Genomic DNA, 115,343 nt, shown 5'->3' on the forward strand with positions numbered 1-115,343 from the left:
TCATTTTGCGAAGCACGAGCCGGTTGAACTCCGGCAGTGAAAGCCGCTCGTCCACGCCATTCAGCACGACGGAGCAATGGAACGCTTCTCTGAACATAAGGCCGCAAATGTCGCCGAGAAAAATGCATCCTCCCGGCTTCAATTTGCCGGCAACATGCTGCAGAACCTCATTCAGATACGAGACATCCGGGAAATACTGCACCACCGAGTTCAATATGACCATGTCGACCTGCTCCACGTCGGGAAGCTCGTGGGCATTGCATTTGAACAGCGAAACCTTATGGCGATTATCTCCCAGCAGGTGCAGATGCGAACTGACATATTCGATCGCGTTCTCGGATAAATCGGTTCCGATATAGGACTGGCACGACGGGGCGATCCGGAATAGCAGCAAGCCGGTACCGCATCCGATTTCCAGCACCCGTTTTGGCCTGTACTTCAGAATCCGTTCGACCGTTTCGCTGGTCCATTCCTCCATCTCGACCGCCGGTATGGGCAGCCCCGTATAGGTATCATTCCATCCGACGATATGGAACGTCTTGTCGTCATGTTCATTGCCTTTGGCATAATAGCTGTCGAATACCGTTTCCCATCGATCGACCAGTTCGCCTTTGAACTGCCGAAGCGTGCCGTGCGCATGCAGTTCATTTTTGTGCGGGATCAAATAACAAGTTAATTTGGCATCTCCGTGCTCATTCCGTTCGGCAACGACCACGCTTTGGGACACCAGCTCGTGATCGCTCACTGCGCTCTCGATCTCGCCAAGCTCAATGCGATAGCCGCGAACCTTCACCTGCTCGTCACGGCGGCCCAAATATTCGATCTCTCCCGCCGCCGTCCATCTGGCCAAGTCCCCAGATCGGTACAGGCGAGCCCTGGGTCCATTCGCCGATACGGAAGCGAACGGATTCGCGATGAACCGCTCCCTGGTCAGCTCTTCGCGCTTCCAGTATCCGCGGGCTACGCCTCTCCCGCCAATATACAGCTCCCCCGGAACCCCCAAGGGAACCGGCTGGCCATGCTCGTCGAGTATGTACGCTTCCAGATCCGGCAGCGGCACGCCGATGACACTGCCCGCCCCGGCATCCAGATCCTTCAGCGTAATCGGGCGGAACGTCGCGTGCACCGTAATTTCGGTAATGCCGTACATATTGATTAATTGAGGCCGACGATCGCCATGCAGCCTGAACCAAGGTCGCAGCGACTGCAGCTCCAGCGCTTCCCCGCCGAAAATAATGTAGCGCAGCGACAGTTCCCCAGCCTCCTCGAATCCGGCATGCTGCTCGACATGGATCAATTGCTTGAAGGCAGACGGCGTCTGATTCAGTACCGTTACCCGCTCGCGCACGAGAAGCCGATAGAAGTCCTCGAAGGAACGCGTCACGCCGGCAGGCACAATCACGAGGCTTCCTCCATGCAGCAGTGCCCCCCATATTTCCCAGACAGAAAAATCGAAGGCGCATGAGTGATACAGCGTCCATACATCTTGCGCATGGAAGCCGAACAATCGCCGCGTCGCTGCGAACAACCGGTTCACGCTGCCATGCTCGATAAGCACTCCCTTAGGCTTCCCTGTGGATCCTGACGTGTAGATCATGTAGGCCAAATCGGATTCATTGACGAATACAGACAGATCGCTCGCAGAATCGCTTGCCGGATCCTCCGGCAGCGCCGCTGCATTAATACGCGTGCAAGAACTGACTGCCATCAAGTCCCGGGTCTCTTCATCCACCAGCAGCAGCGCGCATCCCGAGTCGCTCAGCATCCAGCGGATGCGTTCTTCGGGATACGCCGGATCGAGAGGTACATATGCACAGCCGGCTTTTAAGATGGCCAAGATTCCGGCAATCAGATAAGGGGAGCGGTTCATGCACAAGCCGATGAATTGCCCGGGCTCAGCCCCCGACTGCAGCAGATGGCGGGCAAGTCGGTTCGCATAAGCGTTGAGCTCCCGATAGGTCCAATCCGCTTCATTCCACTTCAACGCGACATTGTTCGGATATAGGGCCGCATTACGCTCGAATTGCCGATGAATGCCTTCCGATGCCGCCGCAGTTGCCTCTATTGCGGCGGAGCGCTGCAGCATGCTCTCCCGCTCGCCCTCCTCCATCAAGTCTAGCCGGTCAATAGGCCGATCAGGCGCAGACAGCGCCGATCGAATGAACTGAATAAAGTGATTGACGAAGTTCTGCATCGACTGCGGAACGAACAGATTGGCGTTATATTCAAGCCGCCCGGTGATTTTTCCTTGCAATTCCGCCATCGACAGCAGCACATCCGACTTCGACGTGCCGTTAAACAGTCTGATGCTCTCCGCTCGCGCTTTCGGAAGCTGGATATCGACGGCTGGCGTATTTTGATAGACGAACAGATTTCGAACTAGCGGGATGGCCCATCCTTGGCGATCCGGCTGCAGTTCCTCAACGATGCGGTCGAAAGGGAAATCCTGATGATCGTATGCTTCGGCCGCCGTTGCTGCCACTTGTCGCAGCAGTTCGCGGAATGTCACGTCCGCGCTTATGTCCACGCGAAGCGGCAATAAATTGACGAAGTAACCGATGAGACCTTCGATTTCTGTATAGTTGCGATTGGCAACAGGCGTCCCAACCACGAGCGTGCGCTCATGAGTATAGCGGTAGAGCAAGCCCCCGAACAGGGCGAGCAGCGTCATGAACATTGTCGCGTCTGCTTCGGCGCAGAATGATTTGAGTGCGTGAGCCAGATCGTCCGGGAGTTCGAAGGGCACCTCTCCGCCCCGGTTTCCGGCCCAATCCGTCACTTTTTTGTCCGGTGCGAGCGCAATGCTCGGGCAATGCTCCAATCTGTCCTTCCAATAACGCAAATGCTTCTCCCATGCCCCCGAATTTAGCTGCTCCGTCTGCCAATGCGCGAAATCGCGATACTGAATCGGCAAGGGAGCAAGGGCGGGCGTCTTGCCTTCTGAATAAGATCGGTAACACGCCACCCATTCCTTTGCCAGCACGCCCATGGACCAGCCGTCGGAAATAATATGGTGCAGGCATATCGCGAGCATATGCTCCCGCTCCTTCAACCGGATGACCTGCGCACGCATCAGAAGCCCTCTCTCCAGATCGAAAGGCGAAGAAATGACGCGCTGGATCACCGCGTTCGCTTCAGCTTCAGCTTCTGTCTCATGCAGTCCGCTAACATCTTCGATGGGCAATTCCAGCGTGAAATGCTCCATCTGCTGCAGTTGCGGCCGACCGCCGGAATTGATGAAATTGATGCGCAGCGACTCATGGCGGCCGATAATATGCTGCAGCGCCCGGCGGGCTGCCTCTATGTCCAGCTCTCCGCTTAACCTCACGGCAAAATACATGTTGTAAGCAGACTTATCCACCAGCATTTGATCCATGAACCATAGCCTTTTCTGAGCCGGAGACAGCACCAGGCCATCTTCTTCCGGTCTGGGAACAATCCGCGGTTGCTTCCTGCCTCGTCCCAGCTTCCACTGCTCAAGCAGCTCGCGCTGCTTGTCCGACAAAAGTGAACGTCGCGTTTCCAATTCATTTTTGTTCGTCATAAGCACCCACCGTTCCACCGGAATTTTTATCGCTGATCATTGCCTACCAAATGCTCAATCATCTGCAGTTCCAATTGCTCGGCAATCTCCTCAATCGTCGGATACTTGAAAATGCGCTCCAACTTGATGTCTATGTCCGGCAGCAGATTCCGCACGCGCGATATGAGCTGGGTCGCCATCAAGGAATGGCCTCCCAGTTCAAAGAAATTATCCTTGATGCCGATCGGGCGTACGCCAAGCACCTGCTCCCATATCTCCACCAGATTTTCCTGCAACCCGTCCGCAGGAGGGACGTACATCGTTGACAGGTGCGCCCTTTCGTCCTCCAATCGCTCATGGCCCGCGCCTACTGGCGCAGCGGATTCTGCATGGCCCGCGCTTGCTTGGCCTTCCTGCCTGTCGCCGAACCAGCATTTCGTCCCCTCGAACGGATACGCAGGCAGCGGCACGCGTCCGGGCTGTCCATCATGAGTATGCTTCCAATGGATATCTGCTCCGGACAGCCAGCATTGCGCCAAGCCTTTCCATAACGCGGCAACGTCGGATTCCTCCTCCTTGCTATGCCGCATCAAGTTGATCGCATGAACCTTGCGCGATTCATCGTCACGCTGCCGCACCAATTGGGCCAAGCCTCTCCCTGGTCCCACCTCCAGCCAGATGGCATCATCTCCGAAGCTCCGCATAAGTGTGGACACCCCTCCTCCGAAGTTGACAGGCTCCCTCATATGGGCGCTCCAGTACGCGGTACTCCTGGCCTGGGCCTCCGTTATGTAATCACCGCTTACATTGGAGATGAAAGGGATGGAAGGGGCTAACAGCTCGTACTGGCGAAGCAAGCGTTCGAATTGCTCCGCGGCCGGCTCCATGAACGGGCTGTGGAACGCATGCGATACGGGCAGAAGCTTGTGGCCGATACCGTCGGACTCCAATCGCGCCGCCAAGCCAGCGATGGCTTCGCTCTCGCCCGCAACCGTGCATGAATCGGGGCCGTTGACGGCCGACAAGTACACGGCTTCGTCCGCTAAGCACCGGATCTGCTCATAGGATGAAGATACGGCCATCATGGCGCCGGCTGGGCTCTGCTGCATGACCGCCCCCCTTAGAACGATGATCGCAAGCGCCTCTTCAAGCCGGATGACGCCCGCGAGGCAGGCGGCGACATATTCGCCGAGGCTGTGTCCGATCATGGCACTGGGCCTCAGTCCCCAATCCATCAAGCAGCGGGCAAGCGCATATTCGACAATGAACAGCAGCGGCTGCGCTATAGCGGTCTGCTCCAACGTTTGCGGTTCTCCGGCTCCGTTCGTACGGAACATCGCCTGCGATATCTCGGTGCGCATGCTCCCGTTCAGGACGGCAATGCACTTGTCCGCCCAACTGCGGAACAAAGGGATCTGTTCATACAATCCGGCCGCCATGTTCAAGTACTGGCTTCCTTGTCCGGGAAACATAAAAATGATGCTGGCCTTGTCCTTGCTCGCAATGCCCCTGCCAATGACTTGCAGACTGCCGTCCCTGCCGGATATTGCCGCATAACGATAAGGGAATGCTTTCCTGCCGACTTGAAGCGTATATGCGACCTTGTCCATGGAAGCGTCCGGGTGATGCTGGAAATACCTATGCAGAGCATCCTCCATCGAACCGAGAGCGCTGGCCGTTCGCGCAGACAGAAGCAGCGCCTGCTCTCTCTCCTCCTTCCGGCATCCCGCGGCGCATTCCGCAGGTATTGGAGCCTCCTGCAAGATGAGATGCGCGTTCGTTCCGCCAATCCCGAACGAGCTTACCCCTGCGCGACGGGGATGATCCGAGGCCGGCCAATCCCGCAAGGCCGTATTGACATAGAAATGACTGGCCGTGAAGTCAATGGCCGGGTTGGAATCCTCATAATGCAGGCTCGGCGGAATTTGCCGGTGATGCAGCATCAATGTCGTCTTGATCAACCCCGCAATGCCCGCGGCAGCGTTCAAGTGGCCGATATTCGTCTTCACGGAGCCGATCGCGCAGCGCTGCCTGGCGCTGACTTCGCCAGTCTCGCCGAATGCCTCTTGAAGCGCGGCTATCTCGATCGGATCGCCCAGCGCCGTGCCTGTCCCATGTGCTTCGATATAGTCGATCGTCTGCGGTTCTGCCCCCGCCATCATGAGCGCCTCCGCCACGACGCGGCGCTGGCCTTCGATGCTTGGCGCCGTGTACCCCACCTTGGCGGCACCGTCATTATTCACGGCGCTGCCAAGAATAAGGGCATAGATATGATCGCGATCGGCCAGAGCGTCCTCCAGGCGCTTAAGCGCCACGATCCCCGCTCCGCTGCCGAAGAGCGTCCCCTGTGCCTTAGCGTCAAACGCCCGGCAATGCCCGTCCGGGGAGAAAATCCCCCCTTCCTGGTACATATATCCTTCCTGCTGCGGAACCCGGATGGAGGCGCCGCCTGCAAGAGCCAGATCCGACTGATACATGAGAAGGCTCTGGCAGGCATAATGGACGGCAACGAGCGATGTAGAGCACGCCGTCTGAATCGTGACGCTCGTTCCGCGCAAATTCATCTTGTAGGAGATTCTGGTGCTTACATAATCGTTGCTGTTCGCCTGCATCACCATTTGCAGCTCTTCCTCCGAAAGTTCATCGCGACGCGGCAATATTTCGTTCACCAAGTAACTGTTGAATCCGCATCCGGCAAACAGACTGACCAAGCCCTGGTACGACTCCGCGACATAGCCCGCATCCTCAAGCGCTTCCCATGCGCACATCAGCAGCAGGCGGTGCTGCGGATCGAGCAGGTCAGCCTCGCGCTTGCTCATGCCGAAAAATTGATAATCGAACTTGTCGATGCCATCCAGGAGCGGGGACGCCTTCACATAGTTCGGGCTGCGCAACTTCTCCTCTGCAATGCCGGATTCTCGCAGCATGTCATCGGTGAAAAAGGTGATGGTTTCCCTACCGTGCTTCAAGTTATCCCAATACTGCCCCATATGGCTGGCTCCCGGGAATCTCCCGCTCATCCCGATAATGGCTATCGTGTTCTCTGCCTCGCTCGCCGTCATTGACGCTCCCCCTTTCGCCGTAATTTTTGCGCTTGTTGCGCGGCTCGCTGCTTGCTTTTGCGCTGTTCGTCAACAACAACGCCGAGTTGCGCCTCCGTTCCGTTTCCGTTTCCTTCGAGATAGTGCGCCAACAAGGAAATGGTCGGATATTTGAACAGATCGACAACATGGATCGGCCTTGCCAGTTCCGCTTCGAGTCCTTGCTGGACGCGAAGCAGGAGCAGAGAGTGGCCGCCCGCATCGAAAAAGTTATCGTGAATGCCCACTTCCTCTACCTTCAAATGGCGCTTCCATACCTCCGCAATTTGCCGCTGCAGCATCGTCTCCGGCAGTACCGTGCCCTGTCGGCTCTCCCTGAAGTTGAATGCCCCAGGCTCGGGCAGTCTGGCCGCGTCTGCCTTCCCGTTGCGGGTCAACGGAATCTGATCCAGCTCCACATACGCCGCAGGCAGCATATATTCCGGCAGGCGGTCTCTCAGATGAAGCTGCATGCCGGTCGGGTCGAACGGCTTCTCGGCCGGAACCACATAAGCAATGATCCGGTCGTCCCTGTCCGCTTGGCATACCGTTAAGCAATCGGCGATCGCAGAATGCCGCAGAATCGCCTCTTGAATTTCGCGCAGCTCCACCCGATAGCCGCGAATTTTGACAAAGTCCCCCTGCCTGCCGATGAATTCAACGTTGCCGTCCGGCAAGTACCTCCCTAAGTCGCCCGTCCTGTATATTCGATCATGCTCCACTGCTGTATAAGGATTGGGGACAAACGCGGGGCGGCCTTGTTCCGCTTCCGCGTTCCCGATATAACCGGAAGCCAGATAAGGCGAGCGAATGCAGATTTCGCCCGTTTCTCCAATCCCCTTCATGCCCAGATCCGAATCCATCACGAGCAATTGCACGCCTTCTCTCCCTTTGCCGATCGGGATCGACGGCCCTGGATCCGCGGGAACGGAATAGATCCCCATAATTTGCGGCGTCTCTGTCGCCCCATACCCGTTCAGACAGCGGACCTGCGGAGCGATCGCCCGGATATTCTCAATGTGGGACGGCATCAGCACATCACCGCCAAAAAAGGCATACCGCCATGCCCCGAGGTCGCACCTCTTATGCCCAGAGCTGCCTCCGCCCGCGATCACCATGCCCATCGCAGGGGTTACATGGGTAATCGTTATCCGGCGGCGTTCCATCCATTCCGTCACATATTCGGGAATAATCATCCGGCTTCCGTCCGGAATGCAGATCGCGGCCCCGATGGACAGCGGCACGAATATGTCCCGCAGCAATGGATCGTGTCCCAAGCCGGAGAACATGCTGAACCGATCCCGCCAATCAAGCCGGAATTCATTCACTTGCCAGCGAATGAAGTTGGCAAGCGGCTCGTGCGTGCATTGAATTCCCTTCGGCGCTCCCGTCGTGCCCGAGGTAAAGAGCATATAGGCCGGATCGTCCAAGGAGCATCCCTTCTCGAGCTGCGCCAGCATCGCTCGGATGGAGTCTTCTTCATCAGCTGCATAATCGCCGTTGATGCCGTAAATGCAGAACGACACATGCCTTGCCCATTCATCGAGCAACCCGCCCGGTCTCTCCCGCTCCGCGCCGAGAAAGACGATGCCGTCCGCCTTGGACGCCTTGAGCAACTCTGTCGCGCGGATCGCCGGCTGCGCCGGATCAATCACCGCAAATGCCGAGCCGCTCTTGAGCACGGCGAGCATGGCGACGATAAGAGACGCGCTTCGCTCACCGTATATGGCTATCACTCCTCGCCGCTGGCGGGCGAAGCGAATCAACTTCGCGGCCAGTCTGTCGCTGCGTTCATCCAGATCGCGATACGTGTATTCGGCATCATCGCTATCGATGACCGCAATAGCCTCTGGACATTGCGCCGCCTTGTGCCTGAACATCAGATGAACCGGCTGCAGAAGCGGATCGCGAGCCTGCCTTAGCGGCATGCTCGGATCGGGCAGAACCGCGGCCGAGCGTTCGGTGAGGAGTGAATACCGCTCAATCGGCCAATCGGGATCATTCACGATCTGGCGGCACAGACATTCGAATTGAGCCAGCATTTCGGTTGCCCTTTCCTCCCGGAACAGGTTGGAGGCATACGTCATCGTTAGTTGAATCCCTTCGGCTTGCTCCAGTGCGTACAGCGTCAGCTCGCATTTGGAATCGGGCTCGTCCAACTCGATGATCTGCGTAGTCAGTCCGCTCAACTGAGCCGTAACCGGCGGAATGTTAAGCATATTGAACATGACCTGGAACATGGAGGAGCGGCTGAGATCCCGATCCGGTCTTGCCATCTCCACCAGCTTCTCGAAAGGCATGTCCTGATGCGCATAAGCATTGATGGCTGCGTCCCTCGCTAACAACAGCAGCTGGTTAAAATCAGGATTGCCGGATAAATCAAGCCGGAGGAGCAGCGTGTTCACGAATAACCCGACGACTTGATCCAAATGACGGTGATGGCGGTTCGCAACCGGAACGCCGACGGCGATGTCGGAGGTTCCGCTCAATCGGTACAGCAGCGCATTGAAAACAGTGACGAGCGTCATGAACAGCGTGCAATTGTGCCGTTGCCCCAGCTCTTTCAACTCCTCGCTGAGCGCTTGCGGAAGCTTCAAGCTGACCTGCTTGCCCCGATAGCTCGACGCAAGCGTCCGAGGGCTGTCGGTCGGCAGCAGCAGGGGCGGAATCGGCTGCTCCAGCACGCCTGCCCAATATTGAAGCTGCTTGCAATAGGAGCCGCTTCCTATCCATTCTTGCTCCCAGCGGGCATAATCGGAATACGTCAGCGGCGGATTCGGCAAAGTCTCTCGGGATTGCCCGACCCGGATCGCATAGAGCTGCCGAAGCTCGTTCAGGAGTATGCCTGTCGACCAGCCGTCCGTGATAATATGGTGCAGCACTAGCACCAAGTAGTGGCGGCATTCTCCCGTGCGGAGCAGCGTCATCCGGTACAGCTCGCTATCCGACACCCGAATCGGACGACGGCACTCCTCTCTTATCCATTGCTGTGCCTCTTCCTCCGTGCATGTCTTGATTGCCAGCCGGAACGCCTTTTCCTCCCTGACTAAGGAGAAGGGGATACCTCCCTCTTGATGAATGGTCGTCCGGAGAGAATCATGCCTGCGAATCAGCTCTTGCAGAGCTTGCTCAAGAGACTCCACGTCCAGCGGCCCGTCAAGAGACAACGTGCCGGGCAGCAAATAAGCCGTCTGATCCTCATCCAGCTTCTGGAGGAACCACATTCTCTGCTGGGCGCTCGTTAGCGGAGCCCGGTAATCCCCGGCCAGCTTCAGCGGAACGATGTCCGCCTTGTCCGTTCCGCCCTCCGCCTTCTGCAGCATTCGGCGGATTTCGTATGCCATATCGCGCAGGGCGGGCTTGGCGAAGACCGTGCCGATCGGCAATTCGATGCCGAACACGTCATGAATGGCCGTGATGAGCCGGGTTGCCAGCAAGGAGTGGCCGCCAGCCTCGAAGAATTGCTCTTCTGGACGCACCTGATTTTTCCCAAGCAATTGTTTCCATATTTGTATCATCACTTCTTCGACCATATCACTGCCGAAGCTGTTATCTTCCGGCGCGTCATGCATCCCGTAAGCCTCTTCGGCCTCCTCTGCAAGCAAGGAGCACAATGCTTTGCGATCCACCTTGCCATTGGGCGTCAAAGGCATGTCGCCTAGTACCACAAAGCGGGACGGAATGTAATGGCCCGGCATACGTTCTTGCAGAAATTTCCTTACAGCCGTCTCCTCCCACGCTGATTGCGGCTTCATGACGACAAAAGCGACGAGCGAAGCCTGATCGGGAGCCTCTCCGGCGACAATGACGGCACAGTTGGCAATGTCAGCACGCTCTGACAAGTGGGATTCGATTTCGCCGAGATGAAGTCTTACCCCCCTGACCTTGACTTGATCGTCCCGTCTGCCAACGAACTGGAGCCTTCCGTCGGGCAGGCATCTTACCACATCGCCTGTTCGATATAAGCGCCCCGGCTCGTGTCCATCGCCGGCCGAAGGCGCAATGAATTTGGCCTGCGTCAATTCGGCATCGTTACAATACCCGCGGGCAAGCCCGATTCCGCCGACGTACAATTCGCCAATGCCCCCAGGCAATGGAGGCTGCATGTAGTCATTGAACACGTGCACCTCCACATTCGGGATCGCTTCTCCGAGATCGATGATCGATTCATCTGAACCGCATTCCTTGACCGTTACCCAGACGGTTGCTTCCGAAGGACCGTATGCGTTGTAAAAACGCCTCCCCGGAGCCCAGCGTGCCACGATATCGCGGGTGCACGCTTCGCCCGCCGATATGACGACCTCCAATTCCGGCAAGTCCGCATCCGGAATCAAGGTTAGAACAGATGGAGGAAGCACCGCATGAGAAATCCGCTTTTCCCTCATCCACCGTGCCATTGCCGCGCCGGGCATCAGCGTATCCCTGTCGGCCATGCACAGCGTTCCCCCGCTGCGAAATGCCATCACGACCTCAAACACCCAGGCATCGAAGCTGAAGGATGCGAACTGGAGCACCTTGCTTCTATCGCTAAGATTGAAATATTGACGCTGCGCCTCTGCCATGTTCCATATGCCGCGGTGCTCGATCATGACAGCCTTCGGCTTGCCTGTGGATCCGGACGTGAAGATGACATATGCCAGGTCGCGGATTCCGACGTCCAGCCCGGTCGGCCTCGCGCTCTGGCCAGCAATGTCCGCCTCGTCCCGATCGAGCAGCGCCAGTTCGATGCCTTCTCCGAACGAACCCAGGCCGATCGGGGAAGTGCTGATGATGACCCTCATCTCGACCTTGTTCGCCATATAGGCGATGCGCTGCGGCGGATATGAGGGATCGATCGGCACAAAGACCGCGCCGAGCTTCAAGACGGCAAATACCGCTGCGACCATGTCCGGCGAACGACGCAAGCACACTCCTACAAATTGGCCCTTCCGTACGCCTTTGCCGGACAGCCACCAAGCGATGCGATTCGCCCTATGCTCCAGCTCCAGGTAGGTCAACGTATCGTCCATGAACGTAACGGCCGCCGAGTCCGGCCGCTGCGACGCTTGATATTCGAGCAAATGATGCAAGCAGATGTGAGGCAGCGGCTCGGACGGGAGCTGCAACCGCCGGCCATGGCCAGATCGCGCATTCAGCCTCAGCGTGCCGATCCGCTCCTCCGGATTCCGCACGACCCCCTCGACCAGCTCCGTATACAAGCGCGCCATTGTCTTCATGAAGGCAGCACTGAACAAATTCGAGCGATAGATGAAAGAACCATGGATGAACGCGTCCGTCTCCTCCACCATCAAGACGAGCTCGAACGGCGTATCCTTGGTTCCCAGCGGCACCGGCCGCCAAATCATCCCCCCGAGCTCTGTCAGCTCCTGATCATCGCTTATGAATAGCGGAGAGCGAGTTCCATCCCCGCTTTGGGCCCGTTCCATGACAAACGCAACCTGAAACACGGGTGAAATCTTGGCATCGCGCTCCGGCTGCAGCCGTTCCGCCACCAAAGGGAACGGATAATCCTGGTGCTCCATTGCCCCCAGCATTGATCGCTTGACCGAATCCGCGAGCTTCCCAAATGGCAATTCGCCCGAGCACTCGAGGCGCAGGGCAACCGTGTTGACCAAATAGCCGAAAACCTCCTCGAAGCCGGCTTCGTTCCTTCCGGAGACGAACGTGCCGATGACGACTTCCTCTTGCTCCGTATAGCGATACAGCAGCGCAGCAAAGGAAGATAGCAGCAGCGTATTCACGGTAACACCGAGCTTCCTGCTTAATCGGATCACTTCTTGGGACAAGGATTCACTGAACCTGAAGATACAGTTTTCCCCTCTATGATCGTACGCGGAGGCTCCGCCCCCGACTTTGTCCGCGACCAGCGCGCAGATGGGCAGCGGCTCCGCAAGCGTACGCTCCCAGTAGTTCCGGTCTTGTTCTGCACGCTCACTCTGCAAAAAACGCTGCTGCCAATCCACGAATGCGCCGTAGCTGCGGCTCTCCCGCAATCGATCCCGAACCGGAACGCCATGCTGGTACCGATTTGCGAAATCGCGCAGCAGCATGACGATCGACCATGCGTCCGCAATTATGTGATGCATTGATATCAATAGTCGTGGCGGACGATCGGGAGCATAGAACAGGAAAATGCGGAACAGCGGGCCATCATGCAATGAGAACGGCTCCCGCATGCAGCGCTGGAACAATTCTTCCGCTTCGGATCCCCAAGACGCGAGCCGATGCACCCGAAAATCAACTTCTCCGTCCGGCCTTACATGACGTTTGATCTCTCCGTCTTCTATAGAAAACACAGTGCGCAAAGAACTGTACGTATCATATACACTTTGAAAGGATAAGCGCAGCTTATGTTCATCCACAGGCGTTAACAGATCCCATGCCGCTTGCATATGGTAGGCGCAATTGTCCGGATGGGCCTGCTGCAGCAGCCAGAGCGCCTTCTGCCCGTAAGATGCCATCGTATCCCGCTTCTCCTGACGCTGCTGCAGGAGCTGGCGGATCAGCCTTTCTTTGTCCTGGCGGGATAAGCCTGCAGTGACAATCGAATCGTTCATCTTGTTCATCTCCTGTCATTGATGTGAAGCACGATCATGACCCCTTCTCTTGCGTTAACAGCAGAAGCAGCCGATCCATGTCTTCGTCGGACAACTCGCCCAGATCTCGCTCCATGTCGCCGGAAGTCAGCAAATCGTCGATTTGCGATCGTTCTTCGTTGCTCTGCCTCTCCCGGGCATCCAGCAGGATGCCATGCAATTTCGATGCGGCCTGGCGGGTAGTCATCCCTTCCAAAAACTGAACAATCGGCAAAGATACTTGGAATTGCTGTTCGATCGCATGCTTCAGCTGCAGCGCCATTATGGAATCCATCCCGAGCATGACCAGCGGTCGATCCAGGGACAAGTCGGACGCGGGAATTATCTTCAGCATGCTGGCGAACATGCCCTGCAAGTGCTCCTCGAGCAGTGGCAGCGTTTCCATTCTATCGCGTACGGCTTGAAGGATATGCTGAACTGAGGAAGCGTGTCTAGAGCTTTCACTCGCCCGGTCCGTTTGCGAATCGGGCACCGCTCCAATCGTTCCTCTCTCCAACGCCTCCGGATCGTCGATCCACAGCCTTCTCTTCTCCCAAGGATAGGTCGGTATGGCAATGCATTGTCCCCGGCTGCCGATGGCATTCCAGTCCAGATCCGCCCCATACCGGTATAACCTAGCCGCAGCCTCCGGCATGCATGCTCCGTCATCGCCCCTGCGCATCGAGAATGCCGCCAGCTTGACTTCTCCATCCTGACCGCATTCTTCTACATGCTGTGTGAGGACCGGATGAGGGCCGAGCTCTACAAAGGCATCGTATCCGTCCAGCATGGCCGCATGCAGCGCGTCCGCAAATCGAACAGGCTTGCGCATATTGTCAGACCAATGCTCCGCCCCCAGCCTCAGCCCATTCTCCATCCGCCCCGTCACCGTCGAATAGATGCGCAAGCGGGCCAGTCGGTGGCGAACCTGGCCAAGCTCGGTTTGAAGACGATCGCATAACGGCTCCATGAAGTGGCTGTGAAAGGCAAACGAGCTTGAAAGGAGATGGGTTTTAACCGTATCGGGCAGGTTCCTCAGCAAGCGCTCCACTTCATGTGCTTCTCCGGCCAGGACAACGGATGAGGGCCCGTTCACCGCCGCTATCCCTACGCCCGGATATTCGCCGAGGCGCTGCTCGATATCGGCAAGCGGCATGCGTATGGAGACCATGGCACCTTGTCCCTTGGTCGATTGCATGAGCGTGCCGCGCCAATATACGATACGCATCGCATCTTCCAAGGTGAGCACGCCCGCCGCGTAGTGCGCGGAAATTTCTCCAAGACTGTGCCCGATGACCGCCTTCGGTTCAATTCCCCAGCTTCTCCATAGAGCGAGAAGGGACGCTTGAACGGCAAAGACGAGCGGCTGAGCCGCATCGGTGCGATCCGCCCAAGCATCGTCAGCTCCGCGGTGAAGTTCGTCCCACAACGACCATCCGGCATACTTGCTCCATATCGCATCGCATTCCAGGAATGTTCGTGTAAATGCGTTATCCCCGGATAAGTATTGCAGTCCCATTCCGTTCCATTGATTGCCTTGGCCGGAGAAGACGAACACAAGATTGGACGGATCGGCGCTCGCGCAAGTCGAAGTAAGTCTCTCCAACCCAAGAGCGAGCTCCTCGCGATTGCTCCCGAGAACGGCTGCGCGCCAGGCACGGTGCGTACGTCTCTGCTGCGCCGTGTAGCAAATATCGTCCAACGAAGCATCAGCGCGCTCCTGCAGGTATCGTTGCATGTCGGCAGCAAGACGCGTCAGGGAGCCGTGGCTATTGGCGGACAAAGGAAGAATATGTAATGAAGGAGGTGCCTGCTGCGATGTCTGCGCCGGCGGCATCAACGAAGTTGCATACTGCTGCAGCACCACGTGAGCATTCGTTCCGCCGAAGCCGAATGAGCTCACCCCGGCCACCGAACGTCTGCTTCCTGACGACCAGCTTACCGGATCCCGCACGATCTGGAGCGGAAGATCGCGAAGCGGGATGTATGGATTGATCTCTTCCAGGTTCAAGTTCGGAACCCATTCCCGGTAGTGCAGGCAAAGCACGGTCTTGATGAAGCCGGCAATGCCGGCAGCCGCCTCCAGATGACCGATGTTGGTCTTGACCGAACCGATGTAGCACTTGCTCGCAGCGGAGCGATTCCTAGACAGCACCCGCCCGATCGCCTGAACTTCGATCGGATCTCCCAAAGCGGTTCCCGTCCCGTGCGCTTCGATATAGTCGATCTCCTCTCCGGATAAGCCCGCGATGCGGTACGCGTCCTGCAGCACCTCTTCCTGGGCCTGACCATTGGGTGCAGTTAAGCCGTTGCTTAAGCCGTCCTGATTGACGGCACTCCCCCTGATCACGGCGTATATGCGATCACGGTCGCGAAGGGCAGCAGCCAGCGGCTTCAAGATGACCGCGCCGGCTCCTTCTCCCCGTACGTAACCGTCAGCGCGCGAATCGAACGTTTTGCACCTGCCGTCTGCCGAGAGCATTCCCGCTTCGCGGAAAGCTTTGCTGATGGCCGGATTCAATATCACGTTCACCCCGCCCGCGATCGCCATATTCGTCTCGCCCGTTTTCAAACTTTGGCAAGCCAGATGAACCGCGACGAGAGAGGAGGAGCAGGCTGTATCCACGGCCATGCTTGGGCCCCGCAAGTTCCATATATACGAAATTCGATTGGCGGCAATGCAATTGGAATTTCCCGTCACCGTATAAATGCCGCTTCGCTCGTAATCGGACAGCTTGCCGCAGCCGTAATCGTTGCTGGAAATGCCGACGAACACGCCCGTCCTCGAGCCGTTCATCGCTTCGTTCGTCAATCCCGCATCCTCGAGCGCCTCCCATACCACTTCCAACAGCATACGCTGCTGCGGATCCATCTGCTCCGCCTCGCGGGGAGATAAGTGGAAGGCTTCATTATCGAACAGGTCGATTTCTTCAACGATACCGGCACGGTGCATACCGTCCTGCGCGAACCGTGACGAGCGCAGCTCGGGCATCTCCGTTATGCAATTTTCTCCGCTGCGGAGATGATGCCAATATTCGTCGATGCTGCTCGATTTGGGAAATCGGCAGCCCATACCGATGACAGCAATCGCGTCCTCTTGCTCGGCTCCGCAGTCATCTCGTGCTGCATGCCCATCCTCCCCTCCGAACGCAAAATGCCGAGCCACGGCTTGGATGGAAGGATAGTCCCAGAACAGGGTTGGATCAACGGAACGCTTAACGAACGATTCCAATTCACCGGATAAAGACACCAATTCCTTCGAGTCAAGGCCATATCGGGAAAATGGAAATTCGGCCTTGATTTCATGTTGCGATATTTGCTTCAGCGCGCTGATTTGCTGCACGAACCAATTACATATGTCCTTGTAACGCTTGTCCTGTCCCTTGTCCATTTAATCCACCCCACACGAATAAACTTCCGTTCAGATACATCTCTTTGCACTTGCGGCGCTGAATCTTGTTACTGGTCGTTTTCGGGAGATTCAAAGGCTTGACGAGCTTGACATCATAGGCATATAGCTGGAGCTGTTCGGCAATGGCTTCGCGAATTCGATGAGCAATCCCGCTGCAGCAAGCTTCCCAATCGAGTTGCTGGCGCTGCACGGCATGCTTGAATTCCCGGTTCATTTCGCATACTACGACAAGTTCCTCTCCGCCCTGCACCTCTATCGAAAATGCGGCCAGACTCGCCCCGTTAATATCCGGATGGCAGCTGGCGGCAATCTCCTCGATATCCTGAGGATAATAGTTCTGTCCCCGAATGATGATCAAGTCTTTCAGCCGTCCGGCTATGTATAATTCGCCACCGTGAACAAAGCCGAGATCACCGGTACGCAAGAACGGACCTTCCTCCGAATCCAACAAATAAGCCGCAAATGTCGCTTTGCTCTCGACCGGGGCATCCCAATAGCCTTGGGCGACGCTTTCTCCCTTAATCCATATTTCGCCGATTTCGCCCGCCTCACATTCGAGCTGGGTGGACGGGTCTACGATTTTAATCTGATGATCCGAAAAAATCGAACCGCAGCCGACCTGGGCACGCGCCGCATCCCCGTGGGCTTTGACTGGGGCGACATTGTTCTGCTGGAGCGCCTTATCGTCCAGATAGAGCAGCTTCTTTTGCGCCTCTTTGGCCGCAACGGTCACGCACAGCGTCGCCTCGGCCAGGCCGTAGCTAGGCAGCAGCGATTCATCGCGGAAGCCGCATACGCGGAAGCTATCGCAAAACTCGCGGATCGTTTCTGCCCGAACCGGTTCGGAGCCGTTGAAGGCGATCGCCCAAGGACTCAGATTCAGTTCTTGTTTATCTTCATCCGCTATTTTTTGGACGCATAGTCGGTAGGCAAAGTCGGGGGCTCCACTGAAGGTAGCTCGATATTTCGTGATCGTCCGCAGCCATCGAATCGGTTTCTGGATGAAATCCATAGGCGACATCAGATAACAGCTTCCGCCATTGTATACGTTTTGCAGCACCTTCCCGATGAGCCCCATATCATGGTACATCGGCAGCCAAGACACCATAATCGTGTCATTTGAATGATAGAATCGTTTCTTCATGATTTCTAAATTGTGGAGTAAATTGCGATGGCTTACCATTACGCCCTTCGGAGTGTTGGTAGATCCGGACGTATATTGAAGGAAAGCGATATGGTCGATCGGGATCGTTTGTGCCCGATAGGTAAATTCATCGTCACGCTGCAGAATATCGTCAAGCTGAATGGAGTAGGCACTTCTCATCTTCTCTGGAAGCTTCATGGAATCAAGGGGAGATTGCGTAATAAGCAGGGCAGGCTTGGCGTTCTCATAGATCGCTGTGACTCGTTGCCCATTGCGCGACTTGCTGGGAGGAAAGGCTGGCACCGGCAAAGCGCCTGCCTGCAAGCATCCGAAAAAAGCAATGATATAGTCGATCCCGCTCGGCAGCAGGATCATGATTCTCTCGCCGGACAAGTTCAGAAATTGAAAATACGCGGCAAGCTTCTGGGAACGGAGGCGCAGCTCATGATAGGTGCAGCTTTCACTCTCGAATTCCCCGTTTTTCAAATAAATAAACGCTTTGCGATCGGGATAGTGATATGCCGTATAATCTAGCATTTCTAACAAATTTTTATACATCCTCGACTTCCTTTCTCATTCGGAAAATTACACACAAAAAAGAAGACAGGCGTGTTATACATAGCGACATCAACGGCTATTATTGTCTATGTTTACAACAAGAAGAGTATGTAAGTTGAGTTTTGGCCGGTAAGGGGTCAAAAAACGAGTTCAGTGGTTCTTTCATATCATCCAGAAACGGCTGTAAAAGCGTGGCATGATGAATGCGATCGTTATCCAAGACCATGACGATTTGACCCGTCGGATAGGAGCAACTCCCTGTAAGCGAACTGGTGCGCCAATTTCTTGGAAAAGAAGGTAATACTCCTGTTGCGTATGCGACCGTTTTGACACTTCGGTGTAGTAATTGAGGGCGGGGTCCATTTAAAATGAAAATGCAAAGATGCAAAGCCTGTTAACGTTCAATACATGCGGAATTTTTTTCTTTTGAATATGGTTTTTTTGCTTATTCGACAAACAGGTGCGAAATCAATTTCCATAGTTTATAATATTGAGTTCAATTTATATAATTCACCTTAAAATACCACTATATATTTTTGGTGTCAATACTTCAAAAATCATGTGTGTTATTCGTCTGTGATAATGTCACCCTATAACTGTTCTGAGATAATGTCACTATGGGACAGGAGATAATGACATTGAAGAATGCCGCGACAAAGAAAATTCTGGTTGTGGAAAAGTATTGAGCTGAGAACACATAGTGGTCGATATCATGCTCGCTGAGATTGAGATTGTTCCTGAAGAGAGATTTGAGCAAGGTTCTCCATCCGCTGATGGATTGGGGGAATTCGGTCAGAAAAGGCTGCATTCAGCGCCTGCACTCCTGTTCTCTATGAAGTTTAGGAAAAACAACTAATATCATCTTACTATAGAAAGCTTATTTTTCAACATTTTTCCACATTCTCATGCAAAAAATAGCGTGCATCGCGCTGCACGCCATCCAGCCGCCATAACGAAAAGAATCGGCTAACTTCTTAGGACGCCCCATATGGTACAATTTCTTGTAAAACGCATGACCGAAAGGAGGTCATTCGGTGAGCGCAACGAAAATAGTAGCGGAAACGGCGAATGGACTTTTTTTATTAAAGCAAGAGGTCAATCAAGAAAGCAATTGGCGTTCAGATCATTGTTATAAATTTATTTATTCCGTAAATGGAACGATGACCTATCAAACGAATAGAAGCCAGATATCGCTTGATGAGCAGCAATTTATAGTATTTAATCCACATGATGAACACAAACAATTATCTTTGGAGAACACAAAGTTTCTAATTGAAATAGAACCGTCTTTTTTAAACCGGGCAGCCAGAGCGATATCGTCTCTTCATTTTGATGTTCAATTTGCTTCCTGTACACAAAGACACCCTTCGTTAACAAAATGGGTTCAGTTTGTTACGGACTATGTGCAACTTGAAGAAAACGGAAGTTCGGAAGCAATGGAACTTTTTTTGGAACATAGTTTCAGTCAATTAGCTTTGGTTTTGGTAAAAAACGCTATCGGGACTCAATCACGCGACATCAACTTACATGCTTATAAAACGATTCATCCACAACTCTATAAAACGATCCAGGCCATGAAAGAAAATTATCAGCACCCATGGACGTTAGATGAAATGGCGGATATTTCATACTTCAGTAAATTTCAATTTGCTCATTATTTTAAGGAAATTGTCGGGATATCTCCATACTCATGGTTACAAATTTATCGAGTCATTCGCAGCCAAGACATGCTGATAAACACAAATAAAACCGTATTAAAGATCGCCATCGAATGCGGTTTTTCTTCTGTTTCCGTTTACAATCAGCTGTTTCAACGATTATACGGCATAACCCCCCGATCTTTTCGAACAATGGCTCGTAAATAAACGCCTGAACCGAGAATCATCATCATGCCGCATCCCAAAAATAAAATATGGGTGGATACAAACGAAGAAATGAATCCGAATACCCCAAGTGAAATTACATTTGAAAAATATAATAGAAATGCATTGAAACTGAAGCCGAGACCTAATTGGTCTGTGGGCAAATAGCGCTGTAACAAGTACACCCGTGACAAACCAGATATGGGCAAACCAATTGCCGCTGCCAACACGCCTATAAAATAGAATGGGAAATGATATGCAAATCCTAAAAGAAAAATACCTGTTCCCCAAATCAAGGAGCCAAATAGATAAATTTTCAAACTTAACTTCTTCCATAATAACGGAATCATTACATTGACCGCGATAACAGCAGCACCGTACCATCCCAGGAGAATACTATACGGTGACCATAAATAAAGTGCGGATAGTATACTGGTTCTTTGCCCAAATCGTAAATTTTTGAATAGAAATCAAGATATCCTTCATTTTCTTTGGCTTGACATTTGTTTGTTTTTCTGAAAATTGGATGTGATAAATGAATAACGCGCTTAGCAGATACGTAAGTGCATCAAATGTAAAAAAATGAATAATACCGATTGTATTTATAAATCCGGCGCTTACAATGGGACCTAATACCGTAACCCCTCTTGTAAACGTATCAAGTAAGCTATTAACAGGCGTTCTTTCTTCTTCTGTCGTAATCATGGGCAACATTGCCCGATGAGCAGGGTTAAAGAAACAGCCCAGACATTGAATCATAAAGCTGATTACAATTAAATGCTAATAGGTTAACATTCCAAATTGATCACAGATGACAAGGGAGACCATCAGAGGTCCCCTAATCAGTTCAATCGCTATCAATAATCTTTTTTTGTTCACCCAATCCGCAATCACGCCTCCAATTAATCCGAAAAAAAGATACGGCACTACTTGTGAAAAGGCAACACCCGTCGTATAAATACTTGATTCCGTCAGTTCATACGCTAAAAACAAGAAAGCCAGCCCCGAAATCACATTGCCTAAATTAGAAGCCCCTGCTCCCAGCAAGTAAAGTAGAACATTCCTGTTAGTCTTTATCACTTTTACGTACATATCGTTCACCTCATGTCCATCGTACGATGGGAGTGAGGTGTTTTTCTGTTGAGAAATTGCTGGCTTTGATAGCAAGATTATATGATTCGTCAATTCTCTTATTCTTCGGCCCGATTGCGGTACCGCTTGTAAGCGAGCGCCAGACAGAGAACGTGAAGGACGACGCCCCAAGCGATGCTTCCTGTCGTCCCCCACGGCTCCGTAAGGGGAAATCCGGCTGCGGGCTCCGCCGTAAACAGATGCGCGACCCAATAGGTCGGCAGCCAGCCGAATGCGGGCCACCAGGAGGCCGGGAGCACGTATGCAAGCACCGGGAGGAAGACCGCGATCCCGCCCAGCTTGGACAGCGCCAAGCCTTCCACCTTGTTGGAGGCGCAGCCGGTCAGGAACAGAGCCATCAGCGGAACCTCCAACATCAGCATTGGCATCGCGCCCAGGACGGCCGCCGGGCTTAACGGCATCCACCCGATGCTGACAGCCGCAAGCGCGAGATACAGGCCGGCTAGCGCCAGCGGAACAACCATGCGGCGGACCAAATAACCGCTCTTCCGGAGCGGAGTCGCCGCATAATAGTGCAGCACCCGCTCGTCCCGCTCATCCAGCATGAGCAGACCGGCCATGACGCCGATAACGAGCGGAATAAGAAGCAGGCCGATACCGGATAGGATGCCGGCATGCTCCATCAGATGAATCCCGGCCCGCCGTTCGAGCAGCGCGGCGGTCCACGGGACGCCATAGGCCATCGCCGCGATCAGCAGGGCCGGGGCCGTCACGATGAACAGCATCATCGGGTCGCGGCCCATATGCAGCAGGTCATAGCGAAGAAATTGCATCGTTCGACTCATCGTGTACCTCCTTCGTTCAGCTAACGGTGCCGGAATAATTGAAGCGATCGGAAGGCCCATGCATACGCCGCGCCGATCCAGACGATAAGGCAGGCGGCCCCGAGGAGCAGCTCCCCGTCCGGCACAGGCCGGAAGGCCGACTGAAGCAGCAGCAGCGAGCCCGCTGCCGGCAGGGCACGGAGCAAGTTCCCTCCGTACAAGCCAAGAACCTCCGCGACAGGCAGCGTGAAGAAGACGCACAAAGGAACGGAGCAGAAGAAGAACCCGTTCATCGTGCGGCAGCGGGCGGCCAGCCCCAGGCCGACCAGCGTAAAAAATGCGGAGGTCAGCGCCACCCCGATCAGGAACCAGCCCAGCCCCCGATGGAAGCCGAAGGTGCTGATATGGATCAGGAGGCTGCTCGATAAGGACAGCAGCATAAGGGATACGGTCTTCGATCCGATATAAGCGGACGGTGAATGCGGCGTCACGAATAACGCTTCGTGAATATCCTGCCCTTTCTCCAGCAGTACAAGACCGCCGATGAAGAAGAAGCCGAGCATGCTCGGGTCGGAGAAGGTCAGGAGCAGGTTCGCCGTCGCCCTGTATCCGGCCGGCAGCTGATGAAGCAGGACGATATAGACCGTGCTCACGAGCGCATACGCGGTGTAGAACTGGTGGCGCACTTGCAGCCGGATATCGCCTGCCAGCGCATGGCGGAAGCGGCGGACGGCACGCCGGAGAGGAGTTATCCCCCGGTGCGGTACGACAGGCTGATTCATGTCAAAGCCCTCCCGGTCACTTCTATGAATAACTGATCAAGGGACGCTTCCTGCGTGTGCATCGTCTCTATGGCTCCGATCCGCAGCAGCCTCAGAAATTCCGCATTGCCCTCCAGACCGGCCAGCCCGAACTCCGCCCGCTTCCCTGCTCCCGCCTCCCGATACTCGACCCGGACCGTGCGCTTCCCGGCTCTCACCTTCAAGGCGCGGGGGGAATCGATGAGGCGAACCTCGCCGTCGACGATGAAGGCGACCCGATCGCAGAGCTCTTCCGCCGCGGTCATATTATGCGTCGTAATAATGATCGTCTTGCCCGCGGCTTTCTGCTCCAGGATGAGCTCCTTCACCAGAGCCGCATTGACCGGATCGAGCCCGGACGTCGGTTCGTCCAGGAAGAGAAGGCGGGGACGATGCAGCAGGGCGCGGCATAAATTGAGCCGCATCTTCATTCCCTTCGAATACTGTCCGACCTTCATGCCGGCATAGCTGTCAAGCCTGACCCGCGCCAGCATGCGCATCGGATCCTCGGTCTCCACGTCATAGAGCGAGGCGAACAGCCGCAGATTCTCCAAGGCAGTGAACCGGCTATAGAAGTTCGGGAACTCAAATGCGACCCCGATGCGATTGTAATAATCCCGGCCGTGCTGTCTCAGGGGCCGCCCCATAACCCGCACTGTCCCTTCATATTGGGGCAGCGTGCCGATCAGCACTTTTTGCGTCGTGCTCTTGCCTGCTCCCGAGGGGCCGAGAAAGCCGAAAATCTCTCCCTGGGCAATCTCAAAGTCAATCCCCTTCAACGTATAATCAGCCTGGCCCGGATATTGGTACCGAAGCCCCTTCACTTCAATCATCCGTTCTCCCTCCGATCCGCCTCAATAATTAGCCCTTCGGCCATTAACTCGATCAGGAGCTCCATCGTCTGTTCATAATGAGCTTCGCCGATCCGCTTCTTTTGCAGCGAGAACAGGACGAATGACCGGATCAGGCTGACCATCGCGTCAGGCGAACCGTTCCGCATCCAGCCTTGCCGCTGCCCCTCGGCCAGAAAGGGGTACAGCTCGTCGTAATCGTCTCCGTAATGCCGCTCCAGGGTCTCGGGAGGCAGCTTGCGGAAGAGCGATTCCACCAGTTCCTCGTCATACAGCTGCTGCAAGAACGCATTCTCTTCCAGCATACGCAGCGACTCACGCAGAAAACGGCGGAACCGTTCCCGGGTCATCGGCGAATCTGTCTGCAGATAGGCAGCAGACAAATACCGGCGGACAGCCTGCTCTTCTTCCTCCAGCAACTCGAAATACAGTTCTTCCTTGGACGGGTAGAACAAATAAAACGTGCCCTGTGCCACGCCGACGGCTGTGGTCAGATCGGCGACGCTCGTCTTTTTCAAGCCGAACACCGTGAACAACTGCTTCCCTTTGTCCTTCAGGTCCTGTCTAATTTTTTCTTTCTCCTGCTTACTGAAGCGCGGCATGACGATCTCTCCTCGTGAATATATGAATATTTTTATTTTATATTCATAATTAAACGGCAATTCCTTCCTCTTGTCAACCCGGCCGATTCACTCGCTTCATCTGCATCATCATCGAGCACGGCCGATTTCCATCTGCCGTCCCCTCTATATTCAAGCATCTGCTGCCTGAATCATAGGTCTCCGTTCCGGGTAATTCAGAGTAAGATGTGCCGTTCGATGCGGCAGCGGCGACATTTTTTTTGGAGAAAGGCAAAAAAATTGAAGAAACATGTAACTTTTTCTGCTTATCTTCGTTATAAACTAGTAGTAAAGGAGGTTGTCGGTTCAATGCAAGCTACTCTTCGTACATTGGGCATGATTATGTTAATAGGAGCTCTGGTGGCGTCGATCAGCCTTCCGGCATCGGCGGCCAAGAAGGAGGACCAGTCCCGGGCTGTGAAGCTCACACCCGAACCCGTCAGCGTTCTGGTCGTCGACAAGGACGACGAACCGATAACAGAGAACGGACTTCTGATCGACAGCAAAACCTATGTGCCCATCATGGATATCAGTGAAGCGTTCCAGTTCAAGGTCCGGTGGGAAGCCATCAGCCACACCGTATATATCGATGGCCCCGAGGATAATATCGCCTGGAACTCGCTTACCAATAAGATGAAAGTCAACGGCAAGGACACGAAGCTGACCACGCTTCCCAAAGTGATCAAAGGCAAGACCTATGTGCCGATTCAGCTGCTGCACGACGTATTTCTGTTCGACTTCACCTGGGAAGGCAAGTCAAGAACCGTTACGCTCTGGTATGAACCGCAGCCTTATTATTCCGAATAATCCGTATGCCGCCGACAGCAGGACGGCGGACGCAGAACAGGACCGGACTCTTCCGGTCCTGTTTTTTTGGCGTGCTCTTCCTGACATGAACCGAAAGACCCGCTTCTGCCGCCGCTCCAGGCCGGGAATCAGCGCTTTCCATGACATTCTTCATGAAAATTTATCGCAAATGGGAATAAATAGAGACGAGTTGGCATGTTTATAGAATGATAGGGTATACACCGATGGCCGCATCGCTTCCGCTTCATCGTCTTGCCGCTGGCCAGGTGGACCACTTCATACCAAGAGAGGGGTACGCTATGCGAATGAGACGTAAATCCATGCTGGCCGTGCTGACACTATTACTCGCTGTAAGCGCTTTTTTGAGTGCCTGCGGGAGCAGCGGCCAAGACACCAACTCTTCCTCGCCTCCGGGAACGAACAACGAAAAGCCCGCAGAACCAGCACCTGGCGGCGGCAAGACCGAAGCGCCGAAAGAGCAAGTCTTCCGCTTCAATCTGCACTCCAACCCGCCGACGCTCGATCCCGGACTGTCGCAGGACACGGTAGCGCACGCCGTGCTCAACGGACTGTTCGAAGGGCTGACGCGGAGCAACGAAAACGGCGAGGCGATCCCGGGAACAGCAGAAAAATGGGAAATCTCCCCGGACGGCCTCAAGTACACCTTCCATTTGCGGAAGGACGCGAAATGGTCGAACGGCGATCCCGTGACGGCGGAAGACTTCGAGTTCTCCTGGAAGCGGGTGCTTGATCCGAAGACCGAGCCGGCGCCGCCGTACGCCTACCAGCTGTACTATATCAAGGGCGCAGAGGCATACAACACCGGACAGAGCACCGATCCGAACTCGGTAGCCATCAAGGCTGTCGATGCCAACACGCTCGAGGTCGAGCTGGAGCATTCCACTCCGTATTTTTTAAGCCTGCTTTCTTTTCAGACCTATTTCCCGGTTCATTCCTCCGTCAAAGACAATCCAAAATGGGCATCTGAGGCGAGCACCATTGTTTCGAACGGTCCGTTCAAAATCAGCGAATGGAAGCAGCAAAGCTCGCTGGAGATGGTGAAAAATGAGCATTACTACGGCAAGGATGAAATTAAATTCACCAAGGTGCAGATGTCCATGGTCGCCGATTCGGGATCGGAGCTGAACATGTACGAGACCGACCAGATTGATTATGCCGGCATGCCGACCGGACGCGTTCCGAATGAGCAAATTCCGATCTTGAAGGAAACGAAGCCGGACGAACTGGAGATCAAGGGCATTGCCTCCAGCTACTACTACTTGTTCAATAACCAACAAGAGCCGTTCAACAACGTCAACATCCGCAAAGCGCTGTCAATGGCGATCGACCGCCAGCTGATTGTCGACAAGGTGACTCTCGGCGGACAGTTGCCTGCATTCGGGATCGTTCCTCCGGGAATCGCGGGCGAGAAGGACGAATTCCGCAACGAACACAAGGACGATTATTTCACAGAAAATATAGAGGAAGCGAAGGCATTGCTGGAGAAGGGGCTCAGCGAGCTGGGACTATCCGCCATGCCTGAAATTACGCTCGCGTACAATACCGATGAGAGCCACAAAAAGGTGGCCGAGGCCGTCGCCGACATGTGGAGCAAAAATCTCGGCATCAAAGTGAAAATTGAGAATCAGGAATGGGGCGTCTTCCTGAAGAACCGGACCGCGCTCAACTATCAGATGGCCAGGGCCGGATGGACGACCGACTACAACGACCCGATGTCCTTCATCGATCTGTACATGACCGGAAGCGGCAACAACGACATTGGTTACAGCAATCCGGAATTCGACAAGCTCGTCCGGGAGGCGAAGCGAGCATTGGATAACAAGGAGCGGATGGAATTGATGGCGCAGGCGGAACGCATGCTGATCGAGCAGGATCAGGCCATTATTCCGCTGTACTACTATACGAGCGTCGGGTTGAAGAAGCCGTACCTCAAGAACGTGTTTATCGACTATCAGGGAATGCTCAACTACAGCCGGGGTTATTTCGAATAACGGCGCTGCTCGCGCTCTCCCGGTATGAAGTCCGTCCGGGATGCACTTGGCCAATTGCCGGTGCGTCCCGCTTCTTCATATCCCGTGCGGAATGAATGAACCTGACTAGGAGGAGGATGCATCCATGATTCGGTATTCCCTGACCAAGCTGTTCTATCTCATCCTATCGCTGTGGGTGCTGGCTTCCGTCACATTTTTGCTCATGAAGGCCATTCCCGGCGATCCATTTATGTCGGAAAAAGCGGTTCCACCGGAAATTCGTGCCCGTCTGATGGCCCAATATGGGCTGGATAAACCGCTGTATGAGCAATATTTCGTATACTTGTCCAACTTGGCGAAAGGCGATCTGGGGATTTCGATGAAAATGATGGACCGCGAAGTCGGCCAGACGATTCGCGATGCCTTCCCCTACTCCCTGAAGCTCGGCGTCGTCTCCATTATCGTCTCCGTCGTTATCGGCGTCAGTCTGGGCATGATTGCAGCGCTGCGGCATCGCAAGCTGCTCGACTCCGCCTCGATGGTCATCGCCGTTCTGGGCGTATCGGTCCCCAGCTTCGTGCTGGCCTCCTTCTTCCAATATATTTTCGGCGTGAAGCTGAAATGGCTGCATGTCGTCGGTCTGAACGGTCCGCTTGATTACATCATGCCGACCCTGGCGCTCTCCGCCCTGCCTATCGCCTTCATCGCGCGCCTGACGCGCTCGAACATGCTGGAAGTCTTGACGGCCGATTATATTAAGACCGCCAAGGCCAAAGGCTTATCCCGCGGCGCCATTATCCGACGGCATGTGCTGCGCAACGGCATTCTGCCCGTCGTCACCTACCTCGGTCCGCTCACGGCCAACGTCGTGACGGGATCCTTTATCATTGAACAAATTTTCGGAATCGGGGGACTCGGCAAAATATTCGTCACGAGCATCAGCAACCGCGACTACTCGCTCATTATGGGCATTACCCTATTCTACGGACTTATTCTGATGTGCGCCCGCTTCATCACCGACATCGCGTACGGATTGATCGATCCCCGCATCACTCTTGCCACGAGAAAGGAGAAGGCCGCATGACCATGTTCCATTCCTCCCCTGCCGAAGAACGCCCCCTTGCCCCGGAAGATTTCCGGAAGGCGAACGTCAGCGAACATGCGGCGGAAGCGATCGAACAGGAAAGCATATCCGCATGGCGCGACGCCTGGCTGCGGCTGCGCAGCAACCGGGTCGCCATGACGGGCCTTGTCTTCTTGCTGCTCATCATCCTCATGGCCATCATCGGTCCGGTGCTGACGCCTTACGATTACTACTCCAATAATCTGGAGAAGACGAATCTGCCGCCTTCCGCCGAGCATTGGTTCGGCACGGACGATCTCGGCCGCGACATGTTCGCCCGCACGTGGATGGGGGCCCGCATCTCGCTTACCGTCGGCTTCTCCGCCGCGGCTATCAATCTCGTCATCGGCGTCATCTACGGCGGCATTATGGGCTATATCGGCGGCCGGCTCGACGAGGTGATGAACAAAATTTCCGAAATTATTTATTCCATTCCAGATCTGCTGGTGGCGATTCTGCTCGTTGTCGTCTTCGAACCGAGCCTGGGCACGATTATTTTGGCGCTGTGCGTGACCGGCTGGATCAATATGTCCTGGATCGTGCGCGGGCAGATGATGCAGCTCAAAAACCAGGAATATGCCCTCGCTTCCCGTTCCTTGGGCTCGTCGGGCATGCGCATTCTGTTCCGGCACCTCCTGCCGAACGCCATGGGTCCGATTATCGTCACCTTGACCTTGGCGGTGCCGGCAGCCATCTTCAGCGAAGCGGTGCTGAGCTTCCTCGGGCTGGGCGTGCAATCGCCGGCCGCATCCTGGGGGACGATGATTAACGACGCGCTCAAGGCCATGATCATTCATCCTTGGCGCCTTGCCTTCCCTGCGCTGTTCATCAGCTTGATGATGCTGTGCTTCAATCTGTTCGGCGACGGGCTGCGCGATGCGCTCGATCCGAAGATGAAAAAATAAGGACAAGGAGGGTTCGCCCATGCAGCGCTTGTTAGAAGTTCAAGATCTCCATGTCTCCTTCCATGTCCGCGGCGGCGAGGTGCAAGCCGTGCGCGGCATCGGATTCCATGTCCAGCCCGGCGAGGCCGTCGCCATCGTCGGCGAATCCGGCTGCGGCAAGAGCGTGACCGCCCAAGCAATCATGCGTCTACTGCCGCATCCTCCCGCCCGCATTCATCAAGGGATAATCCGGTTCCAGGGGAAAGATCTGCTGCGCGTGAAGGAGCGGGAAATGCAATCCATTCGGGGCAAAGATATCGGGATGATCTTCCAGGATCCGATGACATCGCTCAATCCGACGATGACGATCGGCCGCCAGATTACCGAGGTGCTGACGAAGCATCAGCGCATGGCACCGCAGGAAGCCAAGCGGCGGGCCATCGAGATGCTGGAGATGGTCGGCATCCCCCACCCGGCCACGCGCTTCTCCCAATATCCGCATGAGTTCTCCGGCGGCATGAGGCAGCGGGCCATGATCGCCATTGCCTTGGCCTGCCGCCCGGCGCTGCTCATCGCAGACGAGCCGACGACGGCGCTCGACGTCACGATTCAAGCCCAGATTCTGCGCGTGCTCAAGCATCTGCAGCGGGATTTCGGAACCTCGATCATTCTGATTACACACGATCTAGGCATCGTGGCGGATCTATGCGATCGCGTCATCGTCATGTATGCGGGCCAAATCGTCGAGACCGGAACGAAGCGGGACATATTCAAGCAGCCGAAGCATCCGTATACCCGAGGGCTGCTGCGTTCCCTGCCGCGGATCGATCAGAGTAAGGATGAGCCGCTCGTGCCGATTTACGGCACGCCGCCCGATCTGGCCAAGCCGCCGGACGGCTGCCCGTTCTGGGCCCGCTGCAACGACGCGATGCGCGTCTGCCAAGAACGGCAGCCGAAATCGACTGCCATCAGCGGAACCCACAGCGCGAGCTGCTGGCTGCTGCATCCGCTGGCACGGGAGGTGGCCCGATGAGCACTGAGCCATTGCTCCGGCTCAACCGGCTGAGCAAGCATTTCCACCTTGGGCGAGGCCAGACGCTGAAGGCCGTCCATAATATCAGCTTCACCGTTCGCAGAGGAGAGACGCTCGGAATGGTAGGCGAATCGGGGTGCGGCAAATCGACGGCGGGACGGACGATCCTCCGCTTGTACGAGCCGACGGACGGGGAAGCCTGGTACGGGGGGACGAATATATACCGGCTGAAGCCGCGGCAGCTGAAGGCGTTCCGCCGCGAGATGCAGATGATCTTCCAGGACCCGTACGCATCGCTCAATCCGCGCATGACCATCATGGACATTATCGGGGAGGCGCTGGACATTCATCGTCTGGCCGATAGCCGTTCGGCGCGCAGGAAGCGGGTCGAAGAGCTGCTTCACCTGGTCGGGCTCAATCCGGATCATGCCACCCGCTATCCTCACGAGTTCTCGGGCGGCCAGCGCCAGCGCATCGGAATCGCCCGCGCGCTGGCGGTCGATCCGAAATTCATCATTTGCGATGAGCCGATCTCGGCGCTGGACGTATCGATACAAGCCCAGGTCGTCAATCTGCTGCAGGATCTGCAGAAGCGTCTCGGCCTGACCTATCTGTTCATCGCGCATGATCTGTCCATGGTCAAGCATATCAGCGATCGGGTGGCCGTCATGTACTTGGGCCAGATCGTGGAACTGGCCGACAGCGGGGCGCTGTATGCGGAGCCGCTGCACCCGTATACGCGGGCGCTCATGTCCGCCATTCCCGTCCCCGATCCCGACATCGAGGCCGGCAAGGAACGCATCGTGCTGAGCGGCGAGCTGCCGAGTCCGCTGCATCCGCCGAGCGGCTGCTCCTTCCGGACGCGATGCCCGTATGCGAACGGGACCTGTGCCGAGCGCAAGCCTGACTTCCGGGAAGCGAAGCCGGGACATTATGTCGCCTGCCATCTGGCCTGATCCGTCCGCGGGCCGTGCAGGAGACAGAGCAGAAGATACAATAGAAGATATAGTAGAAGCTACGGCAAAAGATACGCCAGGAGGCCGAACGCTATCCGTTCAGCCTCCCCTGCTGCGCGATCCGCATCATCCCGCTCCGGCTTGCGAGGCCGACTGCTCCCGCCATCATCGGCTGATACGCTTTGTTCCACGCGGCATCCAGCGGACAAGCCAATGATCGGCATTCTAGTAGAACCAGATCTCCTCCTCGCCCGCCGCGTTCATGCTTGGAGCAAATAAGAAGACAACTGAAACAGATCGCTGCAGATGAACCGGGTATGGGGAAATCTGCCCAGCTTGTTCTTCCGGTTCAGCCAGACGGTATCGATTCCGACATTCGTTGCGCCCCCCACATCGCCGCTCAAGGAATCTCCGATATGTAACACATCTTCCCGCTTTACGCCGAACTGGTCCAGAGCGCAGCGGAACATCTCCGGCCGCGGCTTGTAGGCGCGGACATCCTCGCTCGTAATGACCCCGTCCACCTGCAAATCATGCAGGCGCAGAGCCGCCTCGATATCGGCCCGATCCGTATTCGACAAAATATAGACCGGATAGGATTGGCGGGCCTGTTCCACGAACCGTCTCGCATCCTCGTACAGGTTCGGCTGCTCCCAGTTGGCGTACTGAAGCGCCAGCAGATCGTCCGGCCGGCTGAACGAATCAAAATAAATCAGCGTCTCGGCCAGGCATTCCCACGCGAGCTGGCGCTGGCTCTGGTAAGCGCTGCCGTAGCTATCGAGAAGCAGCCTGGACAAGCTCTGCCACCAGTAAGTGCCAATCTCCTGCAGGCTGCATTCCCGGCGCGAATTCACCTGGATATTGCGGAATACAATCTGCAAAATGTTCTCATCTTCCCATACCAACGTTCCATAGAAGTTAATAAAAAGGGCCTTGTACTTCGCCATGACGTCCCATCCCCTTATCCGTATGACTTCCGGCCGATGTTCCGTATGAAGGCGCCTCGCCTGTACCTGCCCGCACGTTCCGGGCCGGACTGCCTGCGCTGCACACTCCTGTCGAGAAGCGTCGAGAATACTTTCAGTATAGCAAACCTGTTTCGCAATAAGAGAGTCATTTCCTGAAAAAGGGACTTGGGGCCTCCCGGATAGGCTGACTGAACTAGGAATGCGAGGCAACTCTTCATTCAAATGCCTTGCGCCCCACCACGAAAATGAGCCGGCGCGGCAAGCAAGCGGCATGGCAAATAATGATTTTGCGCAACAAAAGGCGAAGGCGGAATCTCGATTCTATCAATCGCGCATATGGTAGAGAGGATGGCGTCAAGCAACAGCCAGCTCAACCGCGATCGCTTTTCGGGCTGGGCTGGCCGGTTCATTTTGAAATAGAGGAGGTGCAATGATGCAAATTGCGGTATGCGGATATTACGGGATGGGGAACTTCGGTGACGATTTATGCTTGCGGACGCTGCAGAAGCGGTTCGACAGGCATGCCGTCTACCCCTGGCTGCCGCAAATGAGCCCGGATGATACCGATGCCGTCATCATCGGAGGCGGAGATCTGATTACGCCGTATGCCTTCAACCCTTATTACTTCCCGGCGGCGCTGCGCAATCATCCGACCTGGGTGTACGGCGTCGGCATTGTCGATGCTTATCCGGAAGAAACCTGGCCGGAAGATCAGCTCAATCGGTACCGGGAACGGATACAGCGGGCCAAAAAGGCCGTATTCCGCGACGCCCATTCGCTCGCTATCGCTTCCCGGGCCGGATTGCACCCGTATCCGACGATGGCGCCGGACATCGCTTTCGGCTATCAAGAACCCCGCTTCCCCGTGAAGCGGTTGTCCGACAGGCCCACGATCGGCATCGTCGTATTCGCCTATTCCTCCTTCCCGTTCGAAGCAATGCTGCGGCTCTTCCTTCGGTTGTCCAGCCAAGGCTTCCATCTCGCCCTCATTCCCGTCACCAATCATCCGACTAATGCCTTCTCCGACTTCGACATGTGCAATCGGCTGTACCAAGCCATGAAGGCTCGCGATCCCCGCGCCTCCGTCGAATCGCTGCCGCTGCTCATGGAGCTGGACGTCGCCTACAGCCTCATCCAGTCCATGGATATGCTGATCTCCTACAAGCTCCATCCTTCCCTCGCCGCGCTGCGCGCCGGGAAGCCCGTGTTCGCCTTCAGCACGATGAGCAAGATCCGCAGCCTGCTCAGGCAGTTCGGCATGGAGGAATATGTCTGCTCCTATCAGGAGCCGGAAGAAGTCTATTGGCCGCGAATCGAGGACTTCCTCGAACACGGCCAGGCCAAGGCGCAAGCGGCGCTGCCCCGCATTCGCCAAGCCGAACGAGAGAGTGTGCGCCAGCTTCGCCGCCTGAAGGCGGATATAGAGCAGCAATGCCCGCAGCATCGCCGGTACTGATGGCCGTCTGAACATATTGATCGTGGAGAGGAGGAAGGAAGATGTCGTTATGGTTCGGATACGGCCGGCTTGAAAGAAAGGTTCGTCATCTGGAGGAAAAAGTGGAGGAGTTGGCTCGCGGAATAGACGAAGTAGCTTCGGGGGTCGTGCCTAACCAAGAATTAAGGCGGTTCCTGGAGTTCAAAGTGGGGACGGAGATCGTGGTCTGTACCCCAAGCGCTGCGGTGCGGGGCGTACTTCTCAGCGTAGGCTCCGGCGTGCTGCAGCTAAGGGAGACTGCCGGCGCTCGCGCGATCATTCCGTTTGCCAAAGTGACGTATGTCCAATAATCGACAAGAAGAGAGGAGACTTTCGCGATGAACTTTCGCCAACTGTTGCGGGGGTATCTCGGGACGGTGGTCGAAATCATTACCGCTCATGGCGTGACGGCGGGGACGCTGCAATCCGTCGGCAGTTCCACCCTCACCCTCAAGGTTCCGCCGATTCTGAACGGGCCTTCCGGGCAAACCGCCGCCATTCCGCTGCAATCGATCGAATTCGTCCGCATTCCTGCAGACGGATGATGACGCCGGGGCGCACGGGAACGTGCGCCCTGGCACTGCCGCTAAACGCTGTGGCCATTCCTCGGGTCCAGCGGCTGCCCGGCTCCCGGGTGCAAGGCGGTGGAGCCGCTTAACGGTGTCCTTGCACGGGGCGCTCCAGCGCGTACAGATCGTCTTCCAGAGCGGCCATCCGCTCGAGAAGCAGCTTCCTGGCATCCTGAACCGCCTGGTTATACAGATGCGGGCCTAATTCCTTGATCATAACATCAACGAGCTGCTCCGCTCCGATATCTCCAAGCTCCTCCGAGCGTTCTTCCGCAAAGTAATGCTTCACCTGCTCCATAATATGTTCCTTATGTTCTCTGGGCAGCTTAATCGGGTTCATGCCGTTCCTCCTTCATTCCCTGCGTTGAACTTGAAAAACTTGAATCAAAGCCATAGCCTGCGCGTCAGCGTTCCGGCGGATAGACCGGAGGCTGTCCCATCCGGCTCTGCTTCTCCCAAATAGACAAGTCCTGCCATCGGATTGCGCGGTGCAGCGCCCGGATAACCAGAATACTCACGTAGACGCCAAGGACGAACACCACCATATAGATCATAAGCGGGATAAATCCAAAAAATGAAATGAATCCGCTACCCATCGAACACACCTCCCTCAGCCATGATTCGGTCCTCCGCCTTCCCCGCCAGCCGCAGCCGGCAAGCATCCCTACCCCCTATCCGTTCGGATCAGGGCGCAGCAGCGGCTTCAGCTTGCGGAAATCATGCATCCCGTTCCGCACGGCAGCCAGCTCTGTTATGTGTTCCATCAACTTATGCGCTTCCTCGGACGCCAGCCGGTACTGTTCCTCCGCAATCCGTCCCAGGCGCAGCGCCTCATCCAATTCCTCTTCATCCAGCAAAAAAATCTGCCCTGACGGCAGCAGGACGACATCCAGGTACAGATCGTCATAATATGGAATTCCGCGCTCGTCCAATTCGGGAGGCTCGCAGATGTCCACATACCACTGGACCACTTCTTCCTTGTCGTTCAGCATCGTCGTCACGGAATATCGCTCCCCCTGCGGGAAATGCTGCATCCAATAATAGCCGGCATCCGCCAGTACGAGCTTTCTGCCGTCCATTTTTTTGATAAGCGGCGCACGCACGGCATGGAAATGGAGCAGCGTCACATGGCCTGAAAAATCTTCGGTTACCTGATGCATAATAGCAAAATCACGCGATTCGATCCGTTTCCAGTCACTGCGGTCAGCATGTTTTCGTTTCATGAAGTCAACCTTTCTTCTCTCCAAATACACGTTCTCCGTAAATCTCTTCCATTATACCGTTATTCAGCCAGAAAATCTGCAAAAAAGAACATCGCTTCCGATGTCCTTTCTTGGCATATGAAAATCAGAGCATCATGCTCACCACGACACCTCAATAAATGAGGCGTCATCCGTCAGAGCTCCGCCCTGCGGCTGATCCAGCATCCGCTGCAGCTCCGCATCCGATGGCGTTCCGCTGCAGCCGTCCAGCTCGCGCAAGCCATCCGTGTAACAGAGCAGCCGGTACGTCCCGGAGCGGGGCAGCTCCATCGTGAACAAATGCGGCGCGCCGCCGACCGGGCCGGTTAACGTGGACCAACGCTCGCCGATCCGTATCTTGTCCTGGAACGGCGCCTTCACTTCCGTGCCGTTCACCCACAGGCGCAGACGGCAGTCGCCCTGCCATGCGAGCCACAGCCTGCCCTTGCGAAGCCCGCTGCGGCTGGCGCGCTCGATTCGGCCGCAGATGAACATCGATTCGCTTCCGCGGCGCCGCTTCTCTTCGAGCACTTCCCTCAGCAGCTGCGGCGTGCCATGAGGTATCGGCAGACCTTCTACCTCCTTCGTCGCCGGGCCGGTCAGCCCTCCGATATAGGCATGGAAGGCCTGCTCGCTCGGCGGCGCTCCCAGGTCTGCCAGCCAGCCGAGCAGCTGTTCGCCGAGGAACCGGGCGGCGAAGTCGCCCTGGTAGCTCATGCTGACCCCGTCGCACAGCACGAAGCTGCAGCCGTTGCCCTGCAGATGCAGTCCGAGGAAGTCCTGCCCGTTCTCGCGCTGCTGGACCGTCTCCTCCGCCCGCGCATAGCCGTACCTGCACCGGTACGGGTGGTCAATGATCGTTACGGGATGCTCCGTATGCTGGGAGCACAGGATTCGCTGTACCGCCGTGTCATACCGGGACGATTTTTTTCGGCCAATTCGCATGCGCAATCTCCCCATCTCTACCGTACCGGCGTCGCCGCCGACATCTGGAAGCCGATGGACACGAGCTCCGAGCAGCTTCCGGGGAGCATCATGCGCGCGCCGGGAGCGAGATGATAATCCGCCTCGACCAGCATCTCCCGGTAACTCTCCGGCAGGACGGAGGACATGCTGCGCAGCTTCTCGGCATGCTCATCCTTGAATGGCGTATCCGCCATAATCCCTTTCCAGCGGCGCGGCTCCGCGATCGGCGAGCCCATAATATGATCGGATATGAAAATATTCTCCACCAGCACATTGCCATCCGGCACGCTCATTTGCATAATCCGCTTCGCGATCGGCTCCGGGTCTTCTCCGGTCGCAACCCCGTCGGTCATATGACAGACAAGCGGAGCCGGGCAGTCCTGCATATTCGGCAGCTCCGCCTCAAGGATCCGTTCCGCCTGCCGGAATGCCTTGGCCGAATCCGAGAACCGGACCGGCGTCAGATCCGGCAGCGATCCAAGACTGGCGATCTCGTCGATGCCCTTGATGCCGTTCAGCAAATCGTACACATCGTCGCTGTAGGCCAGTATGGCCAGACGGTACCGGGGCGTAAGCCGATTGCCCTTGGTGGATCGGAACACCATCTGCCGTATCGCCAAGGACAGCGCTTCGTATACAATGTCAATCCGGCGCTTGCCGTCCATCAGCATATTCATCGAAGCGCTGATGTCAATAAGATAAATAATGAGCGCCGGCGTCCGTTGGGAAGCTTGAATGGTATAATTCATCCGCTTCGGTGTCACCTCTGTTCTGTCATGCTTTCCGGACTATATATCGGGAAGCTCATGCTCCCGATCTTTCAAATATTTATAAATATGTCCCGCCCGGGCGGACATCGAAGGCTTCTTATTGAAATAATCGGGATCCTTCTCGTAGCGCTTGGCGAATTCCAGCGCGCTCGTGCGCGCCTTGTCATGATTATCCCGCTTGGCGGAATTGTAGGCCTTGTTATAGGAGGCCACGAGCAGAACCGCATCCCGCTCCCGAATCCGCTTCAGCTCCTCCTCCTGCTCCTTGCGCTTGCGGGCCTCTTCCCCCTGCTTGCGCTTCTGCGCCTCGGCCTGCTGCTGCTTCCACTGGAGGTACTTCTCATATTTCGCTTGCTTGTCATACTTCTCCTGAAGCTTCTTCCGCTCTTCTTCCTTCTTCTTCTGTTCGGCCCGCTTCTTCTCTGCCAGCCTCTGCTGCTCCAGCTTCTTCCGCTCCTGCTCCTTCTTCGCTTCATCCTCCCGCTGGGCCGCCAGCCGCGCCTCTTCCTCCTGCTTGCGGCGGGCTTCCTCCTCCGCTTGCTTGCGGGCCAGCTCCGCCTCTTCCCGCTGCTTCGCGGCCAACGCCTCCTGCTGCTCCTTCACCTTCAGCGCGTCGGCTTGCAGCATATTATACACCAGCGGACTCGCGCCGAGCAGCAGCACGACGATGCCGGCCGCCAGCAGCGCGGTGGTTCTGCGGCGCATCCACGGGCGCTTCCCGGACGGGGCCTGCTCCGCGCGCAGCCGTTCCTGCAAGCCAGCGACAGCGGCCGCCAGTTCAACCTCCATCGGACTTCCGGCAGAGACGAAATGATGGGCCGAACGGTACACATCAAGCGCGCTCTGCCATTGCCCCTTCTTCTCGAGCTCCCTGGCCTGGTTGAACAGACGATCGACCACATTCGGATCGGAAGGGTCGGACTCGCCGGAAGCGGTCAACGGCGGAACCGGGTCCTGCCCGGCCGGTTCGGACTCCAGCCTGACCTCCGGCGTCCCGCCATCAGGCTGAGGCTGAGACTGCACTGCGACCGGCTCGTCAGCGGACAAGCCGGACAAAATAATGAGCCATTCGCCGAAGGTCGGGCAGCTGCTCAAGTCCTGGCTCTCCCATGCCCGGACGAACAGCTCGGCAATCTTCGTCCCCCAGCGCTCTTCCAGCGAGCGCTTCATTAACCCGTACCGCTCGCAGGCGGTCTGCATTTCATGCTGATCGAAATAGCTCTCTCCCCATGCTCGCCCGATGACTCTATCGTCGGACCATCCGAGCATCTCGGCCAGAATGACCGCTCCGGCGAACCGATCCGCATACGCGCTCCACAATCCGCTTTGAACGGTGCGGTGCGCCGCATAGCCCGGCGAACCGGCGAGAAGCACGTCCGGCCGGTCCAGCTTCGGGCTGTACATCTGCTCCACGTCGACGAGCTCGATCTTGGAGCCGTTGCGATGCTTGTTAACTTCCGAAAAAAACGGAAGCAATACGTTCGGCGCAGACAAATCACAGTGAGCCAATCCTTTTTGCTCCATCCCTGAGCAGATCTGCGCTAGGGATGTCGCCAGCTCAAGGCTTTCCCGCCGGGTAAGGGCCCGCTGGGCTGCGATAATATCCAACCAGGTAGGGCCATGTACCCATGGCATCAGCACCGCATATAACAGGTCGGTATGCGCCTGGATGATTCCTCCGTTTTTTTCAGGAGTCAAGATGTGCCGCTTGCATACGCTAAGCCCGGGCAGAACGCTGTACGCATCCAGCTGCTCCGACTGGTAGACCATGGCCGGTATGCGGTATTTCGGAAAGAACACCTTGAGCGCCTTCATCTCCTGCATGTCGCCGTCATGCGGGATCAATTGGTATACGATTCCTTGCCTTCCGGCCTGCGCGTAAGCCAGACCGGGAGCAGCCGGGTGCTCTCCAATGAGATAATCGGCTCCGTACAGCCGGATCGAATCTCCCGGATTCGGCTGAAATGACATTCCCCATCCCCCCGTGGTCATTCAGGTTACCTAATGCGGCATACTGCAAGAAAACCGGGAGTCGCTACAACGCCCGGTTTTCTTATCAGGTTCATGCGCAGCGGCAGCACAGCCCCGCATTCCGTATTAGCGCTGTTGGTCGATTGTGCGGAACTTGTTCGCAATCGCGCGCAGTTCTTCGCTGATGCCGTTCAGCGTCTGAACGAAAGCCTGCATCTGTCTGCTCGCTTCCTGGAACTCCTGGAAGAAGCGTTGCTTCGTCATCCCTTCCCATTGACCTTCCATGCCTTGAATCGCTTGCGTCAGGCTGGAGACCACCTGTTGGCTTTGCTCTCCGCCCTGCTTGAATTGATTCGCGACCTGGTCCACTTGTTCAGGTGTAATTAAAATTCGGCCTGCCATTATTAACTTCCTCCTTTGGAAATGGATAGGATAAATGCTAGGTCAATTGTACATGAATTCCATTCCTACTCGGTAAGAGGCCCCGGACCTAATTTCCATATTACCTTTTACTTAGCCGATGAAACATCCTGGAGGATTTTTTGAAACGCTTCTTCTTCATAGTTCGAAAAACCTACATGGGCGACAACGTCGATATCCTCATGATTGAATAAAAAGGAAAAGTTCTCGTCTATGTATCCTTCCGGATAGACGACGCCCAAATAATCAAACAGACGATTCGTCTTGATTTGAAGCTGCTTGCGGCCATATATCATCAATTTCTTACTTCCGTCGCGCAGCAATACGACCGAGCCCAGCGGAAGTAACGTCTTTTCATGTGTAGGACGGAGTTGTTCTGCTTGATTCTTCAAATCGCACCCTTCCCTTCTCTGTTCAATTGCGCCTCTGACCCGTTAAGATCCGGTCCCGGGGAACCATTTTCCAAGCCCCCCGAACGTGTCCGAGACGGAATCGGCGATGCGCTTCGCTGTCTTCGTCGTTCCGCTCTTTACCGCCTTCACTCCGTCAGCCACCGTGTCCGAGACGGATTGCACTTTCGTTGAGAGCGACTTCGCCCCTCCCGACACCGAGTCGGATACGCTGTCCACGACGCCGTCTACCGCGTCCACCGCGTAGGTTTTCAATGACTTGCCGTTAATCGTAACTTCTGATGCCATCGAAATGACCGCACCCGCGGCCAATCCGACGCCGGCCCCGACGATGGTGCCTCCCACCGGGACGACAGAGCCGACATAAGCGCCGACGGCGGCGCTGGCTGCCATCGTGCCCAGGCCGAGCGAACCGTTCACTACGCCGCTTGCCACCGCGCGGCTGGCCCCTCCTGCTTCGTAATCCGTCATGACGGCGGTTCCCGTGTCATAGGCGAGGCCGGCATAGCCCAGCTTCGCGCTCCATCCCTTGAGCGAGAAGGCTTCCTTCATCGCGATGCCCGGATCGACGAACTTCCATACGTTGCGGTGATTGGACGCGTTGGAAGCGGCGTACCGCGTGCCGCGAATCCCTTCCGACAGCGCGTAATCGGATCGGGCCCCGCTGATGCTGACATAACCGTCCCCCCGCACATTGACGTTGAATTTGTCACGGTGCATGCGCAGCATATCATAGCCGCCCTTGCCGAAGCCATACAACTGGGCTTCCGTCGGCTTCCAGCTTAAGCCGATGGTGGTTCCCCCTCCGTTCATCGCGCGAACGGCCGAATTCGGATTCGAGATCGTCCCGAGCCCCGGCGCAACCCCCGGAAGGATAAGAGACGTTCCCCCCATCATGATGCCGCTGAATATAGCTGTCGCCGATCCGATTTTTGACCCTGGCGGCAAAATGCTGTTCGTCTGCTGATCGGCCGTCTGGAATTGCTCCGCTTTCGTACTGATTTGCTTGCCCAGCTCGAACAACAACTCGTGAATCTGGGAAGACAGACGCGATGCCTGCTGCCATTCTTCCATGACGGATGTCTTGATAGAAGACTCCCATGTCAACGTGTGCAGCGCCTGACTCAGAGACGATTGTATAGATTGTATTTGTTCCGCCGCAATTTGAAGCTGACGGCCCAAATCACGGAGCGCATCCGGATATACGAGAATACGCATCGTTGTCACCTTCCCTCATCTTTTGCGAGCTGCCGGTCCCACTGCACGAACATTTGGGCAAATTGCTCCTTTGTCGTCGGCGTGGCCGTCAACCAATCTTCGTCACCTTTAGAGCTTTTGCGGATCAGCCAGTTGCATGAATCGCCAATAATGAACGCCAGCCCCTGAACGTCCCAATCCTGCTCATTCCAGACCAGGAAGAGGAATTCTCCTTCCGCAACTTTATTTTTCATCGAGCGGGCCAGGGCGAGTGCCCCTTCTTCCTCTCCGTCGAACGTCATCAATTGGCATGTCATTTGCTCGACGGTCAGTTGGGGCGCCTGCTCATACAGCTTGTGAAAGTGCCTTTTGGACAAAATCACCGAGGTCATATCCGTCTCCGGCTGGTCGGCCCAGCGCATCCTCTCGATAAGCTCATGGCATGCCTCTTCCACCGATCCGATCTCATAGAGCGTATACCGGTTCGGATCTTCATTGCACCGCACGCGCTGGATGACCATCTCATCCGTCATGTGGAGGTACCCTTCGAACGCTTCGCCCGCATGGGAGTACCTGACCCAGCATGACCGCTTGGCCAGCCCGGTAACGGCGACGCTGGAAAACACATGCGGGGGCATGGACAGCTCCACCCCGTTCGGCTCTTCCATCAAATATCCCTTTTTCAGCAGAGCTGACTTGGCCCGGTCCCATTCTTCCGCAATCTCGTCCGTCAAATATCCGCGAAACGGATCTTCGATACCCAATAAACGGTCAGAACCGATAATACCGGTCAGGAAGTACAACTCCTTCGCATCCAGCGTAATGCTATCTCTCATCATTTTCTCTTCTTTGTCAACATCATCTGTCGTCATCAATTCATGCACCCCCCATCAGACCGGTACATTCCATCGTTCGCGAATTCGTTCTGACCATTCATTTGGAGTCCACGACTCGGTATATGGAAAAGCGGCTTTCAATTTGGTAAATTTGCGTCGCATAAAATATCCTTGTCCCGGCGGCAGCATCTTCGTTCCGGAGCTGCCGCTGTTCGATTCGGAGATCGGCAGGCGCAGGAAGGACAGGTCGTTCGCGTCGATCGTTCCGAACAGGAATCCCGATTGGGACGCCTTCACATCATTGAACCAATCGACGCCGAAGGTCGGGAACTCCGATGGAACTCCAGCCAGCACGACATGGACATTCCGGTCCCGGCCCTGCCGCACAATGGCAGACAGCTGATCCTTTACAGAAAAATCAGTCAACTGTTTGCATAAATCATCGGCATCGTCCATTACAAGCAAAAGGGCCGGCTCATGCGCTTCCTTCGTCCGGTTCTGTACTTGATCATATATCATCTGCACGAGGAATGGAATCTCTTCTTCCCGCGCTGCGACTCCTTTGACATGAGGAAGACCGGACAACCGGCTGATTCCTTCCCCGCCGAACCGGGTATCGACCGCATAGATATGAAGCCGCCCCGGGGAGACATGATAAGCCAGCGACAGCATCCAGCTCGACAGGAACGACGTTTTGCCGCTCTCCATCGGACTGGCTACCACGAAATGAGGGCCTTCCTTCAAATCGATAAGGAACGGTTCCAGGTCATCCGAACGGAGGCCGACCGGCACCCGGTACAAGCCTTCGCTGCCGTCCTGAGCACGTCTTCCCGGCTCCTGGAGCAGTTCCGGCAGCCGGACCAGCTCCGGAAGCGGCCGGATCGGCGGCGCTTCCTTGCCGCTCCACGCCTCCTTGATCGACTTCATCTCGGCGCGAAGCCGCAGGATCCGCTCGGTCTCGTCCGGTCCGCTGGACGGCAGCGCCGTCTGGAATTCAAGCGGCGGCACGGCCCCCTTCACCAGCCCGCGCCCCGGCGGAAGCTGCGCTGGCGCCTTCGTCGGCCGTCCGACCGCGAAATAGTAGTCGCTCGGATCGGCAAGCTCGAACGACACCGCCTGCGGAATATTGCTGCGCACCTTCTCAAAAATATCGGTTACGCGGTTCGCCGTAATCACGAACGTGATGGCGAGACTTCCGCCCTCGCGCAGCAAATACTCCAGCAGCTCGTTCTCCTCCGGATAGGTCGTCCGGAAGTTCAAGTACCCGTCGATGACGACGACGAGATGCGGCACCTGTTCGCGGGCCGCTCTCCGATAGGAGGCGATCGTCTTGACTCCCGCTTCCGATATCATTTCTTTGCGCTCGGCCAGCTGCTGCCCCAGGTAGCGGAACAACCGCTTGATGCGGTCTTCCTCCTCCGCCAGCATGACTGAACCGATATGAGGCAATTGGGCAATGTCCTTCATCATCCGACCCATGTCCACGACATAGCCATGCCACCGCTCCGGCGTGAATTGCTTCGCAAGCGACATCAGCAAGGACTGGACGAAGGTCGTCTTCCCTGTGCCCGGCATGCCGTATACGGCGAGATGTCCCTGCTCCATGCTCATATGGAGCGGCTCCTGCCGCTGCTGCATCAGATCGTCGACCAAGCCGACCGCAGCCCGCAGCTCGGTCTCCGGATGCTCCGCCTGCCATGGCCCTTCCGGTTCCTCCCGGCGCAGCGCCAGAACTTCATCCAATTCCAGATGCTCCGGCAGCGGCGGGAGCCAAGGGCCCGGAAGCCGCTCAATCCCCTCGCGGCGGGCCGTCTCAGCCACATGGTCGATGAACACTTGAAGCTGCTTCGGCGGTTCCTTCTCCATCAGCGCGGAGGAGAGCTCCTCTCCGGTCAGCAGCGGTTCCCGCTTGCCGTTCAGCCTGACCTCATATATCTGGACAGGCGAGGCGTCTTCATCCTTGCGCTTCACCAGATAGGGCGCCCCGCTCCAGGCGAACTGCATCTCTTCGAACACTTCATCGCTGCCAACCTGGAAGTAGCCTCTCCCGGGATTGGTAATCCAGGCGGCATTCGGTATTTTGAGCATATCCCGGCTGTCCCCTTCGCTCTGAACCCGCAGGCAGATGCGGAAGCGGGTATTGCTCCATATTTTCTCGTCAACGACGCCAGCCGGCTTCTGCGTTGCCAGGATGAGGTGGACACCGAGCGTCCGGCCGATCGTGGCGATGCTGATCAACTCATCCATGAACTCCGGCTGATCCTTCTTCAATTGGGCGAATTCATCGATAATGATGACCAAATGCGGAAGCGGATGCTCCGCCCGCCGGTCCGACCGGTAATATTCATCGATATGCTGCAAATTCCCGGCATCATTCAAGATGCGCTGCCGGCGGATCAGCTCCGCCCGGAGCGACACCTTGGCCCGCTCGATCAAGCTGTCGTCCAGATTCGTTATCGTGCCTACGACATGCGGCAGATCGACGAACGTGTTCGACATGCCGCCGCCCTTGTAGTCAATCAGCATGAACGCAAGCTCATGGGGATGGAACTCGGCGGCCAGCGAAGCGATGAGCGACTGGATGACCTCGCTCTTCCCCGAACCGGTCGTGCCCGCGATCAGGCCGTGCGGCCCATGTCCCTTGCGCTCGATCTTGTCGTGCAAATTGAGCATGATCTTCTTGCTTCCGGCGCGCACGCCGACCGGAACCGGCAGCGTGTCGGGATAGCGGTTCTTCCGCCAGCGCGAAGCTGCGTCCAGTTGGCCGATCTCCTTCACGCCCAGCATCTCGAACAGCGTCAGCACGGTAGGGATATCAGAGGCGGCTGATCGCTTCAGACGAATTGGCGCCATATAGCGGGCCAGCGTGTCCATCCCTTCCAGAGACATAAGATCGGCGGAAAAGGCATGCCGAACAATGCCTTCTTCTTCCGTCTTATGCGTATATGTTCCTTCGGATTCGCCTACTTCCACGATGAGCTGGCACTGCATCGGCAGGCGCTCCTTGCTCTCCGAGAGCACAATCGTGCAAGCGTCGATTCGGCCCGCATCCTCCAAGAGAAGCGGATACAGCGGTTCCTCTTCCACCAGCTGCGTATCGGACAGCAGGGCAACATAACAAGGAAGATACTGCTTCTTCTGACCGGATGTCTGGAAGCTCTTCCTCCGGTTCAACAGACTGAACAGCTGGTCCGCCAGCTGATGCGCCCCGCTGCGGCGATCCGCCAAATACCGCTGCGTCCGTTCGTCATCCCACGTATGCGGCAGCCATCGAAGCCAGCTCCATTCCGCGGCTTCGCGCTCGTCATAGAAGGCGGCCAGCTTCACTTCATCCGGCGAATGCCGGGTCGACAGCTGCGCCGTGATGATGCGGATCGCATTCATTACCGCTTCCCGTCCTCCGACGATGCCGATGACCTTGGCTGGATACAAGGGGAGCGCGATAGGCGCTTGCTCGACCTGCTTGAACTCTTCCGCGACTTCGCGGGCAGCATCGATCAACGGATCGCGCTCATAGCCGTCCACGCGCGGCACTTCAATCTCCATATAGAATGGCACCGTGCCGGTGCCGACTCGCACATGCATGAAATCGTCATCCGCCGGCCCGCGTTCCCACAGATTGCTGCTCCGGTTCTTGACGATCTGGTAGCATACTTCGGGCTCGCCATGGATCGCCTGCATGGCCTCCAATTGCTCCCTTGTCTTCTCCTGCAGTTCTTCCCGATGCTTATCCAATTGGGCGCGGTACATCCGATCGCGCTCCACCTTGCGGCGCTCGTACACCTTCTTATTGTTCAAATACATAAAAAAAGGAAGAGTATACGACGTCAGCATCATAAAAATGGTCAACATCTGGAACATCATATAATTACTGTTGCCCATCTTGCCTGTCATCGACATATATATGTAAAAACCGACACTGACCAACGTCATAATAATCGGAATGATAATCGTAATGATCGAAAATGTAGGACGGGTCGGTTCCGCCGGCGGGCGCAAAATCTCAAGCTTATCCCTGCGCAGCGTCGGCTTGATTCTAGGTGATCTCTGGTACAGTACGTTCACGGCGAACAACTCCTCGTCTGAATCGCTACTTATTCGCTACCCTGTCCTTCTCTGGTTGAAACAGCATTCGTCTGCCATATGCAGGAAGCGAGTCGGTTGTCGTGGAGTAAGCCCGTTGGATGCGGATATGCGCGCCTTCGCGCAGCCCGGCCTCCGCCAGCCGTTGTTGTTCCTGTACTACGAACCACAACCCTTCCGGTTGCTTCGCTTCGAGTATATATTGCACGTCTGTGCTCGGCGGCTCGCCGAACAATTTCAATCCGAGAATAGCTTTCAGCTGCAGGCCCGTGCAATCCTCCGACACCTCAATGTCGAACCACTCCTGGCCCTGCCTTCCTGAAGATACGGTAAGCATCATCGCAAGCGCCCTCCTCTTCCCATACGGATCAGAGCCGCTCCGGCTCCGCCTGTCTCATTTCACTCTACACCCGCGAGCGGATAGCGGTCAATCCGGGGCTATACAGCGCCGATTGCGGGGGGCGGACAGGACTGCTTCTACGACAGACTAGTATACATGATTATACCATATCCGTACTTAGTATATATTGGAATTGCCCCGTTGAAATGAGCCATAAGAACGGAATTCGTGACAGAGTTCCAAAAAGAAGGTCAAGGCCATCCGCGGGTCTGACATTCGCTATTTCCCTGTATGTGCCTGACTGGCCGGACACTGGCCTGCTCAGGTTCCTGCTCATGCCTGTTCAGGTTCCCCCCCAAGCCTGCTTACGTTCGCTATCCCAATTACTCAGTCCGTTCCTTCTTATCTTCACTATCCCGATCACTCAGTCCATTCCTTCTTATCATCACTATCCCAATCCGTCAGTCCGTAACTTCTTATCTTCACTATCCCAATCGGTCAGGTTTAGCAGCAGTCCTTCTTCTTCACTCTCCCCGTCGTTCAGATTGCCCCTCACTTCATTAGCCTATTTAAGAATTTATTCCACCTCCCGACTCCATCCTCGATTGCTTCAGAGAGTTTGAACCATTCCTTGTTCTTGAACCGGGTCCATTATACAAGATGAGTAAAATGCAACATCGCTTACTGAGTGGATGGGAGACTATGCAAAAGGAGTTTCCGTTTATACATTTCCTGACGCTCTGGGATATTGGGCAAAAGAAGCTTCCCCGCCTACTCTGCTCCCTGACTCTAATGGGATACTGGTCAAAAGGATTTTCCGTTTATAGTATTTTCTGACGCTCTGGGATATTGGGCAAAAGAAACTTCCTCGCCTACTCTGCTTCCTGACTCTATGGGATACTGGTCAAAAGGAGTACAGAGACTCCGAGCCGATAAAAAAAGCTCCCGCATCGCGGAAGCCCAAGCATCAATTATTCCCATTTCGTCCATTGCGCCCGCATGTTTTCCTTCGTAATCGTTCCTTTTTGCAGCAGCGCATTCGGCACCATCGAGTTGTAGGTCCGGATGCTGCGGTTCAATTCCTCGATCGCCTGGTCCTCGGGCTCGCTTCCAAGCTCCTCCATCTGACGCAGCAGCTGCTCAAGCTGACTTCGAATCTTTTTTTGAAGCTCCAGCCAGGAAGGGAGTACATGTGCTTCTTTCATGACGCTCTGGAGCGCATCCCCGCTTGCCACATCCAGCGGCTTGCCCTTGCCGGGCAGTTCGTCCATCCCGCCCGACTTCGCGTAACTCGAGAAAATCTCATCCATCCAGTCCCCGTGCCGCTCACTCATTTCCGCTCCTCCTCTGCTCCGCTTCCGAATCCTATATGTATGCCGACTCGGCTTCACTGCCGAAGCCAAGGCCAGGCAGGCGCCTCATGCGTACGCAGCTCCGCTCAAGATATCCTCCCGCATGCGTGCCAGAATAGCCTGCTCCTGATCGCTCCATTCCTCCGGCCGCTTGCTCGTCCGATGATACAGATACGAGTAAATGGTTCGATAACGGAGGAAGAAGGGAACCCGCTCCCATTCCTTGGCAGGCAGCTTGTCCGCGTCCGCATATCCGGCCGCAAAAGCGTCCAAAAAACGGGATACGAAGGCCGGCCGTTCCTCACGGTTCCGCACGCTCATCGATGCCGCCTGCGCGGCAATCGCGATATCATACGCGTACCAGTGGCGCATGCTGTCGCCGAAGTCCAGCACCGCCAACCGATCTCCAACCCGCAGCAGGTTGCCGTGATGAAGATCGTGATGGATGAGGCCGTAGCGATCCGCATCCTTAGGGAAGCGCTGCGCCTCCTGAACGCACTCGAGCCATAGCTCCCAGACAGGCGCATCATCTTCGAGGCGGCCGGTGCCGGCCGGAGTCAGCGCTTCACGAACGAGCCGGTCGTCCGTCCAATCCAGGAACGGCGGAGCCCAAGCCGCCGAATAGTGCCGCGCCGCCCGGCGCAGCGTCCCCATCGTCTCCCCCCATTGGCGGAAAAGCAGCTCGTTCCACTGCTCCGGATCCCTCGGATGAATGGCAGCCCCGTTCAGCTTCTTCGTAACGACAGCGAACCATTCCCCGTCCAGCCGGGCCGTCATTCCCCCGTCCTTCGCCGGCACCGGCTCCGGCACCAGCAGGCCTTCTTTCCTTGCCTGCTTCATCCAGGCAAGCTCGGCCTCCACGAAGGCCGGATCTTCGCGATCGAACCGGCAGCATTTGATGACCATGGCTCCGTCTGACGTCTCGTACACATGGTTATAGTACCCTCCAAGCAATCTCGAGCCTCGCGCATCGATGCCGTAATCCTCTTCAATTGCGGGCACAAAATTTTCTATCATTGTTCCCTCTCCCTTTCCGACGCCCTTCGAATCTGAGCACTCAACGTCACCCATCCGGCTAATCCGACGCTCTTGAACGCGGGTGCCGCCGCAAGCGCGAGAGGATATCGGGCGTAATGGCTACGCCTATCGATTGCAGTGCCAAGACGATTGCCCCGGCCACAGGGGACAGCGCCGGCTCGACGACCTGGAAGCGCTTTCTGCCGGGCGCGCCCGCCTGCTGCAGCCGCTCGGCGACGATCCGGCGGATATATGGATCCCGAATGACGCTGCCTACGAACGCGACGGATAGGGTCTCCTCGCTGAAGCGCGAGCCGACGATGCGTATCCCTTCCTCGATCGCGGAGGCAGCCTCGTCGCAGACGAGACGGGCCAGCGGAACGCCGGCCCCGGCCGCCCTCGTAACATAGGGCGCCATCTCGCCGAAGCGCCTCATACGTTCATGCTCGTCGGGGACGAAGCCGCGGGCTCCCAGCTCGCTCAGGTCATCGACGCTCGCCGTTCCCCAGTAGCGCAGGATCTCGCCTACCCAAGCCTCATCCGCCTCAGCCGCGTAGCCGGCAATGATTTTGTACACCGCTTCATAGGATAAAAATCGGGCCGCCGTCGCATAGTGGTGAAAATCCTGATTGCGCACGATGCGGCCCGCCTCGTTCACCCCGAACACGACGGAACCGGTTCCGGCTACCGCCATAATTCCCGGCTTCCCAAGAAAGGCTCCCGCATGCGCTACCATCCCGTCATTGACATGCCGCCTCACGATTGAAGCGGTTGCAGCGCCGAACGCGTCCGTGAATTCTTCTGCCCATACCATATCTTGTTCCGATTCGAGGCCGGCCAGGCCGGCGCACAGGGCGGCAATCGGGGCGCGGCCGGAACGTGCCGCCGCTTCCTGCAGCGCATCTCTGACATGCTGCTTCGCCTGCACATCCTTGTTCGGATTGCAGCAGCCGTTCTCGGCATAGGCGGTGACCGTGCCATCCAAGGAAGCCGTCATGACCCGCGTCGTCGTTCCCCCTCCATCGATGCCGATGACGATGTTGCCCATTCATGCATCCCCCATATTCATATGATGAAGCGGCAGGACCGCTTATTTGGCCAGATAGCCACGCTCGACCGCCTGCTGGACCAGCTTTTCCGCGAACCTGCCCAACTGCTGTGATCCTTCCTTGATTCCGCCGATGCGGGCCAGCACCCGGTCGCTGGTGATTCCATGTTCCTGCCATGATTTTCCTTCGGTCGTATAGTTATGAATCAGAGGCTGCAGCCGGTCCAGCCCTGCCGCATATTGGGCCTCCGGTGTCTGGCGCTGCTCGAATTCCATCCAGAGCTGCATCATCTCATTCTTCTGCTCCTCCGGCAGCATGCCGAACAGCCGCTTCGCGGCCTTCGACTCTCTGGCGAATTTGTCTTCTTGCCCCTGCGCATCATAGGCGAACGTGTCTCCCGCGTCAATCTCCACGATATCGTGAATGATGAGCATCTTGAGCACGCGCAGCAGATTCAGATTCCGCTCGTTGGCGTACTCGTGCAGCAGTATCGCCATCACCGTCAGATGCCACGTGTGCTCGGCGTCATTCTCATGCCGGCTCCGATCCAGCAAATACGATTGCCGGAAGACCGATTTCAATTTATCCACTTCTTTGATGAACTCGATATGCATTTCCAGTCTATCCTGCATGGATGCCATGATCGTCCAATCTCCTTCAATGCCTGTATTTTCCCGAAAGAGCGGTTCACGTCCGCGATCCGCCCCTTGGGATCGGTTGGCCCCCGTCTAGTGCTCTGCAGCGCTTACCGTTCGTCCCGGTGAATGACAGCGACGCTGGTCTGGCGGTTATTGAACGGATCATAGCCGTTCAGTATGCGGCCATGAATAATGCCATAGCGGCCCAGACGCTCATGCAGCCACACTTCCGGCTCTTCGTAAGCTCCGGTCTTCAACAGAAGCAGCTTGCCCTGCGGCGCCACGTGGTGCTCCAACAGAAAATGGATATACTCTTCTTCGTACTTCTCCGGCGCAATATCGAGCATCGTCGCCACGTAATCGAAGCGCCGCTCCGGTATCCAGGCGAAGGCGTTGCCGACATAGAAATGATCCGCGTAGGCCGGAAGACGTTCCTTCGCCAGCCCAATCAGCTTCTCGGAAATATCGAGCCCGTAAGGATCGATGGCAATGCCGCGCTCCTTCGTCCATTCGATGACAGACTCCAGCAAATAACCGTTGGCGCACCCGATATCCAGGAAGGATCCGGAATGCTCGACGGCATCGGCCACCGGCTTGCGCAGCGCCTTCCAGCGCTGTTCCGGTCCCGACATGCCCGATTGCTTCCAAGGCTCATCCGCACCGTATGACAAATAAGCCGCTTCGGTATCCGCCTTCACTTGCTCGCACCATTGCTCCAATTCTTCGGGAATCGCTCTGTAGGGCATATGCAGTCCTCCTCTAATTAAGATAACGGCGGCTGCACCTCGCATAGATCCATAATGGCCTGATAAGGAGCAGCCGCCCAACCTGTACGACGGACAATGTATCTTTTCTTGACAAGAAGCATCGCATATTTCGTCCCTCGGCGTCAACTGACGCCCTGCTGCCGTTCGATGAGGTGAACCGGATGCGGCGGACGGCGGCAATACGGGACAGGATGATGACAGGGAAAGAGAATAGAAGAGAAGGGAAACTGCCTCACTTCGATTGGAATGAGCGTGAAGCGGCAGCGGCCACAGACGCATCGCAAGCCAATGCGATCGAAGCCGCAGATCGCCGTTCGGAACAGGCCGGCATGCGGGGTGAATCCGGCCTTCGGGAAGAAGGCTTCGGGAACAGAGATGAGAATAAGGGATACTTCATCGCTTGGGTTCCGCTGCCAACAGGAGCCGTGCGCCTGCGGCTCTAGCCCTCCACCGCGGCCGCGCTCTCCGGCAGGCGCTCCCGGCGCTCTTGCTCACGCACCTCGGCGAGGAACTGGCTTACAGCCTCCCGGTACCCCTCCGGATCGGTGGGATAGGCCCCCGCATGCACCGCGTCGTCGACGATATGCAGCCGTCGGATGCCCTTCGTCTTCGCGTGATACAATTCTACGCTCATCGAGGTGGGCACGAAATCATCCTTGCCGCCATGGATGAGCAGCAGCGGAACTTCCTGCTCCCGAATCCGTTCTATAGGCTTGACATCGCGCATGGAGAAGGCCGCCCGGCGCCGCAGCCTCCGATCGAGCATGCCCATGAAGGGAAAAATCGGCACCCGGTTCAAATCCTTCAGCTGGTATCGCATCAGCTTCTCCAGATCCGAGTAGGGACAATCAGCAATGATGAAGCGGATATCCGGGTCCATCCCGGCATGCATCAGCACGGTGCCCCCGCCCATCGATTGCCCGTGCAGGCCGATATAAGCATCCTCGCCTACGCGGTGCCGGACCCATTCGATCCAGGCGTCAAGATCTTCCCGTTCATAATAGCCGTAGGTTGCGTAACGTCCCTCGCTTCGTCCGTGACTGCGCTGGTCGATAAGCAGCACGTTGAAGCCTTCGTCTGCGAACAGCCGGATGAATTGGGACGAAAAGCCGTGATTCGCCGTATACCCGTGCACGATAATGACAACCTTCCGGCCGCCGGGGTGCGGCTCGATATAATATCCCCGCAGCCGGAACCCGTCCTTCGATAAGATGGATGCTTCTTCCTTCGGCAGCGCTTCGAATTCGCCCCTTGACATCAATCCCATGCCTTCCACCGTGGCGAACGAATCTTCGGGAAGCGAGCGCTTACCCAGGATCATGCGCCGGAACACATGGCTTCCCAGCAGATTCGCACTCACGATAACGATGAGCAGGACGCATCCCGCCGCCACATAACTCCACATACGATCATCCCTTTTTTGCAACGATATCATGATGAACATGCATACAATTTTACCCGGAGCGCCGCTACTGCCGTTCGAAGCGGACATAGCGCGCTCCCCGGACTAACAACCGACCGGCCTCCCCTTCTTCCAGCCGATGGAATTCATCGCGGCTTACCCTGTACTCCACGTACTCCCCGTCTTCCAGGCGAAATGCGACGTAATGGACAGCCAGCGAATGATGATGAACATCCCCGTCATGATGCATTCGTTCGCGGCGCAGCTCTATCCGCTTGCCCGCGACGGCAGAAGCTGCCGAGCGAACCGGCTGGCGGCAATGATGAAGCCACTGCACCGCCCCCCGCAGCACGGCGTAAGCGATGATACAGACGGCCAGGAACAACAGCAGCCGGAAAAAGGGGCCGATGAGGCCGTCAGCCGGAATCAGGGATAAGGAGTCCATCTTCTCCCCCCGCTTGCGTAATCCGAATCTCATTCATGACTGATTGCCTCTACTCCATATTATAACCGGAGCACGGTGGCTATGAGCAACCTATTTTTCCACTTCTGCCCAGCAGCGGGAGATTCCGTTCTTATCAGCACCAGAATCCCCACATCTTCAGAGCGCAATCCAATATTTGCAGATGCCGTCTGCACTCCCGGTCAATCGGCCGCCGTTCTTCTCGATGACGCGTCTGGAAGCCATATTATCCTCATCGCAGGTAAGGAGTACTTCCCGCAGGCCGATCCGTCTCGCCTCGGCCAGCAGCAGCCGCAGCATAACAGTGCCGTATCCCCGCCGGCGCGCTTCGGGTCGAATCGCGTAGCCGATATGGCCGCCCCGCTCCCGCAGCGCATCGGTCAGCGCATGCCGCAGCTTGCCGATGCCGACCGGCCAGCCTTGGACATACAGCCAGTACACGTTCTGGGGTACGAGATGCGCGGGAAGGCGGCGTCCTTGCGACATCTCTATGTAGGATTTCAAGTAAGATCGGAACTGTGTCGGACGAATGCCGTATCCGCTGTTGGAGAACCCGTTCTCCCCGGGCCCCATTGTCTGCAGCATCTCGTAAATATCGCTGCCGTCCGTCAGCGCCAACGGCCGGAGCTCGATGCCTGAAGCCTCTATGAACTGGGGATACAGCCGCATAATCATGCGCATCGATTCGGTGTCTGGCACATGCAGTCGGGTATCGCGATGCAGCGGGATCGCTTCCGTTACGGTGCAGCCATGCGCCAGCGCTTCGGACAGCGTCATTCCCTGCTCTATCTCATCCCAGCTCCCGATCGGGATGGACAGCAGCGCCGCGACATCGTCTCCGGGCGCAAGCGGCTCGGATTCATCCGCTTCGGCCGCATAGATGCCGTAATAGATATAGGGTCCGACAGGCAGACCCGGCTTATACGGCTGATCCGGCGCCGGATTCGTTGCCCGCTGAAGCAGGAACGGCGCCAACTCGTCGCGCACCGTGACCGAACGTATTTCTCCGGTGTCCATGTCATGAAAATACGTTACTGGCGAGGACTTCAACCGTACCCGTTCGGTTGCCAGTTCCTCCCTCGCTTCCCGCAGCGCGCAGGCGGGCATCGTCTCTCCCGGCTCCTGACCGCCTCCGACGCCCCCGATGCGCAGGACCTGATCGCACATCGCCGCCTGGCCACCGGCATCCATGTCCCCATTGAGCGTCATGACGACGCGCTCTTCCCGAATGAGGAAGACGCCGGCGCAGAACGGCTGATTGCACGTTAGCGCTTCGATATGGAGAGGCTCCTCCATCAGGATAGACATGGTCTGTACCCCCTTAGCCGCGGCATGTTAATTGACGAAGGTCGCCTTGACGCGCTTCGATCGGATGAAATAGATGATCCAGATAACGCCGAAGAAAGAGCTGGGCACCACTTGGGTAAGGGTGCCTGCGCCATCGGCATCCTGCACCGCCGGAATCAGACTGCCCAAATAATAGTCGGCAAAGGACGATAAGATGTTCCATATGTACAGTACGATAATCATCGTCGGCAGCAGCTTCTTTTTCCGGTAGAACAAAATGAACACCATAGCAAGCAGCATGAGCGTCAATACATTAGCTACCGTCTCGAAAATAATAAGCACCGACCACATCGAATGATAGTATTCCGAATCGGGCGTCGTAAGCAGGCTCCAGGTATCCGATTGGTAAATGGGAAAAATCTCCGAAAACAGCAAGTTGAGAATCATAAGTAAAGATAGCCACAGCCCGATCTGGACAATAATCAGCCAGCCCGACAGCCCTTCATACGAAGGCGTCAGCGGCTGCAGCGGGCGGGGCGGCTCGCCGGGAGAACCGGCGCGAGGATTCGCATTCATTCCTTTCCTTCCTTTCGCTCATGATAGGGATTGGACCAGCAGTTCAGCCTTGTCTAGTCCAATCCGTATTGCTTCATTTTATAGTAGAGCGCGCCGCGGGATATCCGCAGCATCCGGGCCGCCTTGGCCTTGTTCCCGTTCGTTCGCTCAAGCGTCTCGGCGATGCGGGCGCGCTCCCATTCCCCGGAATGGACGCTGAGGGGAAGATCCGGATCGGTTAATTCATTCAAGGTGGTCAAGCGGGCATATTCCGGAAGCTGGGCGGACGTCACCGCGCCGGATCCGGCCGCGGCCGCCGCGGCGTATTCCATCGCGTTCCTGAGCTGCGACAGATTGCCCGGCCAATCGATGGCCAATACCGCCGCCAGCGCATCAGGCGCGAGCTCCGGAGCGGTGATTCCTGCCTTGGCGGCCGCCTGCTGCAGGAAAACCCGGCACAGCTCCGGCAGGTCCTGCTTCCGTTCGCGCAGCGGCGGAACCGTATAGAGCTGGAAGGCGTACCGCAAGGAAGGCAGCAGGCGGTCCGATCCCTCCGCGGCGGCTTCGGACCCGACGGAGCCGCAGATTCGGCACTGCAGCGGGACGGATGCCGTGCCGCCCAGCCGCTCGAAGCGGGACAGGCGCAGCATGGCCGCCAGCTTCTCCTGCATCGACGGAGGAAGCGCGTCGATATCTCTCAGATAGAGCGTGCCGTCGGCCGCCAGTTCCAGCTTCCCTGGCCGCTCTTCTCCTCCCTGATAGCCGAATAATTCGGCCTCCAGCATCCCTTCCGGAACGGTGCTGCAGCTAACCATCACGAACCGTCCGGAGCGTCCGGCGCTCCGATGCAGCCATTCGGCCATCGAGGTGCGGCCGACTCCCGCCTCGCCTGCGAGCAGCAGCGGCTGCCCGAGGGAAAAAGCGGTCTGCAGCCGCTGAAACAGCGCGGAAGGGAATACGGCCGGCAGCAGCGGCTGGCCTGCAGGATGATGATACATCTCCGCGCTTAATTTCACATAGGACGATACATCCCGTTCAATAGACAAGGCTCCGAGCGGCTTCCCCGCCTCGTCCGTAATCGGGGCCGCGTTAATCATGACGTGCATGCCCGGCCGCGGCTCATGATAGACCTGATGGACCGCGCTGCCGCTGTCCATCACCTGAAAGAGCATAATCGATTCTCTCTGGAAAAAATCTCCTATTTTATGACCGATTATATCGGCGCCGTTGATTCCATAGGTCTCTTCCGCCACTCGATTCCAGTACAGTACCGTTCCCTCGTTGTCAATGACGGTAACGGCGTCATTCATCGCGCCGAGCAGGACGCTCAGCACGGCTTCCATTACTCCTGACTGACTCATCGTTCATCTCCAAGCAATCAATTTTATTAGATTATGGCAAAACCTCGATCAGATTGCAATGAAAAAGCATTCATTCCCAAGCTTCCGTTCGGCCTAATTTCCAATCCATTCAAAAGAATGTGTTTACATTTCCAATCTTTTGTGATTATATTTAATCATAAATAGAATATGTGTCTGTTTTTTGAACACTTTTTCGTCAGAAGAAGGGAAGAGTCGCGGATGGAAAGCTTAATGAGAAATAGTCTATTATTTCTGTCGAAGAATCGCATGGCCAACCGCGCCGCGAAGAAGTACGGACTGCGCTTCGGCGCCCGCCGCTTCGTCGCCGGCGAGCAGATTGCGGATGCCATCGCGGCAGTCCGGGAACTGAATGATGCCGGCATCGTGGCGACCTTGGATCATCTGGGCGAATTCATTCTTACGGAGGAGGAGGCCCTGGAATCCACCCAGTTCTGCATACGCACGCTGCAGGAGATAGAGAAGAGCGGCGTGCGCTCGAATCTCTCGCTCAAGATGACCCAGCTCGGACTGGATCTGTCCCGCGAGCTGTGCATGCGCAACATGCGGGCCATCCTGGACACCGCCGCCGCTTGCGGCAATTTCGTCCGCATCGACATGGAGGATTATGCGCACAACGAAGCCTCCCTCGATATTTTCAGCGAGCTGCGAGAGGAATACGGTGACACGGTCGGCCTCGTCATTCAAGCTTATCTGTACAAGAGCGCCGACGATATCGACAACCTGCACCGGTTCCGGCCGAATCTGCGGCTCGTGAAGGGCGCGTACAAGGAATCGCCCGACGTCGCTTACCCGAATAAGGAAGACGTGGACCGCAACTTCATTCACATCATCGAACAACACCTCAGAAATGGCGACTATGCCGCCATTGCCACCCATGACGATAAAATCATCCAGCATGTCAAGCAATTCATAATCGAGCACAATATCCCGCGCAGCCAGTTCGAATTCCAGATGCTCTACGGCATTCGCACCCAGGCGCAGCGCGATCTGGCCAATGAAGGCTATACGATGCGGATCTATGTCCCGTTCGGCAATGATTGGTACGGCTACTTCATGCGCCGCCTGGCGGAACGGCCGGCGAATGTCGGATTTGTGCTGAAGTCTCTTTTCAAGTCGTAGGAGTTATTTCATTTCATATTCATATATATAGGAGGCGTTATTATGACGATGGTGGATTACCGCAACGAGCCGTTTACCGATTTCAAGCAGGAGCATAACCGCCAAGCGATGCTCACCGCGCTGGAGCGCGTCCGCGCCCAACTGGGGCGCACCTACCCGCTCAAGATCAGCGGTCAGGAGATCGCAACCGACAGACGCTCCGCTTCCATTAATCCCGGGCAACTGAAGCAGGTCGTCGGTTATGTCGCTCAGGCCGATGCCAATCTGGCCCATGAAGCGATTGCCGCAGCAGATGCCGCATTCCGGGATTGGCAGCATGTCGATCCCGAAGTCCGGGCGGGCTACCTGTTCAAGGCGGCCGCCATCATCCGCCGGCGCAAGTTCGAGTTCTCCGCCTGGCTCGTCTATGAAGTCGGGAAAAATTGGGCCGAAGCGGATGCCGATGTCGCCGAGGCAATTGACTTCCTTGAATTCTATGGCCGGGAAATGATCCGGCTCGCGGGACCGCAACCGTTGACTCCGCTTCCGGGCGAAGACAATCGGCTGACGTATATCCCGCTCGGCGTCGGCGTCGTCATCCCGCCGTGGAACTTCCCGTTCGCCATCATGGCCGGCATGACCTGTGCCGCCCTCGTCGCCGGGAACACGGTCGTGCTCAAGCCGGCATCGACTTCGCCGGTCATCGCCGCGCGATTCGTCGAGCTCATGGAAGAGGCCGGACTGCCGGCCGGCGTCCTGAACTTCGTGCCCGGCTCGGGCAGCGAGATTGGCGACCTGCTCGTCGATCATCCGCGCACCCGCTTCGTCTCGTTCACGGGCTCCCGTGATGTCGGCCTGCGGATTAACGAGCGGATCGCGCGTCCGGCGGCAGGACAGATCTGGATGAAGCGTCTCATCGCCGAGATGGGCGGCAAGGACGGCATCGTCGTGGACAGCAGCGCCGATCCGGCCGAGGCAGCAGATGCGATTGTTGCGTCCGCCTTCGGCTTCCAGGGACAGAAATGCTCCGCCGGATCCCGCGCCATCATTCATCAGGGGATCTATGAGGAAGTGCTGGGCCATATCATCGAGAAGACGAAGCAGCTGACGGTCGGCCTGCCGGAAGAGAACTATCCGATCGGACCGGTAATCGATGAGAACGCCTACAACAAAATTCGGGAGTATATGGCGATCGGCGCGTCCGAAGGGCGCCTCGTGGCCGGAGGAGATATCGCCGAAGGCGACGGCTATTACCTGCAGCCGACCGTATTCGCGGATGTGATGCCGGAAGCGCGGATCATGCTGGAGGAAATATTCGGCCCGGTCCTTGCCGTCTGCAAGGCGGAAAATTTCAAGCAGGCGATCGATATTTTCAACAACACCGAATACGGGCTGACCGGCTCGGTATTCAGCCGGAACCGCGAGCATCTGGAGTATGCCCGCCGCCATATGCACTGCGGCAATCTGTACTTCAACCGCAAATGCACCGGCGCGCTCGTCGGGGTGCACCCGTTCGGCGGCTTCAATATGTCAGGCACCGACTCCAAGGCGGGCGGACGCGATTATTTGCTCTTGTTCACGCAAGCGAAGCTCGTATCGGAGAAATGGTAAAATGAACAACGGCTTTTCCGCAGAGGCGGAAAAGCCGTTGCTTTGTCATCGCTGGCGGAAAGTCAGTTAGCGGATAGTCAATGGAAGCGGACCATCCGCGCGGCCATTATCCGTCAGCTCCCTTGCTGATCCGGGTTCCAGCCTTGCCTTCCAAGGCGAGATCGGCATTGCGAAGCGACGCGATAATGGCCGTTCCCCCGCTGTCGGCAAAATCGACGGCAGCATTCATTTTCGGTTCCATGCTGCCTTTGCCGAATTGTCCCGCGGACAAATAGCGGGTCGCGTCCTCGATAGAAACCGCGCTAAGGGCTTGCTGCTCCGGTTCGCCGAAGTTAATGAAGACATGTTCCACATCGGTTAGCATAATGAAGGTGTCTGCGCCGATCTCCTTGGCGAGCAGGCTGCCGGTACGGTCCTTATCGATTACCGCATCCACGCCTTCCAGCATCCCGTCCGCTGTCCGTATAACCGGAATGCCTCCCCCGCCCGCCGCGATAACGATGTGGTTCGCATCGAGCAATTCACGCATGACCTTGCTCCCGATAATGCGGCGCGGATGAGGAGAGGGAACGACACGGCGCCAGCCGCGGTCGGAATCCTCCTTCACGGTCCACCCCTTCTCCGCAGCGAGCCGTTCGGCTTCTTCCTTACTGTAGAACGAACCGATGGGCTTAGTGGGACGTCCGAAGGCGTCGTCGTCCGGGGATACCTCCACCGATGTCACAAGACAAACGACCTGCCGCTCGATCCCCTGCCTCGTTAATTCGTTCAGTAACGATTGTTGCATCATATAGCCGATAAATCCCTGGCTCTCGGCGCTGCATACATGCAGCGGCAGCATAGGGACTGAATCCTTGGCCATTTCGTTCTGCAGCAAAATATGCCCCACTTGCGGACCGTTGCCGTGAGTAAGTATAACGCGATAACCTTTGTGAACGATCTTTGCGATAATGGTGCAGCACGTCTGGATATTTTGCAGTTGGGTCTCGTAAGTCGCGGTTTGATTGGCTTGCAAAATCGCGTTGCCGCCGAGCGCAATCAGCACGGTCTTCATCAAGGCGATACCTCCTTTTCTAATTTGGCAATCGTGCAGTAAATGCCCAGAGCGGTATCGATCCCCGACGTGCGGCCCGTGCCGATTAGCGACCACACGGCTCTGGCCACATAGGTTGGCATCTGGCAGCAGAGTGCATTCAGCACCTCCAGTACGCGGCTTCCGAATTGTCCGCTCACAGCGTAATGAAGATACTCCAGGCTCACATCGGTCGTCAGATCCGGATGCTGCGCCAAACGCTCGGCCAGCTTGGACACAATGACAGCAGATACGCGGCCGGCATACAACCCGGCGCCTAAAGCGCCGATCAGAAAGTCGTCGCCTGCCGGCGTCAGCCCCGCACCGTAACCGATAAGTGGCCGAACGGCCCGCCACTGCAGTGACGGATCGCAGCAGCCGAGGTATGTCCGGCATCCAATCAATGCCTGCCCCAATTCAGTCCGAGCGGTGTCTTTGCGCAAAATGTCCATCACCTCAACGGCGCTCATGCCAAATCCCGTGATCCCGGAATACATGGAAAGCAAGGCAGCGAACCGCCGAAAATTGGCGGACCGTATTCTGGGGTCGGCCGGGGAGCGGCTCAGCATGCTGCAGAATACCGAGGCGTTGTCCAGACGCACTGCGACATTCCGTTCGCCCAGCCATAATGCGCCTTCGCGGAACTCCACAGCCATCCTGCCGCCGGGACGAATCCGGCAAGCGATTCGATCGACGGATTCGCGGTCAATATGAACAGCAAAGGGCAAATATCCATTCTGTGCGGTACCTATAAATAAAAGCCGCCGCCCCATTCGAATATTTATTCCGTTGCGAAAGCGGCTATGTACCGTTCCGCGACCGCTTTGCCGGACAAGCCCAGGGATATTCGAACTGTATGCCTCCCCTTGGACGACGAGCATACGTCAGTCTGCAATGCCCATAGCTTCAGCCAGAGCGATCAGCGCCTTCTCGAAGCAAGCGAGCGGCGCATTGACCGTACCGGCCCCTACCTGCCCAATCCCGGGTTCTTTATGGGCGATGCCCGTATTTATGACCGGCGTGATCCCCGTTTCAATCACTTTGCGGATGTCGATACCCAGGCAGATTCCTTGGAAGTTCCATGTAGGGACGGTGAGATTGCTGTTCCGCTCGAAGCAGATTTCCGCCATTTCATTGCTGATGGCCAATGCGTCATCGAATCCGCCGGCGCCGACGAAGCGGGTGACCCCCGGTGCGGCAATCATGGCCATGGCGCCGACCCCGAACGTCTCCGTGATGGCGCTATCCCCGATATCCGGGTTGGCGTCCTCTTGCGAATAGCCCGTAAAGAACAATCCTTTCGGCGTATTGACCGGCGCGGTAAACCATTGATCGCCCAATCCGCTCACCCGTATGCCGAAATCTTTGCCGTTGCGGGTCATGGCGGTGACAATCGTGCCGGCTTGAATGGTGCGCGCGCCATCCATGATTGCCTTGCAGGACGCCATCATCACGTTGAGAAAGAATTGGTCGGTATCCGCTAAAAATTTGATGATCGTTCTTTTGTCCGTCTCGGGCACATCGGTCGCCAATAAGAGCGGCGCCAGTTCTTTGAGAAGCAGCAGAGAGGCTGCAATGTTGCGCTGATGAAATTCGTCACCCATCGTAATCGCCTTGGCGACGACGACATTCAGATTGATGCCCCCGTCGGAAGCTTTCAGCGCTTTGGACATCCCGGGACCGAGGACGTCGCGAATCCAGCGGAGACGGCTGATTACTTCTTCACTATAGGCGCCGAAGCGCAACACCTTGCCGATCCCTTCGTTCAGGTTGCAATAGGCGCGGTTGCCTTCTGAGCGATTCTCTACCACGAGAACAGGCATATTCGCCGATGTAATACCGCCCATCGGACCGACAGCGTTGACGTGGTGACAGGGGACGAATCGGATTTCCCCGCCTTCCAGCATCTTCTTCGCTTCATCCTCCGTCGCGGCCCAACCTTCAAAGAGCAGCGCCCCGATGCAGGAACCTTTCATCGGTCCGGTCATATCCGGCCAATCGATGGGCGGCCCGGCATGAAGCAGCGTACGGCCGTTCAATTCCTCAATAACGGATTTGGCAGGAACAACGTCGATCAGGAACGGCTGTGCGCCGGCTATTTTCTCGACTACCGCCCGGTTGGCTTCGTCAATCGTATTGTACATAGTACGTTCTCCTTACGTGTCGTTATTTTAATTTGGACAAAATATTTGCTAGCTTTTTATTGCCTCCTGCTACCGGACGCCAGTCGAATTGAACGACTTTCCCTTCATACCGGTGGATCGTGTCCGCGAAGCTCGGCAGGCCGAGATTGATCACGCGCGGCTTGCCGGACAACAGCTTGGCCGTCGCTTCCGGCACCTCAGCCGCGTTGGCCGAACTGTGCGGAGTGCCCACAGGCCCAGCGGAATAGGCGGGCATAGACGGCACCGATTTGCCGACAAGATGTAACGCCCGCTTGACAGCCTGCACGTTGCTGTCTTCCACAATGACACCGGCCTCTTCAAGCTTTCGTCTTTGCTCCCCGTAATTTTGCGGATCTTGATCGGTGCCGCAGACGGAGCACACGAAGTAAACGGTTCGTCCTTCCCCGGAAGCCTGCGATCTTGCGTTCCGAATGGAAGGAATCAGTTCCCCGGCCATATCTTCATGGGAACCGTAACCTAAGACGACGTCGAACAAAATCACCGCCGTGTGCGGATCTTTTGCCATATTGCCGATCAATTCCTTGCGAGTGGACGGATCGATCATGGGATGCGGACGGCCTTTCGTGTAGATATCGTCGCCAAGGTCAATAATTTCATGTCCTTGATCTTTGAAGATATAGCCGTCCTCATGCTTCAGCGAAGCCGGAATGCCGAACGCTTCCCGTACGAGCATGGCGGCTTCTGTCGCCAGCGTGCCTCCCGAATACAAGCCTTTAATATAGGACTGTCCGGACTGCAATGCATGGTCCTCTTCCGCGCCCGTCCCTCGTGTGCCGGGGGATGCGGGCGTTTTACCATAGGCCAGCTGAACGGCCATTACCGCCGTGTCCTCCAAAGTGTAAGCATAATGAACGTTGCCTTCCGGCTCCAACGGCTTCTCTCCCGTGAAGATGGCAACGGACGGCTTGGACAGAGACTGCAGGAACGCCGTCACTTTGTTCTTGACCTCAGGGGCGGGAGGCTTCGAAATCACGACGATCAACTCGGTATTCGCATCAGCCTCCAACGCGGCAATGCCGTCCAGCATCGTCAAGGCGCCGATCGACTCGCTCAGGTCGCGGCCGCCGGTCCCGATGGCATGGCTAACCCCACCGCCCAACCGGTCGATAATGGTGGATACCTCCTGAATGCCGGTTCCGGATGCGCCGACGATCCCGATTTTCCCCGTGCTGATTACATTCGCGAAGGCGATCGGAACTCCGGCCAATATCCCTGTCCCGCAGTCGGGTCCCATCACGAGAAGCCCTTTCTCTTTCGCTTTCCGTTTCAGCGCCAGTTCATCCGTTTCGGGCACATTGTCGCTAAAAATAAATACATGGAGCCCTTTGTCCAATGCTTTATGGGCCTCGTCCGCGACATATTCGCCCGGAATAGACAAAAGCGCCAGATTGGCTTCGGGCAGCAGCTGCATGGCCCGGTCCCACGTGCGGACTTTATCATAATCGTTTTTAGCGCCGGCCAACGCTTGATTTTTCAAAAAAGAATCGATTTCATTCAACACTTCCGTCACTTTCTCCGTCTGCTCCGTATCGATTACGATACAGATATCATTGGGCTTGGCCCGGTCCAGCTCCGGTGTATACAAGCCGGTATTACGGAAGATATCCAGGTTGGCGGGGGTGCCCATCATGACCGAGATCCGGTTGATGCCTTCCATGGCGGACAGCTTGTTCGTAAGGAGCATTAAGCTGACCGAGTCCTGATACACGTTTTCTTTAATAATGGTTTTAAGCACGATAATCTCCCTTTCCTGATGCCGACCCGGATCGTTAGGCCGTTCTCGTTCTTGGTTTTTCTTTGGTAAAAATCATCGCAGCCAGACCGATAAACAGCAAAATCATGGCCAGGAAAAAACCGGACCGCATGCTGCCCGTGGTATCCACCAAATACCCCGTAATGTAAGGAGCGAGAATGGAGGAGCTCATTCCGATAAAATTGTACAGTCCGAACGCGGTGCTGTATGCTTCCTTAGGTGCGTTATCCGCTACAAAGGCGACGAGCACAGGGTCCAGCGCCAGCTTGCCGGTTAAGCCATAGACAATTAAGGCGAACATCATCGCTGCGTCGCTTTGTGTGTACACAACCAGATAGATGGACAGAGCGGCGATTGGTACCAAAATATAAACCAGGGGTTTCCGTCTTCCGAACTTGTCCGATAAATACCCGAAGAAAAGTGCTCCGGGAATAGACGCCCATGGAACGAGCGAAGAGATGAAGCCGACATCGCTGCCCTGATAGCCCCGCTCGGTCTGCAAATACTGCGGGAGCCAGGTGAGAATCGCGAAAAATCCGTAGAGCGAGCAGAATACCATGATGAACGTGAGCGAAAGGTTGCGGTTTTTGAACAACGCAAACATGGATGTCTTTTGGGTCTCGCCCTTTTTCGTATCCGCTCCCCGAGCCTCCACATTAAACTTGCGAGGCTTCTCCTTAATCACGAACCAAATCAAGAGAGCGGTGATGATCGTCGGAATGGCCATAATGTAGAACGGGATTCTCCAGTTCCAACCGTGCTCCAGCGTTAAGGTGCTGGCCGTAATATAGCCTAGCGAAATCCCGATCGCTTGCCCGCTGTTAATGACCGCCGTGCCAACCGTACGTACTTTCTCGGGAATCGCTTCGGATGACAACGCGTACTGCGGACCGTAATACGTCCCTTCGCCTATGCCGGTCACGATCCGGGCAAGGAGGAGCATGAAAAAGGAGTTGGCGATCCCGGTAAAAGCGGTAGCTATGCCAAATAGAATATATCCGGGGACAAGAACGTTCTTGCGCCCCAACCGGTCGCCAAGCGTTCCCGCTGGAATCTGCAGAACCGCATAGGCGAGAAAAAACACACTGTTGATCAAACCGAGCTGCGCATTGTTGATACCGAATTCTTTCGCCAAAATAGGCATGATCGGATTGAGTATGGTACGGTCGGCATACATGAATACCCAGCCGAGCGTAAATACGAGAATAACCTTCCAATAGTAAGGCATCCCCGCCTTTGGAGTCGATTTGAACGGTTTCTCCAATGTTTCTTCCATTTGCTAGTTCCCTCATTTCGTTGAGTCGGTAATCATATCATTTGCAGATATCGGAGCGTTATTCCTAATCGCCCTTTTTATGGACTCTCACTCCACATTTTGGAATGGAGCAGGCGCTAGCTATGAAAAGGATTTGAAGAGTAAATAAAAAAATAGCCGGAACCGACGGCAAGGGGATTGCCGAGAGCTCCGGGCTGTTTGCGTGTATGAATCGAAAACGATACACTTTTCAATGGTTAAGGGAGACATTCAAATCATTGGCTTTACCCTCCCGAGTCATGCATGCCGGCTGTTACAACGCTGGGCTCAACTCCAGTAAACTTACTGCTCGGCCGACCATTTCACCGCTTCCGCCTGCAGATCGGACAGCAGCTTGCCGATATCGGTCGGATTGCCGTTCGCGGCCTGGCTGATGAAGCCGTTGATGACCGGAACCATCCGGGTATTGTAGAACGGGTTCGCCTCATCGATCAGATTTTTGCGCGCGATGTCGGCCAGTTCCATCGCCTTCGAGGTATAGACGTCCTTCTCATCGACGAAATCCGCCTTTTTCAAGGTCGGCGTCGCCAACCCGTTCTCATACAAATGTCTCTGCATGTCATAACTGGTGAGGAACTTCATCACTTCCCACGCCGCCTTCTCATCCTGCACGTTCTTCGCCATGACGAACGGATCGACCGCCACCCAGCCTTCTCCGTTCGGCCCCATATTGAGGACCGGAACGAAGCGATCGACCAGCTCCGCCTTGCCCGAGCTGCGGTATTCATTGAAGGCCGCTCCTCCCGACGAATCGATAGCGATCGCGATATTGTTGTCCTCGAGGCCGAAGTTCTCGGCGCCCTGCCCGTTGATGAATGCCTTCGGCGCCAGCGGCGCCGCTTCCTTGAACCATTCCATTACTTTGGCCATCTCCGGGGAATTGAGATTCCATGTCAGATCCCGCAGCTTATCGAGACGGCCTTCCACCCCATTCACATCATAAGCATAGGACAGCGATACGAAGGTCGACTGATTCAAGCTGTTGCCGCTGAACCAGAGCCCATAGTTCTGCTTGCCGGTCTTCGGGTTCATCCCCGTCATTTTCTTCGCCTTCTCCAGAATCTCCTCTGGCGTCGGGTTCGCGGACAGCGGCTCTACGCCCCAATCCTCGAAAATCTGTTTGTCATAGACAACCATCCGCTTGCCGAGAATGACCGGAATGCCGAACTGCTTCATGCCGTCCAGGGAGCGGACGCTGTATGAATTTTTGAAGACGCCCTCCAAATAAATGCCGGGATCGAAGCTGCTGTCGCCGGCGATCAGATCATCGATATCCCGCAGCAGCCCCTGCTGATAAAACTGATTGGCGTAAGCTCCGCCCGTATAGAGGAGATCGACATCGTTGGAGAGCAGCATCGCCTTTTGCTTCGCCAAGGCGTTCTCCCACGGAATCTGGGTCACCTTCAGCTCGATACTCGGATACATCTTCTTGAATGTATCTTGAATGAACGGATTGAACCCGACGGTCTTGCGCCCGGTCAAGGTGTCGACGCCGTTCTCCATCTGCCAGCCGGCAAGCGCGATTCGCACCGTGCCCTTCATGTCCGACACCTTCTCATAATTCTTCGCCGGCGCCCCGCCGGACGAACCGCCTCCGGAACAGGCGCTCAATACGAGCGCCAGCGACAGCGCGAGACAGATCCATACCGATCTCTTCATTTCACCAAGCCTCCCCGATGTGTAATGCGCCGCGCAGACGGTGGTCCGCGCCGCATCGATTCCCTTTTCCATATCAACGCCCTGCCAGAGACATGACGCCCAAGCCGCTTCCCGCACGGCTACTGCTTGATGCCCGTCAATGCGATGCTCTCCACGATATAGCGCTGCAGGAACAGGTAGAGAACAAGCACCGGCAGCAGGCTTACCGTCGTCGCGGCCATAATGATCGCCGGCATCCGGTTCAAGCCTTGGTTGTAGGTGAACATCGCCAGGCCGAGCTGGATCGTATATTTGGCGGCATCGCTCAGGACAAGCAGCGGCCAGAGCAGATCGTTCCACACCCCGAGAAATTGCAAAATGATGATCGTCGCTACAATCGGCGTGCACAGCGGGAAATAGACGCGCCAAAATACGCGCCATTCGTTCGCGCCGTCGATAATCGCCGCCTCCCGCAGCGTGCCCGGCAGCTGATCCATGAATTGCTTCGCCAGGAACGTGCCGAACGCATAGTTCAAGGCCGGCAAATAGAAGGCCCAGTACGTATCGAGCAGGCCCAGATTGTTGAACAGCAAATATTGCGGGATCATCGTCATCTCGAACGGGATCATCATGGTGCTGAGCGCCAGCACGAGCACAACCCCCGCTCCGCGGAAGCGAATCTTCGAGAGCGCGTAGCCGGACAGCAGCGCCGACAGCAGACTGACGGCAATGACGCCGCCCGCCACGAGGATGGAATTAAAAATATACTTGAGCATATCGATATTAAGAAACGCGACTTCGAAGGTGCGGATCGAAAATTCGCGCGGGACAAGCCGTGGCGGGAACGGGATATTCAGTCTGGCCCCCCAATCGAAGCTCGTAATCAGCATCCACAGGAACGGCACGATCATGACAAGCGAGCCGACCGACAGCACCGCGGCGATCAGGGCGCGGCTCGCGCGGCGGCTGCGCCGCATGGACGGGAGCGGATTCACCGGGCCGCCCGGGACCGCCGGATTCCCTATTGATGACATAAGGCTGCCTCCCTTCTAGTGCGTGTTGAACTTCCTCTACTAGTCGGTGTTCAAAAAGGCCGCTTTTCAGCACCGAGAAGGTTGCGTGAACCTGAAGAAGGAGGCGCGCAGTGTAGGAGAAACCTACATGAGCACCGGACTTCAAAGGTGAACGCAAGATTCGATGCCGAGATGCTTCCTGATTGTCTTCGTGATCAAAAGCGGGCTTTTTGAACTTCCTCTTCTAATCGGTGTTCAAAAAGGCCGGTTTTCAGCACCGAGAAGGTTGCGAGAATCTGAAGAAGGAGGCGCACAGTGTAGGAGAAACCTACATGAGCACCGGACTTCGAAGGTGAACGCAAGATTCGATGCCGAGATGCTTCATGATTGTCTTCGTGATCAAAAGCGGGCTTTTTGAACTTCCTCTACTAGTCGACGTCATGACGGCGGTTCGTGCGGAGAATCAACACAGTCAAAATAAGAATGACCAGGAACAGCAAGTACGAGGCGGCCGTGGCCAGCCCCATCTGATGCCCGATGAAGGCGGTTCGGTAAATATACAGAACAGAGGTCATCAGCGTGCCGTCCGGATTGCCGGCCGTGCCGCCGATGAGCCATACATCGGTGAAGCGCTTCATGCCGCCTATCGTTCCCATCACGACCATGAACACGAAGACGGGACGAAGATACGGGATCGTGATATAGAGCCATTTGCGGAAGCCGTTCGCTCCATCGACCTCCGCCGCCTCGTACAAGTCGCGCGGCACGCTCTGCAATGCGGCGAGGAAAATAATCGTGTTGTATCCGAGAGCGCCCCACATGCTCATCAGAACGATGCTGAACCGGGAAAAGGCCGGGTCGGTGAACCAGCCGACCGGTCCCAATCCGACCTGGGCGAGCAGAAAATTAAGCAACCCCTCTTCTCCCGGATAGAACAGGAAGGAGAACAGAATACTTGTCGCTACCGCAGACACGACATTGGGAAGGAAGAAGACGCTCTTGAAAAAGTTTTTGCCCCCCGTCCACGGCAGGCTGTTGATTAAGCTGGCCAGCACAAAGGAGGATACGATGCCAAGGACGACGGACAGCAAACCCATGAACAGCGTGTTGTACAGCGACTGCCAGAACACCGGATCGGTTAATACGTTCCGGTAATTCTGCACTCCATTGAAGCGGCCCTCGATTCCGTTCGTATGCTGGAAGCTCATATAAAGCGCAGCCAGAATCGGATACAACGAGAAGACAAGCACACCGATAAGCATCGGCGCGGCAAATAAATATCCTGTCCTGTCTCTACGGCTCCATTGGCTTCGAGAGGACGGACCCTGGTGACGGGAAGCGGAGTTCGCGTTCAGAGACATGAGAATCACCCCTTGCGTCAATATCGTACGGCAGTTCAAGGCACCCCCTTCCGGGTTCAATCACAGGTTGTTCGCCTCTTCTTGTAAGCGGATACAACAAATTATAGGCAGGACTGAGCCGAGGTGAAATGACACGGATGATCAACTTCCTGGATTATATGGTCAAGGAGGCGCGGATTCGTGCTACCGCTCCGCTCGCGCCCAGGGGAAGCGCCGCGGAACGCCTGCGGCTGCGGGAGGGCGGCCAGACCGGTGATTCCGTAGCCCGCTGCAGTGAATTGATTAGCGATTGCTGGGTTTATGGGGCGATAGAGCGCGGAGCAGGAAGCTGGCATACGGAGCAGCGGGGCATAATCCCGCTGCAGACGGGGGCGTGGTTCATCGTCAAGCCGCAGGTGCAATTCGCGCTGCTCCCTGATGCTGCCGCAGGATGGGTATTGTCCTACTTCTGCTTCGACGGCTCGCGGGCGGAGGAACTGTATCGTTATTATGCGGATGGAGCAGATGCAGACGGCTGCCCGGACCCGATGTTGTGGCCCGCCCGGCATGCTCAGCTCCGCGCGCTGCTGGAGGTCGGTTCGGAATATTTGCTGGATCGGGCCGGACTGCTGTTCGAATTGCTCGTCTTCGATCGGGGAAGCCGGACGGAACGGCGGCCGGCACAAGGGAAGGAGCAGTTGCAGGCCGAGCTGCTGGCGCTGCTCGACGATGCGGTGTATGAACCGCTCGAGGATGAACGGCTGGCAGGCATGGCGAAGATGTCGGTGCCTACGCTTCGCCGCAAAGTCAAAAAATATACCGGCTATACCCTGCATGACTGGGTACACCGGCTGAAGATGGAAGAAGCAAAGCGGCTGCTTCGCGGGAGCGATGCCCCGGTCAAGCATATCGCCGCCTTGCTCCGGTATGAGGATGCCTATTATTTTTCCCGTTTGTTCAAAAAATGGACGGGCCTCTCCCCCCAGCACTACCGAGCTCGGGATTAAGGGCCTTCTCGGGCTCCTGCGCATGCGGATGCCAAGGGACCGGCGCTCATGGAGCGCAGGGACGAAGGCGCTAGGCTTCTTCCGGCATCGTCCGCCATGCCGCTTCCAGCAGCACCTCGAACAGGTCGTCATCTTCCTCCAGCTTGTCGTCCAATGCCACGATCTCTTCCTCGCTGCCGGATGATCCGGCAAAGCTCAGACTGTAATCCCATTCCTTGCCCTTCTTGCTGAACAAGGTCACCTCGTAGGCGGACTGGAACCCTTCCAGCTGAAAGGCCACATGCCCCAAGTAGGATCCGTCCTCATCCTTCTTCATATCTGCCCGTACAATCGTTACGTTCATGTCTCTCTCCCCTTTGTCGTATCGTTCACTTCGCGCTCTCGGATGCTGACGGCGCCGCTCCCGTGGCCGATGATCAACTTGCTCGCCATACTGATGAACAGCCCGTGATCCACGACGCCCGTAATCCGCTTCAGCCCATGCTGCAGCTCTTCCGGCTGCTCGATGCGCCCGAATGCGCAATCTGCGATGAAATTGCCGTTGTCCGTCACGAACGGGCGCCCTTCCTTCTCGCGAAGAACGGGACGGCAGCCGAGCCGGCCAATCTGGCGCATCGTCAGCTCCGCTCCGAACGGGACGATTTCGACCGGAAGCGGAAAGGCGCCGAGCCGATGAACGCACTTGCTGTCGTCCACGATGAGAATCAGCTCGCGGCTCGCGGCAGCGACCAGCTTCTCGCGCAGCAGTGCGCCCCCTCCTCCCTTGATCGCATTCAACCGGCCATCGACTTCGTCGGCCCCGTCAATGGTCACGTCAAGTTCGGTCAGCTTGTCCAGCAGCGGAATGCCGCATTCCCGTGCCAACCGTTCCGTCGCCTCCGAGGTGGCCACCGCTTGGATGCGCAGCCCTTCCGCCACCCGGGCGCCAATCGCATGAATCGCCCAATAGGCCGTGCTGCCGGTGCCGAGTCCCACGGTCATCCCCTCCCGGATGAACTTCACCGCCTCTTCGGCGGCACCTCGCTTCGCTTCCATAGCTTCCGCCCCTTCCTGTCCGCTGCGCCCAGCCGCGCTTGCGGCCGGCACAGCCCGTTGCAGATTCTTCTCTCTCCATTATAGAACGAATTTATCCTCGAATGCCATTCGACGGCCGCCGCGTCAAATCTCCATACATTTATCCCCATCTTATCCATTAATGAAGCGGTTCTATTCGTTCCTTCCGTCTTCTCGTGAAGAAAACGGGAACTCTAGGAAAATACTCCTCTCCAGAAAGCTTGCTTTGGAGTATGAGGTATCATATTCTTGAATAGGATAGTGGCAGAGCAGACATTTTCATAGCATACATTAAAGGAGCCATACGTTGGATGCAGATGTTGAAAGATTTTTTCAAAGGACCGGGCGCGAGAAGGATCGTGACTCTACTCTTTCTTGTCGTCCTGCTATTTTCGGTGAGAAGCATTCTCAATCTTATCTTGCTCACCTTTATTTTAACCTTCCTGATCGACCGGCTTCATACCTTTCTTTATTCTCGTCTCCGGAAGTATGTCAACATCGATTTCCGTGTAACCGTCATTCTTCTCTATGCGGCGCTGTTATCCATTTTGGGGGCGGGAACCTATAACTTTTTGCCCAAGGTCATCACCCAGATCAACCAGTTGGTTCAAATTATTATCCAGTTCTACAAGGAAGCGGATGTCTACGACAATGCAATCATGGACTACATTATGGAGTCGCTGCAGAAGATTGATTTGGCCAGCTACCTGAATCAGGGCTTCGGCTTCCTCGTCAAGTCGATTACGGACATCAGCCAATGGGGAACCCATCTGGTTATCGCGCTCGTGCTAAGCTTGTTCTTCAATCTGGACAAGAAGCGGGTGCATGAGTTCACCAACAAATTCAGAGAAAGCAAGGTCGGTCCGTTCTACAACGAATTGGAGTACTTCGGCAGAAAGTTCCTCTACTCCTTCGGCAAAGTTATCGAAGCGCAATTCCTGATCGCGCTCATCAACAGCATTCTGTCCACGCTGGCCCTGTGGATTATGGGCTTCCCGCAATTGTTCGGGCTGGCGATTATGATCTTCGTGCTCGGTCTTATCCCGGTTATGGGCGTTATCATCTCGCTGATTCCGCTCTGCGCGATCGCCTTCAGCGTCGGCGGGCTGAGCAAGGTCGTCATGGTCATCATTATGATTATCGTCATTCATGCTATTGAATCGTATATTTTGAATCCGAAGCTCATGTCCTCGAAGGTGCATCTGCCGATATTCTATACTTTTGCCATCCTGATCGTATCCGAGCATTTTATGGGCGTGTGGGGGCTGATTCTCGGCATTCCGATCTTCATGTTCCTGCTGGATCTGCTGGAGGTCAACGTGTTCTCCAAGCAGCCGAAAGCGAAGACGGAGCAGGCTCAGGAGAAGCCGAAGGCATGAACAACAGGTCCCTGGTCAGACACGCTCTGTGCGGGGATCATTTTATCCATAGGAAAAGAGGCGATGCCGATGGCTATCTATATCGCTCTGCTGCGAGGCATTAACGTCAGCGGCCATAAGCGGATCAAAATGGCGGAATTAAGGACGATCTTTGCAAAAATGGGGCTGCAGCAGGTGCAGACTTATATCCAGAGCGGGAATGTCCTGTTCGTTACCGAGGAGGAAGAAGCGCCGCTTCGCCAGCGCATCGAGCAGGGCATCCTGGCGGCCCTGGATATGCCGGTCACGGTTATCCTGCGGACCGCATCGGAGCTGGAGCGGCTGATCGCGGATTGCCCTTATCCGGAAGACACGTCCCCGGGCAAGGTGAGCCTGTACGCAGCCTTCATGACCGAAGCACCGGCGGAAGAACAGCTCCGGCGCCTCCCCGGCGGAGAGAATGAACCGGACAAGTTCTCCCCTCACGGGCGGGATATGTATCTCTTGTTCGATCAGAGCATACGGAACTCCAAGCTGGCCAATCAGGTTACTAAGCTGGGCGTTCCGTCAACGACGCGCAACTGGAACACGGTGAAGAAGCTCTCGGCCATGGCGCAAGCGATGACGGAGTGAAAACCCTGCTATCTGAAGCGAAGCTATCGTGAAGAATCCCCTGGCGGCTTGAACCGTCAGGGGATTTGTCCATCCAGCGCATGGAACGCCTCATGTCAAGCCACCGTCAGCTTGTTCCGGCACGCATCCCGGCCTCTGAACCGGCTCGATGCGTACGCCTCGGCAGACCACCTTCCTACCGGTATGTACAGCCTCGATTCCGCATACGTATTGCCGCTGCGCCGGAACTCATAGACGACATCCCTGCCGTTCGGCAGGCCGATATTCGGGAAGGTCAGACATTCCTTGTGCTGCCCGCCCAGCCCCGCGGCGACCGCTTCGAACGGAGACACCCGATACATTCCTCCCTGGAACGAATGGAACGCGAGCTGCTTCGCTTGTTCCGGGGAGTACAACGATTGTGCATAAGGAATACCGGCAAAAAAGCGGCCGTTCATCCCGAGGCCAATGCTATACCTATGCGCTTCCGGCGGAAGCAGACCGGAACCGTGCAGGAAGGGCAAGGTTCGGCATACAAGGCGCATCTCATCCAGCGACTCGCAATATTCCCCTACCAGCATAAATGAAGGCAAACGAACGATACGACTAAACAGCATAGTAATCCCCCTTCAGAGTTCAACTTAGTCGGGCCAGCCATTTGAGAAAGCGCGGCTGCAAAAATAGTGATAAAGACCTACAAATCCAAGGAGTTAACAACCCTTTTTTACTATATCGGAATATTTGATCAATACTTTAAGATTATTTACAAAGTTCCAATTATAGGTATTAGAAACTATTTGGCGGGATTGCACTCCCTTATGAAGAAGGAACGCGAAATGAAACTGGTCATTCCAACCATTCACCTTGAGCAGGCCGGGTTCTGCCGGGCCGGGATAATATTTGCAGAATGAGGGATAATTTTCTGTATGTGACCGTAACAAGAAATGGTTGTGACAAGGAGCTGTATGAACATGAAGCGACTCATCCGTATCGGGCTCGCCCTCGCTCTGCTGGTTCAGATTCACGCCTGGCCGGCTGCCGCAGACGGGCCTGCCTTTCATTTCGGATTCAAGAAAAGCGTGAACGGCCAGCTGCCGTCCATTAACGAGGAAGGCTTCAAAGATATCGTCGACAAGCACGGCGCCATCTTCCTGGGGGACACGAGCAAAAAAGAGCTGTATCTCACCTTCGACAACGGCTATGAGAACGGATATACCCCACGTATTTTGGATACGCTGAAGGAAAAGAAAGTGCCGGCGGTCTTCTTCGTAACCGGTCATTATGTAACGAGCCAGCCGGAGCTGCTAAAGCGCATGGTCAACGAAGGGCATATCATCGGGAACCATTCCTGGAGCCACCCGGATATGACGACAGTGTCTTCCGAACAGATCCGGCAGGAATTGGATAAGGTCAAATCGGAGGTTACCCGGGTTACCGGCCAAAAGGAAATGGCGTACTTGCGGCCGCCGCGCGGCATTTTCAGCGAACGGACGTTGAAGCTGACTCGCGACATGGGCTATACGAACGTATTCTGGTCGCTAGCTTACAAGGACTGGGATGTTCATGCGCAGAGGGGCGCGCGCTACGCCTATGATAAAGTAACGAGCCAGCTTCACCCGGGAGCCGTCATTTTGCTCCACTCGATCTCGAAAGACAACGCCGAAGCGCTCGGTTCGATCATCGATGCGGCCAGACAGCAAGGGTACGAGTTCGTGCCGCTGGATCGCCTTCAGCGCCAGCCGGCCCCGGGGCCGGGCCCGCTACCGAAGCCGGGAACATAGGAACGGACCAACGAAGACCGATGTACTGCCGGTTTCACGCGGCGGGCATCGGTTTTTTCTATGCGGGAAGCCGTGTCCGGCACAGGGCCATCCGGCATCAGCCTTTTCATTTCACCGCTCGAATTCAGGATTGGCGGCCTTGTCCAATATTTGATAAGGTAAAGGTGTAAGTTCTTGATTGCTCTTATCCTGACGACAGGGAAGGAATGATGACGATGATTAGAGTAGCGATGGTCAGCTTCTGGCATGTGCATGCCAATGATTATGCCCGCCAGGCGGAGGAGCATCCGGATACGGAGATCGTGGCCGTCTGGGACGAGATTCCCGAACGGGGCCGGAAGGAAGCGGAGGCGCGCGGCGTCCCGTTCTTCGAATCGCTGGACGAACTGCTGAAGCAGGACGGCATTGACGCCGTCATCGTGGACACGCCGACCAACATGCACCGCGAGGTGATGGTGAAGGCGGCGGCGGCAGGCAAGCATATTTTCACGGAAAAGGTCGTAGCGGCGACGCTCCATGAAGCGAATGAAATCGTGGACGCGGCGAAGAAGGCCGGCATCGTCCTGACCGTCTCGCTCCCGCGGCTGAATGACGGCTACACCGAGGCGATTCAACAGGTGCTCGCGGAGGGGCTGCTCGGGAAGTTGACGCTCGTTCGCGTCCGCCTGTCCCATAACGGAGCGATTGCCGGCTGGCTGCCGGAGCATTTTTTCAATGCCGAGCAATGTCAGGGCGGAGCGCTGATTGATCTGGGCTGCCATCCGATGTATTTGACGCGCCTGTTCCTCGGCGAGCCGGATCGGGTCAGCGCCCACTACGGCTATGTCACCGGCAAGGACGTCGAAGATAATGCCGTCGCCGTGCTCCAATACGATAACGGCGCCCTCGGGCTTGTGGAAGCGGGCTTCGTGAACAGCTGCTCCCCGTTCACGATCGAGCTGCAAGGTACGGACGGAACGCTGCTGTACGGCACGCCGGAGAGCCGGCTGCTCGTGAGCAGCAGCCGCTTGGAAGCGCAGGTCGGCAGCGGCTGGGTCGAACGCGACATTCCAGCCAACCGGCCAAGCGCCTTCCATCAATGGGTGAGCCATATCCAGCAAGGCACGGCCGCTGATGCCAATATACATATGGCCCTCGAGCTGACCCGGTTGATGGAAGCGGCCAATCTGTCGGTCCGGCATAACCGGCCGATCCGTCTGGACGAGCTTCAGCCCTAATACGCAATAGGATCATCTATTTCCATAACAATCTCAATCACGCACGAGGAGGCGAGACGCATGTTGGTCGTTACGAATACGATTCGCATTAAGGCAGGTCACGGCAAGCAGGTCGCCGCACGGTTCGCAGAAGCGAAGGGCGTGCAGCAAATGCCCGGGTTCATCCGTCTGGAAGTATGGCTGGGCGAAGGCAAGGAAGGCGAAGAAGAGCTGAAGGTGTGCACCGTATGGGAGAATGAAGAGGCGTTCCGCGGCTGGACCTCCAGCGACGCCTTCCGCGAATCTCACCGCGGCGGCAGCGAAGCGAAGGAGTATATGCTGGGCGCTTCGTTGAACAAATATGACATGGTCGTCAGCCATAACGCCTGACGGCGATATATAGACCGCGATATCGACAGGGCAGCGCGCTTCCGGGCGCCTGCCCTGTTGTGCTGTCCTGATGTTCCGCCGGAGGCGTCATCGGCATATATGGGGCCGCTGCCGGGTACACATAAGTAGCCGCATATAAGCGAGGAGGTGGACGGATGTCCGTCAAGAAGAGATATGCCCTCTATGCTTCGGCGCTGCTCGCGTCGCTGCTGCTCGCCGCCGTCGGCTACGCCTGGAAAAGCGCCACTGTGTTCGAACCGGTCACCCGTGCGGAGCTGGGGACTGTCCAGGCCCAGATCGAGCTGGCGGCGAACCCGGCGGCGGTCCTGCAGCGCAATGAGCTGCGGATTACGCTTCAAGCGGCGGATGGAGCACCTGTCCGCGATGCCCGGATCGAGGCTGTACTCATCATGCCCGCTATGCTCTGCGGCACGTACCAGGTGAAGCTGGAGCAGACGGAGCCGGGCATCTATACGGGCGAAGCGGTTCCGCTCATGCCGGGAACCTGGCAGGCCGAAGCGTCGTTCGAGCTGGACGGCGGAACGTTCACGGCCATGCACCGGTTCGAGGCGATGCGATAAGGCTTCGTTCTTGCCGGCCTGGCCGTTGGCTATTCGTCTGCAGGACGCCCAGCCTGCGCCTGCCTACCACAGCCACGGATGGAGCGCCGGAATCCAGCCGTTCGCGGACAGCCCGCGCAAAATGCACAGCACGCCGATAACGGCGGCCACGAGCTGCCCGGCCTTCACGAGCCGGGCCCGGATGGAGCGCTTGATCGCGGCCGCGAACAAGCCAACGGCCAGCAGGGACGGGAAGGTCGCCAGACCGAATGCGGCCATAATCATTCCGCCTCCGAGGGCGCTGCCGCTGGCCGCCGCGTTGATCTGCATCGCGTAGGTCAAGCCGCACGGGATGAAGCCGAACAGCAGCCCGCTCGCCAGCACGGCCCGGAGATCCCCGCTTCCCCGCAGCCGCTCCATCCAGCGGCGGACGAGCGGAATCCGGGCCGGGCTTAGCCGCTCCAAGGGCAGTGCCACGCGGCGGAACGCCCACAGCAGGATGAGCAGCCCCCCCAGCATGCTGGCCAAGCCTTGCAGTCCCGCCCAACTGCCCGTCAATTCGAGGAAGCTGCCGGCGGCTCCCATCGCCGCTCCCATGGCCGTATAGGTCAACACCCGCCCCGCATTATAGGCGAGCACCGCCGCCAAGGCCGAGCCCTTCGCATTCCAGGCGAAGTTCATCACGATGCCGCCGCACATTCCAATGCAGTGCGGAGCGCTTAGCAAGCCGGTGACGGCAACCAGCCAGAGGCTCTCTCCGCTCACGAGGCCGCCCCCCTGCGCCGGCCCGATCGCTGCAGACGCAAGGCGTTGCCGACGACCGAGACCGAACTGAGCGCCATTGCCGTTCCGGCCATCCACGGCTCGAGCCAGCCCATGACCGCGAAGGGAATGGCGATGACGTTGTAGACGAGGGCGAAGGACAGATTTTGGCGAATATTGGCCATCGTCCGGCGGCTAATGTGCATTGCCTCCGGGATGCCGCTCAGGTCGCCGCGCAATAGATGAATATCTGCGGCTTCGCCGGCAATATCGCTCCCCTGCCCCATCGCGATCCCGATATCGGCGGCCGCCAGCGCGGGCGCGTCATTGATGCCGTCCCCTACCATCGTCACCGTCCGCCCATCCCGCTGCAGCCGGCTCACCCATTCGACCTTCTCCTGCGGCAGCACTTCGGCGGCGATATGCCCGATCCCGGCCTCTCTCGCGATCGCCTCGGCCGTCATGCGCTGATCGCCGGTCACCATCATCACCTCCAGGCCTAGCTGCTTCATCTGACGCACCGCCTCGGCCGAGGTCGTGCGCAGCGAATCGCGGATGGCGAGCAAGCCGGTGAGCCGGTCATCGACCGCTATCCCGATGACCGTCTTCCCTTCCCGCTCCAGCCCCGCGATTACGCCCGCATCCGCGCCATCGGCCTGAATCCCCTGCGGCTTCAGCCTGGCGTACGCGCCGAGGAAGAGGCGCTTCCCTTCCACCTCCGCCCGAATGCCGCAGCCGGGAATATTCGTGAACCGCTTCGCCTCGGGCACGATCAGCCGCTGGCGTTCGGCCGCCGCCGTGATCGCGCGCGAGATCGGATGCTCCGAGGGCTGCTCGGCAGCCGCCGCCCAGCGAAGCAGACTCCGTGCCGAGTGTCCGCCCAGCGGAAGGATATCGGTCAGCTCCGGCCTCCCCTCGGTCAATGTCCCCGTCTTGTCCAGCAGCACGACGTCCGTCTGATGGAGCTGTTCCATGAAGCGGCCTTCCTTGAACAGAATCCCACGCTGGGCAGCCCGCCCGGAGCCGACCAGAATCGAGATCGGAGTCGCCAGCCCGATGGCGCACGGACAGGCAATGACAAGCACCGAGACCGCGCATCCGAGCGCATGGCCGAAGTCCCCAGGCTGCAGCAGCGCATACCAGGCGGCGAACGTTAGGCCGGCAATGACGACGACAACCGGAACGAAATAGCTCGCAATCGTGTCCGCGAGGCGCTGAATCGGCGGCTTCGAATATTGGGCGTCCTCCATCAGGCGGATCAACTGCGCCAGTGTGGAATCGGAACCGATCCGCTGCGCTTCCACGGTAAGGGTCCCGTTCAAGTTCATCGTCCCGCTCATCACCTGCCCCCCGGCGCTTTTGTCGACCGGCATTCCCTCCCCGGTCATCATCGATTCGTCGACCGCCGAATGTCCGCGCATGATGACGCCGTCCACCGGGATCCGCTCCCCGGGGCGAATGACGACCTGATCGCCGACCCGCATCTCCTCTATCGGAATCCGTGTCTCCCGCTGCATCCGAATGACATGGACATAGTCCGCCTGCATCTCTTGAAGGCCGCGCATTGCGTGCATCGTCCGTTGGCGGGCCATCCCTTCGAGCAGCTTGCCAAGCAGCACGACCGTAATGATCATCGAACCGGTCTCGAAATAGAGCGGAACATGCTGTCCTGCGGCAGCAGGAGACTGGATCGCCTTCATGGCCAAGTAATGGCTGTAGAAGTAGGCTGAGGAGGTGCCGAGCGCCACCAGCACATCCATGTTCGCTCCCCGGTTCCGCAGCGCGTGGAAAGCGCCGAAGTAGAACGGCATGCCGATGATGAACTGAACCGGCGTAGCCAGAGCCAACTGGAACCAGGGCTGGAAGAACAGCTCCGGAACCCATACCGATGAGGTGAGCGAGTAGTGGGAGAACATCGTCCAGAGCAGGGGCAGCGTGAGCAGGGCCGAAGCGATGAAGCGGAGCCACAGCCCCTTCACGTCCGTGCCAAGATAAGAGCCGGCATCCGTATCCTTCCGAATGCCGAAGCCAAGCTGCACGACTTTGTCCTCGACCTGCCGCAGCTGCAGCCGGGCCGGATCCAGCTGGACCGAAGCCCGTCCGACCGCGAAATTGACGGACACTCCGCCGGTCCCCTCCATTCGCCGCAATGCCTTTTCGATTCGAACCGCACAGGCGGCGCAGTTCATGCCCGTAATATGCAGCGTATGCCGATTCCATGTCCCGGAGGAACGATTCGCCATGGAGTTCACCCCATTCCCTATGTACAGTACATTGTCCCATTACTAGAACCTATGCACGTCCCGTCCAAAATAGGATGGCCCGAAGGTGCTATCAACGAACTTCTGCCTGACGGAAGGCGGCCCATCGGAAAAGAGGGCGGCGGATCGATCGGTTCAAGGCGTAGAGAAGGGAGCTTGAGACGGACGGATGCCAAAGAAGCCGGTCAGGCTGACCGGCTTCCGCAAGTGATATAGGTTGATGCAATCTTAGGCAAGCAATCGGAACGCATGCGCGATCGGCGCCGATCCTGCCGCCGCCGCTTCCGGCAGCCGGATGGCAATGCCTTCCGCCGTGCGGGTGAATTCCAGTACGCCATCCGTGCCGATCAACTCGACAGCCGAGACCGGGTCGGTATACGGCAGGAATACTTCCGGCTCGACCGGCGTATTCTCGTTCGGATACAAATAGAATCCGTACGCGGTGTCTCCTTTGCGGGTGAATGCGGTCCGGCCCGTGAAATACGGCGCGCAAATGCGCGTGCCGTATACGGCCTCCCCGTTCACCTTCAGCCAGACGCCAAGCTCCTTCATCGAGCGGATCGCCCCTTCCGGAAGCCGTCCGTCCGGCTGCGGCCCGACATTCAGCGCCAGATTGCCGCCTTTGGCCACGACCTCCAGCAAGATGTGCGCCAGCTGCCGTCCCGTCTTATATTTGTCCTCATACCGGAAGGAGAACGACGTGCCGAGCGTAATGCAGCTCTCCCACGGCACCGTCATCGGCCCGGACGGAATCGTCTGCTCCGGCGTAATAATATTTTCGTATGGCCCCCCGATCGTACGGTCGGCGGACAGCAGCCACGGCTGGTGCTGGCGGGCGCGTTCGACCACCTCGCCGAGGCGGATATCCTGCCCTCGCGCCCCTTCATAGACCCAGCCTGCATCCAGCCACAGCACATCGATGCGGCCGTAGCGGGTCAACAACTCCATAATTTGATCATGCGTGAACTTCACGAATTGCTCCCACAGCCACGGATAGTCCTGCGGATGGTAGGAAGGCCCCCGCGATGTCGTCGTCCCGCGCTCCATTCCCGGCGCCCAATAATACGGGGAGTGCCAGTCAGCTTTCGAGAAATAAGCCGCGACGGCCATCCCCTTTTCCCGGAACGCTTCGAACAGATGCTTGCAAATATCCGCCTTCGGATGCCGGTGGAACGGCGTGTCCGGTCCCGTAATCCGGTAGTCCGTCGTATGGGTGTCCCACATGCAGAAGCCGTCATGATGCTTCGTCGTGAAGAGAAGATATTTGAATCCGTTATCCGCAGCCAGCTCTGCCCACAGTTCAGGCTGGAACCGAATCGGGTTGAAGGTTTTGTTCAAATCGAAATATTGGCGCTTCAGTTCTTCGCTGTCCACATCCCAGTCGATGCCGTCGCGCGACCAGTCCGCATCGGCGTCACTGAGCGCCCATGATTCCACGATCCCCAATTGGGAATATGGACCCCAGTGCATCATGAATCCAAGCTTCTGGTCCTTGAACCACTCCAGACGCTCCAGCAGCAGCGGATCGGTCGGCTTCACCCACTCCTCTTCCGCGCTGAAATTATGCACGCCCTGCTGCACAACTTGCTCTTCCTGTTCTTCATTCAACGTCTCTTGCGGCTGTCCAGCCTGTTCACTCATTTGTCTTGACCTCCCGCACATCATCTCTGCTTTATTGGATTGACCTATCTGCCTCTCATATATATTACAAACGCTTACAAAGTTCAATTGGTCAAATTCGCAGCGCTTGACCATTTTCGTCAACCGGGGCTTTCCGCCCTTATGTGGCGCGGATTTCGATGTTGTCCTGTCCGCTTTTGACGTTCATAATCGACATATTGCCGCCACACGGAGCAAATTGGGAAGAAAGCCGAAAACGATTGACTTCCAATTGAACAAGAGGTAATATATGGATCAATGCTATAGTGTGAAATAGTTCACAATTATGCTTATATTCGAGGGAGGGGTATGTATGGGTGTGCAAAAGAAGAAGGTCGCCGTCATCGGCGGCGGACCCGCGGGAATGGAAGCGGCATTAACCACTGCCCGCTATGGTTGCGAAGTGACCCTGATCACCGACAGCCATCCGGGAGACTGGAAAATGGCCGGAACCGCCGCCTGGCTTCAGGCCATCGCCAGCCTGTCGCCTTATGCCGGGATCGAGTCCTTGTCTCCCCGTCGCATCAATGAAGCCGTGCAGGACGTGATAAGCCGCAGCAGGGTTTCCGCGGCGGAGCAGCTGCGCGCGGCTGGCGTGGCCGTTCAACACGGGCGGGCCTGCTTCCAGTCCGCGCAAATCTTGACGGTTGCGCAGGAGCAGAGGGAACCCATGGACATCCATGCCGATCTCATCTTCATCGCCAATGGTGCCCGGCCGCACTTTCCGGAAGCGATGAAGCCCGACGGGAGGCAAATCTACTCCTATACGACCCTTACGGATATGGAGCGGCTTCCCGCCTCCGTCATCGTTGTCGGAGATGGTCCGATCGGCTACGAAGCGGTCAATCTGTTCTCCCGCTTCGGCGCTCAAGTCGACTGGCTGGTCGAGGCCAACGGGCCGCGCTGCTTTTTCGATCCGGATATCGACGCGTGGCTCACTGGCATATACCGCCGGCGGAAGGTGAACATCCGCTCCGGGGAGCGCGTCAAGGCGATTCATAAGCAGGACGGCCGGGTGACAGCCATTCGAGAAGACGGAACGGAGCAGGAAGCGGAAGCCGCCTTCATCACCTTGGGATTCCGGCCGAATGTGGATCAGTTGAATATCGAAGCCGCCGGGTTGACGATGAATGGATACGGTTCGGTGGACTGCAACCCGTTCGGGCAGACCGCAATCCCGTCCATCTATATTGCCGGGGATGCGCAGCGGACGATTGCGGGCGTCTATTCGATCACCATGGCGAGAACGGCTGCGCTTCATGCCGTCGGACGTTCGCCGGAACCGGTCGATGTCCGGACGATACCGTTCGCCTTCAATGATGCGCCCGAGGTCGCCACGGTCGGCATGACAGATGCGGACGCCACTGGCATTCATAGCCGGGTAGTGCACTATAATACGGAACGGAACGGCAAGGCGTTCCTGCAGGGAGAGACGGAAGGCTTCCTCAAGCTGCTGTGGAATGATGAGGGCCGCATCGTCGGGGGAACGGCGGTCGGCCTGCAGGCCAAGGACATCATCTCCACCGTCGCCATGATGATCCGGTTCAAGCTGGGCATCGGCGACTGCCAATTGTTGATTGGGGCGCATCCGAGCGCTAGCGAATTCCTCGTCCACACCCTTCATGCCATTCATGATCAGCACGCTGGCGTCCAATCGTGAACGAGGAGCCCGGATTTGCAAGAGGGATCGGCCGCGCTCCCTCTGCTATCCCTCTCGCTCAGCCTGCTGCCATGCCGCATGGAATTCGGCAACGGAAGCATAGCGGCAGGCCCGATTCGGAGCTACGGCGCGGCAGGCCGCTTCATAACGGGCTTGCCCTGCTTCCCACCGCTCATAGGAACGGTCAGGCTCCCCGCCCAGCAGCGCGAATGCCATCGCTCCCATATTGAATACATTCGTCCGCTCATCAATAGCGGCTCCGAGCTCGAACTCCTCCGGCGACATAAAGCGCGAGGAGCCCCACATTCTGCCCATCGTATTCGTGTACGGCTTCCTGGCGTACATATCGATATCGCAGATCGTCATCGCATGGCGCTGAAAATCGTAGAGCAAGCTGCCGTCATAAAAATCGATCGCGACATATCCGCAAGCCTCTACGTGGGCATGGAACGCCAGAATCGCCTCCATCGCTGCCACCTTCTGCTCGATCGGGAGTTGTCGGAACCGGTAGAAGGGAGATTCCGGGTGGGTATATTTGGCAGGCGGCGGGAACGATTCATGCGGATGGAGACTCTCCCCCTCCACCCAATCGAATACGGCGGCATAGCCGTCTCCCGCGCGGAAATGCTCCCGGAGTGCAATCAGATGCGGATGCCGCAATTGATCATACAGCGGCATCGCCTGCTCCAGCCGGGCGATCGCATCCCGCGGATCCCCCGCATAGCGGACAGGGCGCGCACCGGCATACTTCACGAAGCGCCGGATACCGTCCCGTTCGATGCCGAAGGACAGATTGCCCGAATCCTGCTGGTCGAACACGCAAAATACGCGGCCCAGCTTCCGCAGCCAGGAAAAATCATGCTCCTGCTTCACATGAAAAGAAACGTCATCCACTTGTACCGTTGTTGCTTGTTGTGCTTGTTGTGTTTGTTGTGTTTGTTGTGTTTGTTCAGTCACTAGAATCCTCCCCGGTATGTATCAGCTTGGCCATCATATATTCATCCACGAATTGATCGTCCACCCGCAACGAGTGGCTTAATGTGCCTTCGATCCGAAAGCCCCGCTTCGTATATAAATGGATGGCCCGTTCATTATGCGTCATGACCGTCAGTTGGAGCCGGTGCTTACCGTTCGCCGCCGCCCAATTCTCTACTTGTTCCAGCAGGCGGCAGCCTAAGCCTTGGCCCGTATAATGCTGCAGTATGCCAATAACGACAGACACCGCATGTCGGGCCCGCTTCAGGCTGGAGCCGATGCCGGCCGCAAACCCGGCGACGTCTCCCTGATCGGTGACGGCCAACAGCATAATCGAATCTTTCGATTCGTGCAAGCTCGCGAACCGCCGGGCTTGATCTTCCGGGGTAAGGCTGCGCTCCCCGGGTTCATAGAGCATGAACTTCGTCTCCTGATCCAGTCGGGCGCAAAAATCAATAAAGGCCTGGGCATCCTTCGCTTCCGCTTTTCGGATGAACATGGTTTCACCTCCTTCGTATGATAACAATATTGAAGCTCTGGTAAGATTGAGCAAAAATTAACTATATAGAAATATGTTCAGTGTTCACAAAATGTTCACTTATGTAGGTGTTTCCAGGATCGCTATAATAACATGGTGTTATCAAGAAAGGGTGATGATAGAGATGGCTGACAATTTACGCGTAGAAACAAGACTGCCTAGAAACGCAAAAGAGAGCATACTATTTTTATTGATTATTTCAATCATTTCCGTAAACACTATCCCTCCGATCATAATGGGGTTGGAGCGCGGCTTCAGTATAGAGGTGTATCTTGATACGCTAAAGATGATTCCGTTTATGTGGATTATCGTTGTTTTACTGGTAAAGCTGGTCGCAGGACCGTTAGTCGGTAAAGTGATGCCAAAATTCGTGGGACAGACAGATGGATTTAATGCCAGAGTTTTATGGACTACTTTATTGAATGTTACGGTCTTATCTATTCTTCTTACCATTATAGGAGCTTGGGTCGGTACGAAAAAAATAAGCCTCGAACCGTTTCAACACTTTTTCCACATCTGGCCTAGAAACTTTGGTGTCGCATTTTGGATTGAGCTGTTGATTGCACAGCCAATAGCAAGATTTGCAATGAAAAAATTACATGCAAGACAAGCGCGTCAAGCAGAAAGCGGAAACTCGTAACCCGAAGCAGATAAATTTCTGTTTGCTGCAGAGTGTTCCCCAAAATAAAAAATTTCTTTATTGCCGATTGATTCATATAAAAATATCAGTCGGTTTTTTTATGAATCATCCACCACTCATGGAATAATGAGATAAATGTCTGTCAAATAGTGGACACTGTTCCGAGAAAGAGTTATCCTTCATTCTCTCTCCACCACCCCATATATGGTGCCAAGGAGAGCTAGTGAACCTATATATGGACATTTGAGCTTATTCGTTCAATATCCCCCTCATGTCCACATTTGTATGGACAATTCCGTCGCATGTCCACTCAGAGAGTACAAATTACGCGCTAAATGTTTCTTTTGCTATCCTTTCAACATGAAAGGATAAAAATCTGTACAAGCCTATGATAGACTATGATTATTATATTTGGAAAATATGTTTATTAAAAACGGGGAAAGACAGTTTGTTCATCCCCTCCCCAATCTTAGGAGTGAAATATATTCATGATCGTTCCCAAACAAGATTTTGAAGCGGATGGAGTCGCCTATACGATTCGATCAGCCACCGCTGCCGATGCGGGGGTGTTATCCGCCTTGCGGGTGCAGATCGACGGAGAGACCGAGTTTTTAGACAGAGAACCGGGAGAAGCGTTCATTGATGCCCCCGGTTTTGAACAATTGATAAGAGCCGATTCCGAAAAGAAAAGAAACATATTTTTAGTCGCGGTCGTTGAAGGTCGGATCGTCGGGTTTTCGCGATGCGAGGGAAGCCAATTACGACGATTCTATCACAAAGTAGAATTCGGCGTATGCGTGCAACAAGAATTCTGGGGATACAGCATCGGAAAAAATCTGCTTAAACAATCGATGGCTTGGGCCGACTCCAATGGCATTACCAAAATCGCGTTGAATGTGTTAGAAACCAATGAGAAAGCTATCGCCCTTTATAAGAAGCTGGGCTTTGAAATCGAAGGGATATTAAAAAACGACAAGATTCTGTCTGACGGCCAATACTATAACACCATAGTGATGGGAAGATGCAGGGAGTGATGGGAGGGGAACCTTGACCGTTCCTCTCGAATCAGCTTCCTGATCATTTCTAATTGCGGATCGCGTCCCTGCACGAGATCTTCGTATGTGGTCGGAACGTAGATGTCCGGCTGCAAGGCATCTTCATATCGATTTTTTAACGTCGTATATGGCCGTTCAATCCACTTATAGGAAATCGACAAGCGTAGTTTTGATTCGGGAAGTTCTAATAAAATAATGCTGCCATAGGAACTGGGCTTGCTCCCGGAAGGCTCGCCAACAATAAGCCCCAAGTTATTGTCGGAAATATTAACCGCAAAATTTGTTGCCGCACTGTATGTTTGAAAGGATGTGATGACATAGATCTTGCCGTTGAAGCTATACTCATGACTTGGTATGGAAATCATTCCTGAATCCAGACTCTGCATCTCCTCTGTGCCAAAGGGGAAATCGTATGTATATTGGCTAGTAAACGTAGAATACCGATTTACTGTCTTAAAATCACGGTAGGAGTCTACATTCAAAAATGACATTATGTAATTTTCCACTAACGTTGTCCCGCCAGGGTTGAAACGCAAGTCAATGGCCACATGATTCACTTGTTCTCTTTTGACATCGATGAAAAAGTCCCGAATCACAGACTTCGTTGTTTGGTCTAACGCAGCGAAGCTATCGATATACAAAACCGCCAGATCATCTTCTTTGGAAATAGTATAATCCAATCGATCCCTGGTCAGATAAGGGCTTGCAAATTTCAGCATTTTTTTCATTTGCAGCTTCCCCTCTATGACCTCATTCCCCCGCTCCACGACGAGTTGAACTTGGTTTCCCTCTATCAAGCCGAAATATTGAAGATAGGGAAGCAACGTGAATATACTATTCAAATTGACTCTTGACTTAAGCGAGTATACATTGTCAACTGAAAAAAAGGCGCGGAACATCGTGAGTAACTCTTGTTCATTTTTTCCACCGAATTCGATGACTTTGTCCCCCCTATGCAACCAGCCTGAACTTGATGTAACATAGATGCCATCTTCCAGCCACGCATAAGAAAACGGCAAGTTATCCATCCTTGGACCATCAGAGATCTGCATCGCTGTATGCCCATCTTGAAGCGCATTCATCACTTGTTGCGTTAGAACTGGACATTGTCCACGTATTGTACATCGTTATAAGCTTTTCGGAATGCCTGCTGTACTTCTATAGGCACACCTCCGTAAGTTTTGGGATGAACTTCTGTTACAATCTCCTTCAAATAGTCCAGATCCCTTGTCATTTGTTCGCTGGTTAGCTGAACAGGATGGTCTATGTTCCTATATGGGTTACTTGTCTTAGCGTTTCCAAGCGGTAACAACAATAAAATCACGCTTAGAAGCAACAGTAGTCTTTTCCTATCGTGCACAAAAAGTCACCTCAATGAAAGCGGTATACGCTCCTGTTGGCGTTCCTCTCGAATCAGCTTCTTGATCATCTCCAGTTGCGGATCGCGTCCCTGCACGAGATCTTCGTATGTGGTCGGAACGTAGATGTCCGGCTGCAAGGCATCTTCATAGTGATTTTTTAGCGTCGTGCCAGGCCGTTCAATCCACTTAAAAGAGATAAATAGTCTGAACTTAGATTCGGGGAGCTCAAATGAAAGAATATCGCCATAGGAAGTTGGTTTGCCTCCTGGCGCTTCCCCCACAATCATTCCGATTCCATTATCCTTTACTACTGTTGCCAGGGCCGTAGCGGCACTGTATGTATTCAGGGAAGTAATGATATATAGCTTGCCTGTAAAAGTATTTTCATGAGTTTTTACCGGTATAGGATCGCTTTCGAAATATAGCATTTCATCTTTATCAATAGGTTTTCCTGTTACGCGCTGACTTACAACCGTAGAATAACGAACGGCTGTCTTCAAGTTACGGTATGAGGGTATTTCCAAAAATGAAAGTATGTAGTCTCCAAACATCGTGCTTCCGCCATCATTGTAACGCAAATCAATCGCTACATGATGCACTCCTTCTTTCCTAACCGTTTCAAAAAAGTTTTGGATAACTCTTTTGTTGTATTCATTGAATGGAGAAAAGCTGTCAATACGAAAAACAGCCAAGTCATCTTCTTTATACACTTGATACTCGAACAGCTTACTTTCAGGATAAGGTTGATTGGTTCTTAACTGAATATCCACTTCCCCGAGAATGATTTTACCGCTGCGTTCTACTGTAACTTGGACTTTATGGCCGTCTGCCAGACCAAAGTATTCCAGGTAGGGGCCTATTGTAAGAATACGTTCCGTGTTTGTCCTTCGTTTGAGATCATGCACATTATCATACGAGACGAAGCTTTGCAGCATTTCGATCAGCTCTTGCTCGTTTTTGTCGCCGATTTCAATGATTTTGTCCCCCTTGTGCAACCAGCCTGAGCTGGATGTTACGTAAAGGCAATCTTCAAGCCATTGATATGTAAAAGGCAATTGCTCAATAATTTTCTCGCTTGGCCTCAAAATAGAGGAGTGCCCATCCTTCAAGCTATTCATCACCTGCTGTGTCACAAAGTAAAACTGCCACACATTGTCTATCTGTTCAATTTCGCGATACGCTTGCTGCATCGCCTGACGTATTTCCGGCGGGACACCTCCATAGGTTTTCGGATGTACCTCCGTAATCATTTTCTGCAAATAGTCTAGGTCTTTTTTCATTTGCTCTTTGGTTATTTTATAGTAATGTTCGATGCCTTGATAACGGTTTCTGGTTTCTTGAGGGGAACTGACAATAATTAACACACAGATGACCAGTAGGAAAAGGCCGTAAATAGCGTATGTTCTTATGGAATGCATAATTCACCTCATATTCTACAACAATGTATATTAACCTTATTTATAGACTAAAGCAACGCGAAAGGAGGGAACTTCCGCGTTGCATTCTCTTTTCGTATTCTATTTAAACATGGGGTCGGCCCGTGGGCTACATACTTGGCCAAAGCAATGAGATGGGCAAGTTTTCATAGTACAAATATGTGTTTCACAATTACCATTACATGTTTTTTTCTCATAGTAACCACAAATTATTAAAATAGGACAACTTGGGCTACTTGCATCTGCGGCAGGCAAAACCAAATAATCCATCGTACTCCCCCCAAAAATTTAATTAATCGGAACGGCTGCTTTAAAACAATCAAGGTTTATAACTTCATCTGCAAAGGCCGACATGCGACTATCATGAGAAATGAGAATCACGATCTTGTTTTCTTTGATTTCAAGAAGCACTTCTTTGATTTTCTCCACCGATTTGGTATCTAACGCAGTTCTGCTTTTCATTGTCTTTGATTGCTTCAATAACTCGCTCCAATTCAAATGTGCGGATAAAGGCAGGGTAATCTGTCTGACTTAGGTTCTCTATAAAAGGTTCCAGCAAGCAAGGCTCCTGCTCGATGACACCGATCAATTTGCTTCTCAGATTATATTTATCAAGTGATTCCAAATCGTTGCCCTCAATCATGATTTCCCCGTCGTAATCTTCATGTATTCCTAGCAAAGTATTGATCAATGTGGACTTTGCGGTACCATTCCTCCCAACCATACAATATATTCCACCTTTTTTCAAAGCGGAAATCAATATTAGAAATAATAGGTTGATTTGACGGATTATAAAAAATGGACATGTCTTTGATTGTTATATTCTCGATGGAGCTGAGCTTAATCGGCCCATTTTTCTCTTTTCGTACGTTCAGATGCTTCTCGATTCTATCCATAGAAACCAAGGCTTCTTGATACTTTTTTCCGACATCGAAATAAAACTGAACCGAGTTGATTAGCATATTCACATAAGTTGTAATGATGACAAACTCTCCAATGCTTAATCTATCTCGAACGATTTCAATGCCCCCCTAAAAAGGTAACTACGAAATTGATGGTCACAAAGATAAACGTATTTCCGCTGCTGTAAAAGTTTATAACTTTAATATATTTCATAAGCGTTTGAAAAAAGCGGTTAAAGCTCTCGGTTAACGATTTCTCGCATGCTATTGAACCGTCACATTGCCCTTGTACATATTGCCTGCCGGGCTTCTTGTGTTTTGTATGGCGGTGGCCGTCGCGTTGCCGTAGGCCCCGATGACATAGACGGAAGGATCGGTCAGGTAGAGCGTATTATGCGAAAATTCGTTGTTGATGCCCCAGCCCGATACCACCTGGTGAACCTGAAAAGCATCGGCGATATGGCTGTTGCCGTTCTGGTAGCCAATATTGTTGCGGATGACGGCGTTGTTGCCTTTCACGTCGATGAAGCTGTCGGCATAGTTCGCCCCGCTGATGCCTTCGCCGTAGAAGGTGCAGTTCTCTACCACGGTGCCGATCGTTCTCTCCTTGATGTCAACATGCTCTGCGGCGACGTTAGGCCCGAAGACGACATTGCGAATCGTATTGTAATGCGTGTTCGGGTTGTAGCTGGCCCCTTCCGCCGATCCGACATAGACGCCCTCGCCGTAGCCGGGCCCGGTTATGCCCGTGTCGTGAATGCGAGAGTTCTGAATGGTGCTGTAGGACGATCCGTCGCGGAAATGGACCCCCTCAAATCCCGTCTCATAGACCTCCACATCGGTGATGATCGTATGATTCGAATGGTCCAAAATGATTCCTTTCTGCGCATTGGTGAATTTGAGATTGCTGATGACCCAATAATCCCCGCGAATGCGCAGGCTGTAGCCGGAACCGACGGCATAACCGGACAGTACAGCCGGATTAGCGGGATCCTCGCTCTCGATCCGGATCGGCTGGCTCGCGGTCCCGTTCACATCAGAGGAGAAGCTCCCCGTATAGGTGCCCGGAGCCAGCACGATCCGCGCGCCCGGGGTAACCTTCTTCAAGGCGCTCTGCAGGCATGAAGTGGTTCCGCAGGCGATCACCTCATCGGCGGCCTTCCCGGCCGGCACGCTGCCTGATTCGGCATGGGCGGTTCCTATCGTGGCGAATACACTCACGAGAAGCAGGATGGCCCATCCGGCTCTTCTTCTCCTTCTCGGCTTGCGCCCGCATCCGCTGCTTGTTGTCGTCATCATTGAACATCCTCCTTTTTTTACAAGTGACCTTATTCCCAGCATAGAGTTTAACCGCTTTAATTATATAATGTTCAACCGGCGCAAATCATTCCTGCGGATTGATTTTATGAAGCGTTTTTTGCTTTTTCTATACCGTTTGCAAAACAGGAGAAAACGAATTAAGATAAGATAGAACTCGATGGTTATTAATAGTACTATAAGGTTCTATCACGTTGCGCAGCTTGATAATCTCCCCGGTCCAACCATCGCAAGCTGCTCTAGCCCAGGTTGCTGAGCCAAGAGGTCAAGCATGTGGGCAAGACTACATCATGTAATGTCGCATTTATACAGGAGGATTCTAACCATGATAAGACAAGCTATGGAGCAATCCATTCAACGAGCGGTGGACCGTCACGCCTTCAGCGGAACGATTCTCGCTGCCAAGGAAGGAGAAGTCATCGTCCGTGAAGGATACGGAATGGCCAATGTCGAGCTGGAAGTGCCGAACACGCCCCAGACCGTATTCCGTATCGGATCCGTCACGAAGCCGTTGACCGCGCTCGCCATGATGCAATTGGCAGAGCGGGGCGCATTACGCCTGGAGGATCCGGTGAGCCGCTATCTGCCGTCCTTCTCTCAGGGTGAGCGGATCACGATCAAGCATCTGCTGTCCCATTCCTCCGGGCTGCCGAACTATACGAGTGCGGAGAATGCGGCGGCGGCTCTCGTCCGTCCCGCTACCGTGGACGAGCTGATTGCGCGCTTCGCGAATGAGCCGCTGGAATTCATTCCTGGCGAACAGTTCAGCTACTCCAATTCCGGTTATGTATTGCTCGGGAAGCTGATCGAAGAGGCCAGCGGCCAGCCCTATGCGGAATATATGAGACAGCATATTTTCACCCCTGCGGGCATGGACGATACGGGCATGGACGACAATCGTTCTATCGTCAAGCGGAGAGCGGCCGGCTATGAGCCGGACGAAGACGGCTCGTTCCGCAACGCGTCCTAAATCAATATGTCGAACAGCTATGCCGCGGGCGGCATGTACTCCACGGTCGACGATCTGCATGCATTGGAGCGGGCTCTCTCCTCGGGTCAGCTCGTCTCCGCGTCTGCGCTGGGGCAGATGCATACCCCGCACAGCGGGGATTACGGATTAGGCTGGTTCATCCTGCCGCCTGACCGTCAGCTCATCTATCATCACGGCGGGATCAACGGCTTCACGGCTTCCTTCATGTGCCTGCCGCAGCAGCAAGCCGCCGTCATCGTGTTGAGCAATGTCGCCTGGTCCGTCACATCCGAGCTTGCCCACGAGCTCGCCACGATGTTGATGCCGCACTAGTCTCTTCGACAGACAGCCCAAAAAAACCAGATGGACAGGTCTGGTCTTTTTGGGCTTCCGCTTCTGGCCTCACTTGCGCTCCCCTGTGAACCAATTATGGAACCGCTACATAACATACGGTATACGGACATCTCTCCATAGGGACAGGATTCTTATTTTTGCCATTGAGCTTGCGGGCTCGCCACGCCTTCGATCTTGCGGGCCGTAACGACAATTTGCTGTGGCGGAGACGGTACTCTCATGTTATTCACGACCTCTATCGTTCTGCCAGGCTTGGAATTAAGCCGATTCACCGAATTGCAGAAACACATCAGCGGTCACCTCCATTTCTCTTACCTCGGTCTATTATATGCAGTTGGAAGAGAGAAGGACTGGACAGGCTGGTATCACGCATTCATGAAGGAGGACCTGGCATGGACGAGTTGACCTGGATTCAGCTGGTCGTTCTGGCGCTGGCATCGTTCCGCCTGACCCATCTTATCGTCTATGACGATATTACCTGGCCGCTGCGGGCGCCCTTTATGACTGTCACCTACGTGCCCCAAGACAATGGAACCGTCATCCGGCAAGTCGATATCCGGGGCACGGGCTTCCGGCACTGGATGGGGACGCTGCTCAGCTGTCATTGGTGCACCGGCATATGGTGCGCGGCTTTTCTCACCGCCCTGTACTGGTACGTGCCGGCATCATTCCCTCTGCTGCTGATGTTAGCCGTCGCCGCAATCGCCGCTCTTATCGAGCAGTTCGTGCTTAATCGATTGTAGATGGCAGCAAGCCAGCCCGCAGGGCGCTCTAACCGGTCAATTGGACCGGTTTTTTGCATGCCAACAAGCCGGATCGAACTGTAGTCAAGTTCAATCCGGCTCCCGTGGCTCCATCGTTTTCGGGCAACAACCTGAGATCATTCCGCATCAACAAGGGTATATTGCGGGCTCGTGAGCTTAATCTTCCCATTCAATCCAGAAGTCACGTACACCTTGTTATTTTCCATAATGAACATGCCTTCAACATCAGGCGTCTGCTCCAAATAGGCCAGCCCCTCCTGCAACCCCTTCACAATCGCTGCCGTAGACAGCGCATCGCCTGCTGTGGCGGTCCCGCCGATAATAGTCACGCTCTTGATCCCGTTCTGCGTCGGTGCTCCCGTTGAGGGATCCAATATATGATGATATCGAATCCCGTTGTCTATGAAGTAGCGTTCATAGACGCCGGATGTGCCGATCGTCTCATCTCGAAGCTGAACAATGGCAATCTGCTCCCCTCGCTCCCGGTCCGGGTCTTGCAGCCCGATACGCCACACATCTCCTCCAGGCTTGCTGCCAATCGCCATAATCGTGCTGCCGCCCAGATCGATAATCGCGCTGCCTACCTTCTCCTGACGCAGGTAGTCAGACACCAGATCTCCCGCGTACCCTTTGCCAATCGCTCCAAGATCGATGGACATGCCTGCCTTTGCCAACTTGATCGTCCTATTTTTCTCATCCAATTCAATGTCCCTATAGTTAACTAGCGACTTGGCCTGCTCAATGAGATGGTCAGCAGGGGGATGCTGCCCGCCAGCTCCGATCCTCCACAGCTTGACCAGCGATCCGATACTCGGATCGAAAGTCCCCTCCGTAGCTTGGGCGTACTCTACGGACTTTTTCACCAGATCGAAGGTATCTTGCGAGACTTTAATCGCTTCTTTTCCTGCGGCTGAATTCACCCGGGAGATTTCACTCTCCGGATTGCTCATATTGATTTGCTGATCGATTCGATCCAGAAGCTTTTCGATGTCGCCAAGATGCTTCTCCGCCGCTTCATCACCATACAACTTCAATTGAATCACCGTATCGAATTTAAGAAAGGTCTTGGTCACAGGCGGATCTTTCTTGCTTGAGTCAGAGCCGTTGGCCCATAGAAAATATCCAATTCCGGACATTACGAACAGCAGAATTGCCGCCCCTATCATCTTCATCTTTGTACTGTTCGTCATATTGCTGAACCCCCCTTACGAAGTCTGGCCATGAAAATCATGAAAAATTATCGTCGATAAGGCATATCGATGTATGTGATCGATATCACCCAACGGTCCGCATTCGCCTATATCGCCCGTCGCACAATGCATTTCCAATGTATGTTGTGCTTCATATTCTTTTGTATTTCCAAGAAACTTCGATTACAATTGCCCGTATATATATGCATTGTCACATTATACCAACTAGCAGGAAAGCAAGGAGGTCTTGGAATGAATCCGATTGCAATCGTCCGCTATCGGCCGGAGTATGCGGCTGGAGTAGCAGAGATGTGGAACCGCAGCCAGGAGGGCTGGGGCGGTGGAGATACGATTCGTACGGCAGAAAGGGTGCGGACGGAAGAAGAAGGATCGGACGCGCTGGAAGTCTATCTTGCCCTGGATCAGGATGCCGTGGTCGGGTACTGCAGCCTGTTCGAATACCGCGAGGATACCGGAGCGCTCTATATCGGACTGCTGAACGTGAGGCCGGATTATCATGGCCGGCGAATCGGCAAGATGCTGGTCCGCGAAGCGTTGGATGCGACGGTGCGGTTAGGCTGGCCTCGCCTCGATCTCTATACATGGGCCAGCAATACGAAGGCCGTTCCGCTGTATAAGCGATGCGGTTTTTTCTGGGAGGATCGGGAAGATACGACCCACCTGATGAACTTCATGCCTACCGTATTAAATACGGAAGCGCTCTCCGCTTATTTCGATGACATCGACTGGTACGAGGACTCGACCCGGGAGATCGAGATTAAGCCGGATGGCCGCAAGGATAACGGCTTTGATTATTTCGCATATACATGGGAAAAGAACGGCGCCTCGCTGCGCGTCGAATTTGAACGCACCGGAAGAGGCATCCGGCTCATCGAGACCGACGATTTTCTCATCAGCGCCCAAGCGGAGCAGGCAAAGCCGGTCTTCGGCCGTTCTTATACGATAGAGTACCGGATCGTGAACAAATCGGGCCGCCCGCTCCATCTCGATCTGCGGGGCGAGAACGACCGCAATATTCAATTTGACTGGGAGCATCAGGCCGAAGTGGAAGGCGAAGCGACGGTCCGGGCGAGCTTCTTCGTCGGCCCTGTCGAAGAGGAGCAAAGCGTATGGCGGACATGCCCCCGCGTCACGACTCGGATGCGCATTAACGGGAAGGAAGTCCTGTTCCACATTGGCGTCATTCCCCGCTTCCCTGCCCAGCTCGCTTGGAAGACGCCGAGCCCCAGCGCCTACCCGGCCATTGGCGGCACCTTCTATGTGGACATCGAGAACAACTTCGCGGAGGCGGCTGCATTTCGCTTCACGCTGCCTGACAGTCCGATGCTGGCCTTGGGGCGACATGAATTCGAGATCCCCCTGGAGGCGAACGAACGGACTTCCATCCCCGTCCCTTATCAGGTCCGCCAGTATGGCTTCTATTCGCAGCAGGTCGAAGCCGAGGCTCGGCTGGCCGATGGAAGCGTCATCCCGTTCACGAGAACGATCGGAGCCGGCTTCAGCGGTCCCGGCGCCGCCTTCGCCGGCGAGACGGAGAAGCATTGGCAGGTGTTCCACGGACATTTCTCCATCAGATTCAACAAGGAATGGAACGGCTTCGGGCTTCTCTGTCCCGGGATGACAACCTACGCCGAATTGGGCTTCCCGAAGCTGGGCAAGCCGTTCTCCACAGAATTCTCGAAGAAGAAGCCGGTATCGATACATCCGATCCGGGAGGAAGGCGCCGTCGGATTGTCGCTCCGCTATCAATCGGCATCGTTTCCGTCGGTATTCTTGACCGTGAACCTCCTTCTGTATGGGGAAGGAACCGTCGCCTATTGGCATGAAGCCGAGAATACCGGCGCCCATCCTGTCGCCGACCTGTATGTGAGCCAACTGCTGCGCTTCGGACTGCAAGGCGCCGTCCTGCCCTACAACGGCAAATATATCGCGCTGAACGATATCACGGCTAGCGAATTCAGCTACTGGGAAAGCCGCAACATGACGGAGTCGTGGGTGTTCATCCAGCACGGCAGCGTCCCTCTCGGCATCTGCTGGCCGAAGACGCATCGCGTGCGTATCGAGAGCTGGTGCATCAGCCTGGAAGCTTCGCTCGGAAGTCTGGGGCCGGGAGAGAAGTCCGCAACGGAGCCCCTCCATCTGACGATGGGCGGATATACAGACTGGACCCGCTTCCGCGCCTTCGCGATGCAGGAGCCGGATATCCGTTCCGATCTCCGGCTTACCGATCCGATCGAGCTGATTATGAACAGGAATAATCCGGTGCTCCGCTCGAATCTGAACATGACAATCCGGGATCACCGATTGGTGCAGAGAGAGGGAACGATCTCGGTTCAACTGCGCAGGGAACCGGACGCAGCTGCACGGCCGTTGGACATCGATGAGTCCGGGATCACGGAATGCAGCCTTCCGGCGCCGCAGCAGAGCATGGAGGTCGTCGATGCGGTGGTTCATCTGCCAACGCATGACGTGAAGCGAAGCTCTGTCGTGCTGGTGCCGTCAGATGAGCCGATCCGATTCGAGCGGCAAGAGGGACAAGCCGGACCGGTCTATTCGGCAGACAACGGCGTGCTGCGGGTGGCGGCGTCCCCTTCCTTCTACCCCGCTCTTCACTCGCTGCAAGCAGGCGGCGAGGAATGGCTGTCCAGCGGATATCCGCTGCACGCGCCGAGATCATGGTGGAATCCGTATATCGGCGGTCTGAAGTACGATATCGGCGGCCTGAGCCCGCTCTCGGTCCTGAAGGAGAGCAGCACGGTGGAATTCGTTACCCGGCGGGACAGCTCCGATAATGAATGGCAGGGCTTGAAGCTTACGCTGGACGTCCGGCAGCATGATACCTATAAAGGCTTGAAGCTGCACCAATATTTCCTGATGCTGTCCCGCGTGCCTGTGCTGTGCGCATTTTCCGAAATCGAGCAGGAGACGGGCCTCAGTCTCGATCAACTGGTCTGGGACACATCGATGTTCATCCAATCCGGAGATTCGCAGGGAGGCTTGCGGGTGTCCGTGAAGGACCATGACGGGTCCGACCGCACATTCCGTCCCGGCAAGGGAGAGCTCGAAATTCCGGAAGCGCGGCATCTCGTCTTCGGAGCGGATAACCGGGAGCAGCAGCTTCATGTCATGATGGATGCGAGCGAGCGCTATCCGCTCGTCTATGCCAACAATGAGATATGTCAGGTAGAGTACAATCGCGAACGGCACATCCCGAACGGAGCCTGCGTCCGAATAGAGCCGTTGTTCCTGCTGTTCTCCCCTGACCGTATCGAATTCGAAGCCTTGGCTTCATTACAACAGATCCGGTTCCCGGACGAGAGAGGAAGTGGAGCGAATGAAGATCATTGACGCCCATATGCATCTGTCCCATATTCAGGAGTTCAAGGCGACCGCCGCGGAGAAATCATTCGTTGATTATAGCCTGGACGGGATTCTGAAGGAATACCGCGACAACAATGTCGTGCTCGGCATCGGTATGGGACTGACCGAGACGAAGCCGGGAGGCTTCCCGGATGAGGAAGCGGTGACCCCGATGGGGCTCGACCTGGTGGAGGCGCTGCCTCCCCAGCTCGTCTATTGCCTGGGCATTAATCCTTACCGCCTCGGCACGCAAGAGCTCGAAGCGCTGGAACGCGATCTGCAGAAGCCGGAAGCCGTCGGTCTCAAAATCTATCTGGGCTATTATCCCTTCTATGCCTACGACAGCGTCTATCAGCCGGTCTATGAGCTGGCCGCCGCCTATCGCGTCCCGGTCGTGTTCCATACGGGCGATACGTACTCGGAGCGCGGGCTGCTCAAATATTCGCATCCGTTGACGATCGACGAGGTGGCCGTCACGCACCGGAACGTCAACTTCATGATGGCGCACTTCGGCGATCCTTGGGTGCTGGACGGAGCGGAAGTCGTCTACAAGAACCGGAACGTCTTCGCCGATCTGTCCGGTCTCATGGTCGGCGACACCGCCAATTGCAATCGGCTCAAGGACTCGCCCCTGTTCTTCGCCCATCTGCGCCATGCCGTAACCTATTGCGATCATTACGACAAGCTGCTGTTCGGCACCGATTGGCCGCTCGCTCCGGTAGAGGCCTACATCCGGTTCGTCCGGGAGCTGATCCCGGCGGAGCATCATGAGGATGTATTCTACCGGACGGCGCTGAACGTATTTCCAAAGATCAGGCCATTCCTGGAACACGAAGGCCATGCGTCGCGCTAGCCATGGAGCAGGTAGCAGGAGGGGGGGCGCGCCGGTTACCGCTTCGGGGGCGCGGCTTCAACCGGAATGAGGGAGCTTCCAAAAATGCTGCGTAGCTGCAGCAATTTTCATCATTTAAGCTGATATTTGATGGAATTCCTGCACAGATGCATCTTTTCGCTGAATTTCCCTTATTTGTAACCAATAAGGCTAAAAATCCTGCGTTTTCGCAGGAATTCTATTTAGGCATAGACTCAGGCAGCCTAATCCTGCAGTTTTACAGTATTATTGGGCATGCCAAGAGATGAACTCCCGCTTAACCAGGTGAACCAAACGAGTCAGGTGCCCTGATGAGCCAGATAGCCAGACAACGAACGAAGACTGCCCCTCGGGCAGTCTTCGGCTCATTCTCGCGCTATAGCTATAGCATCACTCTTGCTCATATCTGCTCCATTGAGCTATGGCATCACTCTTGCTCATATCTGCTCCCGATGGCGGAGCTTCCTGGCGTATTCCTCCGGCGACACGCCGACGAATGCCTTGAAATCCTTGATGAAATGGGCCTGATCGTGATAGCCCAGATCCGCCGCCAGGGCAGCCCAATCCGGCACGGCGCCGGCGGCCGCCATCCCTGCCGCCTCGTGAATGCGGCTGCGCTGGATGACCCATTTCGGCGATACGCCGACATAGTGCAGGAACAAGCGCTGCAGCGAGCGCGTATGAAGCGAGAACCGCTCCGCCAGCTCCTGGACGCGGGTAATGTCCCGGCCGTCCACGACCGTCTCGATAATCCGATTGACGAGCTTCACGTTGTCCTCCGCTTCCGGCAGCCGCTCGCGGAGGAACCCGTCAATGATTCGGCTCATCGCCTCCCCGTCCTCTAAAGCGAACAACGCTTGCTCCATCGGGCCGCTGTCTATCCCGAACACGTCGCGGAAGGGCAGCGTGTGACCGGCGAGGCGTGACATCGGCTCGCGGTACAAGGGATAAAATCCCGCCGGCTGGAAGAGCACCCCGGCTACCCGTCCCTGTCCTTCCAGCACCCGCTGGGATCTTCCGGACACAATGCCGTACACGGCCGTGTTGTCCCGCTCGAATACCAGATTCACCCCGGGATGCTGAAGCACCTCCTGCACATAGGGAGGCTGGCCGCGCAAATCCCAGGCAATCATCCAATAATGCTTGACGAAATGACGAAGGTCAGGCGCCGGAAGATGGCGGGTAATGCGGAATTTCTGTTCGCCGGCGGCGGCATACAGCATGCCTCTGACGTCCGGCTCGCGGTTCGGCTTCGTATCCATCGTTCACGCTCCCGTTCCAAGATAAGACGCGGTATTCGCACATCGCATTTATCGCATTTTTACAATACCAATCCATGAGGTTCTGCTATAGTACCCATGTTAGCAAGTGATAGAGTATGTCGCAAATCAAATGGTTATGGAGGGTGTAAGAGAATGCAGCAGACGGAAGCATTGCTGGAGGCGTGGCTGAAGCAGCGGGCGATACTGGAAAAGCTGTTGCTGCCCATACCGGACCATCACGCCGGCTTCGCGCCGTGGGACGGGGCGATGACGGTAAGCGAGCTGGCTCAGCATATCGGCGCTTCCGCCGATATGTTCATCAGGCTGGCCAAGACGGGAGAGGGACAAATCGGCATGCCGCCGACCATCGAGTGCGCATCGATGAAGGAAGTGCGCCGGATCGTGCAAGAGTGGACCGCGAAGACAACAGAGATGTTCAAGACCTTAACCGCCGAAGATCTGAAGACGGTCTACCATTCCCCGTTCCCGAATCTGGATGGGCCGCGCAGCAAGCTCGTCCGGCTCGTCATCGATCACGAGATTCATCACAAAGGACAGCTCTTCGTCTACGCCCGCATGCTCGGAGTGCAAGAACTGCCATTTCCACTGTAAAAACGAAAGGAAGGATATCGGGGACAGAGGGACCAGCCGCTCTCCATTTTGCCCGATATCCTTCCTGCGTGCTTAGCCTAACGCTTCTTCCGCTTCCATCCACTCGCGGTACAGCTCATCCAGCTCCTGCCGCAGCCGGGCCTGCTCACTCAGCAGCTTGGGCCATTCCGCATTCTCTGCCGGGCTCGCGGACAGCCGGGCCATCTCCTCCTCCAGCAGGCGCAGCCGTTCCTCGGCTGCCGCAATCTCTTCCTCCCATCGCCTTGCCGGCTCGGTAGGCTTGGAGCCTGCCTTCGATTCCGCCGGCTTCAGCTCATCCTTAGGCTCATTCTTCGGCCGCGCAGGCTCTGCCGGGATCGCCGCCGCAGCGGACCGCTGCAGCAGCGCCTGCAGCTTCTCCCGGCATTCCTCGTAATTGCCGAGATGAACGGTCAGCTCTGCCTGGTCCAGCATCCACAGCTTCTCCACGACACGATTCATGAAGTAGCGGTCATGCGAGATGACGAGCAGTGTGCCGGGGAACGAATCCAAGGCTTCCTCCAACGCTTCCCGCGAGTCGATGTCCAAATGGTTCGTCGGCTCGTCGAGGAGCAGCAGGTTCGGCTTCCGGTACATCAGCAGCGCCAGGCGCAGCCGGCTCCATTCGCCGCCGGACAGCTGGGACACCCGCTTGAACACATCGGAGCCGTAGAACAGGAAGCGGGCCAGTTCGCCCCGGGCTTCCCCTTCTTCCATCGCCAAGGCGTCGCAAAAATAGCGCAGCACGGTGGAATCTTCCGCCGGCGGGGCTTCCTCCTGGGCCAGATAGCCGATGTCCACGCGGGAACCGAGCCGAATCTCGCCCTCGTCATGAGGAATCTCGCCGATAATCATCTTCATCAGCGTGCTCTTGCCCGCACCGTTGCCGCCCATCAAGGCGACGCGCTCGCCGTACAGCAGCAGCGCGCTCGTCCCGCGCAGCAGTTCCCGCTCGCCGAACGCTTTGGAGACGCGATCCAGCACAATCACCTGCTTGCCGGAGCGGTCCTCCTGCTTCAGCGTCAGGTCCATCGCGCGCCGTTCCAGAATTGGGCGCTTAATCTTGACCATCCGGTCCAGCGCCTTCTGCATCGAGGCGGCCCGGCGGTGGAAGCCGGGGTTCGGCGGATTGGCGCGGTTGCCCCATTCGATCAGCTGCTTGATCGTCTCCTGCATCTTTTTGATCTTCTTCTGCTGCTCCTGATAATCGGCAAATTGCTGGAGCAGACGCTCCTCTTTTTCCTTCTGATAGCCGGAATAATTCGTATAGTAGACGAAGGCTTCTCCGTCTTCGAGCTCAATAATCTTGCCGACGACCCGGTCGAGGAAATACCGGTCATGGGAAACGACCACGACGACGCCAGGATAGGAGCCGAGGAACGACTCCAGCCATTCGATCGCCGCCATATCCAGATGGTTCGTCGGCTCGTCAAGCAGCAGGATGTCCGGCCGCTTCAGCAGCAGGGCCGCCAGTCCGACCTTCGTCTTCTCTCCGCCCGAGAGCGAGGCGAACGGCCGCCCGAACTGCTCGGCGCCAATGCCCATGCCTGCAGCTACCCGCCGAATCGAAGCCTCCATCTCATAGCCCCCCGCTTGCTCGAACCGCTCCATGAGCTGTCCGTACTGGTTCAGCAGAAGCTGCATGGCCCGTTCATCCGCGCAGACGGAAGGATCGGACATCTTCGCTTCCAGTTCCTTCATCTCGCGTTCCCAGCACCGCACCTGTTCATAGCCTTCGGCCAGCACATCATAGACGGTCGCTCCGTCCCTGGCTGACGGAACCTGAGCGAGCAGGCCGACCGTCGCGCCTTTGCGAATGAACAGCTCTCCCTCGTCAGGAGCCGAAGCTCTGTCCAGCAGCTGCAATATCGTCGTCTTGCCCGTGCCGTTCCGTCCGATCAGGCCGACCTTCTCCGCTTCCCCAATCTCGAACGACACATCAGAGAGCACCAGCTCCGCCCCATAATATTTTTTCACATGCCACAAATTGATTACCATGGTCAACGTCCTCCTCCGGGCGCGCTTCCTCCCCGGACCGGAACAAAAAAAGACTGCAGGGAAACATCCCCGCAGCCTTAGGTCAGATCATACCCGTTCAGGTCAAGGCAGGAGAGTCTTCACGCCAATTCGTCACATTCGTATTCGCAAAAATGGACACACCTATCCCGTTGACCACTCCAGCATGGGTGATGCCAAATAATGCCATAGGCAATTGGCTAATGCGAATCGTTGCGACGCTGCGGTTCATCTCCTGCCTCACCTCCTGTTCATGCTCTGCGATGAGAGCGTAATTATTCCATATTATACCCGAAAGCTACGATGCAGTAAAGTACCGTCTGCCGGACACCCATCGCCAGGTCCGCCGGGTTCCGCCGAGCCTCATCCGCAATCATCACCGCTTCGTCCCCAGGGCGGATACGGCAATCTCCATGCCCGATTCCGGCGTAAAGCCAATCCGATACTCCCGCTCCGCATCCGCGATCGTGACCGCCGCGAAGCCGGCCGGCCCCTTCTCCTGCGGCAGCAGGCGAATCATCCCCCGGGCCAGCTCCCATTCATAGGCGGACGCTCCGATGGAAGCAGGCACCGGCAGCCGGTACGCCTGACGGTATTGGCTCACCTGGGCAGCCGGATCGGCGGCAACCACGTCCACTCCGCATAACCGCAGCGGGCTGTCCCATGTCCGGGACCGTTCATATTCAATCAGCCACGGCATATCATGGCGGATGAAGGCCGTGCCGAATGGGATGAACGAGCCGTCCTCCAACGGAGCTTGCTGCCGCCAAGGTCCTATGTAAGCGACGCCTCGCTTCTTCGCTTCCTCGACGAAGGCGGCCATGCCGCCGGTGATGTCCAGCGCTGCGCCAAAAATGCCTTCCCGGCTCTCCGCGAATTCCGCGAAGGCGCGTCCCAGCTGTGTCGTCCGCAGCTTGTCCGGATCCGCTATCGCGATCACTTCAAGGAATCCGGCGCCGAGATAGGCGACCTGCGCCCGCGCGCCGGGAAATGCCTCCACCAGGCCGGTAAACCGGGCTCCGGTCGTACTGCTTATCTGTTCGACTGCCGCGTCCACATCGCGAACAGCCACAGTTACATGATCAAGCCTCAACATAGGCGGTGTCCCCTTCCGTCCAACAGGGGTGTACGTCCAGGCGGACGCCCAATGCGCAAGCATGCCGCGGATATCCTGTTCCGCCTTCTCCAGAAGCTGCTTCTGGCGGCGGATGTCGCGAAGCTTGCTCTCATAGAAAGCAATCGCTTCCTCCGCGCATGCCGGATCCCCGTTGCCGGGAAAGCCGGCGCATAGCTGAAACAAGCGGGCCAATTCCTCCGCACGAACCCCCATCTGCAAATAGAACTGAATCTGCCGTACACGTTCAACGTCTTCCTCCGCGTACACCCGATATCCGCTATCGGTGCGCGATGGAGCAAGCAATCCCTTTTCCTCGTAATAACGCAAGGAACGGATGCTGACGCCCGTCAGACGTGACAGGTCACTGATGCGCATCGACTTAACTCCTTCCACCGGCCGGTAACCTGATCGTAAAGTATAACATCGTGTGAGAGTCAAGACGGCGCAGGCATTCCATTTGCCGCTTCAGACCGAGTGACACTTCTGCCTATCCCGAGGCCCTAATGGATAACCGCCAGACCGGAGCATCCTCCACGGGAGCATCGCCGGCGCTCGATTACTGTCCAGAAGCTACCCCTTGTCCCGGTAGGAGGAGATGAACCCATACCACCAATAGATGGAAAAAAGTCCGCTGATCAGCACATAGATTGCCCACAATGCCCCTTCCCTCAAACCTTTCCAGAAATAATGCAGCTCCGTCATGCCCTCGCTTCGGCCCATGGCATTCAGGAAGAAGATCGTAAATCCCGTCACCAAAAAGACGATATGCACCACCGATATGCCGATCCGTTTGCGGATGATCAGGCTGAAGGCACTGGCCGCCAGACTAATCCCAATCACCGAATAAAAGACTAGCCATACCCAACTTGCATTGGTCGCCCACATAGACTATTTCTCCCTATTCATAATTATGTATCTATTCCAGATTACGGCGCATACAGCAGCGCAACCCCGATAAGAGACAGCACTACGGCGAGCAAAAACACCGCATTAGCAGGCTTGCTCAGATGCGCGGTATGCTTGTCATAATAACCGCTCTTGCGAAAAGGACCGATCCACAGCTCTCCGATCAAATTCAACACGACGGTCAGCAGACTTCGGACAGACCTCATCTTCAGCCCCTCCCTCCACCAAATGGATTTTCATATTCGCATTATATTCCGACAGGGTGTGTCGGTATGCCCCGTCGAGCGCCACAGCAAGAGCGCGACCCGCTCATAGATCGCGTCCAGCTCCTCCATGCTCACCAGCTCGGCCCGATGCTCGAAGGTCACATGGAACTTAGGATTGCGGGTTGCCAACGCTTCCAAATACGCATAGGCGTCTCCGTAGCGGCCGTCGCCATCCTGCTCAGGGAGCACGGGCAAATGATTCTGGAAATTCTCCTCTTCGTAGCGCACATTGCTGTAATGAACGAGATAGACATAAGGGGCCAGTGCGTCCAGCCACGCATACGGGTCGAACCCGCGGAGCACTCGTCTCGATATATCGAGCCGCGCCGTATCGACCACGAGCGCAATCTCCGGATATTCCCGGAACATATCAATGAACACCTCGGTATACTCCCCTGCAAAATCATGCTCCAGCACGATACGCTGGTTATGCTTGCGCTGCAGCTCGCAGCACGCTTCGAATAACCGGACCGATATCTCTCTGAATTCGCGGCGGCTCAACTGGTCATGACCGTACCGTTGGTCCGGATCGGGCATTCGATGATACGGCCGCTTCCATTGCGCCGGGAACAGCGGCAAAAATGGATAGTGGAGCAAAATATAATCCGCACTATATCGGGAAGCCAGTTCAACCTCCGCCTCCATCCGCGCCATCGCTTCCGCCCGCTCAGCCGGGCAGACCGCATTCAGCTTGGGCAAATGGTAGCCAAGGGAATCGAGGATGGGCCCATGCACGCCATATTGGAGCTGATGGCGGGCACAGAAATCCTGAACCGCTTGTACTTCCTGTTCATCACGCAGCATGCAGACCTCCATGCCGTTGATCGGCCCGCGCGCCAGCTCATGCCACCGCTCGGCCGCAAATCGTCCCCATATCCCCGCCTGCAATCGTCTCATCTCATCTCTCCTTAACTATCGCCGTAACGATGCCATATACAAAATATAGGGAGAAACTTCTTTTTCAACATTATACCAGAAAAAACCTGACATGCTTCTACAAATAAAGACAGAAACGGAGTTTTTTCCTGAGATTCGCAGCTAAGGAAAAAAGCCGCCCCGATAAGTCGGGACGGCTGCTTACCGTCGTTATACTATTGGTCTTCCTCGATAAAAGCGTGAATGCGCGCACGGATGGAATCGCGCACGCTGCGGAAGGCGGCCATAATCTCTGCCTTCTCCTTGTTACAGCAAATCAAAGATTGGCCGTTCTTCCACAAACGGAGCCACCATATTGACGCAAAAGGAAGGCAGCCGCTCCCGCATCCAGGGATGAACCGCCGTGTTCATCATATGGAAGGAATAGTAGCCGAAAATATTCAGCAGCATGAAGCCTTCGAGCAGCTTCATCGAATCGCCGCGAATCGAAAGGAATTCCGCCTCATAGCCTTCCATGAAATCTGTCCGCCGCTCGGACGGAACGCTGAGCGCGCCGCCGGCCGCATCATACAAAAAATATCCGTGGCCGTACAGGCAATAGTCAATCAAGGTAAAACCCCGATCGGTCACAATGACATTGGCCCGGTTAATGTCGGCATGGATGATGCCCCATGTGCCGGGATCCGGTTCATAGCGGCGAAGCCGCTCATTAATGAGCTGGAAGGCTTCGCTCATCAGGCCGAAATCGCCCGGCGCAAATATGCCGTGATCCCGGCCGTAGGTCAGTCGTTCCAGCATGGCCTTATTCTCCCCGATACCGGCGTAAGTTGGTCTGCTGGCGGCCGGTTCCGGCGTATATCCGCTCGTAAACCGGTGCAGCATGCCGACCTGACGTCCGTAGCGGAGAGCGTCTTCTCGCGATGCGAAGTCATCCGGCTGCGAGTCCCGTCCTTCCAGCCAGTGCAGCATCGTGCAATGTACGAAGTCATCCCCGTCCCCGATCCGGGTGACAAATTCTCCTTCGCGATTGCGGACAGGCTTCTGCACATTCAAGGCGGTGTTCTCTCCCAGCGCCTGCAGCAGCTCCATCTCCCCGTTCAAACCCGCCTTGGAATGCTGCAGGCCATGAAGCTCGGCGTGAACGGGCTTATGAACCCGCAGCAGGTAAGATGAGCCGGACTCATCGGTAATCCTATAGGTCAAATTTTCATTATGTCGTATAAAGCTAATGATTGGCGATTGTATCTCGTAATGCGACAACGCCTCGGCCGCGATGGCTTGATGGCCCACTTTCTCGTCTCTCCCTTGTGCGCATGCAAGCAGTCTGAAGCATGAATTCATTGCTCGCTGCTTCTGCTTGCTCGTCAGTTCAATCTTCTCTTCCTGTCCGTTCCACCGATCGCGATCGACAGCGGCTCTTCGATTTCGCTGCCCGATAACCTGCCACTTTGGTCGGAAGATATAATTGGCGTTTTATTATTGTACTATATATTTCCTGTATTATCAGCTAGACCCGATGGATGATCGATGCCGCCACAGCGTTCTTCAACCGGGAAAATCATACTTCGCCATCATCTCGCCCCAAGGCGCGATGCCGGTCTCGACGAAGCCGGCCGAGGCATACAGCCGCCGGGCCGCTTCATTATTCGGATCATAGCCGAGCAGACAATGCTCCGTCCGGTCCGGCTGCGATCCGATCTCATCCAGCACAAGCTGCAGTGCCCGCTTGCCTAATCCTTGCCCCTGGAAGGACGCATCCACCATGAAGCGGTAGATCCAGTAGTTCCCGTCATCCGGATCGATGCCGTACATAGCGAATCCGATCATGCGCTCGTCCCAATAGATGCCCTTGCATTGGAACCCGTCCAAAAACTGCGCTTCGGCGAGCGAATACACGTTCGACGCAATGAAGTCCTCCTGCCCCGGGCCGACCTCCAACGCAATGCATTCCTTCCAGTTCTCTGCGGTAATAGACTGCAGATGAATATTCATCGAAACTCCCCTTTCGGCTATCGATTCCTTTTCTCCAATTCCGCCTCGCTCCACCGGTTGATCCGGTCCCGGCAGCTCGTATTGGTAGAAGCACAGGTTCAGCCAATTATTGAACTTATATCCCGCGTTCCGGATCGTCCCGGCATACGTAAAGCCAAGCTTCTCATGCAGGGTAATGCTGCCCCGGTTCGACTCGTCGATGCCGGCGACGAGCGTCTTGTATCCGCCGTCGGCCGCGATGCGGATAATTTCCCGCAATAGCCGGGACCCGATCCCGAAGTGACGGCATTCGTTATCCACGTATACGGAATGCTCGATCGTGTATTGATAGGCCGGCCATGCCCGGAACGGGCCGAAGGTGGCGAAGCCCATCACCCGGTTATCTGCCTCATAGACAAGCACGGGAAGGTTGTCCTGCCGCTTCTGCCGGAACCACTCCATCCGCTGCTCCAGCGAGTGCGGCTCATACGAGTAGACCGCGGTCGAATGAATAATCGCATCGTTGTAAATGTCCAAAATGGAAGGCAAGTCCTGTTCAGTCGCTTCTCGAATCCTGCTCATGCTCCGGTCTCCTCCGCGTTCGTATCGGCGGGGCCGCGCAGCGCGGCGCCCGTCTGGCTATGTCGTAATTATACCAGCTCTTCGCTTCCCGGAAAGCTGAAAATAAAAATGACAATCCCGACAGAATTCTGATATAGAAAAAAAGAGGCACGAATTACTCCCGGTCGTCCCTCTCTCAAGTCATTTTCATGATAACCTCTCTTTACAGGAGAGACACTTTGCCTAGCTACATCAAGCTTTATCGCTCGATTTCAGGCTGCGAAATATTAAAAATACATCTGCCTCATATCGTCTTCCATGATCTGCTCAAAATATTCTATTTTCTCCCGTACAAGATCATAAGGCCCCTTATCTTCACCAACACCCTCTAGTTCTTTTAGAGAAATGGGAATTATCATCTTACCGCCTGAAAGTTGATGTACAATTTCTTTCATAGCAACCGATGAAAAGCCTGCCGTGCTAAAAATCAACGCCCCATGAATGCCTTTAGCCTCCATAGTTGGAACCAAGTTCCGGATATCCGATACCTCAACCTTATTTTTTCTATTTTTGCATTCGATCAAAATCAATGCTCCCAATCTCCAAAGCAATGAATTATACGAAACATTACAACAGTAAATATCTACTTCTGCTCTGCCTCTTTTTGCTCTTACATCAGTGATTTGTATACCAGATATGGTACGAATAAAATACTGCGCCAGTTCTTCCAGCCTTTTACCCTTCTCATAAGCATGAGTCACTTCTTCCAATTGATCAAGAGCATCTTTCCAATAGTTGTAGTCCAAGGAGATAGAATTACATGTATTCTTCACGGCAAGACCGGAATTACTTTGAATAAATCGGTGAACCGTAGGTAAATAGGCATGGCGATTTCGCATCATCAGCAGAATATTTTTAGAAATACCCGTTTCCTCTTCCCCTGCTAAGTACTCTCTTATGTTACCCAATGTTTTCTTAAGCACTTCTATAAATTGATCTACTTCTATGATTTTTTGTTCGATCAGAATGTATGGACAAATATGCTCTCCTAAATATTCCAAAAATCGACTGTATAGCAATTCGAGATTAACAGTTTCCAATTCTTCCTCGTCAGTTGTAGCCAATCCGTAAAGAAAAACATAGAACCATTCACAAATTAAATCTATATGTTGATAATGTAACCCAAAGGCATAAATGGGGTTAAGCAATATTTCTTCCACTTCTGCAATGGTCCAGTGGCCAATATGCGTACTATTTAGCTTACTTAGGCCTGCTTCAAAATCATCTGCCAGCGGTAAAAATATTCCTCCTTCCAATAACACGCCCCAGTTTCCATATCTATCGGGAAAAGTAGCCAGCACCTTGCGGCCGTTCATGTTTCGCAAAATAAAAGAACGGGTTAAACACTGGTAACCTTTTAAGGCTGGTTGCTCATGTTCCAACCAAAATGAGATTGTCTGCTCAACAGTATCTACCGGATTATCACTTGGACTAGAAGTCCAATAGAAAATCAATACAACTAAGTCCTTGTCTTTAGCTGAGAATTTCATCTCCCTCGGATAATATATCTGATCATTAGTTATCAGTTCTGACAGGTAGAGCCAATATAATGACTCTAAGCAGTAGAAATCTGTCTTTTTGACCTGTTCCTTTATCCTTCTCAGAATTTTATTATTTTGTAAAAATTGTTCAAATGATTGCTTAATCTTTTTTCTCCAAACTTGCTCTATATGGCAAATTTTATCTTTATGACCAGCAATAATATACAGCCTGGGAGCTTGAATACAACCCTCAAGGTCAACTGAAGTCAAATAACTTGTTTGAGCCTCCTCTACAAAATCGCGGAAAGGATGATGATAATTATCAATCGATTGAACCATCATCTCTTCTTCCTTAAAAAAACCATCGACAATAGAAAGGAACAAACCTGAACTGTCAGGAAATCTCATATAATCCCCTCCTGTATTAATCGACCAAGGCAAATCTACGAATCTTCGGATCATGTGCATAAGAATCAAGGCGGAAACTATAATTAGCGGCCATTGTCTTTTCTATCATTTCGAATACTTGATGATATGAATTCCAATAAAAATCACATACACCTAAAGATTCAAAAATCTCTAACAATTCCTGATTGGCACTATGTTTGGTCAGGTCAAGTTCATATTCAGCGAGACCTACTGAATGACCTTGTTGTGTAATGAATTGGCCTAAACGCACTAAATCTGAATGCTTCTTCTTATTTTCTCTATCCTCAGAACAACTCATGTAAAGTTCTACTTCCAACAAGTCGTGATCAATAAACTGTAATGCAGAAATCCGTAACCCGTCGCAGCAGGAACCAAAAAAATGCGGTAGAAGTGTATCTTGGGAAATTTTAAAATCCAAAGTGAGTTCAAGAAAGCTAAGACTAGAAGAACATACTGTTTTAGGATTAGTTGTGTCGACTGCAACTAAATATTCTTTTAAAATCGGGACTAAATAGTACTGATTAAAATTCTGAAGATCTAATTCCGAACATAATATCCAAATATCGTGTTCGATATCTAAAAAAGAGTCACGAAGACTCAGAAAATCAACATATGAAACTGCTCTTTCCTTTTCACTATGACTAAGAAATTTTTTCAATGACAAATAAGACTGAAACGCCAGAGTTTGAAACTCATACCATTTGCCTCTTTGAACCAAGAAAGGACATGATAAAAGCGTTGCCAAGTCGATCTGCTCTGTTTCCAATTTGTCCTTAAAGGCTGGGTGTTTTTTGACGGTTTGTTCAGAAAAAACGCTTTCACCTCTTCTCATCATGTCGAACGCGAATTCAGAGAACATTTCAACAATAGAATCTGAATCGCTAATAGAAGACCTATCACAATAATGATGGATTAAATAAAATGCGAAATTTTCATAAAAGGAGGCACTTGTCTCCGGTAGCTTCTTTTCTTCATGAAAAAATGTAACAAAAGAGAGAGTCTGTCCAAGTTACTAAAAAACGGCCCAATATACCATGGTTCTTCGTTCTCCAATAAGAAAATCAACTCTGAAGCTTCTGTTGCAGTTTGAGCGTTCTTTTGAATAAAGTCGATGATATCTTCGTCGTCAAGCATCTGATTTGTAACTCCTAATAGAGCATCCCTTTCTTCTTTCATCAATTCTTCTATTTTTATCTCGTCCATCTCCTCAGTTCTAATTTTCTCTTTGTTCCTTTCTATTAACTCCAACCACTTTTTTTTGTTTTCGCCATCCTCATCGTTAGAATAGTCCGCAGCCCTCCATAGTTCCTTCCGGAACGTCTTGCTGTCACGAAACTTATAATTTTCCAATATCGCTGGATAAATCATATCGATTAGGTAAGCAATTCGGTCGTATTCCCCGTCCGAAGCAAAAAAATCAACGTCTTCAAGAAGCATAAATCTGATATTTCGCTTAATCGATTTATAGTTAATTTTCTTGAAATCGGCAAATTCCTGAGGGAAAATCTCTTCAAATTTATTGAGCATCAGCAGATGTTCAGCAAACCTGGAACGCTTATAATAGTCATTGATTAGTAAATTTCCATCGAGCTTAATCTTTAACGGAATCGCTGTTTTAATTAAATAGGGAAACTCGACCATGTCATCGTAGGATAATGGATACTCATCTTCGTGAAGTCCAGAACATAAATATTGAACTTTACTTTTAATAAAATCATCCATATTAGCGTTTTCATTGATTCCAAAATTAAATAAAATATCTTGTAACTTCCCCACAATACAGTCTTCCGAGTCCACATAAACGGACGGTTTATGCTCGAATACCTCCCTTACGGCGTATGAGTACTTTAAAGTCTCAAACTCAGAAATAATTTTATCGCTTAGCAGATTTTCGAGATTTTCGGGTAAACGTATCTTTTTTTTATAAAAGAAGTCCTCTTCCGAATCATCATTAATCCTGCGCACAGCATTCGTAGCTTTAAACATAAAAAGGAGCTGGTTCAAAAAAGGACAGCCTTGGATAAGCATTTTTCCGTAATGTCGTATATTGTCAGCCAAATGCCGATATAAAAAATCCTTAATGGATGGGTTCTGGAATTTAACTATAATCGTTGATGTTGTATTCTGATAATAGGTCTTAATCATCGTTTTTTCTAATTGCGCAACAATACTATCGAATTCTAGGTCTTGAATTTGTTCGTTACTTTTCCCTCCAGCCTCGATACAACAGTAGTAAGAGTCCTTTAAATCGCTTAATCTCATAGGTTGGGATGATAAAAATAAGATAAGTGATGTCAGTTGAGCCCCATAGGTCTGTTTCATAAAGATACTCTTCCAGAAAGATAGCGGCTCATTTAAATAACTTAGAAACTCTTTGTAATACTCAATTGGGGAACTATCCTCTAATAAAACTGCTCCCTGATCAAGAAAATTTTCAATAATTCTTGGATTATAATTAGAATGGTTAATGATTCGTTTATATTCATCAGCGATAACCTTGATATAATCCCATTCAAGGCGAGAGAAGTATAGATGGTTGAACAAAATTTTTGTCTTTATCAAATCAGAGTAATCTTCAAGTTGAAGAAAGCATCTGCCGATATCGAATATTCTCTTGAGTTGCTCATCTTGATATTTGGCCAGGCCTTGCTGTAATACATACTCACGAGAGGTTAAAATCAAAATTTTATTTTGCGAATTGGAAATTCGCTGAATGAACTTCAATAAATGCTTTTCTTCGTTATGTGGGAGTTTTTCGTCTTTAAACATGCTCCCCCAAAAATCATCAAAAAAGAAAACTTGTCTCTCCTTCTCTTTATACATACTAAGAGCTGATCCTACCGTGTCCGCATAAATGAAATCCCTATAGCCCATATGCTGAAAAAAATAAGCAGCTAAGCAACGGCCTAAAGTCGTCTTTCCAATACCAGGCTCTCCCGAGATCAACACGTACCTGAATTTCTCCAGAATATCAATAGCTCGTCCAAAGCTAGGGTTTTGAACGAAAACTTTTACTGTTTTCTTTATTTCCTCTAGCTCCCCCCTTGATTGTGCGCAAATACCTCGGTGAACAATTTCCTCAATAAGTGATGTTAAAACGCCGGTACTGCTGAGCCATAGTTTATAATGGGTGCGTTCAACGTGTTGATACTCCTCATTTCCGAGTAGTTTGTTCAAATCATCCCTATCAATAATGTCATCTCGAGTCATAATCAATCCATCAAATAAATTTAATATTTCTTCTCGATCCTTAATTTGAAGCTTAACAGAGGTGACAAGAATGTAACGGGTTGGCTCTAATACCTTCGCTTTCTGCTTTTCTTTTTTCAAAACATTGAGCAACTGGCTGTAATTGTTCTGATAGCACTTGACCTGAACAATAATTTTTGTCGTACCTTCCCAATAGCGGAGATCAACTCCCCCATTTTCCCTCGACCGGAAATTTCAAAAGGGACTTTTTCCTTGATCTCCAAAATGTCCCGCGCCAACTCCTCAAACTCTCGTGGAGATAGACAATTATGAAAATCATAATTTGGCGGCATATATTTCACCTACCCGAAAATTATTATTCATGGTAACAAAAGGGGTTAAATGAAAGGTCTGATAAGCTGTAAGGCCCACACAAGTAACAATGGAATTGAAAGATGCAGATCCAGCATATCAATGAAATGTTGAACTTACTAGAATCGTAATGTGCTGTGAAAAAGAAAACATCTGGAGTATTCCAAATCAGAATTGGTCAGCATAGCCGACTGCAATTAGTAGCTTATCGAGGCTGATTTTCAAGCTCTTTTATTAAACACAAGCGACGCCCTCCGGTTGGGAGACGCTTGTGTTGTGCTCAGCCCCTGGTGGGATGCATAAACCTAACGCAGTCAGCATGGCGCATCATCTTACTTCAGTTTAATGACAAGTACGCGATATCTGTCCTTCTACAGTGGAAAACTCAAAGAAATCTGTAAAATAGTGGACGATATTTTGGGAAAGAGATAGTTTTTCTCCGACAGAAAAAACACTATATATATTGCATAACCAAACCAAAACACCGCTATATATTGATTCTACCTTACATTTAAGCTGATCCGCTTTTTGTCCACTTATAGGTGGACAGTTTCACGCTTTTTCCACGAAAAAAGGACATGGCGATGATGAGGGCAGCTACCCCGGACACCCGCCGGAGCGGATTGCCTCCTCCTGCCGTTTACGTTTACGGAAGTGCAGGCTGTCCGCCATCTGATACGTCAGTCGCATCTGTTGCACTTTTCACACCCGCCGTGCCTTCCCCATCCGCTGCACCTCTCACGCTAGCCCGCTTCAGGAAGCGGCGTCCCTTCCAGCGGAGGAGCACGAGGAAGCCGCGTATATATTCATCCGCGATCATGCAGGCATAGATGCCG

At 54.9% G+C, this 115,343-nt stretch carries 97 protein-coding genes and 2 pseudogenes (2 of these 99 cut by a window edge); 28 read left to right on the plus strand and 71 right to left on the minus strand.

Annotation, left to right across the window (positions count from 1 at the left end; genetic code table 11):
- The 5 genes in view from NNL35_RS22375 to NNL35_RS22395 are tightly spaced (at most 34 nt apart) and all read right to left on the minus strand, a layout consistent with a single transcriptional unit that may run on beyond the window.
- A protein-coding gene (locus NNL35_RS22375; protein WP_254553737.1) for a non-ribosomal peptide synthetase crosses the window boundary here: on the minus strand, nt 1–3,544 show its 5' portion. Its footprint begins 2,219 nt before the window's first position; the window shows 3,544 of its 5,763 coding nt (coding positions 1–3,544); its start codon is at nt 3,542–3,544; its stop codon lies off the left edge, out of view.
- Nucleotides 3,545–3,570: 26 nt separating this feature from the next.
- Complete coding sequence (locus NNL35_RS22380; protein WP_254553738.1) at nt 3,571–6,585, minus strand: type I polyketide synthase; 3,015 nt, start codon at nt 6,583–6,585, stop codon at nt 3,571–3,573.
- A complete protein-coding gene (locus tag NNL35_RS22385; protein WP_254553739.1) occupies nt 6,582–13,160 on the minus strand; it encodes a non-ribosomal peptide synthetase in 6,579 nt (2,192 codons plus the stop codon). The genes NNL35_RS22380 and NNL35_RS22385 overlap by 4 nt, the downstream gene beginning before the upstream one ends.
- Before the next feature lie 34 nt (nt 13,161–13,194).
- Nucleotides 13,195–16,569 (minus strand): type I polyketide synthase, encoded by a 3,375-nt coding sequence (locus NNL35_RS22390; protein WP_254553740.1) that lies wholly within the window; start codon nt 16,567–16,569, stop codon nt 13,195–13,197.
- Nucleotides 16,529–18,271 (minus strand): fatty acyl-AMP ligase, encoded by a 1,743-nt coding sequence (locus NNL35_RS22395; protein WP_254553741.1) that lies wholly within the window; start codon nt 18,269–18,271, stop codon nt 16,529–16,531. Before NNL35_RS22395 ends, NNL35_RS22390 begins: the two co-directional genes overlap by 41 nt.
- Nucleotides 18,272–19,326: 1,055 nt before the next feature.
- Between NNL35_RS22395 and NNL35_RS22400 the strand changes: the two genes are divergently transcribed.
- The gene (locus NNL35_RS22400; protein WP_254553742.1) at nt 19,327–20,157 is read left to right on the plus strand and encodes a helix-turn-helix transcriptional regulator; all 831 of its coding nucleotides are present in this window, start codon (nt 19,327–19,329) and stop codon (nt 20,155–20,157) included.
- Here the strand turns inward: NNL35_RS22400 and NNL35_RS22405 are convergent.
- The 7 genes from NNL35_RS22405 to NNL35_RS22435 all read right to left on the minus strand — a co-directional run bounded on the left by NNL35_RS22405 (nt 20,103) and on the right by NNL35_RS22435 (nt 24,323).
- Nucleotides 20,103–20,504 carry an MFS transporter gene (locus NNL35_RS22405; protein WP_254553743.1) on the minus strand — a complete coding sequence of 134 codons (402 nt, stop codon included), beginning with the start codon at nt 20,502–20,504 and terminating at the stop codon, nt 20,103–20,105. The genes NNL35_RS22400 and NNL35_RS22405 overlap by 55 nt on opposite strands.
- Before the next feature lie 46 nt (nt 20,505–20,550).
- A complete protein-coding gene (locus NNL35_RS22410; protein ID WP_254553744.1) occupies nt 20,551–20,913 on the minus strand; it encodes an MFS transporter in 363 nt (120 codons plus the stop codon).
- Nucleotides 20,914–20,934: 21 nt separating this feature from the next.
- Nucleotides 20,935–21,246, minus strand: a complete 312-nt coding sequence (locus NNL35_RS22415; RefSeq protein WP_254553745.1) for an MFS transporter — start codon at nt 21,244–21,246, stop codon at nt 20,935–20,937.
- A gap of 98 nt (nt 21,247–21,344) precedes the next feature.
- A complete protein-coding gene (locus NNL35_RS22420) occupies nt 21,345–22,091 on the minus strand; it encodes a hypothetical protein (protein ID WP_254553746.1) in 747 nt (248 codons plus the stop codon).
- A 20-nt stretch (nt 22,092–22,111) separates the two neighbouring features.
- Nucleotides 22,112–22,852 carry a fluoroquinolone export ABC transporter permease subunit gene (locus NNL35_RS22425; protein WP_111153286.1) on the minus strand — a complete coding sequence of 247 codons (741 nt, stop codon included), beginning with the start codon at nt 22,850–22,852 and terminating at the stop codon, nt 22,112–22,114.
- Nucleotides 22,849–23,703: an ABC transporter ATP-binding protein gene (locus tag NNL35_RS22430; protein WP_006674842.1), complete on the minus strand. Its 855-nt coding sequence runs from the start codon at nt 23,701–23,703 to the stop codon at nt 22,849–22,851. The genes NNL35_RS22425 and NNL35_RS22430 overlap by 4 nt, the downstream gene beginning before the upstream one ends.
- Nucleotides 23,700–24,323 carry a TetR/AcrR family transcriptional regulator gene (locus NNL35_RS22435; RefSeq protein ID WP_006674843.1) on the minus strand — a complete coding sequence of 208 codons (624 nt, stop codon included), beginning with the start codon at nt 24,321–24,323 and terminating at the stop codon, nt 23,700–23,702. The genes NNL35_RS22430 and NNL35_RS22435 overlap by 4 nt, the downstream gene beginning before the upstream one ends.
- 327 nt (nt 24,324–24,650) lie before the next feature.
- On the opposite strand from NNL35_RS22435, the gene NNL35_RS22440 reads away from it, so the two are divergent.
- The 6 genes from NNL35_RS22440 (at nt 24,651) to NNL35_RS22465 (ending at nt 31,135) form a co-directional block, all read left to right on the plus strand.
- Entirely contained in the window at nt 24,651–25,148 is a 498-nt protein-coding gene (locus tag NNL35_RS22440; protein ID WP_254553747.1) for a copper amine oxidase N-terminal domain-containing protein, read from the plus strand.
- 305 nt (nt 25,149–25,453) lie between these two features.
- Nucleotides 25,454–27,160, plus strand: coding sequence for a peptide ABC transporter substrate-binding protein (locus NNL35_RS22445; RefSeq protein ID WP_040729694.1), 1,707 nt, complete (start codon nt 25,454–25,456; stop codon nt 27,158–27,160).
- A gap of 124 nt (nt 27,161–27,284) precedes the next feature.
- Nucleotides 27,285–28,223, plus strand: a complete 939-nt coding sequence (locus NNL35_RS22450) for an ABC transporter permease (protein WP_006674846.1) — start codon at nt 27,285–27,287, stop codon at nt 28,221–28,223.
- Nucleotides 28,220–29,167 (plus strand): ABC transporter permease, encoded by a 948-nt coding sequence (locus NNL35_RS22455; protein ID WP_006674847.1) that lies wholly within the window; start codon nt 28,220–28,222, stop codon nt 29,165–29,167. The genes NNL35_RS22450 and NNL35_RS22455 overlap by 4 nt, the downstream gene beginning before the upstream one ends.
- Before the next feature lie 19 nt (nt 29,168–29,186).
- On the plus strand, nt 29,187–30,179 hold the full coding sequence (locus NNL35_RS22460) for an ABC transporter ATP-binding protein (RefSeq protein WP_006674848.1): 993 nt from the start codon (nt 29,187–29,189) through the stop codon (nt 30,177–30,179).
- Nucleotides 30,176–31,135 carry an ABC transporter ATP-binding protein gene (locus NNL35_RS22465; protein ID WP_006674849.1) on the plus strand — a complete coding sequence of 320 codons (960 nt, stop codon included), beginning with the start codon at nt 30,176–30,178 and terminating at the stop codon, nt 31,133–31,135. Before NNL35_RS22460 ends, NNL35_RS22465 begins: the two co-directional genes overlap by 4 nt.
- 91 nt (nt 31,136–31,226) lie before the next feature.
- Here the strand turns inward: NNL35_RS22465 and NNL35_RS30445 are convergent, their stop codons facing one another.
- The gene (locus tag NNL35_RS30445) at nt 31,227–31,349 is read right to left on the minus strand and encodes a hypothetical protein (RefSeq protein WP_274380341.1); all 123 of its coding nucleotides are present in this window, start codon (nt 31,347–31,349) and stop codon (nt 31,227–31,229) included.
- A gap of 46 nt (nt 31,350–31,395) precedes the next feature.
- Nucleotides 31,396–32,082: an HAD family hydrolase gene (locus NNL35_RS22470; protein WP_006674850.1), complete on the minus strand. Its 687-nt coding sequence runs from the start codon at nt 32,080–32,082 to the stop codon at nt 31,396–31,398.
- A 454-nt stretch (nt 32,083–32,536) separates the two neighbouring features.
- Here NNL35_RS22470 and NNL35_RS22475 point away from each other — a divergent pair, with 454 nt between their 5' ends.
- Genes NNL35_RS22475 through NNL35_RS22485 form a run of 3 tightly spaced genes read left to right on the plus strand, consistent with a single transcriptional unit; the run spans nt 32,537 to nt 34,122 of the window.
- The gene (locus tag NNL35_RS22475) at nt 32,537–33,559 is read left to right on the plus strand and encodes a polysaccharide pyruvyl transferase family protein (protein ID WP_006674851.1); all 1,023 of its coding nucleotides are present in this window, start codon (nt 32,537–32,539) and stop codon (nt 33,557–33,559) included.
- A 41-nt stretch (nt 33,560–33,600) separates the two neighbouring features.
- On the plus strand, nt 33,601–33,888 hold the full coding sequence (locus NNL35_RS22480) for a hypothetical protein (protein ID WP_006674852.1): 288 nt from the start codon (nt 33,601–33,603) through the stop codon (nt 33,886–33,888).
- Between the two features lie 27 nt (nt 33,889–33,915).
- A complete protein-coding gene (locus tag NNL35_RS22485) occupies nt 33,916–34,122 on the plus strand; it encodes a hypothetical protein (protein WP_006674853.1) in 207 nt (68 codons plus the stop codon).
- Nucleotides 34,123–34,231: 109 nt separating this feature from the next.
- On the opposite strand, the gene NNL35_RS22490 is transcribed toward NNL35_RS22485, so the two are convergent.
- The 17 genes from NNL35_RS22490 to NNL35_RS22570 form a co-directional block, all read right to left on the minus strand.
- Nucleotides 34,232–34,486 carry a DUF2164 domain-containing protein gene (locus tag NNL35_RS22490; protein ID WP_006674854.1) on the minus strand — a complete coding sequence of 85 codons (255 nt, stop codon included), beginning with the start codon at nt 34,484–34,486 and terminating at the stop codon, nt 34,232–34,234.
- A gap of 64 nt (nt 34,487–34,550) precedes the next feature.
- Nucleotides 34,551–34,742: a hypothetical protein gene (locus NNL35_RS22495; protein ID WP_006674855.1), complete on the minus strand. Its 192-nt coding sequence runs from the start codon at nt 34,740–34,742 to the stop codon at nt 34,551–34,553.
- A gap of 75 nt (nt 34,743–34,817) precedes the next feature.
- Nucleotides 34,818–35,369: a ribonuclease FAU-1 family protein gene (locus NNL35_RS22500; protein ID WP_006674856.1), complete on the minus strand. Its 552-nt coding sequence runs from the start codon at nt 35,367–35,369 to the stop codon at nt 34,818–34,820.
- A gap of 138 nt (nt 35,370–35,507) precedes the next feature.
- Complete coding sequence (locus NNL35_RS22505) at nt 35,508–36,332, minus strand: hypothetical protein (RefSeq protein ID WP_006674857.1); 825 nt, start codon at nt 36,330–36,332, stop codon at nt 35,508–35,510.
- Between the two features lie 17 nt (nt 36,333–36,349).
- Entirely contained in the window at nt 36,350–37,102 is a 753-nt protein-coding gene (locus tag NNL35_RS22510; protein WP_006674858.1) for a vWA domain-containing protein, read from the minus strand.
- Between the two features lie 39 nt (nt 37,103–37,141).
- On the minus strand, nt 37,142–39,094 hold the full coding sequence (locus NNL35_RS22515; RefSeq protein WP_006674859.1) for a hypothetical protein: 1,953 nt from the start codon (nt 39,092–39,094) through the stop codon (nt 37,142–37,144).
- Between the two features lie 126 nt (nt 39,095–39,220).
- Complete coding sequence (locus NNL35_RS22520) at nt 39,221–39,496, minus strand: WXG100 family type VII secretion target (RefSeq protein WP_006674860.1); 276 nt, start codon at nt 39,494–39,496, stop codon at nt 39,221–39,223.
- 107 nt (nt 39,497–39,603) lie between these two features.
- Nucleotides 39,604–39,906, minus strand: coding sequence for a DUF4176 domain-containing protein (locus tag NNL35_RS22525; RefSeq protein WP_006674861.1), 303 nt, complete (start codon nt 39,904–39,906; stop codon nt 39,604–39,606).
- A 42-nt stretch (nt 39,907–39,948) separates the two neighbouring features.
- Complete coding sequence (locus NNL35_RS22530; RefSeq protein ID WP_006674862.1) at nt 39,949–41,142, minus strand: WXG100 family type VII secretion target; 1,194 nt, start codon at nt 41,140–41,142, stop codon at nt 39,949–39,951.
- A 5-nt stretch (nt 41,143–41,147) separates the two neighbouring features.
- A complete protein-coding gene (locus NNL35_RS22535) occupies nt 41,148–41,993 on the minus strand; it encodes a hypothetical protein (RefSeq protein WP_006674863.1) in 846 nt (281 codons plus the stop codon).
- A gap of 18 nt (nt 41,994–42,011) precedes the next feature.
- Nucleotides 42,012–46,022 carry a type VII secretion protein EssC gene (gene essC, locus NNL35_RS22540; protein WP_006674864.1) on the minus strand — a complete coding sequence of 1,337 codons (4,011 nt, stop codon included), beginning with the start codon at nt 46,020–46,022 and terminating at the stop codon, nt 42,012–42,014.
- A gap of 25 nt (nt 46,023–46,047) precedes the next feature.
- A complete protein-coding gene (locus tag NNL35_RS22545; protein ID WP_006674865.1) occupies nt 46,048–46,380 on the minus strand; it encodes a hypothetical protein in 333 nt (110 codons plus the stop codon).
- A 971-nt stretch (nt 46,381–47,351) separates the two neighbouring features.
- A complete protein-coding gene (locus NNL35_RS22550) occupies nt 47,352–47,714 on the minus strand; it encodes a DnaJ family domain-containing protein (protein WP_006674866.1) in 363 nt (120 codons plus the stop codon).
- 84 nt (nt 47,715–47,798) lie between these two features.
- Nucleotides 47,799–48,749 carry a phosphotransferase enzyme family protein gene (locus NNL35_RS22555; protein WP_006674867.1) on the minus strand — a complete coding sequence of 317 codons (951 nt, stop codon included), beginning with the start codon at nt 48,747–48,749 and terminating at the stop codon, nt 47,799–47,801.
- Nucleotides 48,750–48,807: 58 nt separating this feature from the next.
- Nucleotides 48,808–49,797 carry a BadF/BadG/BcrA/BcrD ATPase family protein gene (locus NNL35_RS22560; RefSeq protein ID WP_006674868.1) on the minus strand — a complete coding sequence of 330 codons (990 nt, stop codon included), beginning with the start codon at nt 49,795–49,797 and terminating at the stop codon, nt 48,808–48,810.
- 42 nt (nt 49,798–49,839) lie between these two features.
- Nucleotides 49,840–50,439, minus strand: coding sequence for an HD domain-containing protein (locus tag NNL35_RS22565; protein WP_006674869.1), 600 nt, complete (start codon nt 50,437–50,439; stop codon nt 49,840–49,842).
- A gap of 104 nt (nt 50,440–50,543) precedes the next feature.
- Nucleotides 50,544–51,182 (minus strand): class I SAM-dependent methyltransferase, encoded by a 639-nt coding sequence (locus NNL35_RS22570; RefSeq protein ID WP_006674870.1) that lies wholly within the window; start codon nt 51,180–51,182, stop codon nt 50,544–50,546.
- 212 nt (nt 51,183–51,394) lie between these two features.
- Here NNL35_RS22570 and NNL35_RS22575 point away from each other — a divergent pair, with 212 nt between their 5' ends.
- Nucleotides 51,395–51,646 carry a hypothetical protein gene (locus tag NNL35_RS22575; RefSeq protein WP_254553748.1) on the plus strand — a complete coding sequence of 84 codons (252 nt, stop codon included), beginning with the start codon at nt 51,395–51,397 and terminating at the stop codon, nt 51,644–51,646.
- Here the strand turns inward: NNL35_RS22575 and NNL35_RS22580 are convergent.
- The 5 genes from NNL35_RS22580 to NNL35_RS22600 all read right to left on the minus strand — a co-directional run bounded on the left by NNL35_RS22580 (nt 51,643) and on the right by NNL35_RS22600 (nt 56,271).
- Entirely contained in the window at nt 51,643–52,608 is a 966-nt protein-coding gene (locus tag NNL35_RS22580) for an alpha/beta hydrolase (RefSeq protein WP_006674872.1), read from the minus strand. The two genes, NNL35_RS22575 and NNL35_RS22580, sit on opposite strands and share 4 nt — an antisense overlap.
- 64 nt (nt 52,609–52,672) lie before the next feature.
- Nucleotides 52,673–53,083: a DUF2500 domain-containing protein gene (locus NNL35_RS22585; protein WP_006674873.1), complete on the minus strand. Its 411-nt coding sequence runs from the start codon at nt 53,081–53,083 to the stop codon at nt 52,673–52,675.
- Nucleotides 53,084–53,206: 123 nt separating this feature from the next.
- The gene (locus NNL35_RS22590) at nt 53,207–54,376 is read right to left on the minus strand and encodes a GNAT family N-acetyltransferase (RefSeq protein WP_006674874.1); all 1,170 of its coding nucleotides are present in this window, start codon (nt 54,374–54,376) and stop codon (nt 53,207–53,209) included.
- Between the two features lie 27 nt (nt 54,377–54,403).
- Nucleotides 54,404–54,931 (minus strand): DUF2569 domain-containing protein, encoded by a 528-nt coding sequence (locus NNL35_RS22595; protein ID WP_006674875.1) that lies wholly within the window; start codon nt 54,929–54,931, stop codon nt 54,404–54,406.
- A gap of 53 nt (nt 54,932–54,984) precedes the next feature.
- Complete coding sequence (locus tag NNL35_RS22600; protein WP_040729701.1) at nt 54,985–56,271, minus strand: sigma-54-dependent Fis family transcriptional regulator; 1,287 nt, start codon at nt 56,269–56,271, stop codon at nt 54,985–54,987.
- 219 nt (nt 56,272–56,490) lie between these two features.
- Here NNL35_RS22600 and NNL35_RS22605 point away from each other — a divergent pair, with 219 nt between their 5' ends.
- On the plus strand, nt 56,491–57,411 hold the full coding sequence (locus NNL35_RS22605; protein ID WP_006674877.1) for a proline dehydrogenase family protein: 921 nt from the start codon (nt 56,491–56,493) through the stop codon (nt 57,409–57,411).
- A 42-nt stretch (nt 57,412–57,453) separates the two neighbouring features.
- Nucleotides 57,454–59,001 carry an L-glutamate gamma-semialdehyde dehydrogenase gene (gene pruA, locus NNL35_RS22610; protein WP_006674878.1) on the plus strand — a complete coding sequence of 516 codons (1,548 nt, stop codon included), beginning with the start codon at nt 57,454–57,456 and terminating at the stop codon, nt 58,999–59,001.
- Between the two features lie 106 nt (nt 59,002–59,107).
- Here the strand turns inward: pruA and arcC are convergent, their stop codons facing one another.
- The 8 genes from arcC to NNL35_RS22650 all read right to left on the minus strand — a co-directional run bounded on the left by arcC (nt 59,108) and on the right by NNL35_RS22650 (nt 69,339).
- Entirely contained in the window at nt 59,108–60,055 is a 948-nt protein-coding gene (gene arcC, locus NNL35_RS22615; protein ID WP_006674879.1) for a carbamate kinase, read from the minus strand.
- On the minus strand, nt 60,055–60,846 hold the full coding sequence (locus NNL35_RS22620) for an oxamate carbamoyltransferase subunit AllH family protein (protein ID WP_254553749.1): 792 nt from the start codon (nt 60,844–60,846) through the stop codon (nt 60,055–60,057). Before NNL35_RS22620 ends, arcC begins: the two co-directional genes overlap by 1 nt.
- A gap of 111 nt (nt 60,847–60,957) precedes the next feature.
- The gene (locus tag NNL35_RS22625) at nt 60,958–62,217 is read right to left on the minus strand and encodes a YlbE family protein (RefSeq protein ID WP_006674881.1); all 1,260 of its coding nucleotides are present in this window, start codon (nt 62,215–62,217) and stop codon (nt 60,958–60,960) included.
- Between the two features lie 22 nt (nt 62,218–62,239).
- The gene (gene fdrA / locus NNL35_RS22630) at nt 62,240–63,994 is read right to left on the minus strand and encodes an acyl-CoA synthetase FdrA (RefSeq protein WP_006674882.1); all 1,755 of its coding nucleotides are present in this window, start codon (nt 63,992–63,994) and stop codon (nt 62,240–62,242) included.
- Between the two features lie 34 nt (nt 63,995–64,028).
- A complete protein-coding gene (locus NNL35_RS22635; RefSeq protein ID WP_006674883.1) occupies nt 64,029–65,288 on the minus strand; it encodes an MFS transporter in 1,260 nt (419 codons plus the stop codon).
- 321 nt (nt 65,289–65,609) lie between these two features.
- Complete coding sequence (locus NNL35_RS22640; protein ID WP_006674884.1) at nt 65,610–66,986, minus strand: extracellular solute-binding protein; 1,377 nt, start codon at nt 66,984–66,986, stop codon at nt 65,610–65,612.
- A 119-nt stretch (nt 66,987–67,105) separates the two neighbouring features.
- Nucleotides 67,106–67,942 carry a carbohydrate ABC transporter permease gene (locus tag NNL35_RS22645; protein ID WP_040729775.1) on the minus strand — a complete coding sequence of 279 codons (837 nt, stop codon included), beginning with the start codon at nt 67,940–67,942 and terminating at the stop codon, nt 67,106–67,108.
- A 464-nt stretch (nt 67,943–68,406) separates the two neighbouring features.
- Nucleotides 68,407–69,339: a carbohydrate ABC transporter permease gene (locus tag NNL35_RS22650; protein WP_040729710.1), complete on the minus strand. Its 933-nt coding sequence runs from the start codon at nt 69,337–69,339 to the stop codon at nt 68,407–68,409.
- A 128-nt stretch (nt 69,340–69,467) separates the two neighbouring features.
- Here NNL35_RS22650 and NNL35_RS22655 point away from each other — a divergent pair, with 128 nt between their 5' ends.
- Nucleotides 69,468–70,325 (plus strand): helix-turn-helix transcriptional regulator, encoded by an 858-nt coding sequence (locus NNL35_RS22655; protein WP_083835474.1) that lies wholly within the window; start codon nt 69,468–69,470, stop codon nt 70,323–70,325.
- Between the two features lie 70 nt (nt 70,326–70,395).
- On the opposite strand, the gene NNL35_RS22660 is transcribed toward NNL35_RS22655, so the two are convergent.
- Both NNL35_RS22660 and rpiA read right to left on the minus strand, forming a co-directional pair.
- A complete protein-coding gene (locus NNL35_RS22660; RefSeq protein WP_006674888.1) occupies nt 70,396–70,668 on the minus strand; it encodes a hypothetical protein in 273 nt (90 codons plus the stop codon).
- Entirely contained in the window at nt 70,665–71,360 is a 696-nt protein-coding gene (gene rpiA / locus NNL35_RS22665; protein ID WP_050979353.1) for a ribose-5-phosphate isomerase RpiA, read from the minus strand. The genes NNL35_RS22660 and rpiA overlap by 4 nt, the downstream gene beginning before the upstream one ends.
- 329 nt (nt 71,361–71,689) lie before the next feature.
- Here rpiA and NNL35_RS22670 point away from each other — a divergent pair, with 329 nt between their 5' ends.
- Both NNL35_RS22670 and NNL35_RS22675 read left to right on the plus strand, forming a co-directional pair.
- The gene (locus tag NNL35_RS22670) at nt 71,690–72,757 is read left to right on the plus strand and encodes an AI-2E family transporter (protein WP_006674890.1); all 1,068 of its coding nucleotides are present in this window, start codon (nt 71,690–71,692) and stop codon (nt 72,755–72,757) included.
- 69 nt (nt 72,758–72,826) lie between these two features.
- On the plus strand, nt 72,827–73,369 hold the full coding sequence (locus NNL35_RS22675) for a DUF1697 domain-containing protein (RefSeq protein WP_006674891.1): 543 nt from the start codon (nt 72,827–72,829) through the stop codon (nt 73,367–73,369).
- Nucleotides 73,370–73,464: 95 nt separating this feature from the next.
- Here NNL35_RS22675 and NNL35_RS22680 read toward each other — a convergent pair whose 3' ends face one another.
- Nucleotides 73,465–73,965 (minus strand): hypothetical protein, encoded by a 501-nt coding sequence (locus NNL35_RS22680; RefSeq protein ID WP_040729714.1) that lies wholly within the window; start codon nt 73,963–73,965, stop codon nt 73,465–73,467.
- Between the two features lie 354 nt (nt 73,966–74,319).
- Here NNL35_RS22680 and pdaA point away from each other — a divergent pair, with 354 nt between their 5' ends.
- From pdaA to NNL35_RS22700, 4 genes are all read left to right on the plus strand, one after another.
- Nucleotides 74,320–75,129: a delta-lactam-biosynthetic de-N-acetylase gene (gene pdaA / locus NNL35_RS22685; protein ID WP_006674893.1), complete on the plus strand. Its 810-nt coding sequence runs from the start codon at nt 74,320–74,322 to the stop codon at nt 75,127–75,129.
- 215 nt (nt 75,130–75,344) lie between these two features.
- Complete coding sequence (locus tag NNL35_RS22690) at nt 75,345–76,346, plus strand: Gfo/Idh/MocA family protein (RefSeq protein ID WP_006674894.1); 1,002 nt, start codon at nt 75,345–75,347, stop codon at nt 76,344–76,346.
- A 60-nt stretch (nt 76,347–76,406) separates the two neighbouring features.
- Nucleotides 76,407–76,715, plus strand: coding sequence for an antibiotic biosynthesis monooxygenase (locus NNL35_RS22695; protein ID WP_006674895.1), 309 nt, complete (start codon nt 76,407–76,409; stop codon nt 76,713–76,715).
- A gap of 155 nt (nt 76,716–76,870) precedes the next feature.
- Nucleotides 76,871–77,296, plus strand: coding sequence for a FixH family protein (locus NNL35_RS22700; protein ID WP_006674896.1), 426 nt, complete (start codon nt 76,871–76,873; stop codon nt 77,294–77,296).
- 63 nt (nt 77,297–77,359) lie between these two features.
- Here NNL35_RS22700 and NNL35_RS22705 read toward each other — a convergent pair whose 3' ends face one another.
- From NNL35_RS22705 to NNL35_RS22715, 3 genes are all read right to left on the minus strand, one after another.
- Nucleotides 77,360–78,040, minus strand: a complete 681-nt coding sequence (locus NNL35_RS22705; RefSeq protein ID WP_006674897.1) for a sulfite exporter TauE/SafE family protein — start codon at nt 78,038–78,040, stop codon at nt 77,360–77,362.
- Nucleotides 78,037–80,280 carry a heavy metal translocating P-type ATPase gene (locus NNL35_RS22710; protein ID WP_006674898.1) on the minus strand — a complete coding sequence of 748 codons (2,244 nt, stop codon included), beginning with the start codon at nt 80,278–80,280 and terminating at the stop codon, nt 78,037–78,039. The genes NNL35_RS22705 and NNL35_RS22710 overlap by 4 nt, the downstream gene beginning before the upstream one ends.
- Nucleotides 80,281–80,526: 246 nt before the next feature.
- The gene (locus tag NNL35_RS22715) at nt 80,527–81,939 is read right to left on the minus strand and encodes an alpha-L-fucosidase (protein WP_006674899.1); all 1,413 of its coding nucleotides are present in this window, start codon (nt 81,937–81,939) and stop codon (nt 80,527–80,529) included.
- 331 nt (nt 81,940–82,270) lie between these two features.
- Here NNL35_RS22715 and NNL35_RS22720 point away from each other — a divergent pair, with 331 nt between their 5' ends.
- Complete coding sequence (locus tag NNL35_RS22720) at nt 82,271–83,617, plus strand: FAD-dependent oxidoreductase (protein ID WP_006674900.1); 1,347 nt, start codon at nt 82,271–82,273, stop codon at nt 83,615–83,617.
- A gap of 45 nt (nt 83,618–83,662) precedes the next feature.
- On the opposite strand, the gene NNL35_RS22725 is transcribed toward NNL35_RS22720, so the two are convergent.
- The gene (locus NNL35_RS22725; protein ID WP_050979354.1) at nt 83,663–84,574 is read right to left on the minus strand and encodes a protein kinase family protein; all 912 of its coding nucleotides are present in this window, start codon (nt 84,572–84,574) and stop codon (nt 83,663–83,665) included.
- Complete coding sequence (locus tag NNL35_RS22730; protein WP_006674902.1) at nt 84,567–85,091, minus strand: GNAT family N-acetyltransferase; 525 nt, start codon at nt 85,089–85,091, stop codon at nt 84,567–84,569. Before NNL35_RS22730 ends, NNL35_RS22725 begins: the two co-directional genes overlap by 8 nt.
- A 163-nt stretch (nt 85,092–85,254) precedes the next feature.
- Between NNL35_RS22730 and NNL35_RS22735 the strand changes: the two genes are divergently transcribed.
- Together NNL35_RS22735 and NNL35_RS22740 are read left to right on the plus strand one after the other, a co-directional pair.
- Nucleotides 85,255–85,770, plus strand: coding sequence for a DUF2798 domain-containing protein (locus NNL35_RS22735; RefSeq protein WP_006674903.1), 516 nt, complete (start codon nt 85,255–85,257; stop codon nt 85,768–85,770).
- Nucleotides 85,771–86,258: 488 nt separating this feature from the next.
- The gene (locus tag NNL35_RS22740) at nt 86,259–86,804 is read left to right on the plus strand and encodes a GNAT family N-acetyltransferase (protein ID WP_006674904.1); all 546 of its coding nucleotides are present in this window, start codon (nt 86,259–86,261) and stop codon (nt 86,802–86,804) included.
- On the opposite strand, the gene NNL35_RS22745 is transcribed toward NNL35_RS22740, so the two are convergent.
- The 4 genes from NNL35_RS22745 to NNL35_RS22760 all read right to left on the minus strand — a co-directional run bounded on the left by NNL35_RS22745 (nt 86,768) and on the right by NNL35_RS22760 (nt 91,823).
- Complete coding sequence (locus NNL35_RS22745) at nt 86,768–87,853, minus strand: S41 family peptidase (RefSeq protein ID WP_158000420.1); 1,086 nt, start codon at nt 87,851–87,853, stop codon at nt 86,768–86,770. The two genes, NNL35_RS22740 and NNL35_RS22745, sit on opposite strands and share 37 nt — an antisense overlap.
- Nucleotides 87,854–88,191: 338 nt before the next feature.
- Nucleotides 88,192–89,604, minus strand: coding sequence for a S41 family peptidase (locus NNL35_RS22750; RefSeq protein ID WP_006674907.1), 1,413 nt, complete (start codon nt 89,602–89,604; stop codon nt 88,192–88,194).
- Nucleotides 89,605–90,022: 418 nt separating this feature from the next.
- Nucleotides 90,023–90,382 (minus strand): ATP-binding cassette domain-containing protein, encoded by a 360-nt coding sequence (locus NNL35_RS22755; protein WP_337999284.1) that lies wholly within the window; start codon nt 90,380–90,382, stop codon nt 90,023–90,025.
- A 406-nt stretch (nt 90,383–90,788) separates the two neighbouring features.
- Nucleotides 90,789–91,823 carry a right-handed parallel beta-helix repeat-containing protein gene (locus tag NNL35_RS22760; RefSeq protein ID WP_006674909.1) on the minus strand — a complete coding sequence of 345 codons (1,035 nt, stop codon included), beginning with the start codon at nt 91,821–91,823 and terminating at the stop codon, nt 90,789–90,791.
- A gap of 358 nt (nt 91,824–92,181) precedes the next feature.
- Between NNL35_RS22760 and NNL35_RS22765 the strand changes: the two are divergent.
- Together NNL35_RS22765 and NNL35_RS22770 are read left to right on the plus strand one after the other, a co-directional pair.
- Nucleotides 92,182–93,144: pseudogene (locus NNL35_RS22765) on the plus strand (serine hydrolase domain-containing protein).
- 413 nt (nt 93,145–93,557) lie between these two features.
- Nucleotides 93,558–93,908: a DUF1360 domain-containing protein gene (locus tag NNL35_RS22770; protein ID WP_006674913.1), complete on the plus strand. Its 351-nt coding sequence runs from the start codon at nt 93,558–93,560 to the stop codon at nt 93,906–93,908.
- 137 nt (nt 93,909–94,045) lie between these two features.
- Here NNL35_RS22770 and NNL35_RS22775 read toward each other — a convergent pair whose 3' ends face one another.
- On the minus strand, nt 94,046–95,119 hold the full coding sequence (locus NNL35_RS22775) for an FAD:protein FMN transferase (RefSeq protein WP_006674914.1): 1,074 nt from the start codon (nt 95,117–95,119) through the stop codon (nt 94,046–94,048).
- A 252-nt stretch (nt 95,120–95,371) separates the two neighbouring features.
- On the opposite strand from NNL35_RS22775, the gene NNL35_RS22780 reads away from it, so the two are divergent.
- Both NNL35_RS22780 and NNL35_RS22785 read left to right on the plus strand, forming a co-directional pair.
- Nucleotides 95,372–98,488, plus strand: coding sequence for a GNAT family N-acetyltransferase (locus NNL35_RS22780; protein WP_006674915.1), 3,117 nt, complete (start codon nt 95,372–95,374; stop codon nt 98,486–98,488).
- Entirely contained in the window at nt 98,475–99,353 is an 879-nt protein-coding gene (locus NNL35_RS22785) for an amidohydrolase family protein (protein WP_254553751.1), read from the plus strand. Before NNL35_RS22780 ends, NNL35_RS22785 begins: the two co-directional genes overlap by 14 nt.
- 455 nt (nt 99,354–99,808) lie before the next feature.
- On the opposite strand, the gene NNL35_RS22790 is transcribed toward NNL35_RS22785, so the two are convergent.
- Nucleotides 99,809–100,633, minus strand: a complete 825-nt coding sequence (locus tag NNL35_RS22790; RefSeq protein WP_006674917.1) for a helix-turn-helix domain-containing protein — start codon at nt 100,631–100,633, stop codon at nt 99,809–99,811.
- Nucleotides 100,634–100,786: 153 nt separating this feature from the next.
- On the opposite strand from NNL35_RS22790, the gene NNL35_RS22795 reads away from it, so the two are divergent.
- Complete coding sequence (locus NNL35_RS22795) at nt 100,787–101,245, plus strand: DinB family protein (RefSeq protein ID WP_006674918.1); 459 nt, start codon at nt 100,787–100,789, stop codon at nt 101,243–101,245.
- A 72-nt stretch (nt 101,246–101,317) separates the two neighbouring features.
- Here the strand turns inward: NNL35_RS22795 and abc-f are convergent, their stop codons facing one another.
- The 13 genes and pseudogenes from abc-f to NNL35_RS22860 form a co-directional block, all read right to left on the minus strand.
- Nucleotides 101,318–103,261: a ribosomal protection-like ABC-F family protein gene (gene abc-f / locus NNL35_RS22800; protein WP_006674919.1), complete on the minus strand. Its 1,944-nt coding sequence runs from the start codon at nt 103,259–103,261 to the stop codon at nt 101,318–101,320.
- Nucleotides 103,262–103,358: 97 nt separating this feature from the next.
- A complete protein-coding gene (locus tag NNL35_RS22805) occupies nt 103,359–103,511 on the minus strand; it encodes an RAxF-45 family protein (RefSeq protein ID WP_165979814.1) in 153 nt (50 codons plus the stop codon).
- A 144-nt stretch (nt 103,512–103,655) separates the two neighbouring features.
- On the minus strand, nt 103,656–104,771 hold the full coding sequence (locus NNL35_RS22810; protein WP_006674920.1) for a MerR family transcriptional regulator: 1,116 nt from the start codon (nt 104,769–104,771) through the stop codon (nt 103,656–103,658).
- A 195-nt stretch (nt 104,772–104,966) separates the two neighbouring features.
- Complete coding sequence (locus NNL35_RS22815; RefSeq protein ID WP_006674921.1) at nt 104,967–105,281, minus strand: hypothetical protein; 315 nt, start codon at nt 105,279–105,281, stop codon at nt 104,967–104,969.
- Nucleotides 105,282–105,322: 41 nt separating this feature from the next.
- Nucleotides 105,323–105,508, minus strand: a complete 186-nt coding sequence (locus NNL35_RS22820) for a hypothetical protein (RefSeq protein WP_006674922.1) — start codon at nt 105,506–105,508, stop codon at nt 105,323–105,325.
- A 30-nt stretch (nt 105,509–105,538) separates the two neighbouring features.
- A complete protein-coding gene (locus NNL35_RS22825) occupies nt 105,539–106,465 on the minus strand; it encodes a sugar phosphate isomerase/epimerase family protein (RefSeq protein ID WP_006674923.1) in 927 nt (308 codons plus the stop codon).
- A gap of 285 nt (nt 106,466–106,750) precedes the next feature.
- Nucleotides 106,751–107,734, minus strand: coding sequence for a phosphotransferase enzyme family protein (locus tag NNL35_RS22830; RefSeq protein WP_006674924.1), 984 nt, complete (start codon nt 107,732–107,734; stop codon nt 106,751–106,753).
- 255 nt (nt 107,735–107,989) lie between these two features.
- On the minus strand, nt 107,990–108,436 hold the full coding sequence (locus tag NNL35_RS30450; RefSeq protein ID WP_167539889.1) for a GNAT family N-acetyltransferase: 447 nt from the start codon (nt 108,434–108,436) through the stop codon (nt 107,990–107,992).
- 48 nt (nt 108,437–108,484) lie between these two features.
- Nucleotides 108,485–108,997 (minus strand): annotated as a pseudogene (locus NNL35_RS22840) (N-acetyltransferase family protein); the annotation flags it as partial.
- A gap of 266 nt (nt 108,998–109,263) precedes the next feature.
- Nucleotides 109,264–110,925 carry a restriction endonuclease gene (locus NNL35_RS22845; RefSeq protein ID WP_006674926.1) on the minus strand — a complete coding sequence of 554 codons (1,662 nt, stop codon included), beginning with the start codon at nt 110,923–110,925 and terminating at the stop codon, nt 109,264–109,266.
- 16 nt (nt 110,926–110,941) lie between these two features.
- The gene (locus NNL35_RS22850; RefSeq protein WP_254553752.1) at nt 110,942–111,778 is read right to left on the minus strand and encodes a hypothetical protein; all 837 of its coding nucleotides are present in this window, start codon (nt 111,776–111,778) and stop codon (nt 110,942–110,944) included.
- Nucleotides 111,779–111,858: 80 nt separating this feature from the next.
- Entirely contained in the window at nt 111,859–114,276 is a 2,418-nt protein-coding gene (locus tag NNL35_RS22855; protein ID WP_254553753.1) for an ATP-binding protein, read from the minus strand.
- An 877-nt stretch (nt 114,277–115,153) separates the two neighbouring features.
- A protein-coding gene (locus NNL35_RS22860; protein WP_006674928.1) for an MATE family efflux transporter crosses the window boundary here: on the minus strand, nt 115,154–115,343 show its end. It continues 1,235 nt past the right edge of the window; 190 of the gene's 1,425 nt are visible here — the last part of the coding sequence; its start codon lies beyond the right edge, outside the window; the stop codon is at nt 115,154–115,156.

This window comes from Paenibacillus dendritiformis (genome assembly GCF_945605565.1).
Taxonomy (GTDB): Bacteria; Bacillota; Bacilli; order Paenibacillales; family Paenibacillaceae; genus Paenibacillus_B; species Paenibacillus_B dendritiformis_A.

Coding starts and splice junctions, on each gene's coding strand:
- NNL35_RS22380 (WP_254553738.1), bottom strand. CDS start 6,585: ATGACGGCGAGCGAGGCAGAGAACACGATAGCCATTATCGGGATGAGC.
- NNL35_RS22620 (WP_254553749.1), bottom strand. CDS start 60,846: ATGGGGCGGCGGCTTTTATTTATAGGTACCGCACAGAATGGATATTTG.
- NNL35_RS22580 (WP_006674872.1), bottom strand. CDS start 52,608: ATGTGGAGTTATGTGGCGGCGGGATGCGTCCTGCTCATCGTTATCGTG.
- NNL35_RS22795 (WP_006674918.1), top strand. CDS start 100,787: ATGCAGCAGACGGAAGCATTGCTGGAGGCGTGGCTGAAGCAGCGGGCG.
- NNL35_RS22700 (WP_006674896.1), top strand. CDS start 76,871: ATGTCCGTCAAGAAGAGATATGCCCTCTATGCTTCGGCGCTGCTCGCG.
- NNL35_RS22530 (WP_006674862.1), bottom strand. CDS start 41,142: ATGCGTATTCTCGTATATCCGGATGCGCTCCGTGATTTGGGCCGTCAG.
- NNL35_RS22560 (WP_006674868.1), bottom strand. CDS start 49,797: ATGGGCAACATCGTCATCGGCATCGATGGAGGGGGAACGACGACGCGG.
- NNL35_RS22520 (WP_006674860.1), bottom strand. CDS start 39,496: ATGGCAGGCCGAATTTTAATTACACCTGAACAAGTGGACCAGGTCGCG.
- NNL35_RS22820 (WP_006674922.1), bottom strand. CDS start 105,508: ATGAGGTCTGTCCGAAGTCTGCTGACCGTCGTGTTGAATTTGATCGGA.
- NNL35_RS22645 (WP_040729775.1), bottom strand. CDS start 67,942: ATGCGGCGCAGCCGCCGCGCGAGCCGCGCCCTGATCGCCGCGGTGCTG.
- pruA (WP_006674878.1), top strand. CDS start 57,454: ATGACGATGGTGGATTACCGCAACGAGCCGTTTACCGATTTCAAGCAG.
- NNL35_RS22710 (WP_006674898.1), bottom strand. CDS start 80,280: ATGGCGAATCGTTCCTCCGGGACATGGAATCGGCATACGCTGCATATT.
- NNL35_RS22760 (WP_006674909.1), bottom strand. CDS start 91,823: ATGATGACGACAACAAGCAGCGGATGCGGGCGCAAGCCGAGAAGGAGA.
- NNL35_RS22505 (WP_006674857.1), bottom strand. CDS start 36,332: ATGCGAATTGGCCGAAAAAAATCGTCCCGGTATGACACGGCGGTACAG.
- NNL35_RS22450 (WP_006674846.1), top strand. CDS start 27,285: ATGATTCGGTATTCCCTGACCAAGCTGTTCTATCTCATCCTATCGCTG.
- NNL35_RS22495 (WP_006674855.1), bottom strand. CDS start 34,742: ATGGGTAGCGGATTCATTTCATTTTTTGGATTTATCCCGCTTATGATC.
- NNL35_RS22735 (WP_006674903.1), top strand. CDS start 85,255: ATGGCTGACAATTTACGCGTAGAAACAAGACTGCCTAGAAACGCAAAA.
- NNL35_RS22670 (WP_006674890.1), top strand. CDS start 71,690: ATGCAGATGTTGAAAGATTTTTTCAAAGGACCGGGCGCGAGAAGGATC.
- NNL35_RS22655 (WP_083835474.1), top strand. CDS start 69,468: ATGACACGGATGATCAACTTCCTGGATTATATGGTCAAGGAGGCGCGG.
- NNL35_RS22385 (WP_254553739.1), bottom strand. CDS start 13,160: ATGAACGATTCGATTGTCACTGCAGGCTTATCCCGCCAGGACAAAGAA.
- NNL35_RS22395 (WP_254553741.1), bottom strand. CDS start 18,271: ATGCTAGATTATACGGCATATCACTATCCCGATCGCAAAGCGTTTATT.
- NNL35_RS22550 (WP_006674866.1), bottom strand. CDS start 47,714: ATGAGTGAGCGGCACGGGGACTGGATGGATGAGATTTTCTCGAGTTAC.
- NNL35_RS22440 (WP_254553747.1), top strand. CDS start 24,651: ATGCAAGCTACTCTTCGTACATTGGGCATGATTATGTTAATAGGAGCT.
- NNL35_RS22810 (WP_006674920.1), bottom strand. CDS start 104,771: ATGCGCATCAGTGACCTGTCACGTCTGACGGGCGTCAGCATCCGTTCC.
- NNL35_RS22475 (WP_006674851.1), top strand. CDS start 32,537: ATGCAAATTGCGGTATGCGGATATTACGGGATGGGGAACTTCGGTGAC.
- NNL35_RS22575 (WP_254553748.1), top strand. CDS start 51,395: ATGATGACAGGGAAAGAGAATAGAAGAGAAGGGAAACTGCCTCACTTC.
- NNL35_RS22720 (WP_006674900.1), top strand. CDS start 82,271: ATGGGTGTGCAAAAGAAGAAGGTCGCCGTCATCGGCGGCGGACCCGCG.
- NNL35_RS22460 (WP_006674848.1), top strand. CDS start 29,187: ATGCAGCGCTTGTTAGAAGTTCAAGATCTCCATGTCTCCTTCCATGTC.
- NNL35_RS22515 (WP_006674859.1), bottom strand. CDS start 39,094: ATGTCATTTCAGCCGAATCCGGGAGATTCGATCCGGCTGTACGGAGCC.
- NNL35_RS30450 (WP_167539889.1), bottom strand. CDS start 108,436: ATGAATATTCATCTGCAGTCTATTACCGCAGAGAACTGGAAGGAATGC.
- NNL35_RS22635 (WP_006674883.1), bottom strand. CDS start 65,288: ATGGAAGAAACATTGGAGAAACCGTTCAAATCGACTCCAAAGGCGGGG.
- pdaA (WP_006674893.1), top strand. CDS start 74,320: ATGAAGCGACTCATCCGTATCGGGCTCGCCCTCGCTCTGCTGGTTCAG.
- NNL35_RS22695 (WP_006674895.1), top strand. CDS start 76,407: ATGTTGGTCGTTACGAATACGATTCGCATTAAGGCAGGTCACGGCAAG.
- NNL35_RS22410 (WP_254553744.1), bottom strand. CDS start 20,913: ATGATTCAATGTCTGGGCTGTTTCTTTAACCCTGCTCATCGGGCAATG.
- NNL35_RS22745 (WP_158000420.1), bottom strand. CDS start 87,853: ATGGATAACTTGCCGTTTTCTTATGCGTGGCTGGAAGATGGCATCTAT.
- NNL35_RS22485 (WP_006674853.1), top strand. CDS start 33,916: ATGAACTTTCGCCAACTGTTGCGGGGGTATCTCGGGACGGTGGTCGAA.
- NNL35_RS22425 (WP_111153286.1), bottom strand. CDS start 22,852: ATGAATCAGCCTGTCGTACCGCACCGGGGGATAACTCCTCTCCGGCGT.
- NNL35_RS22690 (WP_006674894.1), top strand. CDS start 75,345: ATGATTAGAGTAGCGATGGTCAGCTTCTGGCATGTGCATGCCAATGAT.
- NNL35_RS22570 (WP_006674870.1), bottom strand. CDS start 51,182: ATGCCCTACAGAGCGATTCCCGAAGAATTGGAGCAATGGTGCGAGCAA.
- NNL35_RS22420 (WP_254553746.1), bottom strand. CDS start 22,091: ATGAGTCGAACGATGCAATTTCTTCGCTATGACCTGCTGCATATGGGC.
- NNL35_RS22415 (WP_254553745.1), bottom strand. CDS start 21,246: ATGTACGTAAAAGTGATAAAGACTAACAGGAATGTTCTACTTTACTTG.
- NNL35_RS22780 (WP_006674915.1), top strand. CDS start 95,372: ATGAATCCGATTGCAATCGTCCGCTATCGGCCGGAGTATGCGGCTGGA.
- NNL35_RS22775 (WP_006674914.1), bottom strand. CDS start 95,119: ATGACGAACAGTACAAAGATGAAGATGATAGGGGCGGCAATTCTGCTG.
- NNL35_RS22750 (WP_006674907.1), bottom strand. CDS start 89,604: ATGCATTCCATAAGAACATACGCTATTTACGGCCTTTTCCTACTGGTC.
- NNL35_RS22595 (WP_006674875.1), bottom strand. CDS start 54,931: ATGAATGCGAATCCTCGCGCCGGTTCTCCCGGCGAGCCGCCCCGCCCG.
- NNL35_RS22640 (WP_006674884.1), bottom strand. CDS start 66,986: ATGAAGAGATCGGTATGGATCTGTCTCGCGCTGTCGCTGGCGCTCGTA.
- NNL35_RS22845 (WP_006674926.1), bottom strand. CDS start 110,925: ATGAGATTTCCTGACAGTTCAGGTTTGTTCCTTTCTATTGTCGATGGT.
- abc-f (WP_006674919.1), bottom strand. CDS start 103,261: ATGGTAATCAATTTGTGGCATGTGAAAAAATATTATGGGGCGGAGCTG.
- NNL35_RS22650 (WP_040729710.1), bottom strand. CDS start 69,339: ATGTCTCTGAACGCGAACTCCGCTTCCCGTCACCAGGGTCCGTCCTCT.
- NNL35_RS22500 (WP_006674856.1), bottom strand. CDS start 35,369: ATGAAACGAAAACATGCTGACCGCAGTGACTGGAAACGGATCGAATCG.
- NNL35_RS22850 (WP_254553752.1), bottom strand. CDS start 111,778: ATGAGAAGAGGTGAAAGCGTTTTTTCTGAACAAACCGTCAAAAAACAC.
- rpiA (WP_050979353.1), bottom strand. CDS start 71,360: ATGGAAGCGAAGCGAGGTGCCGCCGAAGAGGCGGTGAAGTTCATCCGG.
- NNL35_RS22465 (WP_006674849.1), top strand. CDS start 30,176: ATGAGCACTGAGCCATTGCTCCGGCTCAACCGGCTGAGCAAGCATTTC.
- NNL35_RS22510 (WP_006674858.1), bottom strand. CDS start 37,102: ATGAATTATACCATTCAAGCTTCCCAACGGACGCCGGCGCTCATTATT.
- NNL35_RS22590 (WP_006674874.1), bottom strand. CDS start 54,376: ATGTCTATCCTGATGGAGGAGCCTCTCCATATCGAAGCGCTAACGTGC.
- NNL35_RS22825 (WP_006674923.1), bottom strand. CDS start 106,465: ATGAGACGATTGCAGGCGGGGATATGGGGACGATTTGCGGCCGAGCGG.
- arcC (WP_006674879.1), bottom strand. CDS start 60,055: ATGAAGACCGTGCTGATTGCGCTCGGCGGCAACGCGATTTTGCAAGCC.
- NNL35_RS22660 (WP_006674888.1), bottom strand. CDS start 70,668: ATGAACGTAACGATTGTACGGGCAGATATGAAGAAGGATGAGGACGGA.
- NNL35_RS22480 (WP_006674852.1), top strand. CDS start 33,601: ATGTCGTTATGGTTCGGATACGGCCGGCTTGAAAGAAAGGTTCGTCAT.
- NNL35_RS22790 (WP_006674917.1), bottom strand. CDS start 100,633: ATGGATACGAAGCCGAACCGCGAGCCGGACGTCAGAGGCATGCTGTAT.
- NNL35_RS22390 (WP_254553740.1), bottom strand. CDS start 16,569: ATGGACAAGGGACAGGACAAGCGTTACAAGGACATATGTAATTGGTTC.
- NNL35_RS22815 (WP_006674921.1), bottom strand. CDS start 105,281: ATGTGGGCGACCAATGCAAGTTGGGTATGGCTAGTCTTTTATTCGGTG.
- NNL35_RS22435 (WP_006674843.1), bottom strand. CDS start 24,323: ATGCCGCGCTTCAGTAAGCAGGAGAAAGAAAAAATTAGACAGGACCTG.
- NNL35_RS22605 (WP_006674877.1), top strand. CDS start 56,491: ATGGAAAGCTTAATGAGAAATAGTCTATTATTTCTGTCGAAGAATCGC.
- NNL35_RS22675 (WP_006674891.1), top strand. CDS start 72,827: ATGGCTATCTATATCGCTCTGCTGCGAGGCATTAACGTCAGCGGCCAT.
- NNL35_RS22555 (WP_006674867.1), bottom strand. CDS start 48,749: ATGATAGAAAATTTTGTGCCCGCAATTGAAGAGGATTACGGCATCGAT.
- NNL35_RS22405 (WP_254553743.1), bottom strand. CDS start 20,504: ATGATTCCGTTATTATGGAAGAAGTTAAGTTTGAAAATTTATCTATTT.
- NNL35_RS22600 (WP_040729701.1), bottom strand. CDS start 56,271: ATGAGTCAGTCAGGAGTAATGGAAGCCGTGCTGAGCGTCCTGCTCGGC.
- NNL35_RS22740 (WP_006674904.1), top strand. CDS start 86,259: ATGATCGTTCCCAAACAAGATTTTGAAGCGGATGGAGTCGCCTATACG.
- NNL35_RS22680 (WP_040729714.1), bottom strand. CDS start 73,965: ATGCTGTTTAGTCGTATCGTTCGTTTGCCTTCATTTATGCTGGTAGGG.
- NNL35_RS22770 (WP_006674913.1), top strand. CDS start 93,558: ATGGACGAGTTGACCTGGATTCAGCTGGTCGTTCTGGCGCTGGCATCG.
- NNL35_RS22470 (WP_006674850.1), bottom strand. CDS start 32,082: ATGGCGAAGTACAAGGCCCTTTTTATTAACTTCTATGGAACGTTGGTA.
- NNL35_RS22730 (WP_006674902.1), bottom strand. CDS start 85,091: ATGTTCATCCGAAAAGCGGAAGCGAAGGATGCCCAGGCCTTTATTGAT.
- NNL35_RS22805 (WP_165979814.1), bottom strand. CDS start 103,511: ATGAACCGCAGCGTCGCAACGATTCGCATTAGCCAATTGCCTATGGCA.
- NNL35_RS22565 (WP_006674869.1), bottom strand. CDS start 50,439: ATGGCATCCATGCAGGATAGACTGGAAATGCATATCGAGTTCATCAAA.
- NNL35_RS22445 (WP_040729694.1), top strand. CDS start 25,454: ATGAGACGTAAATCCATGCTGGCCGTGCTGACACTATTACTCGCTGTA.
- NNL35_RS22715 (WP_006674899.1), bottom strand. CDS start 81,939: ATGAGTGAACAGGCTGGACAGCCGCAAGAGACGTTGAATGAAGAACAG.
- NNL35_RS22535 (WP_006674863.1), bottom strand. CDS start 41,993: ATGACGACAGATGATGTTGACAAAGAAGAGAAAATGATGAGAGATAGC.
- NNL35_RS22490 (WP_006674854.1), bottom strand. CDS start 34,486: ATGAACCCGATTAAGCTGCCCAGAGAACATAAGGAACATATTATGGAG.
- NNL35_RS22430 (WP_006674842.1), bottom strand. CDS start 23,703: ATGATTGAAGTGAAGGGGCTTCGGTACCAATATCCGGGCCAGGCTGAT.
- NNL35_RS22625 (WP_006674881.1), bottom strand. CDS start 62,217: ATGTACAATACGATTGACGAAGCCAACCGGGCGGTAGTCGAGAAAATA.
- NNL35_RS22545 (WP_006674865.1), bottom strand. CDS start 46,380: ATGATGCTTACCGTATCTTCAGGAAGGCAGGGCCAGGAGTGGTTCGAC.
- NNL35_RS22585 (WP_006674873.1), bottom strand. CDS start 53,083: ATGAGATTCGGATTACGCAAGCGGGGGGAGAAGATGGACTCCTTATCC.
- NNL35_RS22455 (WP_006674847.1), top strand. CDS start 28,220: ATGACCATGTTCCATTCCTCCCCTGCCGAAGAACGCCCCCTTGCCCCG.
- NNL35_RS22785 (WP_254553751.1), top strand. CDS start 98,475: ATGAAGATCATTGACGCCCATATGCATCTGTCCCATATTCAGGAGTTC.